This is a genomic window from Pseudoalteromonas ulvae UL12 (assembly GCF_014925405.1).
Taxonomy (GTDB): Bacteria; Pseudomonadota; Gammaproteobacteria; order Enterobacterales; family Alteromonadaceae; genus Pseudoalteromonas; species Pseudoalteromonas ulvae.
This window is the reverse complement of record NZ_AQHJ01000030.1, coordinates 173,015-288,357: the sequence shown is the minus strand read 5'-3', so window position 1 is coordinate 288,357 and position 115,343 is coordinate 173,015. Positions and strand designations below refer to the sequence as shown.

Genomic DNA, 115,343 nt, shown 5'->3' with positions numbered 1-115,343 from the left:
ACTTAGCATGAAAATTATCAAAACTCACCTCGCGCTCGCTGTAGGTTTAGCACTTTCAAGTGCAGCCCCGATGAGCTTTGCATCTGAAGACGCAAAAGCAAAAGATACCGCATCTGAAAAATGGGATGTACTTAACCCACCAGGCGAGCAGCAAACCATCACCATCGATACCACAGAAACAACATGGAGCAACGTAGATGTCAGCCCTGATGGAAAAACCATCATGTTTGATATGTTAGGTGATATTTACACTATGCCGATGTCAGGTGGTAAAGCGACAGCGATTACCCATGATCGCGCTTGGAACTTCCAACCTAAATTCTCACCAGATGGCAGCAAAATAGCCTTTATTTCAGACCGAGAGGGAGCTGAAAACTTGTGGGTGATGGATGTAAATGGCGAGAACATGCGCAAAGTTTCGGATGAATCCCATAATCTGTTACACAATCCAGCATGGTCACCCGATGGACAATACATTGCCGTCAAGCAAGGCCAAGTAACCGGCCGAACGATTCCGGGTGGCTCAATTCGTATGTATCACGTTTCAGGTGGTAAAGGTGTTTTAGTCCGTGAACGCTTACACGGCAAAAAATCACAAAAAAATGTGGCTGAACCCGCATTTTCTACGGATGGTAAAAAAATCTATTACTCTGTAGATGCGACATCAGGTGTCACTTGGCAATATAACAAAAATGCCTTAGGTTCCGTTTTTGAAATTCGCTCGTGGGATTTAGCAACCGCAGAAGAAGAAACGGTTATTCGCGGCTCAGGTGGAGCAATCCGCCCCACACCTAGCCCAGACGGAAAATCGATTGCGTTTGTAAAACGCGTTGAAAATGGTCAAGAGATGCAAAGTGCACTCTACATTAAAGACCTAAAATCAGGCATTGAAACTGAAATTGTCGCAGGCCTTGATCGCGACTTACAAGAAGCCAATGGGGCACAAGGGAACACCCCAGCCTTTGCATACACGCCAGACGGCAAAGCCTTAGTGTTTTGGTCTGCAGGAGTGTTTCATAAAGTTGATATCGCCACTAAAAAAGCGGCTGTGATTCCGACACAAGTTGTGGCCGAAAAACACATTACCCCAGCGCTTAAATTTGCGGTAGATGTCGCCCCTGATACATTTAAAGTAAAATTAGCTCGTTGGTCGCAAATCTCTCCAGATGGAAAAACCGCTTTATTTCAAGCTTTAGGTTACCTTTACACCAAAGACATTCAATCAGGTAAAGTGAAGCGCCTTACGAAGCAAAATGACCATTTTGAGTTCTACCCTAGTTTCTCCCGTGATGGTAAACACATTGTCTATACAAGTTGGGACGACCAAAATCTTGGAGCTGTGCGTGTAGTATCAGCCAAAGGCGGCAAAAGTCGTGTAATTACGCAAGAGCCAGGGCACTTTATTACCCCAAGCTTCTCCCCTGATGGTAATCAAATCCTATATCGAAAAATTACCGGTGGCTTTTTGTTAAGCGGTGATTGGTCGATGGAACCTGGGATTTACCTCACTGACCGCAAAGGTAAAGAACACACTCGCATTATCAAAAAAGGCGATAACCCTCACTTTGGTGCTGACAAAGATCGCATCTACTTCAATGTATCGGCTGATGAAACAAGCCGCGAATTAAAGTCTGTTGATCTCAATGGTCAGCAAGAACGTTCTCATTTCAAAGGCGACTATATCTTTGATTTTCGCGTCTCGCCTAATGGTCAGTATGTTGCGTTCATTGAAAACTTCAACACCTTTGTAGCGCCTTTCACCAGCACAGGTAAAACACTGTCTATTAATAAAGGCGCCAAGTCACTGCCTGTTAAACAGGTCTCTAAATATTCTGGCGATTTCTTAAATTGGCAAGCAGACAGTAGCGCGTTAACGTGGGCATTTGGCCCTACTTTATATCAACGCAAACTCACTGATACATTCGCTTTCTTAAAAGGTGCGGCAGATGATGTCAGCGAACTGACTGCCCAAGGCATTGATTTAAGCTTTGAGAAAAAAGCCGATAAACCAGAAGGTTTACTGGCCCTAGTCGGTGGTAAAGTCGTAACCATGCGCAACGCCGATAAAGAGCAAGAAATCATCGAAGATGGGGTGGTTTTAATTGAGGATAACCGCATTATTGCCGTTGGAACACGCAGCGATGTCACTATCCCTAAAAAGGCCAAAGTGATGGATATGTCTGGCAAAACAATCATTCCAGGGCTAGTTGATGCCCACGCACATGGCAGCTATGGGAGTCGTAATTTACAACCTGAACAAAACTGGAATCAGTTCTCTAATGTTAGTTTTGGTGTGACGACTATTCACGATCCTTCAAATGATTCAAACGAAGTATTCTCTATGGCTGAGTTGCAACGCGCGGGCTTAACAGTCGCACCACGAATTTACTCAGTCGGTCGTATTTTATATGCAGGTCATGCACCTGGTTATAAAACCCCAATTAGTAATCTAGAAGATGCGCAATTTCATGTGAAACGCCTCAAAGATGCGGGTGCTATCTCAGTTAAGAGTTACAACCACCCTCGTCGCGATACTCGCCAACAAGTCTTAGAAGCGGCCAAACAAATGGAAATCATGGTAGTACCTGAAGGAGGCTCTAAATTCCAACAGAACATGAACATGATTATTGATGGTCACACAGGTCTAGAGCACGCGTTGCCTATCCCACATATTTACTCTGATGTTGTGCAAATGTGGAGCCAAACAAAGGCTGGTTTCACACCGACCTTCAACGTCGCCTATGGTGGGATCAAAGGGGAAGATTACTTCTACAATACCACTGAGGTGTGGAAAAATGAGCGTTTAAAATCGTTCGTACCTGAGTACATCCTCAACCCTCGTTCAATCCGCCGTGAAAAAGCACCTGAACATCATTACAACCACGTCAATGCTGCAAAATCAGCAAAACAATTACGCGATAAAGGCGTTACTGTTCACATTGGCGCGCACGGTCAACGTGAAGGATTAGGCGCACATTGGGAACTGTGGTCAATGGCACAAGGTGGCTTCACTCCATGGGAAGCACTACGAAGTGGCACCATTGATGGAGCAAAATACTTAGCCATGGATCATGACATCGGCACGATTGAAAAAGGGAAACTCGCTGATTTAGTGATCATCGATGGGGATGTACTCAATGACATTCGCCAATCTGAAACTGTCGCGTACACCGTGCTTAATGGCCGAGTTTACGATGCCGCGACGATGAATGAAGTCGGAAACTACGACCGTAAACGTCAACCTTTCTTCTTCGAAAACGGTAATATCGCGCCAATGCACTCAGCGACAGAAGCCTACATGGAAGAAAAAGCGCACACATATCATTGGAAACATTAATGTATTAATGTGCAGCTAACAAAAAGGAGGTCATCGACCTCCTTTTTTAATTACAAGGCAAAACAACAGGCCTAATTAATGTGGCAGCATAACAAGTATCGCGGCGAGCGCGATTAATATTAGTCCTATCGCATCTTGCGATTTAGGTTTTTGCTTTAAAAAAATCAACGACACAAGCAACATAAAAAACACTTCAATTTGTCCGACTGTTTTAACATAAGCAACATGTTGCAAACTCATCGCACTAAACCAGCCGATTGAGCCTATACAGCTAGTCACACTCACCGCGGCGGTGATTTTTTTATACTTGAGTAAATGGCGAAAAGTACTAGGTTGAGTGAGAATGACATAGCCTGATAAAATCAATGTTTGTAATGTGATGACCAACCACAGCACCCAAGCAGCACTATGAGGAAAAGGTAATTGCAGCGCAATACTGGCCTCTCTCACCCACAAAGATGTTAGCGCAAAAGCAGTCCCACATGCCAAACCTAAAAACACTGTAGGTAAATTCAATTGCCGGACACTTTTCACACCGCTGAGGATAAACACCGCAATTGTGCCAAGTAGCACGCCAACCCAACCTAGAGCCGTCAAGCTGCTACCAAAAAACCAACTGCCAAGTAACGCAGCCATCACCGCCTCACTCTTAGCGAGTCCAGCGCCTACTGCATAGTTTTGCAGCTGAAATAACTTCACCATTAATGCCGTCGCGATAATTTGCATTAAGGCAGCGGCGCTCACAAAACCAATAAATCCTGTTGACAATGACACACTATCAACTGGGTTAATCTGATACAAAATCCAGAGATACAAACCCGCGATTGGGCTAGCAATAATAAAACGCGCCAGTGTTACACCCGCAACACTGACGCTCTCACTGAGCTTACTTTGCAATGCATTGCGAAATGCTTGCATAAAAGCCGCCAAAACAGTAAACGCTATCCATGCCATCTAAAATGCCTTATTGATTATTCGCTCCTTCATTTGGCGAAGTTGCATGAGACGTTAATTTAGGTGCGACCATTCCTTTGAGTAATCGACCGAAGATATCAGCCCCAGTGATGATACGCTTTTGTTCTGCCCACACTAACACAACATCATGATCTATCGCACCATCAAATGATTTATCAGACGAGTGGCTCGCACGTATTTTCAAAATAACTTCACTCAGCCTTAATCCTTCATCAGTGACAACGATTGGGCGATGACAATAATGGTAAGGGTCAAAAGTATCAGGCTCAAACAAAGCAGCACGTAAAAAACCATCCGCATCAACGACTAATAAAGGCCAATCGTCTTCATTAGTAATAATCACCCAGCTATAACCTGATTTGTGGAGCGTTCTTAAAAACTCATTATCCGCAGCCAGAGTTAGCTCTGGAAAAATAGGTAAATCCAACTTAGTTGGTAAAGAAACAATCGAGTCTGGATCGATTATCTCCCCTTCCTTAGTCACCGTAATTTCATCTAAAGCAAAAAAGTTTAGTGCACCAATACCTTCAACATGGTGAACATCAGCCTCTTCCGCTTCAATATGTTTACGAATAATTCCTCGCAACTCACTCTCAGCAAAATAAGTAATGCCTTCTTTTCCTAGCCAAGCATCTAGCACCAAGGCGGTCGGTTTCGCGACAACATAAAAAAGTAATTGATAAAAGCGAATTAAAGGTGAAAGCATGCTAGCCATTTTTAGTGCATTACGCGAAAAATAAGCCTGCGGTGTGATTTCACCAATAATCGTAATCGCAATGGTTGAGAATAAAAACGAACTCACCCCCATCAAAACGGAATCAGAAAGTAATGTCAGTAACACATTGATACCTACATTACCCCATAATATGGTCGCTAATAAAAAGTTAGAATCATCACGAAGCGCCATTACTTTTCTAGCCGCTTCATTGCCTTTACTACTTTCCATTTCAAGCTGTAAACGGCTCAATGAAAAGAACGCAAGGTTTAGCCCAGAAAAAATTGCCGACTGTGAAATACATACAGCGATGGCACACCAAATCATGACTTCAAATGTCATTTTTTATCCTATTAAAAATAATTCTAAAGTAGCAACAAGCTACCTAAACCAAGAAACGTTACAAAGCCAACAATATCGGTCACGGTTGTTAAAATTACTGAGCCTGATAAAGCAGGATCGATTTTCATTTTGTCTAAAATTGACGGGATCACCACTCCAGAGAGCGAGGCTGCAATAAGGTTCAATAAAATTGCCACTGTGATCGTGATGCTTAGCATCATGTCGTTAAACCACGCAAAAGTGAGTAGACCTATCACCAGCGCCCAGACGAATCCATTGACCGCCCCAACACGTAACTCTTTTTTCAGCAGAGCACTTCGGTTCGAATCTGTAACCTGTCCAAGTGCTAAACCACGCACAATAACTGTTAGTGTTTGACTACCCGCAATGCCGCCCATCGAAGCAACAATTGGCATTAACACAGCCAAAGCCACCACCTGTTCAATGGTTGCACCAAACAAACCGATAAACCACGACGCTAAAAAAGCAGTGGCTAAGTTGATCCCCAGCCAAATTCCACGGTTTTTCGCACTTTTTCTAACACTGGCAAACAGATCTTCGTCTTCGCGTAAACCACCCGCTTTGGCCGCAGCTGAATCAATTGTTTCTTGTCGCAATTGATAGGCTGACGCTAAACTCAAACGACCAATCAACTTTTGATCGGCATCCACAACAGGCATCGCTGCTCGACCGGATAAAATAACAGCCTCTGCAGCTTCATACAGATCATCACTGGCGTTAAGCGCTGTGATGTCTTGATCTATCATCGCATAGAGCTTTTGCCCTTCTTCAGCTTGCAAAATATCATTAATCGCCACTTCACCAGACAACTGCCCTTGCCTTGTTATCGTATAAAAAACATCCGTAAAAGGAGGGATGCCTTTCAATATTTGCTTTCTGACACTGGGCATAATGAGCTTTTCAGATACTTTAACAAAATCAAAGTCTAACCAATGGCCCAGCTCTTCAGCTGTGTATTTTTGCGCAAGGTCATATTGCTTTATTTGTGCTTCATCAAGTTGCTTTTTAGCATATTCGATGAACCTTTCTGGGATGACTTCTTCAAGTTCAAGTAGCTGTGCAACGTTTACTTCATCTAGTAACTTAAAACAATCAGCATCATCTAAGGTATGCAATAACCAACGACAACTATCATCACCTAAATTAACAAATATTTCATGCTGAGTATCGTCATCTAATAATGCCCAAATCTCCATCCTTTGATCTTTTGGGATTGCTTCAAATAACAAAGACAAGTGCTCAATTGACAACGTCTCTTGGGCATCGGCTAACAACTCTCGCTTTTGCACTTGATTTTCGCATTGTAAAAGCGCATCAATTAAATTTGGTAATTGATCAATTGGGTACTCTACCATCTAAAACCCCTTCTGATTTTTAGTTCTGTAACGATTCAACGTATTTAAAAAGTAAAAAGTCACAATTAATTGTGACTTTTTACTTTTTAAATACGTTATTCTTAATATTAATACAAACCATTTTGTATGTTAGGAAGTTCACTCATGAATGATATCGAAAAAGCACTTCAAGAAGAATTGTGTAAAGACTCTGAAAGCGACTTAACACAAGTGAAACAACAGAAAAACAGTGTGTTAATAGAGCGCGCGATTGCCAGTGCCAATAAACATCAAGGAGTGACTGATTTAGCCGTTTTAGGCACGACATCTCTTTGGATTGTGTTTATCAATTTATTTACACAACTCCTTAAACCCACTTTCAACAAGCACAACTATACGGACAAAAGCGATGAGCAATCAAACAATATCAGATAAAACCATCTCAACTTTAAACGAAGTCTGGCAAGTTTTTTTACAATCAACTCCCGATTTCATCGCAGGGTTTGTTCTAGTGTTAACGGGTTGGTTATGTGCCTTCATAATCAAAAAAATTATCACCAAAGGCCTCAATAAATTTCAACTGCCCCGCCTGCTTGATGCGATTGGTTTAACCGATCTACTCCAAAAAACGGGCTTTCAAATTACCGGCAGTCAAATCATTGCCTCTTTGTTTTCCACGTTTGTATTTTTACTCTTTTTCTTAGCAGCTTTAGATACCTTAGGCCTCACCATTTTATCAGGCTTAATAGACACTTTAACTTTATTTTTACCTAAAATATTAGCTGCATTCTTTGTGATGATTTTTGGCTTTTTTGTTGGGCAAATTGTCTTCAAAAGTACCAAATTCGCAGCAAAAAATGCAGGCATCGATTATGGTCGCTCTTTAGCTGAAGTTTGCAGAGGCATCATCATTGTTATCACTCTCTCGTTAGCAATTACACAATTAGAAGTCGATGTGAGTCTGCTCAATACCATTATTTCTGTCATTACCGCCAGTGTCGGCCTAGCCGCGGCTATTTCATTAGGCATAGGTACAAAAACAATGTCCAAAGAAATTGTTTCAGGGGTTTACTTGCGTGATTTATATAAGGTCGGGGACTTAATACGTGTTGATGATATCGAAGGTAATATTGTTTCTATCAGTAGCGCAACCTCACGTGTGATCACTGAGTCAGGCGATATTATTACCATTCCGAATACTTTCTTGCTTGGTAACAAAACAACAAAAATATCGCCAAAACCACAAGCTAGAGACTAAATTTGCAAAAATTTAATGAAGAGCAGCTTGTTATACTTGCACAAGATGCTCTTCCCTATGATGCAAGTTTTTATCAACTATTAGTGAAACCTTATGTAACGCAACTTAGGGGCTATTGCGCACGCCTGCTAAATGATCAACATGAAGGTGAAGATGCAGCGCAAGAAGTGCTGATTAAAATTCTGCTCAACTTAAAGTCATTTGAGTGGCAGCAGTCATTTCGTTCATGGATGTATAAAATCGCACATAATGAGTGTATCGATAGAATTCGCAAAAATAGTCGAGTGTCATTTGATGATGAATTTAATTTAGAAGATATTCATATCGAATCTAAACCTCAAGATATGCAACACTTACTTGCTTCGATCATGGAGCAACTCAGTTGGCTCGATCGTAATATCATGTTGCTTCGCTATCGGTCAGGCCTTGAGTTCTCAGAAATAGCACAAATAGTCGGCCTTAAATTATCAGCCGTCAAAATGCGCCACACTCGCGTGTTGGATTTTCTAAATCAACGTATTTCTTCCTCCCACTAACAGACCCTAATAAAAAATTAAAAAAAATGTGACTTTTCTAACATTCGTAACGTTACCTATAGAAATAAACTTAATAATAAGTAGGTACATTCGTGAAAATAGCTATTTTATCTCGTAACAAAAAACTTTATTCTACTCGCCGATTAATTGAAGCGGGTCTTGCTAAAGGTCACGAAGTTGATGTGATTGATACATTACACTGTGATATGGACGTAACAAGTAATAGCCCTTCAGTTGGTTACAAAGGTGAAAAATTACCAACTTATGATGCGGTTATTCCACGTATTGGTGCATCAATTACGTTTTACGGTACAGCTCTGGTTCGTCAATTTGAGATGATGGGTACTTTTTCTGTTAATGAATCAGTCGCAATCAGCCGCTCACGCGATAAATTACGTTCGTTACAGTTGTTATCTCGTAAAGGTATCGGCTTACCAAAAACAGGCTTTGCTCACTCATCAGATAGTATTAGCGGATTAATCAAAAACGTTGGCGGCGCTCCGGTAGTTATTAAATTACTTGAGGGTACACAAGGTATCGGCGTGGTATTAGCGGATACCAAAAAAGCCGCAGAAAGTATCATCGAAGCATTTATGGGCTTGAATGCAAATATTCTTGTGCAAGAATTTATTAAAGAAGCCAATGGTGCAGATATTCGCTGCTTAGTGATTGGCGATAAAGTGATTGCAGCGATGAAACGTCAAGCGCAAGAGGGCGAGTTCCGCTCTAACTTGCACCGTGGTGGTACAGCAGAAATCGTAAAATTAAACAAAGAAGAACGTGCTACAGCAGTCAACGCAGCCAAAGCAATGGGGCTAGGTGTATGTGGTGTTGATATTTTACGTTCAAACCGCGGCCCGGTTGTTATGGAAGTGAATTCATCTCCAGGTCTTGAAGGCATTGAAAGCGCAACAGGAATCGATGTGGCTTCTTTAATTATTGAATACATTGAAAAGAAAGCGAAGCCTAATAGCACGCGTACTCGTGGACAAGGTTAATTATGGGCAAAACACTTGAAATTAATGGCATTGAAATCAAGCTTGGAGAAAGTAAACGTATTGAGCTGCCTGTTGCTAATTTGTATACAGGTGGTGAAGTTGCAATACCTATTCAAGTGATTCGTGGCAAACGTTCTGGCCCAACTATTTTTTTAAGTGGGGCGATTCACGGCGATGAGCTCAATGGCATCGAGATTGTACGACGCGTGATAAAATCAAAAGCGTTAAACAGCTTAAAAGGAACAGTCATTGCTGTTCCTATGGTGAATATTCACGGAGTATTGAACCAAAGTCGATACTTACCTGATAGACGAGACTTAAATCGCTCGTTTCCAGGTTCGGAGAGAGGCTCTTTAGCTGGGCGTGTCGCTAATTTGTTTTTAAAAGAGATAGTGCACAAATGTGATTACGGCATCGACTTACATACCGGTGCAATCAATCGCAGTAACTTTCCTCAAATCAGAGCAAATCTAGAGGATGAAGAAACGTTAGCACTGGCTAAATCTTTTGGCGTACCCGTTTTGCTTAACGCTAATCTACGTGATGGTTCATTAAGACAATCAGCGTCAGAAGAAGGCACGAAAATCCTTCTTTATGAAGCCGGCGAAGCATTGCGTTTTGATGAGCTATCAATCAGTGCGGGCGTAAAAGGTGTCTTTAATGTTTTAGCTGAGCTTGGCATGATCCGTAAACGCAAGGTGAAAAAGCCCGCAGAACCCTTTATTGCTCTTTCGAGCTCTTGGGTTCGCGCTACAGCCAGTGGTTTAGTGAACGACAAAAAGCAGTTAGGTGATCGCGTTAATAAAAACGAAGTGCTTGCTGAAATTGGCAATCCCTTTGGCGATATTCTCGATACTGTGGTCGCAAAACATGCTGGTATCATTATTGGTAAACAAAACATTCCTCTCACTCAAGAAGGAGATGCAATGTTTCATGTTGCTAATTTTGAAGATACCCATGAAGTAGCTGAACATATTGAAATACTTCATGATTTGCATTTACCAACCACTGATGAATAACACCTAACGGACCATGAAAAATTTATTCAAGGCAACACACAGTTTTACACAACTCTTTGCTATCGTGTGCATTTTGTTGCTTATTACTGTGTATTTTAATTAACGATAACTCACTCGCCCTTAATTGAACGGTACGTAATTTAAGGGCGAAACAAATGCAGATTTATGAAAATAAGGAAAAGTATGACTCATTCAATGAAAAAAATTGTGGTAGGCAGCCTTATGATAGTAACTCTCGCTATGCTAAGCGTTTATGTTCTTAAGCAGCCTGAGTCGGTCTCAGACTCAACAGCTGGTTCACAATCAGTCCAAACAATGACTGTCGCGACGGGCACAATCACATCTCCTTTAAAAGCGAGAACCTCGTCACCTGTTACTTCTGTGCCTGATTTCACGCAGTACGCCGATGTGAAAGAAAAGAAACAAGCTTTTTTTGATTTTCTTTATCCTGTTGTTGTGGAACAAAACACCTTCATTCGTGAACAACGTGCACAAGTAAAACGTATTAAAAGTCGCTTTGAACAGCAAGAAACCCTTTCGGAGAAAGACACACAATTATTGATGGCTTACGCGAAAGCCTATCACATTGATGAACAACCTATCAGTGATGACTTTTTCAATTTACTGTTGCGCCGTGTCGATGTCATCCCGCCTTCTTTAGCGCTAGCACAAGCGGCGATTGAGTCTGGCTGGGGAGGCTCTCGCTTTGCTCAACAAGGAAACAATCTATTTGGCCATTGGTGTTTTAGTAAAGGTTGTGGGTTTGTACCTGCATCACGCGATGGCAATAAAAGCCATGAAGTAGCAAAATTTCAAACAGTGAATGAAGCCGTTAGAAAATACATGCGAAATCTGAATGCGTTTCATCCTTACACACCGATGCGTGATATTCGTGTAGAAAAACGTAATGATAATGAGCCAATTACAGGGCCAGCACTTGTAGACGGTTTAATTGATTATTCAGAAATGAAAGAAGAATACACCCAAAAAGTTATTCAAATGATCAGACAAAACAAGCTCACTCGTTATGACGTAGGTCAACCTCAAGCGGGTTTATAACAGCATCAAAAATCAAAACTGCGACATAATGCCGCATCCTCTACGAGTGATTTATTGATACACTCAAGGTTGATGTTACTTATTTTGCACTGAGGGTTGTGACACATATCATTGTGCCACAACCCTTTTATTTACTGTGTAATCCATGCCCGATGATGTCATTTTTACTAACAGCTTTTAGCACATCTAATGGTAAATTATCCAAATGAATATTAGCTATGCGAACACGCTGTAAATCAATAACACGACGCCCTAATGCTTTTGACATTTTACGAATTTGACGATTCAAACCTTGGCGTAACGTGATACGAAACAGGGTATCCCCACACAAACACACTTGGCACGGTAACGTGGTTTGGCCATCAATCATCACTCCTTGGCTCATTTGACTGCAAAAAAGCGCATCTATTGGCCGATCTACTTGCACTAAATACTCTTTTTCTTGGTGATTTTCAGGGTGATTCATCTGATGAAAAAAATCACCATCATTGGTCAAAATGAGTAAACCATGGGAGTCTTTATCGAGACGGCCAATCGGGTAAAGGCGAATATCGCTCGGCAAACGATGCACTAAGCTGGTCGGATCATCAGGCAATAATCGGCAGTCAACACCTACTGGCTTATTATAAATAAAATAATAACGCTGAGACTCAATCACTAAAGGTTGATTTTGGATGCTTATCTGATCTCGCTCACTAACAAAACAAATATGGTCGGCCACTTGACCATTAACAGTCACAACCCCTAAATCAATCAATCTAGAAGCCTGACGACGAGAGCAATACCCAGCATGGGCGATATATTTTGCTAGGCGCATTGTGTCTATTGACGTGGATTCATTCATGAATGGCTGCTGCAATGGTCTTAGGTGTCACCACTTGTTGATAAGGGCCATGAATAACCACAGTGGCACTTATTTTATCTTGAATCGCCTGACGATTCGGATCCCAGACAATTTGTAAAAAACCCAATAACCCCGTTGCAAAGCCCGCTCCATACCCGCCGTAGCGACCAAAGGCATCCCATAAAGAAAGATATTCCCCCGATAACGCAACCACGCGGATGTTAAGTAATTTTTTACCTGGCGTTTGCCCACGCCATAATAGTGGGAATAAAGTAAAGTACACTGCAGCCCAACCTAAACCGAGCCCTAAATCAGACATAATTCCTTTAACCCACTCAATCACGCTGTAGCTAGTCTTTTCAGTTTTTTCAACTGCAGACACCTCTGGTGACTGCGCACTAAAGACATCACTCAACGACGCATCAGGAATAGAGGCTTGCTTATCTGCCGCTGCGATTAACTTCAACAATAAATAATTGAGTTGTTGGTTCTCGTTTTTTTCAAGTTTAGCCAAAGCAGGAATGTGAGTGAGAAGCTCAGTTTCAGCCTGTGTAATACACGCTTCATCACATCCATCACCTTCCACTAACCTTAAGTATTTATTTAACTCTTCTTTTTGAAAAGCGGTTAAATTCACTTCATTACTGATCCCCTTGGCAATGACGTTATCTTGACCATCAAAGTAATCAATGCCTTCGCTCAATAAACTTAAACTGGCAATAAATAAAATGCTCGCAGCGAATACTTTTAAAGTACGTCGTACCCAGCCGCTCATTTTTGGCAAATAACTCTCGGCTGTCCCTCGGTAAAAGGCCATAGCAGCCACAAATGCGATTAAAGCAGCACTCAATTTTGCAGCAAGAAAAATTAATGAGATATCCACCAGCATTGCCAAACCACGCCTAGCAGGACTGGCAAGCGGAAGGCCTAATAATTGCTCGTTAATTTTAAAGGCATAAGGCGTAATAATCTCTCGAGTTTCTGACCGAGAGAGGTCGAGTTTATTTATTTCTTTTGCTTTCATCACATAAAAAGCCAGTGCGTGCACTGGCTCTCCTTTTCCTAATAAACAGACGAATTATGCCGCTGTAATAATTAAACGCATCGCATCTGCGGAGCTAACCTTCACTGACGTACCCGCAGGTAATGCCTGTTCACTGATCACTTTCCAGTAAGTGTCGCCAATTTGGATATGATTTTCACCGACAATCACGTCCTCAACCAACACCCATTGCTTGCCAATCAAATGCTGGCTACGCTGATTGAGTGTTTGATGGTCGTCAGTTTGTTGATTAAACGGCTTAAAAAATTTCCAATAAAGCACCGACAACAATACTGCTTGCAATCCAAACACCACCAGCTGGGTTTGCCAAGTAAGCTCGGGCGCAATGAATAAAAACATTGTCATTAACAAGGCACTTGCAGCTGCACCAAGTAAAAACCCTGCAGCACCTAGCGCTTCGGCTCCTAAGAGTAATAAACCAAAAATTAACCAATGCCACGCTTCTAAATGTGTTAACCATTCAAACATCACACCCTCCTCACGTCGAGTTAGCCTTGCTTGTTACCAAATGCATCTTTAGCAATTTCTGCTATCCCTGCAATTGATCCCAACATATTACTTGCTTCGAGCGGGATCATCATGATTTTGTTGTTGTCCGATTCAGCAAGCTTACCCAGAGCATCCATATATTTTTGGGCTACAAAATAATTAATCGCACGCTGATCGCCTTCTTTGATTGATTCAGAAACCAAGCGTGTGGCTTCAGCTTCTGCACCAGCTAAACGCTCTCGAGCTTCAGCTTCGCGTTTTGCCGCTTCTAATTGGCCCTCCGCTTTTAAAATAGCCGCTTGTTTTTCACCCTCAGCCACTTTAATCGCCGCTTCACGCTCACCTTCAGCTTCTAAAATAATCGCACGCTTTTCACGCTCAGCTTTCATTTGACGCGCCATCGAGTCGACTAAATCTTGCGGCGGTGCAATGTCTTTGATCTCAATCCGCGTAACTTTGACACCCCATGGATCCGTTGCTTCATCAATTTTTAATAACAAGGCACCATTAATGCGATCGCGATTAGAGAGCATTTCATCCAGTTCCATCGATCCTAATACCGAACGGATATTGGTCATGACTAAGTTTTGCATAGCACGCTCTAAGTCATTGACCTCATAAGATGATTTAACTGGATCCAGTACTTGGAAAAAACACACCGCATCCGTGGTTACTTGCGCATTATCTGATGAGATTACGATTTGCGGGTCGACATCAAGCACTTGCTCCATCATATTTTGTTTGCGCCCAATTACATCCACAAACGGGACGATAAAATGCAAACCCGGCGCCAGTGTACGGGTGTATTTACCAAAGCGCTCAACTGTATAGTGATACCCTTGTGGCACAATTTTGATGGCCGTCAGGATTACCACAAATGCCAATATTAACAGTACAATTGCTGACATATTTGACGCGAGTAAAGATTGATCCATTTTTTATTTTCCTTATTTTAAAATCACTTGGTACAGCTCTTGACGCCTATCTTTAAGATTGCGCACTGTTCCTTCGCTGTGAAGAATTTTTAACTTATCTAAATCTAAATCTGAAAATAACAACATTTCAGTATTCGGTGTGGCTTCCGATAAAATGCCATCATGTGGGAATGAAAAATCAGAAGGTGATAACACCGCTGATTGCCCATATTGCACATCAAGGCTTTCTACTTGAGGCAAATTACCGACACTGCCTGCAATCACAACATAACATTCATTTTCAATCGCTCTCGCTTGGGCACAATGACGTACTCGCAAGTAACTATTTTTAGTATCTGTCCAAAACGGTACGAATAAAATCTCTATCCCTTGCTCTGCTAAAATACGTCCGAGCTCTGGAAACTCCACATCGTAGCAAATCAAAATTCCCACACGGCCTGCGTCGGTTTCAAACACCGAAATTTTATCGCCACCTTGGATCACCCAATCATTTTTTTCATGAGGTGTGATATGAATCTTACGCTGTTCATCAACTTGACCACTGCGATGGCACAAATACGACACATTATAAATTTTATCGCCTTCGGCTAATGGCATTGAACCCGTGACAATGTTGGCGTTGTATTCGATGGCCATGCGCGACATTTCATTACGAAACAGTTCGGTATATTCCGCTAAGTAGCGAATCGCTTCTGTTTGTGAAAGTTGCTCCGTTAAGCCCATCAGCGGGGCATTAAAAAACTCCGGAAAGACAATAAAATCACTTTGATAATCAGAGACAGTATCAACAAAGTATTCCACTTGTTTTAACAGCTCTTCGACCGATTCAACGGTGCGCATCTGCCATTGCACGGCACCAACTCGAATAACCGTCTTTGCTGATGCTAATACCGTATCCATTGGCTCATATAAAATATTGTTCCATTCCAATAAAGTGGCATAGCCGACTGATTGCGCATCTTCAGGTAAATACTTTTTCAATAACCGTTTAACCTGAAAATCATTCGATAACTGAAAACTCAGAATGGGATCGTAAATTTCTTTACGGTCGACCTTCTCTATATATTCCATCGGGGTCATCAAATCAGAATGGTTGTGGTATCTCGGGATCCGCCCGCCCGCTAAAATAGCTCTTAAGTTATACTGACGACATAGCTCTTTTCGCGCATCATACAAACGACGACCTAAGCGCAATCCTCGGTGCGAAGCGGCAATCACCACATCTAATCCATATAACGCATCGCCCTCGCTATCTGAGTTAATGTTATCGTTACTATCTACGATATCCTCATAGGTATGCGGATTAGAAAAACGGGTATAATCAACTTGCACACTTAAGGCAATCCCCACTAAATGACCGTCATCTAAAATACCGATTTGCCCTTCTGGGAATTCATCAATCAAATGCGAGATCGTATGCATTGGCCATGCGCCACCTAACTCTGTGTAGACACCATCCATTAACTGCTTAATGTCTTCGTATTGGTGTTTGGCCAAATTACAAATTTTTAAATGAACTTTTTCCGCTGCCATTTCAACCTCATTGATGTGAATAATGAACTATCGTGAGGGTTTCCCCTCACCTAATAGTCAGTTTTATCTGTTCAGTGCCGAATGTCACTTTTTCTTTTCATCTAAGTTCCAAAGCACATTCTGATCAGCGCCCATAATCGTAGTAGGCATTTGACCATTCCATTGCTGAGCACGCACATACTCAACCATCTCTTTAGATCCTTTCAACGCTTCTACTTTTTTATGAATTGATTCAGCTTCAGCTAATCCTTTAAGTTTTATTGCTTCAGCTTCAGCCTGTGCTTCTGCTTTAATGGCATACGCTTTACCATCCGCTTGTGCCTTTGCAGCATCTCGTTGTGCGAAAGCTGTATTCACTTGTTGTTGCGCTTCTAATTTTTGACGCTCTAAACGGTGCATTTCAGCCGCCGCTAAGTTTTTCTCTGTCTGTTTCGTTTCAATCGATTGAATATATTTTTGTGGTAATCCTAAGTTTTCTAATTGCGCAGAGTCGAGTTTCACTGGGTACTCTTTCATCCCTTCAATCAACAACTCTTCTATTTGTGCAATGACTTGTGAACGATTTTGGATCAGCTCTTCCGCTTTGTAGCGCGCCAGTGCATCTTTGGTTGCAGAACGTAATTTAGGGTCGAGTATTCTGGTTTCAAATTGGGTTAACCCCCCGTAGCTTTTAAATAGCTCAAATGCTTGCTCGCGAATAACCGTCCAGTTAATCGATACTTCCGCCGTCACGGGCATTTGCTCATGAGTCGACGCATTGAGTTTTTCTACATTTTTGCGGGTACGTATTTCCAGTACTTCGACGGTATCTACAATTGGAATTTTCGTATGTAAGCCTGGATTAACTTGTTCTGTCGCCTCACCAAAGCGCTTTACAATGCCCACATGACCTTCATCAACGGTGTACATAGATTGAAACAAAACCGCCAATCCAGCTAAGGCGACAACAACCCCAACTACAGTGCCTTTCTTTTTTGTAGCCACAGAGGCTAAATCTGGTAATTCATTGTTATTAATAGCCATATATATTTATTCCCTTGTTTTGTTACATAAAAAGTAACAAAAAAAGCGAGTCAGAGATATAAATAATGACTAATGGTCTTGAAGGCTGCGTTAACGGTCTTTACAACAAAACAAAAGGCAACACGGCCTTTTATTTTGTTGTTGCATACTCATTAATGATGATGTGGTTTTTGTGACAGGCTTTGATAAAACAGCTTAGTAACACGCTCTTCTGGCAGCCAACCACTGTATTGTAGATTTAGTACTGATAGTGGTTTTGCAGCAACCACCGCCTCTTCGCTGGCACCATCTTTCATCGCAGTAAGCATGACCTCTTTTGCCTGTGTCACCAATTGATGATACTGCTTAAGTTCCTTTTGATTACTTACAGGACCATGCCCCGGGATAATTTTTGTTTGCTCATCTGTATGGCTGATCACAGCTTCAACAGCTGCCAATACACCATTCACACTGCCACCACTTTCGACATCAACAAACGGTAACCCACCAAGGTTGAAGTAAATATCCCCCATATGCACCACGTTTGCTTTGTTAAAAAAAACCACCGCATCACCATCAGTGTGCGCATGAGCAAAATGCATTATTTTGGCGTGTTCATTATTAAAATGCAGACTCATATTATGAGAAAAGCTCAAAACAGGAACATATTTAGAATCTTCGCCATGCTTTTCAACTAACCGTTTATGAACATTATCATGGGCAATTACATGGCTACCCGCGTTGGCAAAATTTTCATTTCCACCCGTATGGTCACCATGATGATGAGTATTAATCACAAACTCAGCACTGCCCGGTTTTAAATTACTAATCGTTTGTTTAATTTTGTCAGACAACTTAGCGAACTGATCATCAATAATATAAATACCATCGTCCCCGACACTCGCTGCTATATTTCCGCCCTGACCAAATAACACATGAATATTGTCAGTCAGTTGCTCTGTTTTTATTTGCACTTCATCGGCATAACTCATAGCTGTCAGAGAGGTTAACGCCATTGCAAGTAGTGATTTTTTTATCATTATTTCATCCTATTGAGTAAGTGAGCGAAGCAGTCATCGACTCTCCTCAAAAACAAGTCAGCGCTTATTTGCACAGCTTTACATTAAGCCAATACGTGAAATGTGTAAACATTGTTCAATTAACAGTTGCAGAACATAAATTACAGATGTAATCTAAAATAATTGATTACAAATGTAATACTAATAAGGACGAACAATGATCGAAATAAGCAAAGCCGAATTTGAAGTTCTTGAAGCCATTTGGCAGGCACACCCCACTTCAGCGAATGAGATAATTGAACGATTGAACCAGCATAAACCTTGGCATGATAAAACAGTCAAAACGTTGCTTAATCGCATGGTTAAAAAAGGTGCCATCAGTTTTGAAAAAGAGCAGCGCAGCTATTTATATTCACCGCTATTAGAGCGCGACAGCTACACCCTAAAAGAAAGCCAGAGCTTAATTGAACGCTTATTCAGCGGCCGGATTGCGCCTTTGGTCGCAGGGTTTGCTAAAACAGAGCAGCTAAGCCAGCGAGATATCGATGAACTCAAGCAAGTTATCGCAAAATGGGAAAAAGAAAATGATTGATTGGCTCTTTAATCAACAACTCGTGCTTAGCGGCGCTCTGATTTTATTATTACTGGTGGAGCGCCATTTAGTTAAGCAACTTAGCGCGCGGTTTAGCTATGTTTTGTGGCTGCTTATCCCGATTGTTTTAGTGGCCAATAACTTACCCAATGAGCTCAAACCACAAACAGATTTTGTGCTGACAAAATACACAGTCACACTTGCAGAGCAAGGACAAGAGCAATTCAACCTGCAATTTAGCTGGTTTTTATGGCTAGTTGGATTGGTATCAACCTTGTTTGTGAGTTTTATTGCGCATAAACAACGCATTGCTCATCAGCCTGCACAATTAAAGATATCACAGCAAGTACCGATCGAAGTTGTTACTAGCTTTCAAGTTGCCAGCCCTTTATTGATTGGCTTTATCAAACCAAAACTAGTGCTTCCAGCCAATTACGAGTCACTTTACACCCAGCAGCAATTGGCGATGATCATCGAACACGAGCTTTGCCATTATCGACGTAAAGATACCTTATTTAATTTATTCGCCGTCAGCTTGTTATGCCTATTTTGGTTTAACCCATTGAGCTGGCTGGGTTATCAGAGTTATCGACGTATGCAAGAACTCGCGTGCGACGAAACCGTTTTACACAATAAAAGCCCAGAGCAACGCTTAGCCTATGGCAAAGCAATGTTACTGAGCATCGAAAATAACCAACACCAACTGTATGCCTACACCCATTACACGGAGAAACGGACTATGTTAAATCGTTTAAACTTTATTAAAACTCGCTCAGCCCATAAACCTTTCTTACAAATAGCCTTGCTGACATTGGTCACTGGACTACTCGGGGGCGTCGCTGTTGCAGGTGATCATACCAACGAGACTCTCGCTAAGCATGCCAATGAAATTAAACCAATTATGCGTATTGAACCCAAATATCCACCTCTAGCCGCCAGAGACAACATTGAAGGCTCTGTCGTGCTTAAATACGACATATCATCAGCTGGAAAAGTAGAAAACGTATCAATTGTTGGCGCAGAGCCGCAAAATGTATTTAACCACAACGCTAAAGTTGCACTTGAGCAGTGGCAATATCAACCATCTTCTGCTGGGTTTAAAGGTGTCTTGGTACAACTCGACTTTGCCTTATCTGAACTAAGTGCCAAACGTGATTTAATCGAACGAATTAAAGTATCAAATTCAAATCATTAAAAAAGGAGCTTCGGCTCCTTTTTTAATACTACTTTAACGGTTTTAGAGCCTTATTTAAGTGGGCTGATTGTAATCTGATGCATCGTCTCTGTTGGTAATAATGGAGTATTATTACCTTGTACATAATCACTAAATCCAGCCCGATAAAACGGCGAAAAAGGATGCCCTGATTGCCCACCAGGCAGAGTCAGAATCGCATTTTCTTCAAGACCAGGTTGCACAAACAGACGTTGTGATGCGCCAAAGCCTGTTTTTTGTACTGCCGGCATGTAGCTGTCACCAAATCCCGGAGATCGAGGCATATCAAGTAAATGGCTCAACAATGGGATTTGTTTCGAAAAAGGATGCTGAATACGCAGTTCATTCACTTTACCCCACTGCAAAACTTGCAATGATGCATGGCGACTTTGACCATGTATTTCTAACAACTCATCGCGCATTTGCTGATAACTCTCAAGCATAAACTCAGGCCAAGTGCCATAATTTGCTGGTAACCAACTTGATGGTTGTGCAGCAATCATCTGCCAGATAGGCGTCTCTAAGTTATTTTTGATCGCGCTCAACGACAAGTCATGTTCTGATAACTGACTTTCAACAGCGCTGAATACGGTATCAGTTAAGCGACTGCGAAAATGCCTAACAAGGGTATACCCCACCGAGTCTGGACAAGCGCATGCTTGCCAATTTTCGAGATCCTTAATATCACGCGCAAATCGCTCTGGCTCTTGTTTCAGCGTACTTATCAATAAACCATGCCACTTAGTTAAAAACCGCGCTTGATTGTCTAACTGAATTTGATAAAAGTCCTGTTCTGAAAAACGCTCTTTTTCATTTAGCCTGTCGCGTATTTGCACCGCACGCGCACCTAAAGCATATCCTCCGTCGCCAAATCGAGGCAGCTGCTCTGTAGCAATCACTCGCGAATTACCCGTCCATAAACGATGATTGTCAGGATTACGAACTTGCGGTAAATCGCTCGCATCCTCTTGCCATAAAACTGAATACTCCGCCGGATCCACTGCCACATCACTTGGATTGATTCGGGCTGGCACCGCGCCTGTTGGCTGCCATGCTGCTTGCCCTTGCTTATCGACAACTAACATATTTTGCACTGGAATACCGATGGTTTTTGCAACCTCAAGCGCCTGACCCACAGAGTGTGCTTGTTCTAAATTTAACAATTCCATATCCACCGCATAGGGTTGATGCGCCACCCAACTCAATGCATAACGCTGCCCGTTCACTTCCTTGACAGGACCATAGTCACTCATTGTTAAGGCCGCCACTTCGGTTGTGCCATCAACAATAGGGTATTGTTCTTCAACATCATACGTTGCCACGGCATCATCAAGCTTAATCCAATCAGCCGTATCGAGATAACCATTGGTAAAGCCCCACGCTACATGCCCGTTTGTTCCAACCACAACTGCAGGCGCTCCCGGCAAAGTAACACCTGTTATTTGATGCTGTTGATTATTTTCATAATAATTGAGCTGAGCACGATACCAAATCACTGGCACAGCAATGGATAAATGCATATCGTCAGATAACATGCCATGGCCAGACTCAGTTAATGCCCCCGTTACGGCCCAGTTATTACTGCCAATCCCCAATGGCTCAGCAATTTTTTGATACGCCAATTGTGCCTTTAGCTGTAAGCTCAGCTCTGGTATATCGCTATCTGGTATCGGCTCTTCACTGCCATCAAGCGCGGCTTGATATTGACTTGGCTGGGTCAAAAACGTGAGCATCTCATCACCAAATTGCTGCTTAACCTGTTCAAGCACTAAATCACGCTCAAAATTGCCCGTTTGTAAATCAAGATACATAGTATAAATAACTAACAAGCTATCAACTGGCTGCCAAGGTTGGCGCTCTGCACCAGCTAATAAATACTCAAAACTTGGGTAACTTTGCGCTTGTGCTTCGTTCACGCCTTGTGCATAAGCGGCTAAAATTTGCTGATCCCGCTCTGGAAGTTGGGTAACAATTTTACTAGCGCGTTTTCTAAATTGGTGAAAACGCATTTTTTTATCGAGATCTAAAGCCGCTTTTCCGAATAATTCACTGAGCTCGCCTGCTGCATTGCGACGTAATAAATCCATTTGGAAAAAACGATCTTGGCTGTGAGCAAAGCCAAGTGCATAAGCTGCATCAACGCGATTGTTTGCAGAGACCACTGCGGTTCCGAGCGCATCACGAGCTATCGAAACAGGCTGTGAAACCCCCTGAGACTGACCCTGACCAGACAAACTTGGTAAGCTGATACTTAACACCCCATAAACCAGAGCGGTTGTTAACAAAGCCAATAAAATTAACCCGGTTGTTATCCACTTAAATAGCCGCAGTATCATTGCGTTCATTCCTGTTGTTATGACATTGATTTTATTATTAACTCAAATTACCACACTTACCTTTGATGTTAATACTAAGATTTGATGATCAAAATATGACGAAAGTTTAAACATTCGATGATTTTGCTGTATCGATGGCTGACGATATATCCGACCTTTAACTTCATCCTAATTGCATCACACCTGCAGCTCGTTTACAGTGTCAATTCAACGCATTAAGAGGTATCACAGATGGAATTAATACTCACACCAATGCAAGCACGCGTTATTGGTTGCATGCTCGAAAAAGAAGTCACCACTCCCGAGCAATATCCGATGTCCGTAAATAACCTAACCAATGCTTGTAACCAAAAATCAAATCGCGAGCCAGTGCTTAGCTTGACTGAAGCTGATGTACAAAATGCACTTGATGAACTTGCTGCTAGCCGACTAGTAACAAAAGATGAGGGGTTTTCTGGTCGCGTCGATAAATACACACATCGTTTCTGCAATACAGAATTCGGAAGCCTAAAATTTACCGCTCAGCAAAAAGCCATTATTTGCGTGATGCTTCTAAGAGGCCCACAAACACCGGGCGAGTTACGTACCCGAACAAATCGTTTGGCGGAATTTGCGAATGTGCAAGAAGTAGAACAAGCCCTCAATACTCTCATTGAACAAGGTTACGTCGCTAAGCACGCAAGAGAACAGGGTAAACGCGAATCTCGATATAGTCAGCTTTTCTGTGAGGCCGCTCCTGAATTCACAGCCGAAGCAAACGAGCCCAATCACCCGCAAAACAGTCAAGCTTTGCAGCAAGAAATCGGAGAACTTAAACTAGAGATCGCCGAATTAAAACACCAAGTTGAGCAAATTAAACAGAGTTTAGGGCTTTAACTTTTTGTCATGAAGCCAGATAATACTGGCTAGTTTTTTATTATCGCTACTTTTAGGAGAGCCCATGCGCGCGCACATTTTAGCCGAAATGAAAGTGCTACCAACAATCGATCCGGCATTTGAAATCAAACGCCGTATCGACTTTATTAAAACAAAACTTTTGGCTTCTCATTCTCGCTCGCTGGTACTGGGCATTAGTGGTGGAGTCGACTCGTCTACGTGTGGCCGTTTATGCCAACTTGCTGTCGACGAGCTCAACACTGAACTCTCAACCGATAAATATCAATTTATCGCAATGCGCTTACCTTATGGTGTGCAAGCCGATGAAGACGAAGCTCAACTAGCGGTTGATTTTATTCAGCCATCAAAACGCATTACGGTTAATATCAAAGACGGCGCAGATGGCTTGCATACACAAGCATTACAAGGCTTGCACCAAGCAGGGCTGCCTTTACCAAGCAATGACGCCGTTGACTTTGTTAAAGGCAATGTAAAAGCACGCCAGCGGATGGTTGCGCAATATGAAATCGCAGGACTTACCGGCGGCTTAGTCGTCGGTACTGATCACAGCGCAGAAAACATCACTGGTTTTTATACTAAATTTGGTGATGGTGCATGTGACTTAGCACCACTTTTTGGTTTATCTAAGCGCCAAGTTCGCTTGCTTGCCCACACTCTAGGCGCCCCTGATATTTTAGTTAAAAAAGTCCCAACGGCCGACTTAGAATGCGATAAACCAGGGCTTGCTGACGAAGAAGCGCTAGGATTGAGTTACGATCAAATCGATGACTTCCTCGAGGGAAAAGAAGTCGACAAAGCTGTTGCAGACACACTCATTGCAATTTATACCCGCACTGAACATAAGCGCCAGCCAATCCCGACGATTTACGATTAACCTGTTTTGCTCTTCTTTTTTAAAAGCTTGATAGCAGTACTATCAAGCTTTTTTTTGGTTAAAAATAAGGGAAATATTTCTCACATTAATCTGGGCTCAACTACACTCACTAGCTGTAAGGATTGATTGTAAGAAGGATAACGCGTCATGTTAACAAACAATTCGACTTGGGATTTGAATAAGCAACAACACAGTACTGTCAACCATTCTGCGGAATGCCTCCGTAAAGCCGTGCCACTCATGGTCAAATACAACATCGCAGTCACACCGGCTAATTATGCATTGTGGTACACCTACGTGTCGGGTAAACACCCTAACTTAAACGACAAGCTCAACGAAGCATTAAAAACTTTCGGCACGTGCCCTCCGGCATTATCTCGGGAGCTTTTTGAGGAATTTTTATCCGACAAAGATCTTGAGCTGTACGATGAAGTCGCCCTCGAAGTTGATAATCTAGTGCTAAATATGAATGCCGATATTATCGACACCTTAGATCACACTAAGGAATTTTCTCACGCGCTCAATGAGTGCAATACTAGTTTAACGAGTATGCAAACCGGCGTTGTTTCAACTGATGCCATTCTTGACTTAGTCGGCAAACTTAGTGAAGAATCAAAAGCAATGCAACAAACTGCGTCGTTATTTCAAACCAAACTCGATATTGCTCACAAAGAGATTTCTCGCCTGCGTCTCGAATTGCAAAAAACGAAACAAGATGCCAACCACGATGCATTGACGGGCTTATTAAATCGTGGCTCATTTGATGAAGATATTGACGCACTCTGCCAAAGTAAAAACAAACAAAGCCAGTTATTTTTAACCTTTGTAGATATTGATCACTTTAAAAAATTCAACGATGACTTTGGCCACCAAAAAGGCGATCAGGTGCTGAAAATTGTCGCTAAAATGCTCAAAGACAAGTGCAACCTACTCAATACGGTTTATCGGTTTGGCGGCGAAGAGTTTTGTATTATTAGTCAAAATAGCGATTCAAAAAGTTGTGAAGCATTTGTCGAATCCATTCGAGTGGCCATCGAACGACTCGCGGTAAAAGACAGTAAAACAGGCAAAAACCTGCGAAAGATTAGCGCATCATTTGGTATTGCCGAATATTTAACTGGTAGCCCAGCCGATTTAATCGAACAAGCTGATCGTGCTGTTTATATTGCCAAGCAACAAGGACGCAATCGCATTGCGTTTTATCGCGCCAATGCGACACATTAATTCGGTTTATATTTTAACAACAGTGATCGCTTGTTTTTTGAGCACTGTATAACAAGATAGTTTCAACTTTACAGGAACCGTTATGACTACCTTGATTGAAGTACTGGCATTACAAAGAGCACAAAGCTTTGGCCGTGAAGATATCATCAAATCTGACATTATGTGGGCTCAAGCTAATTTAGATGAATTTGAATCTCAATGTGAGTGTCTTGGCCTTCAAGGTCTTGATAACGATATTTTATTTGATTGTCAGCTCAGTCATTTACGCTGAACTGACAACCTGATTTTTCTGTTTATGACTTTAAAAAATAAGTCATTTAATCCATTCAAGCGCAGTAAATCCAACCTCAAGCACAATGAGTAACAACAAAAAGCTCAGCAAAGTCCCAGACTTAACACGTGCACACACATAAGCGCCCAGCGGGGCGCCAACGACAACAACAGGTATCGCCGCAAGTAAATACGCAGTTACTTCAGGTGTGATGCTATCAAGGTAAAAGGCATTACATACCGAACCGATAATAGAAGTCACCGCCATAATGAGCACTGACGTTGCAGTCGCAGCTTTGAGTTCTTTTTTATAAAATAAGACCATTAAAGCAAAGACCATAATATCTGCCCCAGATCCCACTAAGCCACTTGCGATCCCACCAAAAAAGCCAACCACAGTAATTAGATAAGGCTTAACCAGCTGTGAGGATTCTTTATAACCTTTATGAGTGAAGTGTAATCGTAGTAACGTTAATGCAAACAACAACAAAAACAGACTAAACACCGTTTTTGTTGTTAAGCGTGGTAAATGCTCAGCAATAAACATTAAACCAATTAATACACCGGGCACGGCACCTAACAACGCTCGCCATACAACATCAGAATAATAGCGAATACTGCAAAAAATAATGGTTAATGCAGCAGCTGTCATACCAAAGCTCTGGATTGCTAGCGAAAAAACTTTTGCTGTTGCAGGCTCAATAGCAAGGAGCTTGGTCATCACAGGAAACGCAACCGCTCCACCACCTAATGCTGTGCCACCTGCGACAAAAGAGCCCACTAACATAGTTAAAGCTACACTGATTTGCGCAAGGAAATTAGCGAACGCCGCTGACGGCCCTTGCGATAACAACCAACCGCCATACACCAGTAAGGTAAACGTCAGGGGAATCATCTTAGCATTCAGCTTTTGATTAAATACTTTTAACACAAAAATCTTAACCACCAGAGAAAAGACACCGTTGTCATTATGCGGAATAAACTAACAAAATTACATCATTTATTTCACATCGCATCATCAACCTCATCAACCTCATCAAAGAAATACCCACGCATTGATCGAAACACACCTTGCAGGCGTATCTTTATTAAATCAGCTAATAAACTAATGAGTCGTTTTGGTTTATAGTAATCAGATAGATAGAAAAATTATTATTCATAAATGCAATCACCAATTTTAATTACAGGGGCGGGCCAGCGCATTGGTTTAGCCCTAGCAAAATCGCTACTGGCTAACAAACAACCATTAATTGTGACCTACCGCACCAGGCACAACAGCATCGATGAACTTGAAGCTGCAGGGGTCAAGTGTATTGAAGCGGATTTTACTTCAGATGAAGCCATTGCTGACTTTATCACCCAATTAAAACGCACCACTTCATCACTGAGAGCCATTATTCACAATGCATCGAGTTGGGATTGCGAAGGCAACAATCCTGACTTCGCGCAACTTTTTGATAATATGATGCGTATTCACGCTAAAGTGCCGTACTTAATCAACTTAGCCTGCGCCGAGTTATTACAAAATACCGCGAGTGAACACAGTGACATCATTCACTTAACTGATTACGTTGTTGAAAAAGGTAGCCCAAAGCACATTGCTTATGCTGCAAGTAAAGCGGCACTGGATAACTTAACCAAATCATTTGCCGCTCAATTAGCGCCAAAAGTGAAAGTGAACTCAATTGCACCTTCATTAATTATTTTTAATGAACACGATAGTGCGCAGTACCGAGAAAAAACCTTAAAAAAGTCGATTTTAGGCCTCGAACCTGGCAGCCAAGAAATCGTCAATACCGTGGCCTTATTACTCAATAGCCATTACATCACAGGCCGAACATTACCTGTCGATGGCGGCCGCCATCTTAAATAACCGAATAACGAGTCTATTATGCACGACGAACTAAAGAAAAGTTACAAGCAAATCATTGAAAGTGTTGGAGAAGACGCCAATCGAGAAGGCTTGTTAGATACGCCCAAACGCGCAGCTAAAGCCATGGAATATTTAACCAAGGGCTATAAAGAAACGCTTAACGAAATCACTAATAACGCAGTGTTTACATCTGATGCAGATGACATGGTACTCATTCAAGATATCGAGTTATATTCGATGTGTGAGCATCACTTATTACCGTTTGTTGGCCGCTGCCATATTGCGTACATTCCAAATGGTAAAGTACTTGGCTTATCGAAGTTTGCCCGTATTGTTGATATGTACGCTCGCCGCTTTCAAATTCAAGAGCAATTAACCCATCAAATTGCTAAAGCAGTCGAAGAAGTCACCGGCGCTAAAGGGGTCGGCGTGATTGTTGAAGCCAAACACATGTGCATGATGATGCGCGGTGTTGAAAAACAAAACTCAAGTATGCGTACTTCTGTGATGCTGGGTAACTTTAGACAAGATCCCAAAACACGCAATGAGTTTCTACAATTGCTGAAAAACTAAGGGTTCGTATGCAAAACGCCATTATTAATATTACAAATTTGCGTCTGCGCACGTTTATTGGCTTTAACCCTGAGGAGATGGAAAAAAAGCAAGATGTAGTGATTAACATTGAAATCCACTATCCGGCAGATACCGCCTGCGAACTCGACGAAGTAGACCAAGCGCTCAATTACAAAGTCGTCACAAAAGCGGTCATTGAGTTAGTAGAGCACGGTCATTTTTTATTACTCGAAAAGCTGGTCGCAGAGATTTTAGCACTGTGCCACCAGCACAGCAGTGTGACCTTTGCGAAAGTGAGAGTCGATAAACCTCATGCATTACGCTTTGCAGATTCAGTGTCCTTGACTCTTTCTTGGCAGAAATAATTAGTGTTTATCGGGGCAGTTTTAACTAAGCAAATAACTGCCCAAGCCCTACCACTGCGCCAATCACCGCTGCATAGCGACAGGCTTTTCCGATGGTGACTAAAACAATAAAGAGATCAAATCGTACTTTCATGGTCCCTGCGACTATGGTCAGCGGATCGCCAATAATTGGCACCCAAGCCAATAACAAACTATACGTGCCATAGCGTTTAAAGCGGGTTTGTGCCTTTTCAAGCGTTTCACTATCGAGTGGAAACCACTTTTTGTCTTTAAAACGTAAAAACTCACGCCCCAACCACCAGTTAACACAACTCCCTAATACATTTCCTATTGTGGCCGCGAAAAAAAGCCCCCAGAGGTGATAACCTTGTGTCACTAAGCCTGTAAGCAGTACTTCTGACGCGCTGGGCAAAATAGTTGCGGCAACAAATGCGGTTAAAAACAGTGAAAGGTAGGCCATAGACACTTATCTACATAAAAAAAGCGAGTATATCAAACTCGCTTTCTATCATTGAAATGAAGCACACTTATTTTATAAGCTGCAAGCTAAGCGGATAAATAAAACGCTTTCCTTCGCTGGCTTTTACTGTGGCAATAATAATCATCACCAGTGAGAAAAGCCCAACCACAGGGAGCAACAACAGACCAATGCCAATAAACACTAATACAAAACTCACCACATAAGCAATCAGCATCGTTAGTTGAAAATTGAGCGAATCGCGTCCTTGTTCTGCCACTTCGACCATTTCATCACGCTTCATTAACCACACTACCAACGGCCCAATCAACGCACCTAAGGGGATTAAAAAACCAACCAATGCACTTAAGTGACAGGCCATGCTCCAATTTTTGATTTCTGAGCGGGTAATTGCTTTTTGAACAATGATCACTTCGGGTTCTTGCGGGTCCATATTGCTTCCTTTTAAATGGTTTAGTGAGGTGATATTGCGATAATTTTTACATTGAGTCCACAAGTAAATGAATCAACTAGACACTCCCATCAAAAGCCCTGTACTCTTTGATAAATCCAATAATAACAACCAAAAGCGAACGCCAGAAATGAAATTAATGATGATATTACTCGCAGGATTAACCTTAACAGCATGCAGTCAAATTCCCAGCACACTCCCTGCCAATAACCCTCAATACCAGACCTATGTGAACGCTGGAGACTCATTCGAGCAGCGTACTTTTGTCAGTATTTCTGATGAGAATATCGATTTAAACACCATTGAAAAACGCAAATTAATCGTATATTTTGCCACTTGGTGTCATGACTCACAGCGGACAATGAGTCAGATTATGAGCTCACCTTTAGCAAGCGATAAGCATTTACAAATTATCGGCATTGGCCGTGAAGAAAACGTTGAAAACCTGAAAAAATTTCAGCAAGACTATCAATTGAATTTCCCTCTCGTGAGCGATCAAGACCGCCACTATTATAATCAAGTCGCCAATGCCGGGATCCCGCGCTTAATACTGCTCGATGAAGCCAATCAGGTCGTTAAAACGGTTATTGGTGAAATGCCTAATGCCATTGACCATCTCGTGTGGTGATCTTGTGCGTTAAACACGCTTCGGTCTGCCTTGATCAGACTGAAGCTTTCTCCTTCGTGATAAAATCTATCTTAAATTGTGATAAAAACGTGATAACTCCGTGAGCCTTTCTTGATAGTTGTTTTGCATACTTTTTTGCACACCCACTTAAAAGGAAAACAACATGAAGGTCTCGACATTATTCGCTGCGAGCTTAATTGCTTTAGGTAGTCAACATGCTCACGCGGCATCACTGGATGTCAAAATCACCAATTTGACACAAGGCATCTATTTCACACCTATATTAATTGCAGCCCACAATGCTGACAGCCACTTGTTTATGTCTGGAATGGCCGCATCACCTGAGCTACAAACTATGGCAGAAGGCGGCAACATTGCTGGCTTATCGGGTATTATCGACGCAGTATCTGGTAACAAAGTAGAAAACCCGGCAAGTGGTTTACTTGCACCAGCACAATCAACCATGGCGATGCTTGACACTACAGATGGCAATCAATATTTATCAATTACGGCCATGATGCTTCCCACCAACGACGGCTTTGTGGGCCTTGATAGTTGGATGATCCCAACTACGCCGGGCAGCTACGATATCTATTTAAATGCTTATGATGCAGGCACAGAAGCCAATAATGAGTTGATTATTGAAGGCTCTGGTGCACCAGGTACTCCAGGTATCCCAGCCGCTCCAGGAATGGGCGCAGGTATGAATGGTACGGGCGTTACAAACAGTGAAACAAATCAAACTATTCATATTCACCGCGGCAGTTTAGGCGACGATGATATGGAAGGCGGTAAAAGTGACCTGAATAACACAGTGCACAGATGGTTAAACCCCGTTGCAAAAGTGACCGTGACGGTTAAATAGGAGCTTAAAAATGAATACGTTCAAAAAGCTATCTTTACCAGTGTTACTGATCAGTTTATATGGGTGTGGTAGTGATAATGACCCTAAAATGGTCGAAGTAGTGACGCCACCACCTCCCCCTCCAGCAATGACATACAGTTTTGCTGTATCGGTTACTAACTTGACCCATGCTCAGCCGCTATCACCAATTGGATTAGCGCTGCATCAAGAAGGTCAGTTCTGGCAAACAGGTCAAAGCGCCTCTGTGGCGTTGGAAACGATGGCAGAGTCAGGTGATAACTCAGCACTTCTTGCACAAGATATCGTACTGGCTTCAGCGAGTGACTCAGCCCCACTTATGCCGGGTAATCAGATCGAGCTAATGCTCGATACCACGCAGCTCGAAAATATAAAATTGAGTTTAGTCACTATGATGGTGAATACGAATGATGGTTTCTCCGGTCTTAATGCTATAGATGTATCCCAGTTAGCGGTCGGCGATTTACTCTCATTTCGAACTGTAGCCTATGATGCTGGTACTGAAACTAACTCAGAAATGGCAGGCACCATCCCAGGCCCAGCCGATGGTGGCGAAGGCTTTAACAGCGAAAGAGAAGATCGGGACTTTGTGCGCTTACACTCTGGTGTGGTTGGTATTGATGACGGTTTGAGTTCATCTGTTTTGAATTCAGATCATAAATTTGACAACCCTCTGATGGCGATCACCATAACTCGGATGCAATAATCGAGGAAAACGACTGCAAGTGCCGTGACTTGCAGTCGCTCACATTGGGTGACTTCCTCTACTTTTTGCTAGGTGAGGAAGATGAAAGATCAAATTTTAGTGGTAGAAGATGACCGCGATATCGCAAGGTTGCTACAAATGCATTTACAAGAGCTATCCCTAGAAAGTCATCACGTCGGCAGCGCTGAATTAGCCTTACAACAGTTAGAAAAACACACCTATTCCCTCATTTTACTCGATATCATGCTACCGCAAATGGATGGCTTAACTTTATGCCGCAAACTCAAAGATCGCAGCCCCGAAACAAGTATTGTTTTATTGACTTCACGTAGCTCAGATATGGATCGGGTGCTTGGGCTTGAAATGGGCGCTGATGACTATATTTGTAAACCGTTTAACACCAGAGAATTGCAAGCTCGAGTCAAAGCGCAACTTCGCCATGTTCATTTATTGCGTAATAAACATCAGGCTGCAGACATAGCTAAAATCATCGAGTTTGGCCCTTTAATCATCAACCAGCAATCTCACGATGTCTTCATTTACCAAGAAACGCTCAGTTTAACGTCAACTGAATTTGATTTATTGAATTTTTTTGCATCACATCCCAATCAAGTTTTTAGTCGCACCCATTTACTCGATTCGGTGTGGGGATATCAGCACAGTGGCTACGAACATACAGTCAATTCTCACATTAATCGACTTCGCGCTAAGCTCGAACCTTATCAGCTTGATAACCTTATCGAAACAGTGTGGGGAGTGGGCTATAAACTGAGCCCAACCTCACTGACAAATTTAAGTTAACCACCATGTTAAATCGTCTTTCCTTATATCAAAAACTCGCCGCTTCATTGTTTTTAATATTCAGTGCCGTCATTGTATTAATTGTTAGCTGGAGCCAAACCCTCGAGCAAGTCTCGCAGCATCAAGCCCAGCAAAAGCTTCATTTGCAACTAGCTGAGCATTTAGTCGTTGATAACCCATTACTAAAAGAGGGGGTATACGATTACAATGCTCTGGAAAATTTGTTTCATACCTTAATGCTGCTTGGCCCTGCCTTTGAGTTTTATTTTGTCGACCCGAGCGGTGAGATCCTGACTTATTCTGCGCCAAAAGGAAAAGTAACCCGCAAAAAGGTCGATTTAGTGCCCTTACTGGCACTCATCGAGCATAACAACAAGCTTCCCATTTATGGCCAAGATCCACGCAACTTAGATAAAGAAAAGATTTTTTCAGTGGCTCCTGTTTATAGTCATGAAAATCAACAACAAAAGCACCTGCAAGGCTATCTATACATTATTATTGGCGGCGAAGCCTATGACACTATTTTTAGCCGCATTCAATCCAGCGATGCCCTGATGATCACTGCAATGTGGTTTTCTGCGGGTCTTGTATTTTTACTTTTGCTGCTTTTAGCCATCTTTCGCACATTCACTCAGCCCATTCAATCACTGGCTACACAACTGAAAAAAATCGAAGCTGCGCAATTTGATTTAACACAAGTTAAGTTAACGCCGTGGCCAAACAACACTCATAATGAAATTCATCAACTTGGCCGCAGCGTCAATCAAATGCTTGTTCGCATTGATAGTCAGTTAAAACAGCTTAAGCACAACGATGCCCAGCGCCGAGAACTACTGGCACATTTATCTCATGACTTACGCACGCCACTGGCCTCACTGCAAGGGTATTTAGAGCTGCTAAATCAAGCCATGCCAGAAGATGCCTGCGTACAACAGGCGGATTATTTAGCTATCAGCCTCAATAATGCCAAGCAACTCAAAAACTTAATTGATCAAATCTTTGAATTGGCGCACCTTGAGTCAGGTCAAGTAGCTATCAATAACGAACGCTTTAACCTCGGTGAGCTCATGTACGATTGCCTGGCTAAATTTGCCCTCAAAGCGGAACAAGCGGGTGTGACGCTAAAAGTGGAACCACATATTTGTGATTTTATGGTTTTAAGTGATATTGCCAAATTAGAACGCGTTTTGAGTAATCTAATTGACAACGCCCTTCGCCATACCCCATCAGGCGGTAGCATCACGCTCAGAGTGATCCCGCAAGGGCAAAAAATCAAACTACAAGTTTGTGATACTGGCACAGGCATCAAAGCAGAAGAAATCGATTATATTTTTGACGCCCGCTATCGCGCCAGCAACGCACAAGGGTGCAAAAAAACACATGGCGGCTTAGGTCTCGCCATTTGTAAGCAATTACTTAAATTGCTGCACAGCGATATTCAGGTGTATAGCCAATTAGGTAAAGGCACACAGTTTGAAATGCTCTTGATGAAAAGTTAAGTCCACGAGTTAAGCGCTGCTGATTACAATACAAGAGTCGACCCATTCAAAAACAGTCGACAGCCGATATTTACTCTCAACGCTAGGCTGTCTTAATGATGATTTAAACACATTCCTTTTTCAAAAAACGTGCAGCAATTAATAACACGGTTGCCATAGCGCTGGTTATAAGGCTTGTAACGATCACCCCAACCATTATCATCGGCGCATCATTACTTTGCGTCGGATTGATACGCTCAATGATGAGTGAAAAACAGTAAATGCTCACAAAAGGCAATAAGAGCAAAGTCGTCACTTGAGCTGCCTTTTTCTGAAAGCAACGAGCAAGTAGCGCAATAACAACGGCCAATGTGACAAGATATACATACGACATAATAATTTCCTTTTATAAATGTTTACTCAATATGCTGGATTACATCAGAGGTTTATTTCCAACATGAGTATTTACTCTACATCAACCAAAAAACGGGTACAATATTTTAAAATAAGGTATTTATAATACTAAAAAGCCAACCTCATGCTCTGAGGCTGGCTTTTAAACATGATTTAAAGCTAATTTTAAAGCGTGTTTTTCCCAGCTAAATCAAGAATAAACGCATACTCTAACGCGCTATCTTTTAAGCCTTTAAAACGGCCTGATGCACCACCGTGACCGGCCTCCATATCCACTTTAAACAAGAGTTTATTGTTATCCGTTTTATGCTCACGCAGCTTTGCGACCCATTTTGCAGGCTCAAAGTATTGCACCTGTGAATCGTGTAAGCCTGTTGTCACAAGCAAGTTTGGATAAGCTTGTTTCTTTACTTGATCGTAAGGAGAGTATGACAGCATGTAATCGTAATAAGTTTTATCATTAGGATTACCCCACTCATCATATTCATTGGTCGTTAGCGGAATACTTTCATCCAACATAGTGGTCACCACATCAACAAATGGCACATGAGCCGCCACACCTTTATATAATTCTGGCGCTTGATTGATCACCGCGCCCATTAGCAAACCTCCCGCACTGCCACCCACAGCAAAAACTTGATCTTTGCTTGCGTAACCTTGCGATGTCAGGGCTTTGGTGACATCAATAAAGTCATTAAAGGTATTTTGCTTGGTAAGCTTTTTACCATCATCATACCAAGGGCGACCGAGCATTTGTGAACCACGAATATGGGCTATCGCATAAACAAAACCACGATCAAGTAAGCTCAAACGCGTACTTGAAAATCTCGGCTCCATAGTTGCGCCATACGAACCATAGCCATATTGGTACAGCGGGTTAGTGCCATCTTGTTTAAACTTATCTTTGCGGTAAACCAATGAGACTGGCACTTCCACCCCATCACGCGCTTTAATAAAAATACGCTCTGATGCATAGTTGTCAGCATTAAAATCACCCAAAACCTCTTGCTGTTTGAGCTGATTTTTTTCACCGTTTACTAAATCAATATCGTAATGCGTGCCTGGGGTCGTCAAGCTGGTGTAATACACGCGCAATGACGGGTTATCCAGTTCCGAATTACCGTACATGTACGTAGCAAAAACTGGATCATTGAACGATAAGCTCTGCTCTTTTTGTGTAGTCAAATCACGCACTTTAATGCTGGTTTGGCCTTTTTCTCGCTCTTGATACACTAAGTGATTATTAAAAAGTGTAATCCCTTCAAGCTTAATATCGGCACGATGTGGGATCACTTCTTGCCAGTTGGCTTTATCGCCTAGCTGATCTTGATGCACTTTCATTAGGCGAAAATTCACCGCATCCCAATTGGTAGTGATGTAGTAATAATCACCCAATTTTGAGGCTTCATACTCTAAACCTTTTTCACGTGGAATTAAGCGCTGTGGCATGGCTTTGGGGTTATTGGCATCAATCACTGAGATGCCTGATGATTCAGTACTGCCATGGCTGATATAAATTACGCTGCCATCTTTGCTTTTACCAATACCGGTGTAGTAGCTATTGTCTGTTTCTTCATAGACTAATTGATCTTCACTTTGCGCCGTGCCTAATGTATGACGAAACACTTGATAACCCAGTAACGTTTGAGGGTCTTTTTTAATGTAATAAACCGTTTTATTATCGTTTGCCCAAACTACATCACCTTCAGTACCTTCCAGTACATCTGGTAGCATTGCCTTTGAGGTTAAATCTTGAAACCTAAGCGTATAAACACGGCGACTGACTTTATCTTCGCCATAGGCCATCAACTGCCCGCTTGGACTCACATCTAAACCAGATATTTGATAATAAGCATGATCTTTTGCCAGCTCATTCACATCGAGTAAAACTTCTTTATTGCTGCCTTTCACATCCGAGCTGCGCACATAAATGGGGTATTCATTATCACCGCGCATTTCAGTTGAGTAAAAATATTGGCCTTTTTTAACTGGCACTGAGTCATCATTTTTCTTGATACGCGCTTTTAACTCTTCAAATAAATCCGCTTGTAGTTTTTCTGTATGAGCAAGCTGAGCATTGGTGTAGTTATTTTCTGCTTCTAAGTGAGCCAAAATCTCTGGGTTTTCGCGTTTATCATCACGCATCCAGTAGTAATCATCAATACGTTTATCACCGTGTACTTCCATTTCAAATGGGACTTTTTTTGCAATCGGCGCAACGACTTGTTGAGCACTTGATGCAACAACTGCTGTTTGCTCGTTTTGTGTCACGGTTTGAGTAGGCGCTTTATCAGAGCACGCACTGAGTAACGCTAAAGAAAGAACTGTGAGTGAAAAAGGTAGAATTTTTGCCATGATGAGAGTTTATTCCTGTTATTGTTTTTCATCGAAATTTCATCATAGAACAGAGTCAGGCTTCATACTATAGACTGATGTAAATGGTTGTAAATTAGCTTGAGCGCATAAAAAAGGCCTATCGGTTTGATAGGCCTGTTTGAGTACTTAAATCACAGTATTATTTTTGCTTTCTGCGACGTAACCATGCAAATGGAGCCGCTAGCAATACAAACCAACCTAATGAACCTGAAGATTTTTCGTAAACCTTCGGCGGCTGTGGCAGCTCTGAAGCTTCGTCAGCTAAGTTATTAACATTAACAGTTATCATGGCACTCTCAGATACATTACCACGAGTATCAACAGCGACGACCTCTAGCTCAATTTTAGTCAAGCCAGCATCGTAGTCTAGTTGATCTGGGTTAGCGACATAAACAAAGCCACCAAAGCTATCAATGGTTACTGCTGATGACGTTGAGTTGATCAGGATATATTCAGATACTGGATTAGCCAGCGTTGCATCATAACTTACTTCCAAGTGACCAATGATATGACTTGAACTAGCATTTTCATCAACTGAGAACTCTGCATTCGCTAGAACTGGTGCAGTATTTACATCAGCCATTGGATTGACATTAATTGCTTTTGAGCCTGAATCAGACAACATAGTGAATTTAGCGCCAGATACGAGTAACTCTGCAGACTCACCTGGTGCCAACATTTCAATCTGGTTTCCAGTCGAGTTAACTAGTCCTGCAACTGGTTCTGATATAGCAAACGTATATAGTGCCGTTGCATCATCTACTGAATTAGCAGGGATTGGCGTCCAACTGTATTCTTCAGTACGGAAGCGTACATTTGCTTGAACTTTACCTAACTCTTCCGCAGTTAAACCAAAGCTACTTAAACAGCTTTGCACTGTGACAAAGTTATTACCCACTGTGTGGTAAGCATTACCAATGGCACCACTTGTTGAGCCGTAAGCATGTGTAAACGAAATAGCTGTACCAGGTTCAACATCGTAGAACCATTCTAACTGACCCGCTTGTGCTGTTACATCCCACACTCCATCTTGATCTAAGTCGAAATCAGCCATAAAGCCAGCCACATAAGTGTGAGTTATGCCTTTATCCATCACGAAAGTCGTAAATACTGCATAGCCTGAATCACAGAAAGTCGATGGTACTTCAATTGTCTCTATAGAAGCGCTCACTAAGTCAAAACGAGAGCCATCAATATCATCACTTGCGACAGTAGGCGCAAAGAAAGGTTCAAAATTAACAGCACCGGTATTTGTTAGCATGTGCGCTACACCATTCTCTGTTTTTTCAGGCATAACACTGACTGATGCAGCTGCTTTTGGTAATACATGATAAACAAGATGAAATGCTTTTTCACCACCTTCACTGAAGTTTAATGCACCATCTAGTTCTGATGTTGTTAATAACTCAGTGGCTGCAACACTGCCAACATTGCTTGAATCAAGCATCCATTCAGGTAGTTTAGCTGGATCAATTGTTGCCACTACATCAAATGATACGGTTTGACCTGCAGGTACAGTAACTGAAGCAGGGTAAGTCATACTTAATGCACCACGTTCGACATCATCAGCAAAGCGCTGCTCTAATGATAAGTCATACGTTTTTGCGTCATTAGAGAAATTCTTGATTTCAACCGTTTTGACCATTTCTGTAGTTTCAGAAATGTTCACCAGACCAAAAGACAAAGCAGCCTGTTTTGTATCTTTAGCCCAAGCAGCAACAGGTAACATTGCAGCTTTCTCAACGTCAACTAATCCAGAACCAATATAGCTGATAGGAGCCATTGCTGTATCAGGATTGATTTCTCGAGGTTCCATTGTTACATCAAGGTTAGCAGCATTCATTAATGTTGCTTTTAATTCAAGTGCATTACGCTCAGGTAATGCTTCTTTTAATAGACTCATTGCCCCTGCGGTAATTGGGCCTGAGAAAGAAGTACCTGTTGCACCTGAAAGACCATCTCCTAAACCAGGGTGAGCTGTCATTATATTTACACCAGGAGCAGTAATTTCAGGTTTTAAATAACCATCCATTGAAGGTCCACGTGATGTAAACGATGCAATTGCACCTGCACCATTTTTCAACTCAACTTTAATATTAAACTCTGGATTTTCTGCCTTCAAAGCCATGCCAGCAGCATAATTAACACCAACTGAAGGTATGGTTACAGCATCGCTTGAGCCACCCATAGGGGCCGGTGTACCATCATCAGTGTTATTAGCAATAATAACAAACGCAGCACCTTTAGCTTGAGCAACTAAAACTTTAGTAACAAAAGCACAAGCACCACGGTCGATTACAACGGCTTTACCTGTAAAATCAATGCCGTCTGCAAAGTCTGTACATGCTGTTTGGTTTTCTGAAGGATAAACCACTTCAATTGTGTCATTACTAAACTCAAATGCGACATTGGGACCAAAACTTGCTGGTTGAATTACAGTCTCTTCACCACCAATAGTCCCTGATGATACTTTAGTTTGGTCTGTTGGGTGGGTCATTGCCCCTACTGATAATGCGTTTTCTGTTGTACTTGGACCACCAACAATAAATGGATAAGCACCATCATTACCTGCAGATATAACTAAGTTAGTGCCTAACTTAACAGCTTGGTTAATAAACAACCCAACTGCATCTAATGCTTTGTCACCGTAATCTCCACCTAAAGACATATTGACTACATCAACACGATCTCTGATGTCACCATCGTTATTTGGATCCATTGCATTTTCAAGCGCTAAAATTTGTGCTAAGCCTGAACACCCTGAATTACATACAGAATAAACATATAAATCAACGTCAGGAGCTATACCCGTAACTGAATGAGAAACATGCGTACCATGATTTGTGTTTACATCAATTGGATCCGCATCATAATTAACATAGTCGTAGCCACCCTTTACTTGACCTTGTGGCCAAACAACAGCTGAAGGATCACTAACTGCTTCGGCATAAGCCTCTTCTGTTCCTGCACCGCCAAAAGCAGCATGAGTGTAATCAACGCCAGTATCTAATACTGCTACTTTGACACCAGCCCCCTTAGCTATACCGCCAGCAACTAATGGCGTGGCTTTTACGTAATCAGCGCTATCAGCAACATCAAGTTCAAAATCATAGACAGGATAGATATCGTCAACTTCAGGTAAGGCTAATAGCTGCTCTAATTTATCTTGGTCACCTTTTACAATGATTGAATTGACTAGCTTGCTTGTACGAGCAAGTACCGTCAAGTCAAGATCCATAGACTGAATGGATGTCTCAACTTTAGTTTGCAGTGATGATATTTCAGATAGTGCTACAGATTTGCCACCTAATGATTTTTGTGCAAGAGCATTACCATTTAATTTAACGACCCAGCTTTGAACTTCACGCTTAATTGATGAATCTTTTTTTGAAGCTTGTGCTTGAACTGGCTTTTGATTCTTTTTGTTGTACTGTTCAAATGTTGCAGAACTAACACCTTGAGCTGCCAACATCACACTTGTAACAGCTAAAGCAATAGCTGATTTTTTCATGATTCCCTGAGACATACTTAAACCCCTAAGTAGTTTGTTAATTATATGTAGAATAATTTGCAGGTAGTCACTATATAATCGCCCCCCATCACAAAGCAACAATTTAGAGACAAAAAAACACAATAAAAAAACATTTAATTAACAGGTAAAATCTTACACATAACAAAATCCAGCTAACACACTATTATTTATCAATAATCATGAATTAACCGGCATAAAAAAAGTCCAAAATGATTTTGATCATTTTGGACTTTTTAAACGCCGACTAACACGTGATGCCGACAGATTTACTCAATCATTAAAAAGCTTGGTTTAAGTTTTCTAATTTCTCTAACTTCACCGCTTTCACTAAACCAGAAGCGGCAATTTTTCCTTGAAGCTGCGTAAGGTCAACCTGACTCACAGGCTTCACTATCACAACATCAATATTGAGATCTTTCACAACAGCCAAATTAAACTGCTCTAATAATGCGTTTAGGTTTGACTGATCATCAACACGCACTGCAAAGTTACCAGTTACAACTGCAAATCCACCAGAAATATGATTTTTCATCACATCTCCTGCAAATAATCCCTCTTCATTTGCTGCGCTAGAGCGCGCTGATTTAACGAGTGCGTATTCACCTTGCTGCCCAATCACTTCACTAGGAGTAGCCAAAAACTCAGGGACTGCCTTCATATCCTGTACTTTTTTGTAACCATCAGAGATCTGTTGGCCATCATGTTTAAAGTCACTAGCTTTAAATGTAGGTAAGCTTACATTCGCATGAGCGTGAGTCGTGCGCTTAAACTCAGCAGGCAGTTCTGTTGCCAATGATTGAAATGCAATAACCGACACAGCTAAACCACTCGAAAGAGTGAGTATATTTTTAAATTTCATAATCTTAATTCCTTACTCTACACGACCCGTTACACGAACACCCCAACCTTCGAGAACAGAAGGTGCGTCATTTGGGAATACAACACTTACTTGCTGATTACCATTGCTGTAAACAATTTGCTCAGGGTTAGCAACATCCACTACTTTTACCGTCCACTCACCCTTACTGCTTTCACCATAAAAGGCATGCGATAAAAAGCTTACACTTGGGCTATGTATGTAGCCATTTAAGTAATAATAAGAGCTTGCAATAGCTGGAGTTAAGTTTGCTTGACCTGATGACAAGATGATTGCCTTAGTACCAGAAGGTGAGGTCACTTCAATCGCTAAATCGGTAGCCGCTGATGACTGAATATCACCAGGGATTTGCTCATGGCTATAATCAGAGCGCGTTTGAGGATTTGCAATCGTGAAGCTAAATTGCATTGCCTCTACGGTTAGATCTGCATCAACCACCATTGCATGCGTAGCGCCTTCGACCGAATTATTCGGCACTGTTAATGCTAAAGACTCACCTACCGATACAAACTCAGCTCCAGCTTCACCCACGACAATATCAACAGCTTGACCATTAAAGTACCAATCACTTTGTACTTGTGGTGAAAGGGATGTAAAGTTTTTAGCCATTTTTACAGCTTCGCCTGCATTGACACGACCTAAACCATAAAAGTTATTAAATTTATAACCCGCCGCGTTTTCAACCCAACCTAAGTGCGCCGTAAAATCACCATCAGCAGTCATGCGGATGATTGGGGCATTGTCAGGATCTGTTTGTGATGCTGTTGTCGCTAAAACATGTTTAATATCGCGCGCCGTTAATGCAGGATTCGCTTCCATGACAAGCGCAACAACCCCTGAAGTATTCGGAGCTGCAGAAGACGTCCCGTTCATACTATTGGTATAATTACAGCTTGGGTTAAGTGGATGACCTGGAGCATCAAAAAAGTGATAACTGTATGCAAAACCTGCTGGAGTACCCCAAAATTGGCCGTACAAGCTATCCATGAAACTCAAGAAAGGAAAACCTGATGAACCATTTAAACATGTCATGTTGTCAGTGGTGATCATCGCAGGTTCCCACTTACCATTTTCACCAGCCGGTGCGGTAACAAATAAGCCACTGCCTGATGTAGAATAACTCGTACGCTTACCGTTGGCTTTTAATGCGCCAACAGTGACATGGTTTAAGCTTCTGTTTGATGCTGATACATTCATATCAATACAGCCTAAACCTAATTCATTGGTGCCAGCCGCTTTACAAAAATTACCATCACTGTGACGGCCTGATTCAAAATCATTACCTGAGGCATTGACACTGATTGCCCCTTTACCGTTACGAAGGATTGTCGGCGCATAAGATGTCATCATCTCTTCGATTTGATCATCTGGTAAAAATAACGCTGGGGTATAACCATAGCTGCGGTTAAATAATACTTCTTCGTCTGTGGTGATGCCACTACCAGGAAGACCATTAACCAGTGCTTGTACAGTAAAGTCGCCCTGATTTGTCTTGCTATGAATAAAGTTCATTCCGATTAGTTGCGCATCAGGAGCCACACCGCGCCCCCCTTTTCCGTTCCAGCCTTCAGCAGCAATCAAGCCAGCAACAGCAGTACCATGATCACTGTAATCACCAAATGATTGGTAAATACCATCTTCAGGAACTGGTTTTGTTGGATCCGTTTGATCAAATGCACCTGGATTAAAGTTAAGCGAACGATATGGAACAACGTTATCATCTAGATCTTCATGACGAATTTCTAAACCAGAATCAACCACAACAGCAATTACACCTTGACCAGTTACGCCTTGCTGATACGCTTCAGCAACATTCATATCTGCGCCAACAAGTGTCAGATTTTCATTAAAATAATCCAGACGCGATTGTTTATAGGCAGCAATCTCTTCATCTGTTTCTAAACCGTTCGCTTTAGCATTCGCCTCTAAAAACTCATCACTACGAGCAAAGGCGCGCTGACCAGTATTGCGAAGATGCCATTGTTCATTCGCTAATGGGTCACTCTCAACACCTGAAATATTGATTTTTGCAGAGGCTGATTGGCCATTTGCTGTTACTGTGTAATCAATTGAAGCATCTTCACCAGTTAAAGAAGTGTAGGTAAAGTCACGTCCATCCAAGGCCAATATACCGTGGCTAAAGTGATACACGCCTTCAATAGCGCTAACAGTTTCGCCATTCTCAGCAAAACTAAAGCTAAGTGCATCGCCATTAGAATCAACAGCTTTCAGTGAGTCTTTTACTGGAACCCAATGTTTTAAGTTAGCTAACTCAACATTATTTGCGCGAGGTGGCACATCTTTTATTTCTACTTTTTTGTCGTTATCACCGCCACAACCTGACAGCGTTATCATGATGGCTGCTGACAGTGCAGACATTTTAAATACTGAATGTTTCATAAATTCCCTAAGATTTTATTATTTTGAGCCTGAGCAAGGTACACCGCACGAAACAGACTTACAACACGCTGTTTACAATGGTTTTCAAAATTATCTCATGACAAAAATAATCAACAGACGTAGATCAATTGCAGACCCATTTCAAACAAGGCATAGTGAGATGAGATTAATAAAGGCAGATACCATGACTCCTGACGCGCTAAACATCCTTACAATGGCAAAACTCATCCAAACGGCAGTTGCTCCGGTATTTTTAATTACCGGAGTCGCGGCCACATTGGGTGTTTTATCAAACCGATTAGCCCGGATTACCGACCGAGCTCGTCAACTAGAAAAAAAAGTCCGTACAACCTCAGATGACACTTTAAAAAATCTCTTAACAAAAGAATTAAGAGCGCTTTGGAAACGCGCCCGCTGTATCCATATATCATTTAGCTTGAGTGTACTGAGCGCATTACTCGTCTGTACCGTTGTAATGGCCTTATTTGTGAGCCACTTACTGTCGATGAATTTAAATATAACCATCGGCATTAGCTTTGTCGGGGCCATGCTATTGTTAATTTTTGCGATGCTCTCTTTACTGGTTGAAGTCTTTCTCGCCACTCGCTCAATGCGCAGAGGTATGATATTTACTCATATCGACCTTGATGATTAGGGACTTATATGGACTATAATTTCTGTCATTATGTTAAGGTAATGTATTAAACGCATTTTATTGCAGCCTTTGCATGCTTAGGGTAAAAAGGTTTGTTAAAGTTAATAATAATTAGTTCAGGGGTGAATCAATGAAAAAAACACTTATTTTATTAGGCGCGTTACTGAGCGCTCCCACTATGGCTAACACTGTATTTGAAGAACCAGCTGACGCGATTGAATACCGTCAAGCAGCCTTTTCAATGATCCGTGTTCAGATCAGTGATATGGGTGATATGCTCAAAGGCGCAGTTCCGTTTGATGCAAAACGCTTTCAAATGCGTGCTGATAATGCTGCTGCATTATCAAAAATGCCATGGGAAGCATTTGGTCCAGGTACTGACAAAGGCGAGACCAGCGCATTAGCAGCTGTATGGTCACAAAATGACGAGTTCATGAAAAAAGCGACTGCCTTTCAAGATTATGCAGACAAGCTAGCCGTTGCAGCGCAGTCTGGCGACAAAGCTGCCATTGGTAAAGCTTTTGGCCCATGGGCTAAAGGCTGTAAAGATTGCCATAAAACCTTTAAAGATTAAGTTTTTGTTTTAAAAATAAAAAAAGCGCCTAAGGCGCTTTTTTTATTACCTATTCGTTTAACCGAGTAAAGTTTTAAGCGACTCTAGCCCCCAAGTCGATAATATGATGGCTTCAAGAACCAACCACATCACAAAAGCGACCCATCCCGATTTCATATTAATTGCTTCTTGCTCGCTTGTGACCGCAGTAGTCGTATTCATTTTTCCAGTGATCATCGCCTTGACCAATGGCTTGCCACGTAAACGATAAATAACAATGGCCACAATGTGCAAACCTATCGCAATCAATAATCCATCAAAAATCAACCGATGCAAACTACTCGCAAGCTCCACCCAAGATGAATCAACAACTGAAACCAAAGGACCGTCCGTCAAAATATCATCCGTTGTCATCAACCCACTGACAGCTTGTGCCAAAACCAAAGTAAAAAACAATAACACCATATAACTGCCAGCAGGATTATGACCTATGGTTTGTTTGCCATATTTGATTGACTGCCAGACCGCTTTTGGCCCATGAAATAAATGGCTCAGTTTTGCTGTATCACTGCCTATCAGGCCCCAAATTAATCGTGTCGAGACTAAGGTCAGCACACTGAATCCCGCGATAAAATGAATCGCCATCCACCCTTCTTCACCACTGAAGTAAAGTAAAGCAATTAGACTGACTAACGCCCAATGAAAAAAACGGACAAAGCCATCCCAAACTTTAATCTGTTGTGTGTTATCTGTATTCATATTTCAAATCTTGTAATCAAACCTATTTTTATAGTGCCATGAACAACTGTGATTGCCTATTAAGACGCGATTAACTCGCTGATATTTTCGTCGTATTGCGCAATTTTCTACAAGCTTTGTCGATTCGCTTCGATATACTGAAAGTCAACTAACCAATCGGATGAGGCGCGGATGAGTTCAGAGCAAACACATTTTCACTACCATGCAGATCTCAATGGCTTAGAAGTATTACAAGCAAGTTTTAAGCAGCAAAACTTTTCTCGTCATTGCCATGAAGGCTACACCATTGGTTTGATAGATTGCGGCGCGCAGAAATTTTTCCGTAGTGGTCACGACCATATCGCCCCGAAAAATAGCATCATATTAGTGAATGCCGATCAGGTGCATAATGGTCAAACAGCCACAGAGCATGGCTGGTCTTATCGCGCCATGTACCCAACCCCACAGCACTTTGAACAACTTGCACATCAGCTCAGTGGCACTCGCTGTGGCGCACCCTATTTTAATCAAGCTGTCTTGCAATCTCCTACACTTGCAAGCCAACTTCATATTTTATTAGAAGCGCTCACCGAGCCTAGCAACACCTTACTTAAAGAGAGTTTGTTTCATACCTTTATGGTGCAACTAATGCTTGCCAGTCAACACACGCCTCGTTCACTCAAACAAATGCCTAACAACGCGAATCTCAGTCGTTCAAAACAATTTTTAGATGAATACTGCACACAAGAGATAAGCCTAGAGCGACTGGCCACATTATGTCATTTAAGTCCTTTTCACTTTTTACGTCAGTTTAAAAAGCAGTTTTCACTCACTCCGCACGCATATCAAATTCAGCGGCGCTTACACAAAGCCAAACAGTTACTCAAACTAGGCAGTACAGTAATAGATACCGCACAGGCTTGCGGTTTTCATGACCAAAGCCATTTTCATCGTCACTTTAAAGCCAATCTCGGAGTGACTCCAGGTCGATATAGCCAACTCTTTAAAATACAAAAGGTAAAATGAATGAAAAAAGCACTCTTAAAAGGCTTTTTGGACATGCTGCCGCTCAATTTAGCCGTCATCCCATGGGGAGTCCTCTGCGGATCCTTGGCCATTCAAAATGGTTTCACTGCCGTTGAGACTCAACTGATGTCTTTACTGGTTTTTGCTGGTTCTGCGCAATTAGTTGCCATTGAGTTGATTAGTCAACACACCCCTTTAATGACGATTTTATTTACCACCTTTATTATTAGCTCTCGGCATTTTTTATATGGTTTGAGTATTCGCCATAAAGTTATCGCACAGCCATTGCACTGGCGCCTTCCGATAAGCTTTGTACTTACGGATGAGCTTTTTGCGTTATCACACCATCCAAAAGCCTATCAAACAAAAACTCGATTAATTTACGCCCTCAGTGCAGGGTTTAGTTTTTATATCTGTTGGAATCTTTGGACTTTTCTTGGCATTGTCGCAGGCTCATTATTACCTGATCTCACCAATATGGGGCTCGACTTCGCCATTGCGACCACTTTCATCGCCTTGGTGATACCAGGAATTAAAAGCTGGCCGATTTTTGTTACTGTATGCAGCGCTGGGGCTGCTGCAGCATGGTTTAAAGCCCTAGGGTTCGAACTCTGGTTAGTTGGGGCAGCTTTACTGGGCATGAGTGCAGGTTATGGTTGCGAGCGATTAATTAAAAAATATAAGGCGGTATCATGCTCACAACTATCCTCTTAATGGCCTGTGTCACTTTTGTTAGTCGATATTTATTTTTACACCGCGCTCTCCCTTTTACAGTAGGACAAAAACTACAACAGTTTTTAAGCTACAGCGCGCCTGCGGTGCTGACCGCAATTTGGGTGCCGATTGTGTTATTAGAAGATGGGGCGTTAAACCTTACTTGGCATAATCCTTATATTCCAGCAGCAATAGTCGCCATTGCCGTGGCAGCCAAAACAAATAATATTTACTACACATCACTGGCTGGATTAGCAGTCTTCTTTTTATTACGCTAAGAGCTTAATTACTTCGTTGCACAAAAAAGCCCAAATGCAGCTGCTTTTGGGCTTGTTAATCTTGATGCTGTTATTTACAAACTCGCAAGTAAAACAGCTTTGCTTTTGGCAAGCGTCACATCTTGATGCTCACCTAAAGCTGTCATGCCATGGCGCTCAAGTTGCGCAACAATAGTATCGGCAACTTCAGCTCCTAGTTGATAATCACTGAAACGAGTTGGCATTTCAACACTATGGAAAAACGCTTCGGTTTTTAATATTGCTTGATCTATCACGCTATCAATATCAGATTGTTCGTCTGATTTTGGTGTTAACTGCCATACACGCTGCGCATACTGCAATAATTTACCTTGTTTGACTTGGCGTTGCTCAGCCAGCATTCTAGGTAAAACAATGGCTAATGTCTGAGCATGATCTAGTCCATATACCGCAGTAATTTCATGACCCAACATATGTGTAGACCAATCTTGTGGTACACCCGCACCAATTAAGCCATTTAATGCCATTGTTGCTGCCCACATCACATTGGCGCGCACATCATAATTTTGCGGCTCACTGAATACCTTTGGACCTTCTTCAATTAAGGTCAATAACAACCCTTCTGCAAACCTATCTTGTACCTTCGCATTCACATCGTAAGTCAAATACTGCTCAACAGTGTGAACGAATGCATCCACAATGCCGTTAGTTAGTTGACGCTGAGGCAATGAAAAAGTCACATTTGGATCGAGTACAGCAAATTTTGGCTGCACAAATGGGCTAGCAAAAGGCAATTTATCGTTTGTATCTAGGTTTGATACCACACTAAAAGTATTCGATTCTGAACCAGTTGCCGGTAGCGTTAAAACAACACCTAAAGGCAGTGCCGCTTTGATTTCGGCGCCTTTTGCTAAAATATCCCATGGCTCACCATCAAATAACGCAGCTGCGGCAATAAACTTACTACCATCAATCACTGAGCCACCACCAACAGCTAAAACATAATCAAGCTGATGTTCTTTAATTAACGCCACCGCCTTCATTGTGGTTTGATAGCTAGGATTTGGCTCAATCCCTGAGAACTCTTGCCAAGTATGATCTTTCAATGCCGCAACAACCTGATCATACACACCATTAGATTTAATGCTGCCACCACCATAAGTCATTAATACTTTCGCGTCTTTCGGAATTTCATCAGTTACCTGTGCAATTTGCTCGGCACCAAAGTGAATTTGCGTACTATTTACAAAACTAAAATTTAACATGGCCATCCTCAGGATTTAACGGTATTGATATTTTCAAAAATCAAATTGTAGCTGGCAATCACAAAATGATAAGACGTAATTATGCGAATCAGTTTTGCACAGCTGCAACAATAAATGCGTTACACTACATATATCGCACTTTCATCAATAATAAAGATTAGGTTATGTGGCAAGGTATTGAAGAATTTTTCCATGTCGTCGAACAAGGCAGCTTCACATTAGCAGCCAAACATATGGATGTGTCAACGTCACACATTAGCAGACAAATTAGCCAGCTCGAACAACGGCTTGGCACTGAATTAATCAAACGCACCACCCGCACAATTCATCTCACCGACGCTGGTCGCCAATATGTCACAAAACTTAAGGCCATTCGCCAAGAGTTGCTTGATGCCAATGCGCTATTGCAAGGGGATCAACAATCACCCATTGGGCATATTCGTATCACAGGTGCAGGAGAGTTTGTGGCTCGCACCGTGGCACCTTTATTAGCCGAGTTTATAAAACGCTACCCACAAGTCAGCATCGAGATGGACTTTAGTAACCGCAATGTCAATTTAATTGAAGAAGGATTCGATCTTGCTATTCGCTTTGGTCGTATGCAAGATTCTAACTTAATCGCCAGACCACTTACGCAACGAGCCATGACGCTTGTTGCAAGCCCTGAGTACCTAGCCTCTTATGAGGCACCGACTCATCCCAAGCAACTCAAAGATCATAATTGTCTCATCGCTATCGGTAATCGCTGGCGGTTTAAAATCGACAACAAAATCGAGGAAGTGAAGGTACAAGGGAATTGGCGCAGTAACCATGGTGATGCCTTGATGCATGCATGTTTAGCTGGCTTAGGCATCGCGCACCTTGCACAAGACTTAGTTGCTGATTATCTGCAAGCTGGCAAGCTTTGCTCATTGCTAAATGAATATCAAGTCACCGATAACGCGACTTGGTTAGTGTATCCACGTAAAGATCTAATGCCCCATCGCATTCGATTATTGATAGAATTCTTGACTGAACATTTTAGCCAAGTTAGATAAACACCATTAAAATCAAATAAAAAGAAAGAAGATGACAAACATTTATCAATTTAAAAGCACCAGCCTACAAGGCGCACCTATCGATTTTTCGGCCTATCAAGGAAAAGTTGTACTGATAGTCAATACAGCCAGTCAATGTGGACTGACACCTCAATACGAAGGGTTAGAAACCTTGTATCAGCAATATAAAGATCAAGGACTGGTAATACTCGGCTTCCCATGCAATCAATTTCGCCAACAGGAGCCTGGAAGCGCAGAAGAAATAGCCCAAGGTTGTTTGATTAATTATGGCGTTAGCTTTCCTGTAATGGAAAAAGTGGATGTAAATGGCGAACACACCGACCCTATTTTCAGTTACCTAAAAAACGCGTTACCGGGGACTTTCGGGAAATGGATTAAGTGGAACTTTACGAAGTTTTTAATTGCAAGAGACGGGCAGCCGTTAAAACGCTATGCACCCACAACGACACCACAAAAAATAGAACAAGATATTAAACAAGCACTCGCACAAACAAGCCTCAATTAAGCATACGAAAAAGGGGCTTTACAAGCCCCTTCTCATCAAATTCTAGTCATTTAAATAACTGTCGAAATCATCGTCACCGAGATTCTTTCTTAAGCGCTTTTGCTCTAAGTAATCATCGATTTTGCGTTTTACTTTACGCTTTTGATTGTCGTTTTGTGCCTTGTTGCTTGGCTCAAAATCATCATCGCTATCGAAAGCGTCATCAAAATCGTCATAAGAATACGTTTTACCCACACCTATCTCCAAAAACAGGAATTTATACAGTTAACTTCTAAGTTGAATAAATAGCGCCAAATTAAAATTTAGCAAAGAAAAATATTTTTATCGTGTTGATGAAAATATCAAATCGAAATAGTTAAATTCATCATTTTAACTAAAAAGTAGTCAATTACATCACTCAATCTAAACACTCAATATCAGCTAAAAAACATAACAACATGAAAAATAATAAAAAATTATTTTGGCATTGATATTGAAAAGATAACGTCAACAAAGCAGCCAAACGAACAAACAACAGGAAACGCAATGATGAAATCAATTATTTTACTCAGCTCAGCTTTAATGGTCGGACCCGCAATGGCGCACTCAAATGTTGATGGCCTTACCGTATCGTCTGAATCATGCAATATCGATATCCAACAAACACTGAAAATCTCTCCCAATATACTTGAGATTGAAAACAACGATCATCAAGTCATGCAAATTGACCAGCAAGGTCGTTTATTCATTAATCAGCAAGAAGTCGATGTCACATCCGCTCAACAAACAATGCTGATGCAATATGCCGATGGCTTACGGGCAAACATGCCACAAGTCGCCGAAATTGCTTTAGAAGGGGTAAAGATCGCAGGTATCGCACTTGATGAAGTTGGCACCGCATTTGGCTTACACAACACAGATAGCATGACTCGCTTGATGGATGAAGTCTCTGTCAAAATTAATGAAAGCTTTTATCAAGATGGGTCGTTTGTCATAGATCAAAGCAACTTTACCAATATTGAAAATCACTTTGATGAGCAATTTGATCAAGAAATTGAGCGTGCGATGGAAGAAGCCGTAATGAATTCAATTGGTAGCTTACTCGTCTCTCTCGGCTCTGAGTTACTAGGTGCTGGCGGAAATATGGAAGAATTCGAAAACCGCATGACACGTATGGGTGAGCAAATTGAACTTAAAGTTGAAGCGCAAGCACATCAACTTGAAGCGCGTGCCGATGCACTTTGTGGCTCGATAGAGCAACTCGCGCAGACCGAAAAAACACTGCAACAAAGCTTACCTATCTTAAAAGGGTATGATTTATTCGCTGCCAACCACCACTAAAAAACGGTACTCAACAGCAAGTCTTGTCAGTCATCAGCAAGCAGCATTCGGCCACATTAAGTGGCCGATTGTTTTTTCATTTGCAGCGATGCGGCAAGCTCCCCCAGTTTTATTAACGCGCGCTCAACCTCGTCGCGCCATGGCAAACCGTAACTTAAACGAACGCAGCGCTGATACTTATTGCTCGCAGAAAACATGCTGCCAGGTGTAATACTAATATTATACATTAAGGCAAGATGAAACAGCGCAGTTGCATCAATCCCCGCAGGGAACTCCACCCACAGCACACATCCTCCTTGCGGATCGCTCACGCAAGTTCCTGCCGGAAAATGCTGCAATACAAAGTGGATCATCCGCTCTTTATTTGAACGTAAAATTTGCCGCAATTTGACCAAATTCCGATCGTAATCTCCGCTTGCTAAAAATTCAGACAGCGCCCACTGATTCAATAATGGTGAAGAGCAGCTAAATGCGCGCTTTAAACCTAACGCTTTTTGCGCATAACGACCAGCGATTAACCAACCGATACGATAACTCGGGGCCGCTGTTTTAGAAAAAGAAGCACACGAAATCACCAATCCTTTTTTGCTGTAATATTGCGCGGGTTTGCCTCGTGGGCCATTAAAATACAAGTCACCGTAGACATCATCTTCAATGAGAACCACATCATGAGATTCAAGCAACGCCACTAAATCAGCGCGGTTTTGTTCTGGCATCAATGATCCGACAGGATTATTCAATGCGGTTGAAAAAACACAAGCCGTGATCGTGTGTTGTTGTAGTGCGTTACTTAAATCTTCAAGCCAAATACCTTTTTCGCTACAAATTGGAATCTCAATGGCTTTAAGGCCCAAATTTTCAATCAGCTCAATGATGCCAAAATAGGTCGGTGACTCAATAGCAATCACATCACCGGGTTTTGCAACACATTGCAAAGCAATCGCTAATGCTTCTTGCGCGCCATTTGTGATGATTAACTCATCAAAATCGACCCCGATACCGACATCTAAATATCGATAAATAAGCTGCTTTTTTAACGGGGCAAACCCATCCATGGCACCATAATTGATACCTTGATGACCAGACATTGTCATCACCCTGCGCATAGTACGTGCTAATGCTTTATCGGTCGAACGGGCGGCAATCGGGTTGGCAATACCAAAAGGGATCACACCTTTACGATGTATAGCTTCATACACTTGTTCAATGAGTGATTGTTTGTTGACCGCTATCGGTTGTGATGAAAGGCGACGACGTTTGGGTTTATCATACTGTGAATCCATCGCTTTTAAGAAATAACCTGATTTCGACTTTGCTTCTATCAGTCCTTGTTGCTCTAACTCTAAATAAGCTTGTTTAACAGTAGGAATACTGACATTTAATTTCGCTGCCATATTTCGTAGCGAAGGCAATTTCTGCCCCGCTTGCAAAGTATTTTGTGCTTTCATCTCACGAATGAGCTGTGCTACTTGCTGATATAAGAATTCTGTTTTTTCACGATTAACAATAGTCGACATAAGCGCAAATCTGTATAGGTTACATTTTCATTTATCTGTATATGTTAACTATACACAGAAACGTTAAACTTCCCACCATCTCCCCTAAAAAAGACTAATTACGCTATGAAAACGACTTTGCTCTACCTGGTGACTGTGCTGATTTGGGGCTCAACTTGGTTTGCGATTGAGTTCCAACTTGGTGATGTTGCTGTTGAAGTGTCATTATTCTACCGATTTGCACTCGCTGCGGCATTGATGTGGATCTTTTGCACAATCAAAAAACTCCCCATGCGTTACCCTGTTAAACAACATGGTTTTTTTATCCTGCTGGCAGTGTTTAACTTTGGTGCAAACTATTTAATCTTGTACTGGGCACAGGCTTATTTGACCTCAGCCATGACGTCTATTGCATTTTCACTGCTGCTATTGATGAACATCATTAATACACGAATCTTTTTTGGTAAGCCCATTGCACTGCGTATTTATCTGGGTGCGTGTCTGGGTGTAATCGGGATCATTGTACTGTTTTGGGCTGATCTGGCTGATTTAACGTTTTCAAATGGTGCGGTGATTGGTTTACTTTTATCACTGGCCGGCACATTCGCCGCTTCTATTGGCAATATGATTAGTGTTCGCAATTCCCATGCACAGATCCCTGTTTTGCAAGGCAATGCATGGGGCATGTTGTACAGTGCGGTTTTATTATTGATTTATATAAACCTCACTGGTGCCCAAATGTCGATATCGACCACCCCGAGCTACCTGATTTCACTTATTTACTTGTCTGTATTTGGCACTGTCATTGCGTTTGGCTGCTACTTTGCATTACTCAAAGAAATTGGGCCTGAAAAAGCCAGTTATGTGATTGTGTTATTTCCATTGGTCGCAGTGGTGTTAAGTACATACTTTGAAGGATTTATTTGGACTAACAATACGATTCTTGGTTTCAGCTGTGTGTTATTAGGCAATGCCATAGTGCTGACACCGGTTCAAAAGCTCAAGGCGCTGTTCGGCTCATCCCCAGTGAGTGTTGTAAAAGCGCACTAACCAAAAGGGCTTCGGCCCTTTTTTACGGTGCCTGTAATTTAAGACCATTAGGAATGACCTCGATTATAGCTGGCGTATACCCAATAAATTCGCCATCAGCTTCAATAGCTAACCCTGACGTATCGACTTTGAACTCTGCTGCATCACAGGTATTAACGGCACGAGCCCGCAAATGAGTCCCAAAATACACTTTGCTTAAATAGAGTACTTTTTTGAGCATGCTCAGCTCTTCGATCATCACACAATGTAAATGGCCACTTGAAACCTGCGCTAACGGAGCTATCTTCATGCCACCTGCAAAATATTGGCCGTTGGCAAACACCGTCATGAAATTTCGATAACTGCGCTCTCTTCCTAAAAATTGCAATGCAATAAAAGCTCCCTTATAAACAACAAGTTGCTTTAATGCTAAACGTAAATAATGCAACTGAGACCAAACCGTTCGCTGATAACGCCCTTGACTCGCCACCACCGCGCCATCAAAACCGATCCCGGCAATGTTAATAAATCGCCGTTGATTTATCATGCCAAGATCAATGGATTGCACGCGCTCTGAAAAAACGGCTTGCTTAAATTGCGCCACAGACCAACCTAATCCTCGAGCAAAATCATTACCTGTGCCACAAGGTAGCAGCGCCAAAGGTAAGTCAAAACCGGCCATCGCATTGACTGTAAGATGCAGTGTGCCATCCCCTCCTAAAACCACTACTTTGCTACAATGCGGTAACTGTTCAGAAAAATAATGCTGATTCTCGTCCAGATCTACGTGAGTTTCGTAAAACACATAGTTCAATTTCCTCACAGCCAACTCATGCAATAACCAATTAAGTAATTGCCGCTTTTTGGCATGATAAAATGGGTTGGTAACGATTAAATAAAGATTAGCCTGCACTTGATTAGATTTCTTAACCGATAATAAAACTTTTTTAGCATACCGAGTTGCATCACAAATGCGACCTCTTTTGACGCATAAACATTTAGTTATGCACTTTTACAGCGTTAAAACCTACTTTTATTCATAAAAAAACGCTAATTATTCACCACGAAAAGACAAGAGACATTCATTAGATTTTTTCATACCTAAAAAGTAAATATTCTCATTAGTAAAGCAAGATAATTGTGTGCAAAATAGTCAACAAGTTATCCAAACCAAGACGAGAAAAGTAATGACATCAGTAAACATAAATGCACAAAGCCAAGGCATCAGCCAAGTCACAAAAAGCAACAGCAAGCGTGCTAAGTTAATTTTAAAATTAAACAGTTACGGAAGAAAACTCGCATTAGCCAATGCAGTAAAATACAAATAAAAAGTAATCCCTATGTTACTTTTCTTGACGATGCAATCTCGTATAAGTGAATGATTAAAACCCAACCATTTTATTCATTCACCGTACATGCTAATTGATTGCATCTTCATTATTTTATTTAAGGGCAAACTCACCCAAAACCAGTTAAGTCCTCCCTCAATATTCCACTGAATAAACGTGTGTCATCACACATACAGAATAATTCATCCGCAACTCACCACTGATACTTATTTAAGATAAGTTTACTTTGCCATTAAGCAATTTTAATCCTTTCAACAGGCTATTTTTACACCTTCTCCATATAATTTTGTCGCGTTCCTGTATTACCTCTCATCATCAGTGAGTAGATGTATCCCATCTCCACGCTGATTTTGAGGGGTATTTTCAGGGGACAGGAACGCACTTAATTTTTAATACAAAGTTACACAACGGGAAACACAACATGTCTTTTAATAAATTTGTTTTAGCGGCAAGCCTAGGTTTAGGTTTATCGATTTCATCATTTAGTACTGTTGCAGCAGTTCCTGCACAAACAGCCGCTTCACAAAGCGCGATCTCACCAGATCAAGCATTACAAATGTTAAAAGATGGCAACAAACGTTTTGTATCAGGCTCAATGTTAGAGCGTGATTTAGCAAAACAAGTGGCAGCGACAGGCGCAGGTCAATACCCCTACGCCACCGTTATTGGTTGTATCGATTCTCGCGTACCACACGAATTAGTGTTTGATGCGGGTATTGGCGATATTTTTTCTGCCCGTATTGCAGGTAACTTTGTAAATACTGATATTCTTGGTAGTGTTGAGTTTGCAACCGCTGTTGCTGGCTCTAAAGTAGTGGTTGTTTTAGGTCACACTGAGTGTGGTGCTGTTAAAGGTGCATGTGACAATGTCGAATTAGGCAACCTAACGCATACTTTAAGCAATATCGCTCCAGCAATTTACGCAACAACAGATATCCCAGGTGTACGTAGCTCTAAAAACAAAGCATTCGTACAAGCTGTCGCAGACAAAAATGTTGAGCTAACAGTGCAAAACATTTTAGATCGCAGCCCTGTTATTGCTGATTTGGTAAAACAAGGTAAAGTAAAAGTAGTCGGCGCAATGCATAACGTCGCGACTGGTGAAGTAACATTTAACTAATTATTACTTGCCCATCAACTCGTTACTGCGCCAAATTGCACTAATGCAGTAACGAGTTTTCATTTAATGTGCGGAACTAAGCTTGAAGCCGAAACAAAAAAGACATCTCCATAGCCGCCTCACACATAAGCTCTTATTTGCTTTTAGTGTGATTTTTTTGTTTAGCTGCCTTATCGGCTGGCTGTATTTCGATAGCTCAGAACGCTACAGCAAACACGCCAAGCAATCAGATCTCACTCACGAAGTACTCACGCAATACTCTCTAATCGCAAAACTCAGTCTCGAAAAACTCATCGCTATGGGCGAAATTGTCCGCACCGGTCGAGTACAAACCCCACAGTTACGAGAAGAAAATGAACAACAATTACGCGGCGCATTATTTTCTGTGCGTGATAATTTATTAAAAAAAATCGCCCTTAGTCATTTAGATAGCGCCAATAAAGAACTACAAATGCTCGACCTCATTACGCAAAAAGTCGAGCAAATCATTAATACTAACAATGAAATAAAGTTTTTAGTCGCGCAGGATAAACTCGTCGATGCCAATCAGCTTTTCAATTTGCTACAAAAGCAAAATGTCGATAAAGAGTTTAATCAACTAATTAATAAAGCCGTGTCGCAAGAACAAGCTCTGGCACAACAAATTCGCAACGATGTAAACACTCTTTATCATTTTAGCAATCAAGCACTGGCTGCCGCTCTTGCCGCGATGAGCTTATTTACTTTAATGACCTTTTGGTATTTTTGGCGCCGCATTAACGATGCCACCAAACAATTGCATACTGCAACCAGCCAATACAGCGATGGTAACCTCGCTCATCGAATTAATGCCCTAAGCGATTTTGAATTTCAGTACTTAGGTGATGCACTAAACAGCATGGCGTCACAACTGGCCAGCCAACAAGCGCAGCTAAATGAAGCTAAACGCTCACTTGAAGAAAAAGTCGCACAGCGAACACAAGATCTTGAGCGATCAAATCAAAAGCTAGCCTTAGTCGACCAGCAACGTCGACAGTTTTTAGCTGATATTAGCCATGAACTGCGCACACCACTGACCATCATTCGTGGTGAGTCCGAAGTATTATTACGCAGCCAATCCGCTCAATTGCCAGACTACAAAGAAGTATTGCAGCGCGTGGTCGATGAGGTACAACATACAACCGCCTTAATCGAAGATTTAATGCTGGTTGCCCGCTCAAGTGCCGGGCAATTAAAACTCAACATCCATCAGTTTGATTTAAAAAATTTACTGACCGACATCCAGCAAGTTTATCAACGAAAAGCCAATGCTCAACAACAAGAAATCACTTTGTTTTTGGCCAATCAAGAGGCATTTATTGATGCCGATGAACGCCGTTTACGCCAAGTACTGATGATTTTATTAGAAAATGCACTGGCCTACTCCCCAAGCCAAACCTGTACAGAAATTCATCTGCTGATCCGTGAAGAGCTAGTGGTGATTAAGGTAATCGATCAAGGCATGGGGATCCCCAAAGAAGAACAGCAGCAAGTTTTTGAACGCTTTTACCGTGGAAATCGTGGCCAAACCCCAGGTTCGGGATTAGGATTACCCGTAGCAAAAGCCATAATAGATGGTCATGGCGGCCATATTTCATTACAGCCCAATAGTCATGGTCAAGGCTGTACCGCAACAGTCTTGTTGCCCATTTTAGGTGTTGAAACAGCATGAGAATATTATTAGTAGAAGATGATGATCGCGTTGCAAGCTTTTTAGAGCGCGGGCTTCGCGCAGAAGGGTATTTTATTGTTCGAGCCTGCGATGGTCGAGAAGGTCTTGAGTTAGCTCAAGAAGGTGATTTTCAACTTATCTTGCTCGATATCATGCTACCAAGTTTAAACGGTCTCGAAGTATGCCAAGCGCTTCGAATCAAAAAGAATCAAGTCCCCATTATTATGCTAACCGCAATGGATGAGTCGCAAGATATTATCAAAGGCTTGCGTTTAGGCGCTGATGATTATGTCACAAAGCCCTTTGCTTATGATGAGTTACTCGCACGAATTGAAGCTGTTACTCGTCGCACCCCTAACGAAATTAAAAACACAGATACACTTGAGTTCGGTCCACTTAATTTCGACCGTGCCAGCTATATTGTCTCGCTAGATAACGAAGAAATTTCACTGACAGTCAAAGAGATGGCTATTTTAGAGCTCTTAATGACAAATACAGGAAAATACCTGAGCCGCGAACGTATTTTAAGTAATGTCTGGGGAATGGAAATGGACCCAATGACAAACGTCGTCGATGTGTACATTGGTAAATTACGTAAAAAGCTAACCATCGAAAGCAAAGGCGAGAGCATGATAGAAACTAAACGAGGCATTGGATACCGCTTAGTTTTAGTTGAATAACGTATTTATGCCAGTAATGACTGTACTTGCTGGCATTTTATCCTGCCTAGATGCACTCGCCACAACAACACATTATTTGTGATCATTTATTCATTGCGCAATTTTTAATATAAAACTGATTAAATTCAATAAAATCGCCAAATATGCTTAAAGTTTAAGCAAACAGTCATTTTAACTATTTACATGCCCATAGAGGATAAGTATTATCTTCACCCTTCGGGATTAGGATTACCCGTAGCAAAAGCCATAATAGATGGTCATGGCGGCCATATTTCATTACAGCCCAATAGTCATGGTCAAGGCTGTACCGCAACAGTCTTGTTGCCCATTTTAGGTGTTGAAACAGCATGAGAATATTATTAGTAGAAGATGATGATCGCGTTGCAAGCTTTTTAGAGCGCGGGCTTCGCGCAGAAGGGTATTTTATTGTTCGAGCCTGCGATGGTCGAGAAGGTCTTGAGTTAGCTCAAGAAGGTGATTTTCAACTTATCTTGCTCGATATCATGCTACCAAGTTTAAACGGTCTCGAAGTATGCCAAGCGCTTCGAATCAAAAAGAATCAAGTCCCCATTATTATGCTAACCGCAATGGATGAGTCGCAAGATATTATCAAAGGCTTGCGTTTAGGCGCTGATGATTATGTCACAAAGCCCTTTGCTTATGATGAGTTACTCGCACGAATTGAAGCTGTTACTCGTCGCACCCCTAACGAAATTAAAAACACAGATACACTTGAGTTCGGTCCACTTAATTTCGACCGTGCCAGCTATATTGTCTCGCTAGATAACGAAGAAATTTCACTGACAGTCAAAGAGATGGCTATTTTAGAGCTCTTAATGACAAATACAGGAAAATACCTGAGCCGCGAACGTATTTTAAGTAATGTCTGGGGAATGGAAATGGACCCAATGACAAACGTCGTCGATGTGTACATTGGTAAATTACGTAAAAAGCTAACCATCGAAAGCAAAGGCGAGAGCATGATAGAAACTAAACGAGGCATTGGATACCGCTTAGTTTTAGTTGAATAACGTATTTATGCCAGTAATGACTGTACTTGCTGGCATTTTATCCTGCCTAGATGCACTCGCCACAACAACACATTATTTGTGATCATTTATTCATTGCGCAATTTTTAATATAAAACTGATTAAATTCAATAAAATCGCCAAATATGCTTAAAGTTTAAGCAAACAGTCATTTTAACTATTTACATGCCCATAGAGGATAAGTATTATCTTCACCCACGGAGAGATGGCAGAGTGGTCGAATGCACCGGTCTTGAAAACCGGCATAGGTTTGTAGCCTATCTAGGGTTCAAATCCCTATCTCTCCGCCACATTCTACAAATTAAACGCAACTGCGCACACCACTGACCATCATTCGTGGTGAGTCCGAAGTATTATTACGCAGCCAATCCGCTCAATTGCCAGACTACAAAGAAGTATTGCAGCGCGTGGTCGATGAGGTACAACATACAACCGCCTTAATCGAAGATTTAATGCTGGTTGCCCGCTCAAGTGCCGGGCAATTAAAACTCAACATCCATCAGTTTGATTTAAAAAATTTACTGACCGACATCCAGCAAGTTTATCAACGAAAAGCCAATGCTCAACAACAAGAAATCACTTTGTTTTTGGCCAATCAAGAGGCATTTATTGATGCCGATGAACGCCGTTTACGCCAAGTACTGATGATTTTATTAGAAAATGCACTGGCCTACTCCCCAAGCCAAACCTGTACAGAAATTCATCTGCTGATCCGTGAAGAGCTAGTGGTGATTAAGGTAATCGATCAAGGCATGGGGATCCCCAAAGAAGAACAGCAGCAAGTTTTTGAACGCTTTTACCGTGGAAATCGTGGCCAAACCCCAGGTTCGGGATTAGGATTACCCGTAGCAAAAGCCATAATAGATGGTCATGGCGGCCATATTTCATTACAGCCCAATAGTCATGGTCAAGGCTGTACCGCAACAGTCTTGTTGCCCATTTTAGGTGTTGAAACAGCATGAGAATATTATTAGTAGAAGATGATGATCGCGTTGCAAGCTTTTTAGAGCGCGGGCTTCGCGCAGAAGGGTATTTTATTGTTCGAGCCTGCGATGGTCGAGAAGGTCTTGAGTTAGCTCAAGAAGGTGATTTTCAACTTATCTTGCTCGATATCATGCTACCAAGTTTAAACGGTCTCGAAGTATGCCAAGCGCTTCGAATCAAAAAGAATCAAGTCCCCATTATTATGCTAACCGCAATGGATGAGTCGCAAGATATTATCAAAGGCTTGCGTTTAGGCGCTGATGATTATGTCACAAAGCCCTTTGCTTATGATGAGTTACTCGCACGAATTGAAGCTGTTACTCGTCGCACCCCTAACGAAATTAAAAACACAGATACACTTGAGTTCGGTCCACTTAATTTCGACCGTGCCAGCTATATTGTCTCGCTAGATAACGAAGAAATTTCACTGACAGTCAAAGAGATGGCTATTTTAGAGCTCTTAATGACAAATACAGGAAAATACCTGAGCCGCGAACGTATTTTAAGTAATGTCTGGGGAATGGAAATGGACCCAATGACAAACGTCGTCGATGTGTACATTGGTAAATTACGTAAAAAGCTAACCATCGAAAGCAAAGGCGAGAGCATGATAGAAACTAAACGAGGCATTGGATACCGCTTAGTTTTAGTTGAATAACGTATTTATGCCAGTAATGACTGTACTTGCTGGCATTTTATCCTGCCTAGATGCACTCGCCACAACAACACATTATTTGTGATCATTTATTCATTGCGCAATTTTTAATATAAAACTGATTAAATTCAATAAAATCGCCAAATATGCTTAAAGTTTAAGCAAACAGTCATTTTAACTATTTACATGCCCATAGAGGATAAGTATTATCTTCACCCACGGAGAGATGGCAGAGTGGTCGAATGCACCGGTCTTGAAAACCGGCATAGGTTTGTAGCCTATCTAGGGTTCAAATCCCTATCTCTCCGCCACATTCTACAAATTAAACGCCGGAGAGGTGGCCGAGTGGCCGAAGGCGCTCCCCTGCTAAGGGAGTATAGGGTTTGTAGCCCTATCGAGGGTTCGAATCCCTCCTTCTCCGCCATTTAATCTTATAAAGCTCAGTTGCATTGCACCTGAGCTTTTTTGTTTTCCCATCTCGCAACAACGCATTTGTTTTCAGTTAATTTTTCGATGATTATTGCTTAATGACTCAGTGTGAACTTGAATTACATTAAGTGCAAACGACCTTTCCCATGGTATTCAACCCTGTTTTAATTGAGGCAAGCAGTGACGCAATAATGATAGAAACGAAGCTTAGCGATTTGGCTGTTGGCCATTATGTTGTCAAAATTATGCTGCAAAGTGGGAATTATAATCTTGCTAAGCCGAGTTATATCAAAAGCCAACAGGTCATCGATAAATTGGCCAGTAAAGGCGTGCAAACTGTCTTAATCGACCCCGATAGAACACTGCATCAATCAGTGTTACCGGTGGCCACATCCGCTCCCCAACCAAACGATAAGATCAGCCGCCAGCAATTAATCAAAGCCGATGTACTTCGAGCCAAAATGATTTTTGATGATTCTAAAGCGATTTCAGCCAAAGTCTTTAACGATGTGCAAAGTGGCCGCGAAATAGAACTCGCTCCGGTATTAGACATCACAGAAACTGCGATGAATGAAGTGTTCAAAAATTCCAGCGCCCTGGCCTGTGTAATTAACATTCGCGAAAAAGATCATTATTTATTAGAGCACTCAGTATCGGTGTCCGTATTAATGTGTATTTTTGCACGCCACTTAGGTATCGACTCAGCCACCACACACCAACTCGCAGTGGGGGCATTTTTGCATGATATTGGCAAAATTAAAGTCCCAAGCCATATTTTACATAAGCCTGGAAAACTCACTGACGATGAATTTGAAATAATGAAAACTCACGTGAACCATTCCATTGATGCGATAGAAAAAACCTCCAATATTAGCCCACTAAGTTTATCTGTTGCGGCCCAACATCACGAAAAACTCGATGGTAACGGCTACCCTTTTAAATTAAATGCTGATGACATTTCACTGTATGGCCGGATGATTTCTATTTGCGATATATTTGATGCACTGACAGCCAACCGAGTATATAAAGCAGGATACAGCCACATCAAATCGTTTAGTATTTTACGCAACCTGGCCAAGCTTAATCATCTCGATTCACAGTTAGTTGATAAGTTTATCAAATGCATGGGGGTTTATCCGGTCGGTTCGTTAGTTGAATTACACTCCCACAAACTGGCAATCATCGAAGAACACAATACCGAAGACCCTACACGCCCAGTGGTTAAAACATTTTATGATGTTGATCAAAAAGGCTACCAAGCCGCCAAAAGTATCGACTTAACCTCTGATGAAGATTATATCGTCAAGGGCGTACGACCTGATGACTTCAACTTAGATATGAACCAAATTGTCGAGTTTTTATTAAAACAAGGCTAGCATTTCCACCTTCGCGTACCAGCTCAGCGCATTCTCTTTGCGTACATGAATCATAAATGCTTAAATGTTGCCCTCTTTGATATCACACGAATTTGAATAATGAAAAAACTACTGATTTCAATCGCATTAACAGGACTGAGCTTACATGCTTCTGCAGAAGCACTTTTTAATCCAACCCAGCTCAAACAGGTCGCTGAAATTCGCCAGCAAGCGATGCAAAGCCCTCTTGCTTATGAAATTCTCACATCACTGACAACAGAAATAGGCCCTCGCTACCCAGGCACTGAAAATGACAAATTAGCGGTAAAATGGGCTCAAGATAAATTCAATCACTTAGGGTTTGACAAAGTGTGGCTCGAACCTGCGAACTTTCCTGACTGGCGTCGTTACAGCGAATCAGGGAAAATTATTTCGCCTAGTGAGCAACCTCTTCATTTAACGGCGCTTGGCAATAGTGTCAGTACACCTAAAGATGGCATTACTGCCGATGTCATTATTTTTGAAACGCTCGAAGAATTAAAAGCAGCACCAATAGATGCAGCCAAAGACAAAATTGTCTTTATTAATTACCGTATGAATCGTGATATCGACGGCAATGGTTATGGCCCAGCCGTACAAGCGCGTAATTCTGGCGCGGTCGAAGCAGCCAAAAAAGGGGCGATAGGTTACATGATGCGCTCAGTAAGTACATCACATCATCGCTTTGCCCATACTGGTGGCAGCCATTACCAAGAAGGCACCTCTAAAATACCAACGGTTGCTATTGCAAACCCAGATGCAGATCAAGTCGCGCGTTTAATTGCGTTAGGCAATCCTGTAAAAGTGAATATTAATGTTCAAGCAGAAGATCTAGGCCAAGGGAGCGGGTTTAATGTCATAGGCCAATTTAACGGCGCAGAAACCCCAGAGCAATACGTTCTGATAGGCGGCCACTTGGACTCATGGGACTTAGGAACCGGAGCTCTCGATGATGGTGCAGGCGTAGCCTTAACTATGGCAGCAGCAAAGTTTATTAATTCAGTTCAACGTCCTAAACGCAGTATTCGTGTGGTTTTATTTGCCGCTGAAGAACTCGGGTTATGGGGCGCAAAAGATTACGCAAAAGCACATAAAAAAGAGCTTTCAAATATTGTTGCTGCTGCAGAGTCTGATTTTGGGGCTGATGTCGTGTATGCTTTTGAATCAAATGTATCGGCTGCTTCACTGCCGATTGTTCGTGAAATAGCCAAGCAGTTAGCACCGCTTAACATCGAATACATTGGTCGCAACAAAGCCGGTGGTGGCCCTGACTTAATTCCACTAAAAAATACCGCGTCTATTCCGGTGTTTAGTTTGCACCAAGATGGCACTGACTATTTCGATTACCATCACACCGCCGATGACACGCTAGATAAAGTAGATCCAGCCAAGTTGCAACAAAACGCAGCTGCGTATGCCGTGTTTGCTTTTATGGCTGCCGATGCACCCTATGCGATACGTGGTAAATAATCCTAAGGGATGTTGATCTTTCGTGATGATTTTTGCAGCGAATTGTTGAGCAATATTTGCTTAGAATGACTAGGCTACACACTACTCGCCGCGATAAAAACACTTTTATCTCGAACAAAATTTAACCTCAAAAGATCAACAGCCCCAAGTGCTCGATATAAAAAAACCAGCTGATGCTGGTTTTTTTATATCTGAATTTAACTTATTCAGCGACAGCTTACATTTTGATACTACGGGTCAACCCAGTGGCAAAACAACCGCTCTGGCGGCAAATATCAAGGCTGTTTTCACTAGCTTTAAAGTCATCACTATCGCGATGAACTTGACCAAAGCTGCGGACAATAAACGGTTTCACTGTTTGTGTCGCAATCTCAAACAAAGGAATTAAATCGCCTTGTTTTAGTGCTTTAACATAGGTGATAAGTTGCTCATCACTATCAAAGTTCACCACTTTGGCATTGATTTCTGACCAATAATGAGCGGTGCGTTCATTGAGGTTTTTATCTTTAGCTGATAAATCTTTAATCAGCCCCTGCTTGAAGTCATCGTATTGCTGCGGGGTCATTTGCTCAAGTTCAAGCTTAAAACTAGCAAAGAACTGCTCCACACGACGCTGTAATTCTACCGGGCCTTCTTTAGGCGACTGAATTAAGAAATACAACCCCGATAACTCATCTAAGGTCGTCGCACGACCTGCGACTATGTAACCAAGTTGCTGCTCTGTGCGAATCGATTTAAAGAATGGCGCATTAATAATATTGCCCAACAATGCATAGTGCGCTTTTGTTTGCAGCGACTTATCTGGATTGATGTAGCTCATGATTAAAGATGAATCAGGGTGATCGATGTCGAGCTCACGGATCAGCGCATCATTGCTATCATTGACTCGCACTTCTTTTGCAGCTCGCAATTTTGGAGTCGCATCAGCCATATTAAATTGATAAAGGCGTTTTGCTAAATCCAATGACTCTACCCGTTGAATATTACCATGTGCCAATACTTCAACTTCAATCTCTTGATGAAATGCTTGTATATACGACTGTAATTGCGCAATAGTCACATCAGAGAGAGCACCTGCCAACTGCTCAGGCGAATACATTTGATTGCGCTGAATCTCCCTTAGGACTGACAAACCTTGTGAATAAGGGCGGTTAAACTTGGCATTACCCCATGCGCGGATCAGCCTGTTTTTATGAAGCTCAAACGCAGCAGGATCAATATTTAAATTACGCACACGTTGATTAATAGTTGTTAATAGGTCAACTTGCTTTTCATCATAACCATTTACTCCAAACCCCATTCCTTGATTGGTCGACCATAAGTTATAGTTAAGCCCCGCTTGTTTTGCCGGATAACCAAACTCATTAAGGCTATCTTTTAACAAGGCATTGTACAAAAAGTTCTTGGCGCGCGAGCTTGCATCTTGCCCAGCAAGGTCTGAATAAATTTGCACATTAATCGATGCTTTTGGTACTAAAAACTCACTATCTTGTTTGTGCCACAATTTAAAACCATGTTGTTCAAAAATCACTTCGGGAATAGCATTTCCGGCATCAAGCGGTTTCATCGTTAAATTTTTCGCGATAAACGGATTCGCTTTTGGCAAAGCGAATGCCGGATTAATTTCATCACTTTGATAAAATTTTAGCTGCTGCTCAGTTAACGATACCATGGCATACGGCGTTTGATATTCAGGCTGAATTTTGTTTGTTTCTAAGCCTTTCGCTATCAAGACTTGGCGCATATTCTCTGGAGTTAAATAAGCCAAATACTCTTTGACTAAATCAGCTGAAAAACGCTCATAAATATAATCTGAACTCAGCACATATTTCGGAGCAAAATATTGTAATTGCGAAGAAATACTACGGGCAGTATTCGCGGCTGAGTATTTTTCTTGAAAATCAAAGTTTGTTTTTGCTATGGCTTTTAGTTCGTCAAAGTACAAAGGTTTTAAGCCTTGCTCTGCAATCAAACGTAGATACGAAAACATCGCCTGTGTGACTTCTTCATGCTGCGCGAGCCCAAGCTCAGTCAACGTCATCGTCACGGTAAACTGTTCAAAGTCATCAGGGCCATAATAATAGCTATTGAGAGACTCGATAAACCCTTTGTGCTTTAAGTAGCTATACAAGCTACCTGCCCCTTCATTGGCAAGTAAATCACTGATTAATGTAAGGGGTTTTTCTTTAAAATATTGCTGAGAAGTCGGCACCGGAAAATACAAGGTTAACGCTCGAGTATCTTTCATCGGTTCAATGTTGATTTTTACCCCTAACTGCTCAGGTAAAAAAGGCGTCATTTGTGAAGGGGAAGACACAGTGCCATTTGTCGGCACTTGTGAAAATTTCGCTCTCACCGAGGCTTCCAAAGTATCTAAGTCATCTTTAGCAACCACAGATAACGCCATCCGGCTCGCTGAATAATAGGTTTGATACTGTTGCTTTAAATCATCAATTAATAAGCTGCCTTCTCGATCTGCCAATGTATCAAGATTACCGACCGAAAACTGGCTAGCTGGATGCGCTTGATTCGATGTGTCTTTGAGTACTTCACGAATACGACGCGCATCATCTTTAATCTTCATATTATATTCAGAATCAACTGCATTTTTTTCACGCTCAACATATTGTGGATCGAGCGTTGGAGAGATAAAAAATTGTGCGAAGCGATCAAGTGCTTCGTCAAGAGCGTCTTCATTTACCTCAAAGAAATAATTGGTATGTTCTTGCCCTGTCCCAGCATTTGACCAACCACCATTTTCTTTTAAATATTCGTTATATTCGCCGACTTTTGGATATTTTTTTGTGCCTAAGAACAGCATATGCTCAAGAAAATGGGATAAACCTTCACGGCCTTTAGGATCTGCCATGTGGCCAATATGTACATCAAGTGATGCTGCGGCTTTATCTGCTTTATGATCTGAGACAAGCACGACTCTTAAACCATTTTCTAATTCTAAATAACGATATTGGCGTTGGTCATTTTGGCTTTTAATTATTTCTTGCTGTGACGGGTCGATGGAGGGAGAGTGCGCACAACCTACTAATGATGTGCCTAAAGCTGCGGCAACGAGCGCTGCGACTAAGTTTAATTTTTTATGTTCCATTCATACCTCACATAGATTCAATGAAAGACTTACCACGCCGCAATTACTCACCGCGCATTGATAAGCAGAGACAATTTACCCATTTGCAAAATGGCAACAATAAAAGATGAAAAGATACACGTAGACGATAAAAGACGAGAAGGACTACAAAAAGCCCGTTTTTTACTGATATTTTTTAGTGTGTCCTACAAAACAAATTGGTAAATTAGCCAGCCATCATACCACAGTGATTACTATTTGTCCCGTAAAGGTCATTGTATAACCGACCACTGCAACTCAGGATTCTAAATCTAGCAAGCAGGTTTTACACAACTGAAGGTAGTCTTTCAGGGTGTTCCTTTGCCAAAGCTGTTGTTTGTGTTCACTTTCTTGTAATAAAAACTGACTGAAATCACCGAAGCCGTATTGCCCTGATTGGTTGATGTACTCTTTAAACGCTTCAATCACAGTTTTATCATTCATACTGGTTTGCGCAATCACATCCTCAGCGGCTTCAAACAAAATGCTGGTAAAGCGCAACGTTTGAATATTTGACGACCCCCCAGTTTGTATGCGAGTGAAACGCTCTTTAAGTAACAAAAAATCCGCTTTCGCAAAGTCATGCACTTGTTGTGCTAGCTGGCGGCCCACTTTTGATGCGCTATCAGCTTTGCGACGATAGATAGCCAGCTCTTTGCGATAATTTTCAGCACGAAAATATAAATATACCAATGCAAACCCAATCACAACGGCAATGCCGACATACGTTATATTCATTTTCACCTACATTATTTATTGCCCTGTTAGCATTAAAACTAGACCTAAATCAGATGAATGTCTGTAAATTGCGAGCTAAATACTCCTTTATAAACAGTAGCATTAGATTTTTTTAAACCAACGCGCTTTCATTTTTAAGCCTGCCATCATACAAGCGACCACAATCAAACCTACAATAAAACCAAACACACCATTAAGAACAGCTGGGGCGAGCCAATGTAACCACGTCACCAATAAACCATTGATAACTTGCGCCATCGAATCGATTGTTTCAGCCACGGCATGCACCCCATGACTTAAAATCCCTCCGCCAACCATAAACATCGCCAAGGTCCCGACTATCGATAAAGTTTTCATCAAATACGGCGCGAAACCTAACAAAAATCGCCCAAAATAACATGCCAATGAGGGTGGTTGATGATGTTTAATTAAATGCAGACCTGCGTCATCAATTTTGACAATTAAAGCCACCAACCCATATACACCAACCGTCATCGCCACGGCAATAATACTCAGCACCGTAAATTGCGATAACAACGAAGCGGTTGCTACAGTCCCCAACGAAATGACTATGATTTCAGCTGATAAAATAAAATCGGTGCGAATTGCACCTTTAATTTTTGTATTCTCGTACTCTTGCCAATCACCTGTTTGTTCTGCTGCAATCTCAGAGTCGGCCACTTTAGGATGAAGGTAATTCTCAACTATTTTTTCAGCACCTTCAAAGCACAAATATACGCCACCTAGCATCAACATTGGTAAAATTAATGCTGGCATCAACGCGCTAATAATCAAAGCAGCTGGCACCAAAATCACTTTATTAAGCATTGACCCTTTTGCAACAGCCCATACCACAGGTAATTCTCTGTCAGCGCTCACACCTGATACTTGCTGAGCGTTAAGCGCCAAATCATCTCCGAGTACACCTGCTGTTTTTTTCGCTGCGACCTTGCTCATCACCGCGATGTCATCAAGTAAAGTTGCAATATCATCGAGCAAAGAAAATAAACTAGCACCAGCCATAAAAAGCCTTTATTCAAATAGTTGTAAAGGTTTAAGATACACAAAGCGTTGACATTCAGCTAGCTCAATTGTGCATTTAACCAACTGTCACTAAACGTGCTTTTAGAACAAGCACTCATCTAAACAACTGGATTGACCATGACTCACACCCTCACACTTTTAACCATGTTACTTTGTGTAATGCTTATCGGTTGTCATACCGCCCCAAAAAAGAACAATACATCTGAAGTTTAATTAAATGCAGACCTGCGTCATCAATTTTGACAATTAAAGCCACCAACCCATATACACCAACCGTCATCGCCACGGCAATAATACTCAGCACCGTAAATTGCGATAACAACGAAGCGGTTGCTACAGTCCCCAACGAAATGACTATGATTTCAGCTGATAAAATAAAATCGGTGCGAATTGCACCTTTAATTTTTGTATTCTCGTACTCTTGCCAATCACCTGTTTGTTCTGCTGCAATCTCAGAGTCGGCCACTTTAGGATGAAGGTAATTCTCAACTATTTTTTCAGCACCTTCAAAGCACAAATATACGCCACCTAGCATCAACATTGGTAAAATTAATGCTGGCATCAACGCGCTAATAATCAAAGCAGCTGGCACCAAAATCACTTTATTAAGCATTGACCCTTTTGCAACAGCCCATACCACAGGTAATTCTCTGTCAGCGCTCACACCTGATACTTGCTGAGCGTTAAGCGCCAAATCATCTCCGAGTACACCTGCTGTTTTTTTCGCTGCGACCTTGCTCATCACCGCGATGTCATCAAGTAAAGTTGCAATATCATCGAGCAAAGAAAATAAACTAGCACCAGCCATAAAAAGCCTTTATTCAAATAGTTGTAAAGGTTTAAGATACACAAAGCGTTGACATTCAGCTAGCTCAATTGTGCATTTAACCAACTGTCACTAAACGTGCTTTTAGAACAAGCACTCATCTAAACAACTGGATTGACCATGACTCACACCCTCACACTTTTAACCATGTTACTTTGTGTAATGCTTATCGGTTGTCATACCGCCCCAAAAAAGAACAATACATCTGAAGCAATCACACCAATCACACCAATCACACCAATCACACCAATCACACCAATCACACCAATCACACCAATCACACCAATCACACCAATCACACCAATCACACCAATCACACCAATCACACCAATCACACCAATCACACCAATCACACCAATCACACCAATCACACCAATCACACCAATCACACCAATCACACCAATCACACCAATCACACCAATCACACCAATCACACCAATCACACCAATCACACCAATCACACCAATCACACCAATCACACCAATCACACCAATCACACCAATCACACCAATCACACCAATCACACCAATCACACCAATCACACCAATCACACCAATCACACCAATCACACCAATCACACCAATCACACCAATCACACCAATCACACCAATCACACCAATCACACCAATCACACCAATCACACCAATCACACCAATCACACCAATCACACCAATCACACCAATCACACCAATCACACCAATCACACCAATCACACCAATCACACCAATCACACCAATCACACCAATCACACCAATCACACCAATCACACCAATCACACCATATGCCTACCAATGCTCGCCAGCTATAGAATTTGTTGCACGCCTTGCTGACAAGGATCATATTTGGCTATTTTTACCGCAAAAAACAGTAAAGCTACCGCGGGTTAAAAGCGGTTCTGGGGTTAAATACCAACTCGAAAACATCATGTTTTGGCAACATCAAGATGAAGCAATGCTCTCCCTTGGAAACATTGTCTACAAAGCGTGTAAAAACAATCCAAGCGAAGCAATATGGCAAGCCGCAAAACTAAATGGCGCTGACTTTAGAGCTGTCGGTAACGAGCCCGGCTGGCACCTGACCATAAATCAAAAGACCAATATCACCTTAACCACGCAGTACGGTCAACAGATCGAACACTTCAGTCATGCTGAAATACTCTCAAGCGCAGCCCACACTCTCTACCAAGCCAAAAATGGCAGCAACACCTTACTCATGAAGCTATCTATTGGCCCCTGTACAGACAGTATGAGCGGAGAAAAGTTTGAAACACACGTCAGCCTTAAAGTAAACGAACAGTCACTAAAAGGCTGTGGAAAATCATTACATTAAAGAACAAAAAGCAACTAATCAGGGACATTAAATAATCCTGCTATAATTGTGTTAGGAGCAAGAGTTGAGTTTTTACTCAATAAAAGCGTATTATTGCGGCCTAAAAAATAATATTAACAATAATTTAAAGAAACGATTATGAGTTCAATGCAATTAACTATTCGGCAAAAAATCACGCTTGGCTTTAGCACTATTGCCATTTTATTAGTCGCCGCGAGCAGTTTTTTTTACGTTTCTTTAGGGCAAATCAGCCACGCTAATAACAATGTCAAAACCATTGCCATTCCTGTGCAAGAGCAAAGTAAAGCGCTGCAAATTCAACTTTTAAAAATGGTTAAATTGGGTGCGTTGGCCTACACACAAACGAGTCAAAATACACTTTCTAGCAGCCAAAAAACATATAATGAACTTGCTCAGAGCTTTAGCGAACAGACACAAGATTTGGTTGCTCGGGTGCAAGATCAACAACAAATGCGCAATGAATTGCAAAGTGCGCAGCAGAGCTATCAAACCTATATCAATCATACAAAAAGTATGTTTGAAGCCAAACTAAACACTCTAGTGGCTATCAATCAATTCACGCAATTAAACAAGCAAATTGAACAAGTACGCATTGATGCCAGCAGCGCCATGTTAGATTTAGAAATAGTCGATCCACAAGGGCAAACGCGTCTGTTAGATGAAGTGATCGGCACCGGAATACGTATCGACGATTTGTTATTTACACTCGCCTCTGCTTTGAGCGGTATCCCACAACTGGCGAGCCCCGAAACCGTTAATACCCATCAAGCTGATGTACAATTTTTGTTAGGCAATATTCAAACTAATTTCGATTATCTCGTCCAACAAGCGGCCAGCTTAGATGCCTCTGAGCAACTCAAGCGCTTTACTCTGGCAATGCAAACGCTGACTGCCGCTTTAGACCAACCGGGCCAACTGTATCAACTGCAACAGCAAAAACTACAACAAAGAGATAATGCAGAGCAGGCTTACTATCACGCAGACCAGTTTTTTAATGAAAGCTATCAATCTCTTGATAACTTAAACATGTTAGCCAATGAGCGCTTTGAAAATCTTCAAGAAGCGGCGCAAAACGCGATTATTCGCGGAGAGACATTAGCGATTGTGATTGCGATTGTTTTTCTTGCCTTAGCAAGTTGCATTTCTTACATCACTTCCAAGGCAATGTTAGGGCCTTTAGCGCTAGTCAATAAAGCGCTGGGTCAAATTGCTGCGGGTGATTTACGACAACGATTTGAACAACGAAGCAACGATGAGTTCGGTAATTTAATCGCAAATATCAACAAACTCTCTGATGATCTCACGCAGCTTTTAGGTGTAATAGAACAAAACGCCATCACACTTGATAAATCCGCCAGCCAATCCAGCGAACAAAGCCTCACCATATCGACTGCCGCGGCTGCGCAAATTACCCGAGTTGAAAAAGCAAAAGATCTTGCTGAGCAAATTCAGCAGAGCTCTGAAACCGTTCACAATGAGGCCAGCACAAGTGCTCAACATGTATCGGATGCATCACAATCGAGCCAAGAAGTGCGCAATATTGCCACAGCAAATAGTGACAGAATCAACGCCCTTTCAAATAATTTAAAAACAACCGTCGCAACCATGAATCGCTTGGCGACTCATAGTGACAGCATAGGCAGTATTCTTGATACCATTGGCAGCATTGCTGAACAAACAAACTTATTAGCCCTCAATGCGGCCATTGAAGCAGCCAGAGCCGGAGAGCACGGTCGAGGCTTTGCTGTTGTAGCTGATGAAGTGCGCTCTTTAGCGTCAAGAACCCAATCAAGTACCGCTGAAATCCACGCAATGATCACCAATCTACAAAAAGAAACCGATGGTGCACAACAAGCAATTCATCAAGGGCAAATGCAAGCCACTGAATGTGCTGAGCAAAGCGTTGAATTAAATCAAGCCATAATGCAAATCGAAACCGCGCTGCATACCATAGATCAAATGAGTAAAAGCATTACCGTCGCTGCACAGCAGCAACTTAGTTTTAGCACAGATATTGCCTCCACCATGGCGCAAACAGAAATTGCAGCACAAGGCAATGCAGAGCAAGCAAAAGGAATGACGGTCACCAGTGAAGAAGTGAGCCAATTAGCCCACTCATTGTCCTCGTCAATCCATCGCTTTAAGTTAAATTAATCTGCTCTTTGGATAATTAATCGCTGGTACAGCTAAAGTGATCGAACAAACCTCCAGTTCGTATAAAAAACAAACAAACGGAGGTTTTTATGAAGATACATCAACTAAAATCATTGTTACGCGATGATCAATTTCAAGCGGTCATTCTGAGTTATGCCGACAGTAACCACTACCTGGTGGGTGCTGAAGATAAACAAAACAACTATTTTTTATTACAAGATGAAAAAGGTAAAACGAAGCAATTTAATTCAGTGCGCGAAGCCGAAAATGTGCTCGTTGCAATAGGCATCGAACAAGCCAACTTTATCATCGAGACAGCGTATGACGAAATGATAGGACGAGAACGTTGCCAAGCAGTATCGACGAGTATTTCTCTACATCCTTAACCGAGTCCAAGGTTAGGGGCTTTTGATCTTTCGTGATGATTTTTGCAGCGAATTGTTGGGTATTGATACAAGGCAGCGCTTTTGTGGTGTAGCGAGCTACACGAAAAAGCGATAACGCAGTAGAAATACCCAACAAACGCTGCCCGAAGGGTTCGGCTAAAAGCGTATTTCTCTTTGTTGAGCAGTATTTGCTTAGAATGACTAGGCTACACACTGCTCGCCGTGATAAAAACGCTTTTATCTCGAACAAAATTAAACCACGAAAGATCAAAAGCCCCTAATATGTCTGATGAATGACACAATTTCGGCCATTTCGCTTTGCTGCATAAAGGTGTTCATCAGCACACAAAATGGCCTCATTTAATTGCTCAATTGTCGTAGCCTCAGCCACACCTATACTCACAGTCATCTCAATACGACACTCTTTTTCTTCGATGCATTGATATGGGTGAGCGGCGATACATGCACGAATTTTTTCAGCGACATTTAAAGCATCAACCAACTGAGTATGTGGCAATAAAATTAGAAACTCTTCTCCTCCAACTCTGGCCACCACATCTAATTCCCGAACATGCGTTTTGAATAAATCAGCAACATGAATTAACACCTTATCGCCTATATCATGACCATAATTGTCATTTACTTTTTTAAAGAAATCCAAGTCGGCCACTATAACTGTCATCGGGAAACGACCTGAGTCTGCATTTTTAGTTTTATTAAAATAGACGGAATCAAGAAAACGACGGTTCGGCAATTTGGTCAGTGGATCCATATTCGCTTGTTTTTGTCGGTGAAGGTTAATAGATGACAATTCCTTATGACTTCGAAAGCGAAAATACTCAGCCACAAATGCCAAAAAGACAGTAACTAGATAAGAAGCGATAAACCGGGATTTTTCATCGGTGCGATATTCAGCTAGTAACCATTGAGGTTGATAAAGTAATTGCAGCACAACTGCAAATAAAGCCAAATTGACGATTAACCCCTGTCGATACCCAAACAAAATAAAATACACCAGAGGAAACGGAAAAAGCCAATAGAGCGCAGTATTCTCGTGCCCTCCCGTAATGACCAACCCCAAAATTAACCCTGATACACCTGCGCCTGTTATATATAAAGACACCTTAAAGTAACGGTGAAAATGAGACAACACGACATTACTTAAAACCACCGCAGCACTGGTTAACAAAATAGAGAACAACAGGCTGTTTTCATTTTCAAAATGCTGCAACGAAAACAGCAATAGAATAAGCCCACCGATATAACTAGAAAAATACATCACTAGTTTTTGTCTTTTTATTTCAATACTCTGGGAAGATTTTAAATCGATAAAACTTCCCCACCAGTCAGGCTTCATATGTGTTGTTCTCTATAATATTCTTGTTCTTTAGGAGTCGCATACTGTACGAAAAGCTAAACTGTCTCATCTGCCACTCTATTTCTGCGCTGCGCAAACCAGCCATAAATAAATACCTTGCTCATTTTAATAGCTGTATCGTTTTAACGCCAAATGATAAATTTTTATTTCATTGTTGTGAAAAACTCTATAGTGAGCTCTGCTATGCTCATTTAATACATTTTGATAAAGCAAAGCAGCATGACCAACCACAGTACTTTATTTGATGATTGGATCCGTGATGATTTTATTGATCTCAATACTGAGCTAGAAAACCTTTATTGGCAACAAAGCGATAGAGCCAACGTAGAATCGATTGGCCAGAGCTTTAAACAAGCACTGGAGCAACAAGGCTTGCACTTTATTAATGCTTTATTGGCCGAAGGTAATACAAATCAAGGTTTTGACCATGCGTTTGATTTACTAGGAAATGTTGGTTTATATATGGCAGCCTGTCGCCGTCATGAAATCACGGAACCCTCTCGAGAAACTCATTCACCTTTAATCGAAGCATCCACATTGGCGATGCACATTGGTGCCTCTATTGGCGTTACACCACGCTTTGCCACCGCCCATTTAACAACACATAATAAAGCTGTAGAAGGCGAATATAAGCGCTTCACTCACTTACCCGATGAGCGTGTTTTCATCGACTTTAATACCAAAGGAATTTTAGCCTATAAACAAGCGGCAGATGCACTGATTAGAATTCAGCCACTGGGCATTTCTCACCCAGCCACAACTGACTTACTAACGACAGCCATTGCTGCAATTCAAACCGTCCAAAAACACAATCAAACCCTATTCCATACCTTAGATGCTGAGCGTTTTTTCTATTGTGTGCGACCGTATTACAAACCGTATCGAGTTGGCAGCGTTGTCTACCGAGGTGCAAATGCCGGCGATTTTGCAGGGATTAACGTGATTGATTTGCTAACAGGGCTCTGTGCGGGGAATGACAAAGCCTATTCTCAAATGTTAGTTGATAAATTTTTATATATGATGCCAGAAGATCAGGCCATTTTGCGCGATTGTATGCGCCGCCCCAGTATGCTTGATTTATTTTTACAGCAACAACATTGTGCACACCATTTATGGTTTCAAGAAAACTTACATTTGTTTTTACAGCTATGCCAAGTCCATGGACAAGCAGCAACGCAGCATCATGATCAGCTAGTCGAAAAGTTTATTAGCCAACCATCACAGTCACTGCAAGCACAACATTTAGATAAACTAACCGCGAGCGGGCCAGCCCTACCAATACTAATCGATGCTTTAGAAAAACTGAGAGATCGCCGCACTGCCGCGCCGCGCAACGATATAAAAACCCGCTACCATGATATTAAAACATTATCGGCGCTAATAGGTCAGCACCATGGATTATAAACAAGACTTTGTCTTAAATAACCACTGCTACCTACTCAGTCACTCTGTTGGCCGACCATTAAAAACTGCGGAACACATCGCACATCAACAGTTTTTTCAGCCTTGGCAATACTCGAACGCAGATCCTTGGGCGCAGTGGCTCTGTGTTATCACACAATTTCAAACGGCTTTGGCCCAACTATTTAATGCGCACCCAGATGATTTTTGTCCTCAAGTTAATTTGTCGAGCGCTTTGTGCAAAATCATCACTGCAATTCCCTCTTTCAATACGCCCACACCGACCATACTCATGGCCGAAGATGACTTTCCAAGTATGGCGTTTGCGCTTGAGCATTCGCGCAACCACCAGCTCAATTTACGTTTTATTCCCAAAGGTTCAAACCTGACAGATATTGCTTGCTGGCAGCGCTACCTCACTCATGAAGTTGATTTGGTTTTCATCAGCCATGCTTATTCAAACACAGGGCAATGCTCCCCCGTGCAAGACATTATTGCATTAACACAACAGTTCAATTGCATCAGTGTGGTTGATTGCGCCCAATCTGCTGGTGTTATTCCGTTAGATTTAAAAGCTCTAAACGCCGATTTTGTGATTGGTTCATCAGTGAAGTGGTTATGCGGTGGGCCTGGCGCGGCATTTTTGTGGGTCAATCCACTGCGGGTCTCGCATTGTACGCCGCAGGATGTCGGCTGGTTTTCACACCGCAATCCCTTTGAATTTGATATTCATCACTTTGAATATCACAATACCGCGCTGCGGTTTTGGGGGGGCACACCTTCGATTCTACCCTATGCTGTTGCAGCGCACAGTATCGCTTACTTTGCAGACATTGGAGTTAAACAAGTTCGGCAACTCAATTTCACACAGCTAGAAAAAATTCACGCCGCTTTCCCATCTTGGTGTGTGTCACCACAACAACCAGAGCTTGCATCAGGGACATGTATTTTAAACTTCCAACACCGACAGCCTGATGTGCTAGCACAATTACAGCACCACAATATTAGTGTTGATGTCAGAGCCAGTGGTATTCGACTCTCTCCGCATATTTATACCGACATGAATGATATTGAGCGACTTATCACTGCCATAGAAGAGGCCTTACAATAATGTGGGCATCAAATTAATGATAAGTGCGTTCAGTAAACGCCCACTTTAAGCCAATGCTTTGAAAAATCTCGTGGGTGGCTTTTTCACCATACCATTTGACTAAAATTTCATAATAAATTGGAGATTTTTGGAGTACCTCAAATGCGCGCTTGTAGTCATCGATTATTTGCTGATCAGTCTCTTTATTAAACGCCAAATAGATATCACTCGACTTAACCTCAAGCGCTATTTCTAGGTGTTCAGGATCTTGCAAAGCAAGCTCAGCTAAGCGTTCCACACCTAAATTGGAAGTCAAAATCACATCGTTATGATTTGCATACAATTTGCGCATCCGGCCAATATTATCTTCAGATAAATCAAGGTTTTTAAACCCAAGCGACAAAAGATAATCAGCTTTGGCATCGTTTCGTGTTGCTGCAATTGACGTCAGCTGTTTTGCGTCATCTAAGTTGGCAATCTCAATCTGCGAGTCTCGATGTTTATACAGCACCCATTTTACTCTGAGTAATGGCCCAACCCAATGAAATAAGTCTTCGCGCTGTGGCGTGCGAGAAATAGAAAAAATCGCGGAATTGGGTCTTTTAAGTACCTTTTGGTAGGCGCGCGTCCACGGAAAAACATGACTTTTCACCCGATAACTCGCAATACGATTAAGCTCTTCAATCATCTCAACACTTGAACCGACCAAAATACCCGACTCATCTAGATAATTACCTGGCGGAGAGATTTCTGTGTAAAAATTTAATGTCGGTTTTGTGGCATGGGCAGGAAAAAACAGCCACCCAATACACATCCAAAAGACTAATTTGATCATGCTTGTCTCTTTTATTTTATTAACACTTATTATGGTTGGATTTTATACACTTTAGTTGAGTGCTCAGCAAACGCTTCCCTTTTTAAGGGGCAAGGCATGTTTTTGGGATCCATTGTTGTGCTTCATTGGCATACATGGCTAACCACAATTGCGCAGCTTTGTTTTCAGCATGCCCATCTGCCACCACCAAAGCTGACGCGTTGGCAATCATCTCACTGCTAAATTGCATATTTTGAACTAACTGATACGCGCAAAGTGATTGTTTTTTTAAACCTGACCAAGCCACTTTTTTTAATTGGCTTTGCCGTGGTTTGCCACAATCATAAGCCATGTTTTTATTCAGTCCCCATGCCTCAACGAGTTCACAGGCTGGTTCGTACTCAGGAAACTCAACAAACTGACCCTGTACTCTGACATCAGTCCAATTGGGTGTCCAATTCAACAGGAGTATAGGTTCTTGTTTGGTGACCGCTGCTTTAAGTGCTTGCCATAAAGGTTGCGAACCCGAATAGCGCTCAATGCGATATTGTAATTTCAATGCACGGATCAAATCTGCATCATGAGGATTCCAAGGTCCAGTGCGATAAACCCCTTCATCTGCTCGTGCTGCATCTGCAAATACCTCAATACACTGATTTAGAGCGCGCCAATCAGGTAAATCTGGGCACAATTTCAACACATAAGCTGGAAACCACCAGTCCTCTCGGCCCTTTGCATTATGAAGCCCTAAGTCATCAAACCATTTATCAGCAAGCGCTTTTACCAAAACGTCAGTGACTGAGCTTTGCCATACCTCAACTTGAATATGAACAAACCCTTGTCGTAACGCTCCCCATTGATGCGCGACAGAAATATCTTGGTACTCGACTTGCTCTCCCATACCACTAATCATCAATCCTATCGCTTTAGAGAGCACTCGTTGGCTGGCCCATTCATTCATCGCGATTATCACAGTCGGTGGCGCTTTCTTTGCGGGCGTTGCACCCGCAAACACGCCTGAGATCCAACTAATGGCGTACAACATAAAACAAACAGATATCACCTTGGCGCTATTCATAACAATTTCTCAAGCGAACATCATCAGAGTATAGACAGAGTTAGCACTTTATACAGAGAACCCGTTTATAGGCCTCGACTTTGAGGCAAGCGCACATTCACGCGGGTACCTAATCCATCGGAGTTAGCTGCAACCACTAAGTGCCCGCCTTGATTACGGATCAACTCTCGGCTGATCACTAAACCAATACCGGCTCCTTGTTGCTTAGTGGTATAAAAAGGCACAAATAAGTTGTCAGGATTTTGAATGCCGATGCCTTGGTCGATAATATCAACCTCAATCGTGTTCGCACTTAGCGACCATTTCAACTGCGGTACTGTTTGACCACCTGCCTCATAAGCATTTTTGATCAGATTAATAAGTGCTTGCTCTAACTGCCCGATATCGACCGAAAAATAGACCGTAGCGTGACAACTAATGTCTAAGTCTGGGTAAATCGCTTTCAAACGCTGGTTAATCAACTCACTACTTACTTGTTTAGGCTGCGCTGTGCCCACTTGTGAAAAAGCACTGTAACTGGCCACAAAATCAAGCAAATTTAAGGCTCTTTTTTCAATCACTTGTAGCATATCGCAAGCTAAATCGTCCTTTTCACCGAGCTGTCCCTTGGCTTTCATTTGCAATAAAGACTGGCTCATCGAGCAAATAGGGGTTAAAGAGTTGCGGACTTCATGATTAATCACTCGGATCAGCCGTTGCCAAACCTGCTGTTCATTTACCCGTAATTGCTCTTCTATCGAGAAAAAAGCCAGCAATTCGTAACTTCGACCAGCGCGCCAAAATGAATGATTCGATATTTGATACCGACCCGTTTTAGAGGCTCGCTCAGCAAATTTCCATTCGGTATTGTCTTGATAAAGGCCCAATGTTTTGACATCTACCCCTTCAATCTGAGTTAATTTTAGTGTCTTTAAACAAGCCTGATTGGTAAAATAAACATGCTGGTATGGGTCAATAATTACAATTGGCAGATCAAGCATAGTGACAAATTCAAAAACAAACGCTTCTGTTTGACTATGCTCACGTTTTTTGTCGACTATCGTTTGTGCTACTTGATTGAAATCCGCTTTTAAACTGGCCACTCGACCACTTGTATATTGCGCCAAATGCCAACTATTGGTTTCTTGGTATTGCAGGCCATCTAGCTGCAAACCGATGCGCTCAATTAAATCGACAATCCGCTGATAACAGCGCAGCAATGCCCAGACGACTACGATGAAAAAAGGCATTAATAATGTCACACTGGTAAACCAATCAAATGTCCATGAATAAGCCAACAGGCTTCCCATAATGACCAATACGAAGAACACAGCTAGACCAGCTATGATCAGATACCGCTCAAAAGAGTGGAACCGTGCCATTTAACTCTCCCTGCCTTTGAGATCTATCCCAAACTTTTCGATGCGCCGATAAATAGCCGATTTACTGAGCCCTAAAAACTCTCCCGCCGCAATCACATTGCCATTAAATTCAGCCATGGCTTTGAGGATCATCTGTTTTTCTAATTCATCAAGTGGTAACAGAGGGAGTGCAGACGAAGGTGTCGCCTCAATGTGTTGCAGCGATAAATCACTCTCGGTTATCACACTGTGTTCTGACATAATCACTGCACGCTCAATACAATGGCTTAACTCTCGCACATTTCCCGGCCAACTGTAATACGTTAAGCTTTGCTGTGCTGATGGCGAAAAAGACATGCCATGACGTTGATATTTTTTACTGTGTTGGTGCAATAAATGTCGGCTGAGCGCTTCAATATCCTCAGGTCGCTCACGAAGAGGCGCAATATGAAGCTCAATTGTATTGAGGCGAAAAAACAAATCTCGACGAAACTCACCTTGCTCAATAGAGTTTGCAAGCTCCGCATTGGTTGCAGCGATAATTCTGACATCGGCTTGTTGAGTTTTGCTCGAGCCTAGCACTTCAAACTCGCGACTTTCGAGTACTCGCAACATTTTACTTTGTAGCTCAAGAGGAAGCGTAGCAATTTCATCTAAAAATAATGTACCACCGTCAGCGATTTCAAACCGCCCGAGACGATCCTCCTTAGCATCCGTAAAGGCCCCTTTTTTATGACCAAATAATTCACTTTCAAATAACGAAGGGGCAATAGCGCCAATATTGATACTCACAAAGCGCTGTGCATGACGAGCCGAGTGCTGGTGAATATAATGAGCAAGCAAGCTTTTTCCAGTGCCATTTTCGCCTGTAATTAAAATACTGGCATCTGTTTTAGCTGCACGGCGTGCTTGCGCTAGTAAGTGAATCATTTGCTCAGATTGGGCAATATATTCCTCTGATACATCTGACTGCAAGGCTTTTAAACAAGCATTGTCGTGGGTGATCTGTTGTTGTTTCAGCTGTTGTTCAACAATAGAAATCAACCGCATGTTATTCCAGGGTTTTTCTATAAAATCAACCGCACCCAACTGCATTGCTTGCACCGCCACATCGACACTCGCCCATGCCGTCATAACTACGACCGGAATATCATATTGCTGCGTTTTTAATTGCTGAAGAAAACGCAATCCTTCTTCACCAGAGGTGGTATCAAGCTTAAAATTCATATCGAGCAAAATAAGACTGACACCCGTACGTGCCAACATTTCAAAGGCTTCATCTGGGCCTTGTGCTTCGATGCAATGGTAACCCATTTGATTGAGCGCGATGGTTGCTGACATTCGTACATCAGCCTGATCATCAATAATTAAAATAGTGTCCATTTATTATTCTTTTTCTATATAAAACAACACGCAATGCGTGTTGTTTTATGGTTAAAGAGCGCTAAAAACCGTTTATTCACTGCGCAGCGACGCCATCGGTTTAGCTTTAATTAATATCAACAGTGGCCTAAAACAAGCAATCAATGCAATAGTTAAAGTGATCAACCAAGCTGTCATCTGTACTTTCCACTCCATTAACAACCAATGACTTAACTGAGCCTTATAGGCATAATAACCACTTAACACCATCACAATCGCCACACTAAAACCCAGCAATACCGGCACGACCGCTTCTTTACTCATTAATCTGATTAAGCGACTTTTTTTAGCGCCTAACGCCATGCGAATACCAAACTCATAACGACGTAATCCCAAGTTATAACTCAGTACGCCAAAAATACCGATAGCAGCGAGCAACAAGGTAAACACCGCCAAAGTACCACATAGCGCAACCGTCAAATGACTCATATACAATAAATTGTCATACTCTTGCGCTAAGTCTCTAAATTGCCATAACGTTAAATGGCTATTAGCCTCAAAAAGCAGACTCAGTACTTGCTTACCCGTTAATTGAACATTGTCATCTGTTTCAATAACAAACATATAACTCCAAGGTTGCGACGGCCACCAAATATGACGCCCAAATGACTCATCATGAAATTTAGGATGATTAAAATCGTCAGTTACGCCAACAATTTCAAAAACCTTTTCTTCTAACCCTTTGTAATTTTTGCCAATAATATGGTGATATTCGAGATCTGGCTGCAGCCACTTTGCCACGCTGACCGACACCAACAGTTCATTCACTTCGCCCCGAATCGCCTGCTCACTGAACGTACGACCAGCAAGAATGTTACTGCCAACTAAATCAAAGTAATCTGGCCCAACCCACTGACTAGGGAAAAAAATCGAACTGTTCCCTTCCATATCTGTAATTGTATTTGCGTTTTGTCTAGCGGTAACAGGACTTTGCCCCAGTGCAACACGTTTAATTCCTGGGCTATTTTGCAACACACTTTGATAATGCTTGATGTTGTCATAGCGCTCAGCGAGAGTCGCTTGGTTATTAGCTTGAAATAGCTGAGCAAAATATAAATTGTCCGTCTTACTGCCCAATGGACGATTAATTGTCTCAATCGACTTGCCAAGCACCATCATTGAAAAACTAACTAATATTGCCGCAACGCACATCTGGCTTGCGATTAACACCTTCACTGTGCGGCCAGACACTTGTGACACCCCACCTTTACCACTACGTTGCATTTGACTATTCAGCGCTTGGTAATTCACTAAACGTGCAGTGATTAGGGCAAAAACATAAGCAAGCAATAAACATAAACCTATGGCTATCATCACCAAGTTACCATCCACGGCAAGGCTATTAACCAAAGGTAAGCGCCCTTGAGCAAGGACTTTAAATAGCCGAATCCCCCACACTGATACAAACAGTGCGACACCTATAGAAATCACCATTAACATTAACGATTGTAGAAATAAGCTCTGGAATAATGTTTGACGCTTTGCCCCAAGCACCGCTTGTAACGCCAAGGTTTTGTGTTGCGCTAACGCCCGCGAAAAAAACAAGGTACTGACATTCAACACCGCAATCGTCAACAACCCCAAGGCCCCCGCCAGCATCATTAAGCTCAGCTCATCATTGTTGCCAAGCTCAGCTTCACGATAAAGGGTCGTCACAGGCTGAATATCACTAATACCGCCATTGTTGAGCCATTCGGGTTTGATGGTATCAATTTGACTTTTTAACTCTTCGCGCACCTGCGTTTCGTTCACGCCGGGTTTTAACACACCAATTAACTTCAGGTTACGAAATGTATTTGTCCATGGGCTTTGCCAATCCTCATTATGGAAAAAACGAGCATCCGCACTGGTTGGAAACCACACTTCAACCGAGCCTGAAGCAATCATATACGAAGGACTAAATTGCTCCGCAACCACACCAACAATGGTATGACTTGATCCGCCAATTCCCCCTGCCACATGCAACGTTTGCCCTAACACATCCGGATCACGATTAAAGTGCGTCTGCCAAAAACGCTCAGAAATTACGACGCTGTTATCAAGCTCTTCAAAGTTCTCAGCTAAGGCAAACCCTTGCCCTAAAACAAATGGCGTGTTGAGCAACGAGAAGTACTCAGCTCCTACATAAAGCACATCTTCTTTTGGTTGCCCTTCCAGGTTATCAAACACTTGCTCTGCAGCATTAATCATAAATGCCCGCTCAAAACTTTGGCTATGCTTGAGCCAGTGCACAATAGATTGATAACTTTGAAAGCCCGATGAGCTGTTATCTTGGTAAGTCGTTTGCTGCTCTACAACCAGCATGCGTGTTTCATCAAACACATCTAAAGGTTTTAAAAAATAGCTGTTCACTAAACTGAGCACGACAAATAAACAGGCCAACGTAAGAGATAAAGTCGCAACCACAGCAGCGACAAATCCCGGCGCACTTTTTAACATCGCCCATGCAAGGCGACATTGGCTTTTCAGTTTAACTAAATTGATCATGTTACACCGCCTCAGCGACTGGGCGAGTAGCGCGAGCGGTGGTGTGGCCGATAATTTCGCCATCTAACAACTTAAGCTGTGTGGTCGCTCGCCCTGCGTAACGTAAATCGTGGGTTACCATACAAATTGTGGTGCCTTTTTGATTCAGCGCATCGAGCAAATCCATCACCGCATCGCCATTTTTTGAATCAAGGTTACCAGTTGGCTCATCCACTAATAAAATACTAGGGCTACCAGCCAATGCCCGAGCAATGGCAATACGTTGCTGCTGCCCGCCAGATAATTGATTAGGCTTATGTTGTGTTCGGTGACTCATTTCAACATCGCTTAACGCTTTAATGACCGCTTTTTCAATCTCTGCAGCGCTCATCGCGGGTTCACGATAAGTGAGTGGCAAAGCGACATTATCAAAGACACTCAATTCATCAATCAAATTAAATGATTGAAAAATAAAGCCAATGTGCAAGTTTCTTAATTCAGCTTGCTTATCCATATCTAAGTTAGCGGTATCAATTCCTTTAATCAGATACTGCCCTGCACTTGGGCTATCCAGTAGACCAAGTAACGACAACAGCGTCGATTTTCCACAGCCTGAAGGGCCGCTGATACATAAATAATCTCCTTGATTAACCTCAAGATCAATGTGCTTGAGCGCATAGGTTTCAACATTTTGACTGCGATAAATCTTGGCTATTTTTTTTAATGAGATAAGTGTCTGGGTATTCATAAACTGTCCTGTTCTATTTTTATTGTTGCCAAATGCTGCCATTTCGATAAATCCGAAATGATCAGCAGCTCACCCACCTCGACCCCCTGAAGAAGCTGAATTTTATTATCGCTCAGTGTACCAAATTCAATTATTTCAGGCTGGGCTAAATGAGAATGTGGGTTAAGTTTAAAAAGGGTATTTTTGGAATTTGCTTTAGTGCCATGCGGCACATTGATAACCAGCGCTCGTGGGATCACTTCACTAATCACATAACCTTCGATACTTAAATCAGGTCGAGCATTCGCCGGAAGGTCGCCGTGCAAATCAAGTTCAATCATCACACGCCCATCGGTAACAACTGGGTCAATGCGGCTGACAGTAGCATCAACCTCTCGACTAAAAGTGTTGACTTTGGCGGCCATATTGAGACTGATTTTCTCAGCATCGGCCTGCTGGATCAGTAGCTCAGCTTTTAATGCTGAATCTGAGCCCACGACAGCCAGAAGGGTACCGGTATTTAAATTTTGACCGAGTTCAACATTCAGCTCTTGCAGCATGCCATCGATCCCCGCTTTAACATGTAGCTGCTCAAACGCTTGTTTTTGCATGACATAATTGAGCTCAAACTGCCGTAATAACTCTTGCTGCACTTTAATCCGTTCGCGATGCATCTCTTGTAATTGCAACGAACGTTGTTGCTCAATCGTCACCCGTTGATTAAGTTGCTTAACGTGTAAAAGGCTACGCTTGTAATCCAAACTCGAGACAATCCCTTGCTCGATTAATTTACTTTCAGCCTCAGCTCTGAGCTGCGCATTTTCGAGCTCACTTTGCAGTAAAGTTAAAGTGGATTCCCGCTCAAGTAGTTGGCTTTTTTGGTTAATAATTTGCTCGTTATACACAGCTTTTTGCCGTGCGAGTTCAAGCCTTGCAACCGACAAACGCTGCGTTTGCTCGGGGTTAACCAAACTGACAATCACTGTCTCTTTACTCACTCGTGTGCCTGGATATACATGAATAGCTTCGACTGTGGCCATATGCGAGTTGGTTAAAAAACGTTGCTGCTTGGCTTTTAAGCGACCAAATCCGCGGATTTTTACAGCAAAGTCTATTTGCTGCACCTGCGCTATTTGAACAGATGAAGCCAATAAACTCATTGGGCTAAGCCACTGTTTCAATCCATATAAAAAGAGCACAAAGCAAACAATCACCAGCGTCCAGATTATTTTATATTGCTGACTTTGTGAACGCTGGCTGTTAAGCGTTAAATCAATATCCATAGAAAAACAGTTATCATTATAAAGGTACGAACATTAGGCTAACTTCGTGCCAGAAATAAAACATTGATAAACAAGTAGTTTTTAATTTAATCATACTGCAGCATTCCCTTTACAGGGAAAATGAAATCAGAAATGGGAATAAACGAAGTTGATTATCTTTGCTTAAATTTACTGCATAGCAATACGCAGAACTCTGGTATAATAAGGGTTGAATTTTCCCCATGCTTATCAATACAGGATTACCACCTTGAGCCAATCAGCATTTTCATCACTCAAGTTACAACCTGCGTTACTTGAGAATTTAACGTCACTTGAATACACCTCGATGACGCCAATTCAAGCGCAAAGCTTACCGCACATTCTTGAAGGTAAAGATGTCATCGCCCAAGCCAAAACAGGCTCAGGCAAAACCGCAACATTTGCTTTAGGTTTGCTCGAAAACCTCGATGTACGTAATTACCGTATCCAAGCGTTAGTATTGTGTCCGACTCGCGAACTTGCAGACCAAGTAGCGCAAGAGATCCGCACACTTGCTCGTGGTATTCCAAATGTGAAAGTGCTGACCTTATGTGGTGGAGTGCCAATGGGCCCACAAATCGGTTCATTAGAGCATGGTGCGCATATCATTGTTGGCACCCCTGGGCGCATTGAAGATCACCTTAGCCGCCGCACGCTTAATTTGCATAATGTAAATACCTTAGTGCTTGATGAAGCCGACCGTATGTTAGATATGGGTTTTGCTTCGGCACTTGATGCTGTGATTGATCAAACACCTCATGATCGTCAAACATTGTTTTTCAGCGCAACATTCCCTGAAAAAATTCAGTCTATTGCCAATCGCACTATGCGAAACCCTATAAAAGTGACGGTTGAAACAAGTCACAATAATGTCAATATTCGCCAATATTTTTATAAGTTAGAGCAAAACAAACAACGCATGACTGCGTTACGTTTGTTACTACTCAAGCATCGCCCAGAAAGCTGTGTCGTGTTTTGTAATACTAAAGTTGAAACACAAGCGGTTGCTGATGAGCTGTCAGTTTGTAGCTTTAGTGTGTTAGCGCTCCATGGTGATTTAGAGCAAAGAGAGCGGGATCAAACGCTGGTTCGTTTTGCAAATAAAAGCGTATCAATATTAGTGGCGACCGATGTTGCTGCACGCGGACTCGATATCAACGAGCTTGATATGGTGATTAACTACCACATTACTCAAGATCCAGAAGTCCACGTCCATCGCATTGGCCGTACAGGCCGCGCTGGTAGCAAAGGAACCGCCCATTCATTGTTTACCGATAACGAAAGCTACCGTGTTGCTGCGGTTTCTGAATATTTCGATAAGCAATTTGATATCACCCCATTACCTCCTTTTAGTTTGCTCGATAAAATCGCAGAAAAGCCACCTATGATCACTTTGCAAATTGATGGCGGCAAAAAGCAAAAGGTACGCCCAGGTGACATTTTGGGAGCCTTAACCTCAAAAGACGGAATTTCAGGTAAGCAAGTTGGCAAGATCAACGTACTCGACAACTTTGCGTATGTCGCAGTTGCCCGGGATGCTGCCAAACCAGCGCTTCGTAAACTTGGCGAAGATAAAATCAAAGGCCGCCTGTTCCGCGTACGTCGTATTAGTTAAAAACCCTATGATGCAGCCAACCACTGGCTGCATCATTCTTTTAACCTCTCCTCAATCAGTTGAATTAACAATAAATTTAACTAAACTCAAAAAGCAGCCGATACCTAAGTAGACAAAGTTTGCTGATAACTCTGATTTCCCTTATTCTTGATCATTATTGGTTTGCATTAATTGCTTAATCAGCAGCATCACCTCCAACAGAGGCATTACAACCTGCGGTATGAATAAAAATAAAAAAACGTATCAAACAGCTCGTTTATCCGCTATTCCTAACATGGCCAGTGCGGTATCGAAAAAAATTAGCCTGTTTCAACAGCAACACCGCAAAGTGGTCGAAGACGCCACCCTCTTTTTTAGTACCTATCCTGATGAAATTAATCAATTAAAAAAACTGAAAAAGAAACTCAATGCTTATGAGCATCAGATTGATATTATTGTTAAATATAAAAAAGAGCACGGCCATTTACCGGCTATTGCTGGGCAAAAATCATCAGAGAAATACCTAGATCAGCTTTACCGCTATGAGCAGCACGATAAAAAACAATTTCAAACACTGCGTCAGAACATGATCGCTCAGCAAACAAAACGTTACGAAAATATCGACCATCTCACAGACAACATGCTCGATTTGCTCAATAACCAACGTATTTTTAGCCAGTTTTTAGGGACAATCGTGCTTTCAACGCCCTTACCGGATGAAAAAATACGTTGCGTGCGCAATGAAAAATTTAAACCAATTTATATTGCTGGTTTAATGGTGGCGCTGTTTGAGGAAATTCGCATCACCCATGGGTTTAAAAACCGTTACTTAACACAAGCCATGGAAGATATGTTCACTGATCCAACTGCTAGCTTTATGGATATCGAACAAAATAATCTCTCTAACGAAGAAATGGCCGCCTACCGTGAAGAAGTACTTAAACCTATAGCAAAAGCGGCATTACTCCTTTGGATTGGCAGTTACTCGCCAGAGGTTGAAGAAATTTTTGCCGGTGATCGCTATCGTTTATTAACCCCGGATGAGCGTAGCTTGTTAGTCAGCACTATCAAAGAAAAGTCGATGATGTATCTCAAGTCAGGCATTGGGATCCCCCCTAAGCGCTTCAATACTCATCAAGAAAAAATTGACTATACCGAGTACGAAAAAGCCAAACTCGACTTTATGTTATCTTTTTTCAATGAAGAAGACCCCAGCAATGTAGAGCTGCAGCGTTTAATGAAAATCCCTGTGGTGTACTCTTCTTTTATGGTCTCGACTAAGCCTGATTTTGACTATCGTCGAATTTACGATGCCTACGATACCATTAAAAAAAGCGCTGTAGATGGGGAGTTAGACAGCCAATACAGTAAGTTATTTTTAGCTATGGTTGGGCGTTTTCCACTCGGTAGCGGAGTTTATTTTTTAAACCCTGAAACAGGATCCATCGAGCAAGCGATTGTGTCTTCTTTGTATCCTGACAATCCGCATAGCCCAATTTGTAAACAAATTACCCGTCGTCAACTCAAGTCGATGACACAGCAAGAAATTATTATTCCACCAGCCAACAATATTTTCTTTGAAACTGCTCGCCAACTGTCCGGCTATGATGATGAGTACTTTAAGCTAAAGTACCAAGGATCATTTGTTTGGAATGCCAATGAAGTCTGGGAAGTACAAATACCCGCGCTGGATTTTTGGAAAAAAGATGGCACTCGAAAAGTCTGCACCGCACCGCCGCCAATAGATGATTAAGTAGCGCCAAAGATTTTGCCCTAAAACGGTACGGTAATTGCTTTATTTTGTGTATCACAAGCCAAGTAACGCAATTATGAACGCAATCAACCCGTACCAATCGAGCGCATCCGAACTCAACCCGAGTCAATTAGGGCAAACTAAACCATCGCAACAAGCAGCAAACACCGATAGCACCTCGCAAGCAGCGCCTGAGAACAAAAACGCGATTAATCAGTACATTCATTTATCTGAGCGCGGCAAAAAATTACAGTCTATCAATGCACAATTTTTCCATAACAACAAAATATCTTTCGAACAGCTGCCAAGTTACATCAACGCATTGCACAAAAATGGCTTAATTAATGCCGATCAATACCAGCACTTAAAAACCCAAAACCCAGCAACTGAACAACCCTCAGGCGGCACATCTCTGAGTGGATTTGTCACCGAACTCCACTCAGAGTTAAAAAAAGAAAACCCAGACCATCAGCTGCTAGCACCACTGCAATTGACCGCCTCATTATTCGATCAGCTTGAGCAAGGTAAAGCGATTAATAACGAAGACGTCAAACAGGCACAATATGGCTTTAACCAATTTTTTGCCTCCGATGAATTCAACACACTCACACCTTCGGCGCAACAAGGGTTACTGAAAATAAACGATACGCTCGGCTTAATAGCTGTACAAGGTCCATCTGCCAATGATAAAACCAACGCGTATAAAACAATTGCTAACTTAAGTTAAACGTTGTTTTTATTTTAAAAAGCCACCCAGTTACCTAACCTTTACTCTAGTTAAGGTCTGGATACAATCTGGATAAGAGAGTAACCAACATACTGAATTAAAAATAAATATCGGCTCCATTCATCTCTAGGTGATTATTAGCCATAGCTAAAATACATAGTCTATACTGCCTAAAGTAGCTTCAAAACTGATTAAACCGCTTATACAGTCACATGCCTAGTGCTACTAACAAGCACAGATGATATGGAGCAAACCTTGCCAAAATTAAAACTATCTCCTCTTCAACATGCCTTGCTCTATGCCTGTTTGATGCTCGGCTACTTATATTCAGGATCTTTTTTCTCTGGGCTTTCTGCACAATCTCAGGTGGTGCTGATTTGGCTTCCAGCAGGCATTGCACTGTTTGGTGTGTATTTATGGAGCTGGCGATTTTTACCTGCCATTTTCTTAGCTTCTGCAACATTCAATTTAACTGCACAAGATCATCTGCAACTATCTTTACTCCTCACCCCGCTAGGTGCTGAGGTTGGCCTAATAGCATTAGGAGCATCATTGCAAGCGGCCGTGGGCGGAGTAATATTACGACGTTACATTGGCGACCCACTGATCTGCACCTCAAGCTTAAAAATTTTGCTGTTCATTTTTGTGATAGGAATTGGAGTCAATCTCATTTCTGCCAATATCGGTGTGTATGCGCTCAGCACTTTTAACTCTAATTATAGTAATGAGCATCACTGGTTGAATGTATTAAATTGGTGGCTCGGTGATTCACTGGGTGTCTTACTAGCCACACCTGTTTTATTTGCACTATACCATTTAGGGTTTCTGCCTAAAGGTAACAAAAAAAGTCATTGGTTGATTGTCGCAACCGTTAGCATTGCATTATTTTCAGTCACCTTCACTACGGTTATTTTTCACAAGAACAGCGAGTTGAATTCATTAAAATTAAGCCAACGCGAAACCAAAGTGATTGAAAATGCCATCTATCGTCAGCTCAACAATAGTCTTGTGCACATCCATAGCCTCGCCAGCTTTATTCAAAATACCCCTAACTTAACCACTGATAAATTTGATAGTTATGTTGCTCAGTTAATCGCCGATGAGCCTAGCATCAAAGCAATGTCATGGAACACGATTAACGACAAAGATTCCTTATTAAACCTGCAGGCACGCCTTTTTGAACATTATCAGCGCCCAATCTCAATTCAAGGCACTCCCTTGTCCAAGAGCGATCCCTATATAGTAGTCGAAATGATCAGCCCTCTTCTCGGCAATGAGAAAGCGCTTGGCTTTAATGTTAATTCAAACCCCAAACGTAACACTGTTTTGACTCAGGCTGAAAAAGCAAATACCCCTCAAGCGACCTCGATTATTCAATTGGTGCAATCCGATTATCCTGAAGCTGGTTTTTTACTATTTTCCCCTGTATATCAATTAACAAGAAATGCCACCAACAAAAAACAGCTGATAGGTTATGCAACCGGTGTTTTTTTAGTCAAAGAATTACTCAGTAAAGCTATTACTCCCTATCAAGAAGATATGTTTCATTTAGAACTGTATGAACCGGGTACAAACCGCGCCTTCTACGACAGCTTTGATGAATTACAAAAAACCAACGTACAAAATCTGCAATTACTCGGCAAAGAAAATGTCACTTCTCTTACGTTTAATTTTTCTGGGCAAACATGGTTAATGAACTTACAACCCAAGAACGATTATTTAGCACACCACCCAAACGATTTGTCTATTTTACTGATTTGCTTTCAAGTGTTGATTGTTGCGTTTATCATACTACTGATTTTATTAATGAATAACCGACAAACGATTCTCAATCACCTCGTCTCAGTACGTACAAAAGATTTAAAACGTGAAAAACAACTGTCCGAGCAAGCCAATAAAGCAAAAAGTCGTTTTTTAGCAAACATGAGTCATGAAATACGCACTCCGCTCAACGCTGTCATCGGCTTTTCTCAATTAGCAAAACAAACCAAGGATACCGACACCATAGTTGATTACATTGACAAAATAGCGCTCTCTTCAAGCTCGTTGTTGAATATCGTCAATGATATTTTAGATATTTCCAAAATTGAGTCAGATAAATTACAGCTTGAAAACATTCCGTTTGATTTATTGGGCATTTTACAGCGTGTTGATGCGATGTTTTCACCCCTTGTGCAAAATAAAGGTTTGCAATGGAACCTTAATAATTCACTGCCTCAACCAACTTGGTATTTGGGCGACCCAGTTCGAATTGAGCAAATCCTGATTAACCTCTGTAGCAATGCGATTAAATTTACTCAATCGGGGAGCGTAACGTTAACCGCTCAAGTACTGTCTCAAAGCAGCACAGAGCACACTCTAAGTTTGGCAGTGATTGACACTGGGGTCGGTATCAAACCAGAGATCGCCAAAACTCTTTTTAGTGCTTTCACTCAAGCCGATGACTCTACATCACGCCGCTTTGGTGGCACAGGATTGGGTCTGGCTATTTCTAAGGAGCTGAGCTTACTAATGGGTGGCGATGTGACATTAACAAGCGATGAAGGACTAGGCAGCACCTTCACCTTTCGCGTCACGCTAACGACTACAGCACCGCAAGCAACTAGCCAAGTTGAACCTGACATCGATTTATCGAACATACGCATTTTGGTCGCCGAAGATAACCCTATAAATCAAATTGTCATTCAAGAAATGTTGCGAACATTAAACATTGAAGCGGTTCTAACAAAAGACGGGCAAGAAGCGATAGACACCTTGCAACAACAGCATTTTGATTTAATTCTGATGGACTGCCAAATGCCCGCCCTTGATGGGTATGAGGCCACAAAACAGATTCGCACACTTCCGGAATTTCAGCACATCCCAATCATAGCGTTAACCGCAGATGCCATGCCAGAAGATAAAGCACATGCACTCGATGTCGGATTTAACTTTCATCTCGCCAAACCCCTTGATATCAAAAAATTAAAACTGTGCTTAAGCCAATTTAAGCTATGAAGCTTTACAGCTCTCTGTACGATACAAACGCTTTTATCTTGAATAAAACTTAACCTCGAAAAAGCAACAGATCTAAGTTCATAGCTAAAATACACGGCTACTGTTTATTGCTTGCAAATCATAGCCACAAACGTCAAGGTGCTTATTTGTGATTGAACCCAAAGCGTTTAATATTCACACTCCAGAAACACCAGACTGACGATAGGTTTAATATGTTTCACCACCAATTTATTGATGACTTAAGCAATATCGCCCCTGCTATCTGGGATGCCCTGTTTGAGTCTGATCCGCTGGTTAGCCATGCTTTTTTGCTAGCCTGTCAGCAAAGTGGCGCTGCGAGTATACAATCTGGCTGGCATGCACAGCATTTAGTGATTTATCAAGAATCTGTGGTCGTTGCTATTTTACCGGGTTATTTAAAAACCCATTCATATGGCGAATACGTGTTTGATTGGTCGTGGGCAGAAGCCTATGAACAACATGGCTTAACATACTACCCAAAATGGGTGTGTGGCGTGCCCTTTAGCCCAGTCAGTGGCACGCGCATTGGCTGCCAAGAGCTCAATGTTCCCTTAATCCAATACATTAGCGATACTCTTAACAATCATTGCCAACAACATGGTTGGTCAGGCTGGCATGTGAATTTTTTGCCCAAAGAACAAAGCGACCAACTCAGAGAGCACAACACCTTGCAACGTATTGGAGTGCAATTTCAATGGTTCAATCAAGGTTACCTTGATTTTGAGCATTTTTTAGCTCGCTTTACTGCTCGACGACGAAAAACGCTCAAAAAAGAGCGACAAAAGGCATTGGCAGATAACTTAATCATTCAATGGCTCGAAGGCGACGACATTACCACAGAGCTTATGGATCAATTCACGATTTTTTACCAACAAACCTATTTGAAACGCTCGGGGCATTTGGGCTATTTCAATCAGAATTTTTTTCGTCAGCTGCAGCACAACTTGCGCGATAAGTTAGTTATTATGGTGGCTAAAAAGGATCACGATATCATCGCCGCCACCTTAAGCTTAAAAAGTCACGATACCCTATTTGGCCGCTACTGGGGAGCCAAAGAGCATTATAATTTTCTTCATTTTGAGCTCTGTTATTACCAAGGGATTGAATATTGCATTAAACATGGGTTAGCGTGTTTTCATGCTGGCGCACAAGGTGAACATAAAATTATGCGGGGTTTTGAAGCGGTATTTACCTATTCGAATCATGCCATTATCCATCCTGAATTTAGCGCCGCAATTGGTCATTTTATTGATCGTGAAACCACTCATTTACGCCAGTATCAGCAGCAATGCTTAACATTACTGCCTTTTAAAAAAGATGTACCTATTTAATGAATATTGCTAATGTGAACAACTCCAACTTTTGCTGGATTGCATCGTGAAACAAAAAGCGCGAATAGCACTAATGTGTGGTTTGATTCTTCCTTTATTCTCGTTTTCAAGTCCCTTAATGATTTTAGCTTGGCTCCCCTATTTGATTTGTGGGTATTTTTACCTCACCAAACGCTATCAACTGGCTTTTTGGGGCGCATTGCTACCTGTTTGTTTAGACATACTGTTATTCATATCCAGTGACGATCAGCAAGCTGGTGTCAATTTTGGCATGCTGCTCAACCTGTATGTCGCCCCTTTCATTAATTTATTGTTATTAATGCCGCTTGGATTAATAGCCCACGATTTATACGGAAGATTGAAACAAAAAACACGAGAGACACATTAACTCTGAGTTTTCTCAAACACCAACAACTGATTGTTTGCTGGCATTGCCGTATCACTTAACAGTGTCAGCCCAGCCGTTGCCGCCAATGCCAAAATAGCCTCTATATCACGCACACCTCTGGCCGGATCATGAGCTTTTAACCAGCAATCAAAATCGGCATTACTGTCACTGGTAAAGCACCCTTGGTATTTAAACGGCCCATAAATAACCAAGCGCCCACCTTGTTGTAAGTTTTCAGCTACTCCAGCAAAAAAGAGCGCTACGATTGACCACGCCATAATATGTAAGGTATTGGCGGTAAAAATACCGTCAACTTCACCACAAGGCCACTTTTGTGTGACATCTAATGCTAAGGGCGACACTAAGTTAGGACTGGGATACTCGGCTATCCATGCATTAATTCCATCATGATTAATGGTTAGATCACTGGTTTGCCAAATGAGATGAGGGAGGTGCTGAGCAAAAAAAACCGCATGCTGACCGGTGCCAGAGCCCACTTCAAGCACATGGCGAGTCGAACTGAACACCTCAGTTAATAGCGATAAAATAGCCTGTTTATTATTTTCACACGCTTGTGAAAAAGGAGGGAGCGACATGCTGACTCTCTAAGAGCAAATAAAAAGCAGATTAACATAAAAAAATACGCGGGTTGCCATAAAGTAAGCGCATCAATGCACCAACTAAGTGGCTATTTGCACTAAAAAATTGCATTTTGCCTCGCAAGAAACCTCTCGAATAACGCATCACGATGTAAATCAGTTGGTTAGACAGTGGCACAAGATCTGCTACTGTTAAAGTGTGAATTACTTAAAAGTGTTAGCACACTGAGGAGCGTTATTATGGTACATATTTCACTTTGCCAAAAATTAGAAAGTTTTTACCCATTAGTTGATCAAGAGTTATTTGAAACTAGCTGCGAATATCGAACAGAAGTGCTCAATCTGTTTGCTGCCCAAGAACAGCAGCTAGAAGCGCTCAAAGAAGCTTACTGCGGTCAATCATCGACTCCAGAAACAAAAGAGCCTGTTTTTGTATTAGGATACAACTAATTGAGCCGTCAGATCTGAGCCAAACTCTCTCTTTGGCTCAGTAATCATGTAAAATATCCCCACTAATTTTCCCGACATTCTCACAACCACATAATGCCATTGTCATTTGTATTTCATCTTTGAGTATTCGCAGCATATGCGCCACGCCTAACGGGCCAGCTGTCGCCAAAGCATACATCATAGGTCGGCCAATCATTACCGCATTTGCCCCAAGGGCCAGAGCTTTCACCACATCGGTCCCCCGACGAATACCACTATCGAGTAATACAGTCATTTCCTGACCGACTTCCTCACGAATTGCTCTTAAGGTATTGATACTAGGCGCTGTAGAGTCGAGCACACGGCCACCGTGGTTAGACACCACAATTCCTGATAAATGAAGCTGCTTAGCCAAGCGGGCATCTTCAACGCAAGAGATACCTTTTAGAATAACAGGCAATTTTGTTGCACTGATTATCTTTTCAATGGTCTGCCAAGTCGGTGCGACAGCTAAACACGCCTCTAAACTGCTAGGTTGATTTCCTCCTTGGATATTGACCGCGGCAATACCGTCAGGCAAACAAAAGCCCACTCGCTGTTCGCGGTTTCTTAAACCATTGATTGGCGCATCAACGGTGATCACCAACGCCGAGTAACCAGCCATTTCAGCTTGTTCAATTAACTGCAAAGTCTGTGACCATTGCGGCTGTATATACAACTGAAACCAAGCAGAATTACTGGCTTTATATTTAATAACCTCGCCTAAAAGGGTGCTCGCAAGTGTACTGAGTACATAACCAATGTCTTGCGCCGCGGCCGCTTGCATCACCCCCACTTCACCGCTTGGATGCGCTAATTTTTGATACGCAACCGGTGCTAATAACAAAGGAAAGGCATGATCTTCTGTGAGTAACCGCACTTTCGTATCGACTTTTGTAACGCCATTGAGTACGCGTTGTTTCAAGTGAAACCGACTAAATGCGTGCTGATTGTGTTGCGCAGTCAATTCATCCGCACTGGCACCATCAATATAGTGCCATGCATTTGCAGGCAGTATTTTTGCTGCATAGCGGCGATAATCATGCAGTGAAACAATATCCTGAGGGGGTGTATCGAACGGTTTCATCAACTAGCCTGACTGTGTAATCGCTGTAATATTGCGATATTCTGCTTCAAATCGAGTCGATTTGGGTTATGTGCCAACACTTTATTGAGCAGCACAATCGCACTGCCATAATCTTGCTGGTTAATTTCTAGTTGGGCGTGCCCAAGCAACGCTTGCTCTTTCACTGCGCCAATCACGGCGGCTCGAATATAATAGAGCTCAGCGCGACTATACGCATTTTGCGTTGAAAAATGCTCAGCCAGCGCCAATAACACTTCGCCATTATTGCTATCTAGCAATAATGATTGTTCATACCATTTTAACGCTTGCTTGATTGAACCCTTCTTTGCTGCCAGCTGACCTTTAAACGCATAATAACGACTTTGGTCAAACACAGTTAACGTGCCTACATCAGCAATTGTTGTCAGTAGTTGCTCGGCTTCTTCATAATGTTGCTGCTGTAACAACCAAGAAAATGTTGGATGCAACAGACTAAACTGAAGCGCATCTTGGCGAAGTACATCTTTTAAAAGCGTGCTGGCGCGAGCGACTGAACCATGTTGGATATGAAGCTGTGCGGTCAGTAAGCGATTATTGACTTGCGTATCACCTAAACGCAACGCCATTTCAAAACTAGACAGCGCTTGCTCAAACTGCTGTAGATTGAGGGCAATTTGCCCACGCCTGAGCCATAAGTTGGCATTATTTTCATCGTTGGCAATTAAATCCATCACAAGCGCATGCGCCGCTGAAAATTGCTGCGACTGAATCAATGAAGCCATTAACCCTTGCTGCCATTGTTGATTATTTGGCTCAAGTAACAACGCCCGTTGATACCCACTTATTGCTGCCCAAGGTTGATGGTTTTGCATGTTGATATAGGCAAGTTGACCAAATAACTGCGCATCATGATGGCCCAACGCAATGGCTTGACCAATGTGAAAGTGCGCCTTGTGGTAGTCTTTTAATTGCAGGTAAATGACCGCTAAACTACGGTGCGAACGGCTTAATCCCGGAGCTTGTTTAAGTGCGATTAATAAAGCCTCTTCGGCTTTAGCATATTGTTCAAGTGCTAGATAAACCTGCCCGGTTAATTGCCACAACGCTGCGCTTTTAGTGGTGCTTTTATATCCCTCAAGTAAGCTTGCTGCACTGTGATAATCGGCGTTCGTCAACAATGGTTTGAGCCGCTCAGCCAAAGGCTGCTCGTTGGGTGTTAAGCGCGCTTCATGATTGGGAATGACCACAGTATCAGCTTTAAATGCCCATACTGGAGGCTCGAGTATAACACTGACCTGATTGACTTGTGCCTGAGCAACACTTGATACGGCACACACAATTGCGCCAACCACACATTTTATAAGTTTCAATTTCATGATTTTTTAAATTCCACAGGCCAGATAAAGCGCGCTTTGACCGCCTCACCATTTTTTTTCGGTATACTGAAACGCGATGATTTTATAATTTTATCAATCGCGTTGTTTAATTCTGGATACGGATTATGCGCTATTGAAATTAAGCTAATCTGACCTTGCTCATCAATAAACACATCCAACTTGACCACCGCTTGATGCACGCCTTTTCGCACTAAACTATTGGGAAACGCAGCCTTAATTGGGGTTAGGAGTTGCGGTAAACCATCCAGATCATTCAAACCAAATGCTTGCCAATCAATATCAAGTTGGCTTTGCCAGTCCGGTTCGACATTCATTTGAGGGGTCGGAACGTGCGTATCCATTTTGAGGGCGACAGGTGCGACTAAGCTTATTTCAACAGCTGGGCCTTGACCTTCTACTGCTAAAGTTAACGCTTCGGGAGGTGTTGGTTGCTGAGTGGTCGGTGGCGGAGGTGGTGGAGGTGCCAACGCCGTCAATTCAACCTCTCTAACCACCACCGTTCGCTCAGCTTGATCACTAAACCATTGATTAATAAATAACAACGACACAGCCGAGCTGACACACAACAATGCCAGCAACACGGCATAAACATGATGACGTTTTAATTTCATCTTAGGGGATCGTCGCAATACTGACACTGGCAGCACCTGCCAATTTACTTTCATCCAATACTTGCACTAACAGCTCTGTTGGAACGAGTTTGTCAGCTTGGATCACCACTGGCAGGGCGCGATTTTTTAATAAATGCGCAACGGTATTTCTAACCCCTGCGACGCCAATATTACTGCCATCGTAAATCACCTCTCCCTGATTAGTAATCGCCAGCATGATGATATTTCGCTCTAGCTTAGCGGTTGAAATTGCTTGGGGTTTATCAACTTCAACTCCGGTTTCTTTGACAAATACTGTGGTCACGATAAAGAAGATTAACAAAATGAACACCACATCCAGCAAGGGCGATAAATCAATGTTTTGCTGCTGTTGCTCTAAGCGATTTTTCAAATTAGCGCGCATCAGCCAAGCTCGCTTTTTGCACTAAATTATTAAAATAAGTCAACATTAACCAAGCAGGAACCGCTAATACTAAGCCCAATTGCGTGGTCCATAATGCACTAGCAATACCTTGGCTAAGCACGCTGCTGGCCGAGAAACTGTCGCCTAATGACATCGCATAAAATGACTGTAGCAACCCCATAATGGTCCCAAGCAACCCCAACAATGGCAAAGCATTGATTAGGCAGCCCACGGTTTGTGACCATTGCTTTTTTTGTTCGGTATTCAGGCTACTTGGCCGAACTACCATCAATAAACACAATTTGTAGTACACAAATAAAGCTAACGTTAACATGGCCCAAACTACAATATTATCAAATGATTGCATTATGCCGCCTCCTTCAATGTGCTCTGTTCGACTGCGCCTAACTGGCTTAAATTCACTGCGCAACTTTCAAGATCACCGTAATACGTTTTTGCACGGCGCGATAACAATGCATGGCATAACAAAGCTGGGATCGCGACAACTAAACCAAGCTCAGTGGTCACCAATGCCTCAGAGATCCCGCCCGAAACAGCGGCAGGATCGCCCGCACCAAACAAAGTCATCAGCTTGAATGTTTCAATCATGCCACTCACTGTCCCAAGCAACCCAAGCAAAGGAGCAACAGCAGCGGTAATCGCAATGGCACCAAGCCAATAATCTAAGCGATGCTTATGATGCAGCAGTGCCGCAAAAAGCTGATCATCTCGGCTGGGCCCTATTTTTGTATTGGCCGTTATGTCAAGTAGTTGCCCTTGCATCGAATCTCCAAGCTGGCTCTTGAGCTGCGCTAATTCTTGGTTCACACTTTGTTGATCTTTCTGAGCAAAAATATGAGCCAAACGTGTACTTAGTGCTGGCTGTACCGCAGGTAAACGCCATAACTGAATGCTTTTTGCAAAAGAAATGAATAAGGCAAAGACCCCAAAGATCAAAATAGGTAAGACCCACACCCCACCTTTTTGAATGTGATCCCACAGGGACTCTTCGGCTATCTTGATGGTGAGGGCACGATCTAAGGTCGGATCAAACATAATTTTTCCCGAAGATCCTTGCTGTAAGCGCTGAAGTTGTTCGCTATCACTGCGATCAAATGCTAGCGCAACTTGTGCGATCTCATTTTTCATTTGATACAAACCGCCCTGTCCTGTGCTTGAGTCTATGTACCAATGTACCGGCCCTAAAGATAAGCTTTGTACTTGGGTTAACTGACCATCACTCAGTGCTAATTCTAAGGGGGTAAAAGTAGGGCTACTGCGCAGCACTAATTGACCTAAGTGCTCAGAAAGTTTGGCTAGCATTGCTGTTAAGTCAGCCCCTGCATTTATCTCTCGTAACTTGGCTTGCTGTGCAAAGCGTTGTAACTGATTGTTTTGATAGCTATCTTGCTGGCGCCATTCTTTTAAGCGTGTTTGTAGTTGCTCAAAACTTAAGGTCTGCTCATCAGCGGCGCGCCTTGCTACAGCAGTTTGTTGTTGTAACGCCAATACCTTAGTTTCTAATTGCTGTATTTGCTTGGCGTATTGACTGCTCTTGGTATAGATTGCTTGCTCTGTTTTGACTAAATTACGCTGTGCCTGTTGAATATCATCAATCAAACCTTGCTGAGGTGATGCTCCTTGGGCGAACACACTGCACAGCGCCAACGGTAAAACGATGAACCCGAACCAATGTTTATTCATGACCACTGTCCACCTTTAATAAATGATCATTCGAATTAAGTGACACAGGTAACCGTATAAAATCCGCTTCTTTTCGTTGCTCAATCATGGCAATAGCATCGCGAATATCTGCAGCTTGTAATGCCGGATTAACTCGCCACTGCCAACCATGATCGGTCGCAAGCCCTTCAAAAACCTGCTCTTCATCCAAGCTGATATACCAACCACGTGAAATCCCCAAGTAAAGCTGTTTCACTAGCCGTTCTTCTTGTTCTGCAACCAATATTTTGGATTCAAATGAGGCTATTCGTTGGTCAAAGTCAGTCAATTTTGTAAACAGGCTTAATAATAAGGTCAGTTTGTCGCTGTTACTCGCATCGACCAAAGGCATCTCATCCATTGCAGTTTTCCACTGCAATGCCAAAGGCGGTGGCAGGCGATAAATAATATTATTTACTTTGCTCAACTGTTGAGACAGCCACGTGCTCATAACTTGTTGATTGGCTTCCATATTGGTTTGCAATGCTAATAGCTGCGCCCGTTGCTGCTCGACTTCACTCCCTTTTGCCTGATTATCAGCCATCAAAGTATTGAGCTGCTTAATCTCTTGGCGAAGTAATTCAATACGTTGCGTTAAAACTGGCTCCTGTTGATGCCATTCACTTTGCAAACGACTTTGCTGCTGAGAAAGACCTAACCATTGCTGTACTAATTGGTCAGCTTGTTTGACTGCATTTTCACTCTGTTGTGCATACGTTGTGACGCTAAAAAAACTTAACACCATTGCCGACACACAAACAAAGCACCAAACACTAATGTGCTGTTTTAACGCCATTTGTCTGTTATTCCTGCCTAATAATTTTGTTCATTAACCTAAGCTCAGGTTAATTATAAATTTAAATTATTTTTAGTTCCGATAATTGCAAATGATAACGATTAACATTAAGATGCGCAACAATTTAAATGCAAATGATAACAATTGTCAACAAATCTCGGAGAAACTATGCGCGTTGCAACCAAAGGACACCTCATTCCCTTTAATAAAAAAATAATGGCGCAGGCCATTGCAGTGGGTCTGACAACCATGGCATTCACAGCCCAAGCCAATGAATCGGTAAAAGAGCTCGCCACAGCCAAAGTAAACGAAGAGAAAAAAAGCGATTACAAAGTAGAAAAAGCCTCATCAGATAAATACCAAACCACATTATTAAACACACCTAAAACCATCACAGTGATTAACGAACAAGTTTTACAAGACCAAGGGGTCACCAGTCTAAATGATGCGCTGCGTAATGTTGCGGGTGTATCGACATTTGGTGCAGGTGAAGGCGGCGGCGGTAATGTCACCACCAATGACAAAATTACCATCCGTGGCTTTAGTGCCAATGGTAATATCTACATCGATGGTATTCGAGACATCGCAGGCTACTCGCGCGATATGTTTAACTTTGAGCAAGTTGAAGTGACCAAAGGTGCTAGCTCAAGCATTACGGGTAAAGGCTCTTCCGGTGGTAGCGTTAACTTAGTGTCTAAACGCGCCGAGCAGGATGAATTTAGTCACGCTGAAATCAGCTATGATGATGCAACCCGCCTACGCTTAACCGCCGATCATAATACACAACTCAGCGGCAGCACTGCACTGCGTATAAATGCCTTGTATACACAAGGAGGTGATCCGCTCGACAATGGTGTTGAAGATTATCAAACCACCGCGATTGCACCATCATTACGTGTTGATTTAAATGAAAAAACAGCCATTACTGCCGATATTCTGTGGATGGAACAAAACAATGACCCTATGCTAGGCCTTCCTTGGGTCAGTGGTGATATATCAAACCAGTTAGGCCATAAAGAAGGTCCAATTGCGAGCCAATATTGGGGTAATTATTATGGTGTAGCCAAACGTGATTACGAAGATGTATCGGTCAATCTTGCGACATTATTAATTGAACACCAACTGGCCGATAACATCGTTTTACGTAGCCAATCGCGCATTGCGAGTAACGAAAAACAATCTGTACTAGCACGCCCGGCGTTTGCCAGTACACGCGATCCAGAAACGCGTGAGCGTACCTACCAAAACCAAATTGATTTACGCCCAGTACAAATTGTTGACCAAGAAAACGATCTTGCTGTCACCCAACTCGATGCAGTGATTAATCTCAGCACTGGCAATATCCAACATGACTTAGTGATTGGGACTGAATATTATCAAGAGTCTACCACTCGTTTTCCGACGCAAAATGAGATTGAACTTGAACAAAACTATGTTGACTTAGACGCTCCGCGCCCTGATATGCCATTTACAGGTGCAATTTCTCGTAGCACTCAACCGACCGAAGTTGAAGGAACAGGTTTTGCCTTGTATGCACTCGACAGCATTACCTTTAACGAGCACTGGTTAGCAACGGTGGGTTTACGTTACGAAGATTACCAAGCAGAAGGATCTGCCTATGTCCGCCAAGTAATTGATGGTAAGCGCGTCAGCGTATTGGTTGATGGCTTAGAAGCCAAAGGCGATTTCTTCAGCTGGAATACCTCGCTTGCGTACAAACCAGATGCCAATACGAACTACTATGTGGGCGTAGCCAATTCACAAGACCCGGCAGGAGGCGATTTAGCTTTTGCAGGGCGAAGCCTTGAAGGAATTAGTACGGTTTCAAGCCTAGATCCTCAAGAAGCAAAAAGTTATGAACTTGGTGCGAAGTGGGATTTATTTGAGACAAAGTTACAGCTTAGTGCAGCGCTCTTTTTAACCGAAAAAACCGTGTTAGACCGCGATACTGATGGCAGTTATTTCTTAGCAGGTGAACAAGAGTCAAAAGGGCTTGAACTCTCAGCTAGCGGTTCGCTGACCGATCAGCTCAGTGTACTGGCCAGTTATACCCATCAAGAAACTGAAGTCACTAAAGACTTTAGCCCAGACACCCAAGGTAACGGATTAAGTGCCGCCCCAGAAGACTCTGCCAGCGTGTGGATTAACTACGAATTAGATAAGTTAAGCCTCGGCGCCGGAGCTCAGTATTCATCGGGTAATATTTACTGGCGTCGCAACACCGCTTACTTTGATAGCGGCAGCCAAACCTTACTTAACATCATGGCGGGTTATGATGTGACAGATAAGTTAGGTGTTCAGTTCAATATCGATAATTTAACGGATAAAGAATATATTACCGATTACAGTGCCCGTGGCCATTTCCGCCCAGGAAACCCACGCACCATGAAACTTACCTTACGTTATCAGTTTTAACTGATCTGATGAACAGGCCAAGCAGCATTGCTGCTTGGCCTGTTATTGTAATAAAAAGGCGCGTTATGCTAGTAAAAATTCCTGCTGTTTTATCAAAATCACAAGTGATTGAATGTCGTGAGATGCTGGCAAGTACACAATGGATTGATGGGCAGAGTACGGCTGGTCACTTAGCGAAAAACTGTAAACACAACCTGCAATTACCACAAACCGACCCCATAGGTATCGAAATTGGGCGCTTTATCGAAGCCCGTTTGGCAGATAATTCATTATTCACCGCAGCCACCTTACCTAACAAAATTTTTCCGCCGATGTTTAATTGCTACCAGCAAGGTGGGACGTTTGGCGCCCATGTTGATAATGCAATTCGGCGTATCAATCCCAATGCCCATTCGAGCACGCAAATACGCACTGATGTCTCGGCAACATTATTTTTAAGTGAGCCAGACAGTTATCAAGGCGGTGAGCTCGTCATTCAAGATACTTATGGTGAGCAGCGGGTAAAATTAGCTGCGGGCGACATGGTCATTTACCCATCGACCAGCCTGCATCACGTCACACCAGTGACACAAGGACAGCGCCTGGCCAGCTTTTTTTGGATACAAAGCTTAATCCGCCAAGATGATCAGCGCCGTATTTTGTTTGACTTAGATTGCAGTATTCAAGCGCTGACCGCAGCCGATCCAGAACAGTCCGAACTGGTGCGTTTAGCGGGGGTGTATCACAATTTATTAAGGCAATGGAGTGAGGTGTAATTGGCACGAGTGCCATGCCATCACTCCTCACTCACTGAGGGTTCATTGAGACTCGTTTAGTCTAAATATTTACAAGTAAGTCAGCTTGAAATGGCAGCTCGATGGGCTTTTGCATCACCTTGGTATTGCCATGTGCTATCACAATATGATTGCGTTCAACTTTAATCCACTGCGCATCTTCTTCGGTGAGCGGCTCTGAGCAAATCATAATGCTTTGACGCTCTGGATCATCGCAATGAATAACATCGACAATGCCATCTATTTTAGTCACTTCTCCGTGGGCATAAAATAACGAGGCAGGCTGAGAGGTCTCTAAGGTCGTAAATCGTGTTGCGACCGTGTGGTATCCATCTGTAATCGCAAAGTTAATAAACGCATTTGTCTCGGCGCCAGCTTGTTTACGCAACACCATGATTTCGCGAATTGTTTCAACCATTGCCTGCTCAAGCTCGTCTGCACTGGCGGACTCTTTAAAACCTAGTTTATCCATAAACAATGCAAACGCATGCTCTGAGTCAGTATTGCCTTTAATTAAACTAAACGCCCGATCAGACAAGCCACTCATTAACGCACGGCGAAAGCTATCAAACATATCCAAACGGCCATTGTGCATCCATAAATAGTGCATGCATTGAAACGGATGACAATTGCCCTGGCTGACCGGCATGCCCTTTGATGCATCACGTACATGAGCAAAATAATGCCGAGTCGGCACTTTCTCAGCAATAGTCTTTAAATTACGATTACTCCAAGCCGGATCGACATTCACAAACGTCGCAGGAATGGTATCGTCATGCAAGGCATACCAGCCTAAACCAAAGCCATCGGCATTGGTGGGGACTTTACGCTTTTGGGCATATTTGCTTTGCATCACCAGTGAGTTTTCAGCCTCAAAAATTAACGGTGACATTAATGTTTCAGGGCCTGAATAAGTTAAAAACCGACACATGCGTGTATTCTCATTCTTATAAAATATTTTTGTGCAAATTTAGCCCCTTCCTCACAGAACACCAAGAAATAAAGTGAGTTTTTTATCGCCCTCAAATTTCGTGTCACGCGCAATCACCTGTTATTGATACCCTACAAAGCAAAAAAGCCTGCAAAGCAGGCTTTTTTTCATCAATACGCTTATTGATTGACTTGTTTGTGCAATTCACTCAGTGATGTTGCCATGGTAATGCCCGGGATATTTGAGCCGATGGTCGCCACAAACGAACCTTCTACTTTACCTGTTTTATAGGTCGTAAAGGCCACACGATATAAACCGCGCACCAATGCTTTTTCTGGTTTGCTCACTTGAGATTCAATACGCGTTAACGAGTTATACTTCGCATGGCGTTTCTCATCATAAGTATCATCACCATCGTCGTCAGTATCGAGCACACTAAAGACTGATTTCGCATCTTTAATTTTTTCAGGACTGATCACATCCATGCGCTCAACACGGATCCAAGTATCAAACCATTTTTCTTTATCAGCTTTTAACTTGTCAGCAAAACCTGTTTGCACAAAATCGCTCTTTTCAGGTGACGCTAAGTCGCCAACTGGCGAAATCATCCGCACACCCAATTCATCTAAAGCTGCTGGTACCCAAATATATAGATAATAAGCATCTTTCCCTTTGATGGTTTCATCAGGCTTCGAATCTTGGTCAATATAACCAAAGTAATTAACGGTATTTGCATAAGGCACCGCAACTTTGGTGAAACCTAAACTTTTGCTCTTACTTGAAGTAAAACTTGGCAGCCCTTCTCCATCGACAAGGCTATTTAAATTAAAACCTGCAAACGCAGAGCTACTTACCAAAGCTAAAGCCGCCGCCATTAACTGTAATTTCATGATCACTTCCTTTTTTTTATTGAACTGTATCCGACAACAACCTGGACATAAATTATACGGCGGCTATTTTACACACTTTTGAATAATAAGTGACTGTTTTTTAAGACTGTTCAAAAAATTGGCATTCATTGAAATAACCCGATAGCAGATGATCTTGTAATTGCTTATCTTTTTGATTGATCGGATGAGCAGGTAAAGGCACATTAATTAACTCCGCTATTTGCTCGATTAAATACACAATACTGTCATTCTCGACGGTCAGATAATCGGCAGTTAAAGTTGGGCTCAGCTGCACAGGTTGGGCTGAACTTAAAACTTGATAAGCACTATTTAACCAAGTTAAATAAATATCTTGCGCTGGTGATAATTGATATCGACTTAATTTACTTTTATCCAGCCGAACAAACTCCGCCAAATCATGATTGAGCAGCAAGCTTGCCATTAAGTTCAAAGTACTGAGTATTTGGCTATTAATTCGGTGATGCCCTTCACGTAAAAAAAGCGCCTTAGTAAATAAACTCGACGCTTCTTCATAACGTTTTTCACTTAACAACAGCATACCTTCATTATTGGCAACACTTGCTTGCATCATTAAGTCTGGCTCAATTTTAAGCAACTCTTTAGCTTGAGCGAAATACTGGTTAGCCAGTTTTTTATCACCTACATAACGGGCAGCAACCGCGGCATTACTGGTATATTTAAGTTTATCTTTGTTATTTGTTGTGACATTAAGTGCACACTGATACGCCCACAATGCTTGCTGACTATATCCAGATTTTCGAAACCAAATGCCCGCTAAATTATAATAAAAGTCGGTTTTAGGTTTACCCGTTGCTTGGTAGCTTGGCAACATATCTTGTAAAATTTGATGGGCATGGCGAAGATTGCTTTGATTCAACGCAGAACGAACTGCAGAGGTATGCCATAACAATTGAATTTTCGGCGGCATTTGTTGCAATTGAGGTTGGTATTGCAGATATAACAGCAGCGCCTCTGCCGGTTTATCAGCGGCGAGAATTTCCGCTCTTTTCAAATCCGCCATGATCTCGCTATTACTAAACGTTAAATAAAATAATAATGGTACAACTTGCATTACTAAGCTTCTGATTGGGAATTCAATGCTTGAGTATAGACTAAGACAAGAGGATATAACGCGCTTTCATCTGCGATTAAAAACGATATAATTATCCTTTAAAGTCGCCGCAAAAGAGAGAGCCCATGGCCCGTCGAATCAGTTATAAATTTAAAGACCACGCAAAAGAAATTAATTTCGCCAATGATAAATATCACGATATGTATGAAGCCATCGCTGCAGCTGAAGGCATTGACCTGCGCAATTACTTAGCCATGGAAAAACAAATCGCCATGACTTCAAAAGGCTCAGCGGCGATTAAAAACTTCCGCGATCAAGAATTTGCTAAATTTGGTTTTAGTGACATCCAATTTATTAAAGACGATCCAAAGGCAAAGTAACCCCACTCTCGTGGCGCCTCATGTTGTTTGAGTAAGGTCACTAAAAACAGGAACCACCTATGACGACCCTTATAATTTGTGCGATTATTGCCGCTTTACTCCCTTATTTAGCCAAAGCCCCTGTAGCCTATGCCATGCAAAAAGACGGCGGCTACGACAACCAACACCCAAGAGCCCAACAAGCACGGTTAACTGGCTTTGGCGCGCGAGCGCTGGCTGCACATCAAAATAGCTTTGAATCTTTATTGATTTTTGCTTTGGCTATCGCTGTGGTCTTGGCAACCAATACGGTTGGTCAAACCGTACAAATACTGGCAATTGTCTACTTGGTCGCACGGGTTCTTTTTTGTATTTTTTATTATCTGAATATCGATAAACTCCGCTCTTTTGTTTGGCTTATCAGCTTATTATGTCCACTCGGTATGATGTGGTTAAGCATTCCATAGACGGATACATCTCTTGCCAAAAAACACTCAGGGGTGAACACTCTCACCCCGTTTTCAGCTTAAATTAGCCCTTGTCGAATAAACACTAAAGAGTGAGTTAACATCTATTTGCGCCTCTAATTTAGCCGCAATTAAATAAAGACCCGCTAATTTTCTGTGGATAAATAACGCATCCACTGGTGGTGTATGCCACTGCTGAGAGTTGCCACTCATTGCAAGTCCCGCCTCTTTCATGCGCCGTGCTAAATCACTGTTTGCAAAGTCATACTTTCCTAAGTGTCGTAACGGTTCACACGCCAACATAAAAATATCAATCACATTATTTTTGTAACTATCGATCACCTGATCCTGAAAATAGCCAATCTGATGAGCCGCTTCAAACATCCCGTCGCGATCTTGTACTTGCGCAGCACCCAACAAGTGGCGATAACTCTGACTCAGTGCGCAGGTTATTTCTCGTGTTGCTCCAAAATCAAATAATACAATGCGTTCAGTGCTGCTTTGGTATTGAAAGTTGGCAAAATTAGGGTCAGTTTGCACTAATTGGAATTCAAATAGTTCGAGAAAAAACAATGCAATAAAATCACTCGCTATTTGATTGCGTTGCTCTTGGCTAAGTTGATTGAGTTGCTCAATGGGCTCGGCTGCCACATATTCCATCGCTAAAATCCGCTTACTACTAAATTGCGGATACACAGTCGGCACTTTAAAGCGGGGATGATCAGCTAAATACTCGCTATAACGCTTAAGGTGTTGGGCTTCGAGCTCATAGTCAGCCTCATTTAACAGTTGCTGCTTGGCCTCTTCGACTAGCTCAGTCAGGTCAATCTCTTTGGGCAAAAGCCGAGACAAGGTCAGAAGTGCCATCACGTTATCGACATCACTGACCACACTTTTCGCAATACCTGGGTATTGTACTTTAATCGCCAGTTTGTCACCTTGCTCAGTGATTGCCTGATGAACTTGACCAATAGAAGCGGCAGCAAAAGGTTTCAACTCGATATGCGCCAAAGTATCGAGCCAATTGTCGCCCCACTGCGCTTTTAAAACCGACACAAGTTGTTTGTGTGGCATAGGATCGGCATCTGCCCGCAACATTGCGAGAAGCTCGGCAAGTTCAGGGCTGAGTAAATCACCCGCATCCATAGACAATAATTGGCCTAACTTCATGGCGGCGCCACGCAGATGCGCCAGTTGTTTAGCTAATTGCTCAATATTTTTAGGTTGCAGCAACAGGCTTTTATTGTCCCACGCTTGCCCATTCAGCGCACCTTTGGCGCCTGAAACGAGCATATTTCCAGCTACTTTGCCCGCCAATGACCCTAACTTAGCAAACCGAGCAAAACGTGAGGTCGCAATTGCGCGCTCTTTCGACACGATAGCCCTCCTATCCAGTAATTATTCAACATGATACGAGCGCCACCCTGACACCGATCGATTAAGCGTATTTATTCAAACGCTCCGACATCCCCCGGAAAGACCACAGGCGATTCAAGACCATCTTGGCTAATTGCTGCGACACCAAAGGTGTAATTATCAATCACAATGTTTTCGAGTATTGCCTGATTGACCTTGCCAACATCACGGCTAAACTGCCACTGAGGCTCGCTGGTATAGCGCCAATAAATGCGGTAGCCCGCAATGGTCGGATCGCTCGATTGTTGCCAAGTAAAGTGCGTACTTGCTTCAACTGCACCGCTAATTTTTACAGCTGTTGGCGGGGCCGGTGCCCAAGCCATTGACGCCATGCTGACCGCATTTAAGGCTGTTAATTTTGCGGCATAATCAAAGTCAACGCCGTCGATGGTATCGCCATAGACACGTCCATTTTCGGTGCGTAAGTCTTGATGTTGGCGATCGTAATGTTCATTCGTTTCCATTATTCTAACTGCAGAAAACCCTGCATCATTAAATGGCCGGTGATGGCCACCGCGACCAAAACGGTCAAGACGATAAACCAGCATTGTGTCCAAATTTGGAATATAACGATCTGCGATGGTGTCAATATAACGCGCTAAATTACGACTCGCCGAGTCAACTTCACCACCGGTGAATCTGCGCACCCTTGCTTGCTCTTTCGTTTCTGTGACGCGCGTACCCTCAGAGAAAATACGTGCCGTGGTATTATCGGTCACGCCATTAATACCTGTGATATTGCCAATCATGTCATTATTGAGTACGCCATGCACTTGCCAACCTTGTTTTTTCGCGTAAGCCGCAAGTATTTTACCACCAAACAAACCTTGCTCTTCACCGGATAACGCCGCATAAACAATCGAACCATTAAACCGATATTGTGATAAGACTCTGGCGGCTTCAAGCGTTCCAGCCACGCCCGATGCATTATCATTCGCTCCCGGTGAGTCACTGGTAAAATCCATCACATCACTGACCCGAGAATCAATATCTCCCGACATCATCACCATACGATTGGGCTCCACCGCACCGCGCTGAATCGCAATAATGTTGACCACTTCGGTTGGATTCGGAATTCGCTTTTCACCCGAAATAACATCTGATACTTCAATCACTTCTAAACAACCGCCACATTGTTTCGAAATGCGTTCAAACTCCGCTTTAATCCAACGCCTTGCTGCGCCAATTCCACGGGTGGGTGATTGCGTCTCAGATAAAGTATGACGCGTACCAAAATTAACGAGCGTCTGAATATCTTGACCAATCCGTTCAGCCGAGACAGCCTTTGCAATCTGATGAAGCTGAGCCTGATCGCGATAATTGAGTTCATTGGCGATCAGGCTTTGGCTCAACAATAATGAACCTAAGGTGAACGAAAACATGCTAAGAGGTTGAAACTTGGACGATGACATAAAAAGGCCTGTGGAGTAATTTTTTATTATGTCACTTGAGACTATCGCACAGCCTATAAACAACAACTGTTTTGAGATGAACAGAAAATAAACACTGTTAAACAGGCAATCAAGCCAATAACAGGTGATGAATTAGCGCTCTCTTTACATAAAAAATGGCAACAAAATTTGCTCTTTGTTGCCATTACAGTGTTTACATTTCATCTTCAAAAATATCTTCTATCGCCAAGCCAAATAAACGGGCGGCCTTAAATGCTAAGGGTAAACTTGGATCAAATTTCCCTTTTTCGATTGCATTAACGGTTTGACGAGACACATCGAGTAGCTCTGCAAGCTTTGCTTGAGTCCAATCTCTTTCTGCACGCAATACTTTTAAGCGGTTTTTCATTCTTCATCCTCATCAACGCTGTATTTTTTTTGCAAAACAACGGTCGAAATCAGATAAGTTAATCCCATGAAAATAACCAGATGCGAGATTTTGGCATCAAAAGAAATAATGTGACTATTGCTCATAGTTTCGTAGGCGATCCCCATCACAAGCACCGCACCTAACGTGATGCCCATCGCGTTCAGCTGTAGCTTTTGCTGCATCTCATCCAACCCAAGGAGCTGGCGTTTATTCGCCAAAATCATGCCGATCCCAACAGCAATATTGACCAATAACGCCAGCACACTGACGATCACTGTTTCTTGCCAAATAAATTTTGGCCCAAACGACACGAGCGCTAAGCTCACTAACCATGCAAACGTCCATTTGGCTAAATTTGCCGTATTATATTTATGTTTTTGTTGCCAGTTCATTTGTGTATTCATTTTTACACCTTTTAAAGTAAAGTAAACTTGACTTCAATATTGCGCACTAAACACACAAAGTCAAGCTTGCTTTACAAAAAGAATAGTAAGTTATACTTTTAGTGCGACTGAGAAGAGAGCGCCTGCAATAACTGCGATAAATCATTGCTCACCCATTGTGGGTCCAAGCACTGCGTAAGTTGCTGCTCTGCAAATCTTAAAAATCCCAATGCCGCATAAGATAAGTGGCGATCATTTCGGACAATAAAGTACCAATGACTTTCTAACGGTAACCCCGCAATTGGCAACGACACAAGGCTGTGATCTTGGGTTGGTAATACATGGCGTGAAAGCAGCGCAAGCCCCATACCAGAGCTCACCCCGACACGGATCGCTTCGTTACTCGCCATTTGTAAACTACTCGATAAAGTGACACCGCGACTTTGTAAAAAGCTTTCAAACAACATCCGTGTTGCAGAGCCAGGCTCTCGTAATAAAAAGCGCTCTTTCATGACGTCATCCAAGCTAACCTGTGACTTATGTGCCAAGGGGTGATTGGCCGACGCCACGAGCACAAGTGGGTTACGTAAGAATCGCCCAGCAAACGCATGCTCTAATGAAGGTGGGTGACTAAATACATATACATCATCGGCACCTTGCTCAAATCGCCTTAATACTTGCTCACGATTGCCAATCTCAACGGTCACATCAACATTGGGGTGAGATTGGCTGTACGGTCCTAACAATCGAGGCAAAATGTATTGCGCTGTGTTCACCATCGCAATACTAAAATGCCCGCGCTGACCCTCTTGAAGCGCCCCTAAAAAAGTATTGAATTCAGAAAAATTGGCCAATGTTTGCTGGCAAATACGATATAACTCTTGCCCCGCTTGGGTCACAACCAGTTTATTATGCTGGGTTTCGAGCAACGGCTCACCGATAGCTTCTTTTAAGCGTTTTAACTGTAAGGACACGGTCGGCTGTGTCAGGTGCAAACGCCGTGCACTTTCTGTGATGGATCCTGTTTGGACTACATCAACAAATACTTGCAGTAATCGAAACGTTAAATGACGAATGTTCATTCGCAACCTCGCATAGATAATTATCTATGACATAGTATCAATGTT

The 115,343-nt window shown here is 42.1% G+C and carries 108 protein-coding genes, 3 tRNA genes and 1 pseudogene; 59 read left to right on the top strand and 53 right to left on the bottom strand.

Annotation, left to right across the window (positions count from 1 at the left end):
- Nucleotides 1–7: 7 nt before the first annotated feature.
- Nucleotides 8–3,337, top strand: coding sequence for an amidohydrolase family protein (locus PULV_RS14880; protein WP_193332143.1), 3,330 nt, complete (start codon nt 8–10; stop codon nt 3,335–3,337).
- Between the two features lie 75 nt (nt 3,338–3,412).
- Here PULV_RS14880 and PULV_RS14875 read toward each other — a convergent pair whose 3' ends face one another.
- From PULV_RS14875 to PULV_RS14865, 3 genes are read right to left on the bottom strand one after another with little or no spacing between them, the layout of a single operon-like run.
- Nucleotides 3,413–4,291, bottom strand: a complete 879-nt coding sequence (locus tag PULV_RS14875; RefSeq protein WP_176365237.1) for a multidrug transporter — start codon at nt 4,289–4,291, stop codon at nt 3,413–3,415.
- A gap of 10 nt (nt 4,292–4,301) precedes the next feature.
- Nucleotides 4,302–5,369: a DUF21 domain-containing protein gene (locus PULV_RS14870; protein WP_086745620.1), complete on the bottom strand. Its 1,068-nt coding sequence runs from the start codon at nt 5,367–5,369 to the stop codon at nt 4,302–4,304.
- A 23-nt stretch (nt 5,370–5,392) separates the two neighbouring features.
- Nucleotides 5,393–6,745 carry a magnesium transporter gene (locus tag PULV_RS14865; protein WP_193332142.1) on the bottom strand — a complete coding sequence of 451 codons (1,353 nt, stop codon included), beginning with the start codon at nt 6,743–6,745 and terminating at the stop codon, nt 5,393–5,395.
- A gap of 144 nt (nt 6,746–6,889) precedes the next feature.
- Here PULV_RS14865 and PULV_RS14860 point away from each other — a divergent pair, with 144 nt between their 5' ends.
- The 6 genes from PULV_RS14860 (at nt 6,890) to PULV_RS14835 (ending at nt 11,594) form a co-directional block, all read left to right on the top strand.
- On the top strand, nt 6,890–7,159 hold the full coding sequence (locus PULV_RS14860) for a hypothetical protein (RefSeq protein ID WP_193332141.1): 270 nt from the start codon (nt 6,890–6,892) through the stop codon (nt 7,157–7,159).
- Nucleotides 7,134–7,982 carry a mechanosensitive ion channel family protein gene (locus tag PULV_RS14855; RefSeq protein WP_193332140.1) on the top strand — a complete coding sequence of 283 codons (849 nt, stop codon included), beginning with the start codon at nt 7,134–7,136 and terminating at the stop codon, nt 7,980–7,982. The genes PULV_RS14860 and PULV_RS14855 overlap by 26 nt, the downstream gene beginning before the upstream one ends.
- Before the next feature lie 2 nt (nt 7,983–7,984).
- Nucleotides 7,985–8,518, top strand: a complete 534-nt coding sequence (locus PULV_RS14850) for a sigma-70 family RNA polymerase sigma factor (protein ID WP_193332139.1) — start codon at nt 7,985–7,987, stop codon at nt 8,516–8,518.
- A 92-nt stretch (nt 8,519–8,610) separates the two neighbouring features.
- Nucleotides 8,611–9,516: a 30S ribosomal protein S6--L-glutamate ligase gene (rimK, locus tag PULV_RS14845; protein WP_086745625.1), complete on the top strand. Its 906-nt coding sequence runs from the start codon at nt 8,611–8,613 to the stop codon at nt 9,514–9,516.
- A 2-nt stretch (nt 9,517–9,518) separates the two neighbouring features.
- Nucleotides 9,519–10,535, top strand: a complete 1,017-nt coding sequence (locus PULV_RS14840; RefSeq protein ID WP_193332138.1) for a succinylglutamate desuccinylase/aspartoacylase family protein — start codon at nt 9,519–9,521, stop codon at nt 10,533–10,535.
- A 222-nt stretch (nt 10,536–10,757) separates the two neighbouring features.
- Nucleotides 10,758–11,594: a glucosaminidase domain-containing protein gene (locus PULV_RS14835; protein ID WP_176365238.1), complete on the top strand. Its 837-nt coding sequence runs from the start codon at nt 10,758–10,760 to the stop codon at nt 11,592–11,594.
- A 127-nt stretch (nt 11,595–11,721) separates the two neighbouring features.
- Here PULV_RS14835 and PULV_RS14830 read toward each other — a convergent pair whose 3' ends face one another.
- The 7 genes from PULV_RS14830 to PULV_RS14800 form a co-directional block, all read right to left on the bottom strand.
- Nucleotides 11,722–12,438, bottom strand: coding sequence for a pseudouridine synthase (locus PULV_RS14830; protein WP_227009414.1), 717 nt, complete (start codon nt 12,436–12,438; stop codon nt 11,722–11,724).
- Nucleotides 12,431–13,462 carry an RDD family protein gene (locus PULV_RS14825; protein WP_193332155.1) on the bottom strand — a complete coding sequence of 344 codons (1,032 nt, stop codon included), beginning with the start codon at nt 13,460–13,462 and terminating at the stop codon, nt 12,431–12,433. Before PULV_RS14825 ends, PULV_RS14830 begins: the two co-directional genes overlap by 8 nt.
- Before the next feature lie 54 nt (nt 13,463–13,516).
- A complete protein-coding gene (locus PULV_RS14820; RefSeq protein WP_193332137.1) occupies nt 13,517–13,969 on the bottom strand; it encodes an NfeD family protein in 453 nt (150 codons plus the stop codon).
- 20 nt (nt 13,970–13,989) lie between these two features.
- On the bottom strand, nt 13,990–14,925 hold the full coding sequence (locus tag PULV_RS14815; protein ID WP_193332136.1) for an SPFH domain-containing protein: 936 nt from the start codon (nt 14,923–14,925) through the stop codon (nt 13,990–13,992).
- A 12-nt stretch (nt 14,926–14,937) separates the two neighbouring features.
- Complete coding sequence (locus PULV_RS14810; protein WP_086745630.1) at nt 14,938–16,458, bottom strand: carbon-nitrogen hydrolase family protein; 1,521 nt, start codon at nt 16,456–16,458, stop codon at nt 14,938–14,940.
- A gap of 84 nt (nt 16,459–16,542) precedes the next feature.
- On the bottom strand, nt 16,543–17,481 hold the full coding sequence (locus tag PULV_RS14805; protein WP_086745631.1) for a prohibitin family protein: 939 nt from the start codon (nt 17,479–17,481) through the stop codon (nt 16,543–16,545).
- A 152-nt stretch (nt 17,482–17,633) separates the two neighbouring features.
- Nucleotides 17,634–18,500, bottom strand: a complete 867-nt coding sequence (locus tag PULV_RS14800) for an MBL fold metallo-hydrolase (protein WP_193332135.1) — start codon at nt 18,498–18,500, stop codon at nt 17,634–17,636.
- Nucleotides 18,501–18,696: 196 nt separating this feature from the next.
- On the opposite strand from PULV_RS14800, the gene PULV_RS14795 reads away from it, so the two are divergent.
- Both PULV_RS14795 and PULV_RS14790 read left to right on the top strand, forming a co-directional pair.
- Nucleotides 18,697–19,071, top strand: a complete 375-nt coding sequence (locus PULV_RS14795; protein ID WP_086745632.1) for a BlaI/MecI/CopY family transcriptional regulator — start codon at nt 18,697–18,699, stop codon at nt 19,069–19,071.
- A complete protein-coding gene (locus PULV_RS14790; protein ID WP_193332134.1) occupies nt 19,064–20,266 on the top strand; it encodes a TonB family protein in 1,203 nt (400 codons plus the stop codon). The genes PULV_RS14795 and PULV_RS14790 overlap by 8 nt, the downstream gene beginning before the upstream one ends.
- A 50-nt stretch (nt 20,267–20,316) precedes the next feature.
- On the opposite strand, the gene PULV_RS14785 is transcribed toward PULV_RS14790, so the two are convergent.
- The gene (locus tag PULV_RS14785) at nt 20,317–22,617 is read right to left on the bottom strand and encodes a penicillin acylase family protein (protein WP_405127494.1); all 2,301 of its coding nucleotides are present in this window, start codon (nt 22,615–22,617) and stop codon (nt 20,317–20,319) included.
- A gap of 234 nt (nt 22,618–22,851) precedes the next feature.
- Here PULV_RS14785 and PULV_RS14780 point away from each other — a divergent pair, with 234 nt between their 5' ends.
- The 4 genes from PULV_RS14780 (at nt 22,852) to PULV_RS14765 (ending at nt 25,886) form a co-directional block, all read left to right on the top strand.
- On the top strand, nt 22,852–23,496 hold the full coding sequence (locus tag PULV_RS14780) for a YceH family protein (protein ID WP_193332132.1): 645 nt from the start codon (nt 22,852–22,854) through the stop codon (nt 23,494–23,496).
- Between the two features lie 64 nt (nt 23,497–23,560).
- The gene (gene nadE / locus PULV_RS14775) at nt 23,561–24,391 is read left to right on the top strand and encodes an ammonia-dependent NAD(+) synthetase (protein WP_086745636.1); all 831 of its coding nucleotides are present in this window, start codon (nt 23,561–23,563) and stop codon (nt 24,389–24,391) included.
- 147 nt (nt 24,392–24,538) lie between these two features.
- Nucleotides 24,539–25,615 (top strand): GGDEF domain-containing protein, encoded by a 1,077-nt coding sequence (locus tag PULV_RS14770; protein WP_086745637.1) that lies wholly within the window; start codon nt 24,539–24,541, stop codon nt 25,613–25,615.
- 82 nt (nt 25,616–25,697) lie between these two features.
- Entirely contained in the window at nt 25,698–25,886 is a 189-nt protein-coding gene (locus tag PULV_RS14765; protein ID WP_086745638.1) for a hypothetical protein, read from the top strand.
- Between the two features lie 42 nt (nt 25,887–25,928).
- On the opposite strand, the gene PULV_RS14760 is transcribed toward PULV_RS14765, so the two are convergent.
- Complete coding sequence (locus PULV_RS14760; protein ID WP_086745841.1) at nt 25,929–26,816, bottom strand: sulfite exporter TauE/SafE family protein; 888 nt, start codon at nt 26,814–26,816, stop codon at nt 25,929–25,931.
- A 231-nt stretch (nt 26,817–27,047) separates the two neighbouring features.
- Between PULV_RS14760 and folM the strand changes: the two genes are divergently transcribed.
- Genes folM through folX form a run of 3 tightly spaced genes read left to right on the top strand, consistent with a single transcriptional unit; the run spans nt 27,048 to nt 28,696 of the window.
- The gene (gene folM, locus PULV_RS14755; RefSeq protein ID WP_193332131.1) at nt 27,048–27,758 is read left to right on the top strand and encodes a dihydromonapterin reductase; all 711 of its coding nucleotides are present in this window, start codon (nt 27,048–27,050) and stop codon (nt 27,756–27,758) included.
- 18 nt (nt 27,759–27,776) lie between these two features.
- Nucleotides 27,777–28,331: a GTP cyclohydrolase I FolE gene (folE, locus tag PULV_RS14750; protein ID WP_086745640.1), complete on the top strand. Its 555-nt coding sequence runs from the start codon at nt 27,777–27,779 to the stop codon at nt 28,329–28,331.
- Between the two features lie 8 nt (nt 28,332–28,339).
- Nucleotides 28,340–28,696, top strand: a complete 357-nt coding sequence (folX, locus tag PULV_RS14745) for a dihydroneopterin triphosphate 2'-epimerase (protein WP_086745641.1) — start codon at nt 28,340–28,342, stop codon at nt 28,694–28,696.
- A 25-nt stretch (nt 28,697–28,721) separates the two neighbouring features.
- Here the strand turns inward: folX and PULV_RS14740 are convergent, their stop codons facing one another.
- Entirely contained in the window at nt 28,722–29,156 is a 435-nt protein-coding gene (locus PULV_RS14740; RefSeq protein ID WP_086745642.1) for a YqaA family protein, read from the bottom strand.
- 67 nt (nt 29,157–29,223) lie between these two features.
- Nucleotides 29,224–29,607 (bottom strand): DUF4870 domain-containing protein, encoded by a 384-nt coding sequence (locus tag PULV_RS14735; RefSeq protein ID WP_193332130.1) that lies wholly within the window; start codon nt 29,605–29,607, stop codon nt 29,224–29,226.
- A 67-nt stretch (nt 29,608–29,674) separates the two neighbouring features.
- Between PULV_RS14735 and PULV_RS14730 the strand changes: the two genes are divergently transcribed.
- The 5 genes from PULV_RS14730 to PULV_RS14710 all read left to right on the top strand — a co-directional run bounded on the left by PULV_RS14730 (nt 29,675) and on the right by PULV_RS14710 (nt 34,142).
- A complete protein-coding gene (locus tag PULV_RS14730; protein WP_227009413.1) occupies nt 29,675–30,253 on the top strand; it encodes a TlpA family protein disulfide reductase in 579 nt (192 codons plus the stop codon).
- Between the two features lie 163 nt (nt 30,254–30,416).
- The gene (locus PULV_RS14725) at nt 30,417–31,118 is read left to right on the top strand and encodes a spondin domain-containing protein (RefSeq protein ID WP_086745644.1); all 702 of its coding nucleotides are present in this window, start codon (nt 30,417–30,419) and stop codon (nt 31,116–31,118) included.
- Between the two features lie 10 nt (nt 31,119–31,128).
- Nucleotides 31,129–31,842, top strand: a complete 714-nt coding sequence (locus PULV_RS14720) for a spondin domain-containing protein (RefSeq protein WP_193332129.1) — start codon at nt 31,129–31,131, stop codon at nt 31,840–31,842.
- Nucleotides 31,843–31,923: 81 nt separating this feature from the next.
- On the top strand, nt 31,924–32,643 hold the full coding sequence (locus PULV_RS14715; protein WP_086745646.1) for a response regulator transcription factor: 720 nt from the start codon (nt 31,924–31,926) through the stop codon (nt 32,641–32,643).
- Nucleotides 32,644–32,648: 5 nt separating this feature from the next.
- Nucleotides 32,649–34,142, top strand: a complete 1,494-nt coding sequence (locus tag PULV_RS14710) for a sensor histidine kinase (protein ID WP_193332128.1) — start codon at nt 32,649–32,651, stop codon at nt 34,140–34,142.
- A 103-nt stretch (nt 34,143–34,245) separates the two neighbouring features.
- Here the strand turns inward: PULV_RS14710 and PULV_RS14705 are convergent, their stop codons facing one another.
- The 5 genes from PULV_RS14705 to PULV_RS14685 all read right to left on the bottom strand — a co-directional run bounded on the left by PULV_RS14705 (nt 34,246) and on the right by PULV_RS14685 (nt 43,720).
- On the bottom strand, nt 34,246–34,515 hold the full coding sequence (locus PULV_RS14705) for a hypothetical protein (RefSeq protein ID WP_193332127.1): 270 nt from the start codon (nt 34,513–34,515) through the stop codon (nt 34,246–34,248).
- Between the two features lie 185 nt (nt 34,516–34,700).
- Entirely contained in the window at nt 34,701–36,890 is a 2,190-nt protein-coding gene (locus PULV_RS14700; protein ID WP_086745649.1) for a S9 family peptidase, read from the bottom strand.
- A gap of 160 nt (nt 36,891–37,050) precedes the next feature.
- On the bottom strand, nt 37,051–40,437 hold the full coding sequence (locus PULV_RS14695) for a S8 family serine peptidase (protein ID WP_086745650.1): 3,387 nt from the start codon (nt 40,435–40,437) through the stop codon (nt 37,051–37,053).
- A gap of 283 nt (nt 40,438–40,720) precedes the next feature.
- Nucleotides 40,721–41,302, bottom strand: a complete 582-nt coding sequence (locus PULV_RS14690) for a hypothetical protein (RefSeq protein WP_086745651.1) — start codon at nt 41,300–41,302, stop codon at nt 40,721–40,723.
- A 12-nt stretch (nt 41,303–41,314) separates the two neighbouring features.
- Entirely contained in the window at nt 41,315–43,720 is a 2,406-nt protein-coding gene (locus PULV_RS14685) for a S8 family serine peptidase (protein WP_193332126.1), read from the bottom strand.
- Between the two features lie 184 nt (nt 43,721–43,904).
- Here PULV_RS14685 and PULV_RS14680 point away from each other — a divergent pair, with 184 nt between their 5' ends.
- Complete coding sequence (locus PULV_RS14680; RefSeq protein WP_086745843.1) at nt 43,905–44,375, top strand: DUF2721 domain-containing protein; 471 nt, start codon at nt 43,905–43,907, stop codon at nt 44,373–44,375.
- A 130-nt stretch (nt 44,376–44,505) separates the two neighbouring features.
- The gene (locus PULV_RS14675) at nt 44,506–44,949 is read left to right on the top strand and encodes a c-type cytochrome (protein ID WP_086745653.1); all 444 of its coding nucleotides are present in this window, start codon (nt 44,506–44,508) and stop codon (nt 44,947–44,949) included.
- A gap of 57 nt (nt 44,950–45,006) precedes the next feature.
- Here PULV_RS14675 and PULV_RS14670 read toward each other — a convergent pair whose 3' ends face one another.
- Nucleotides 45,007–45,687, bottom strand: coding sequence for a cytochrome b/b6 domain-containing protein (locus PULV_RS14670; protein WP_193332125.1), 681 nt, complete (start codon nt 45,685–45,687; stop codon nt 45,007–45,009).
- Between the two features lie 171 nt (nt 45,688–45,858).
- Between PULV_RS14670 and PULV_RS14665 the strand changes: the two genes are divergently transcribed.
- Genes PULV_RS14665 through PULV_RS14655 form a run of 3 tightly spaced genes read left to right on the top strand, consistent with a single transcriptional unit; the run spans nt 45,859 to nt 47,684 of the window.
- A complete protein-coding gene (locus tag PULV_RS14665) occupies nt 45,859–46,692 on the top strand; it encodes an AraC family transcriptional regulator (RefSeq protein ID WP_086745655.1) in 834 nt (277 codons plus the stop codon).
- Nucleotides 46,693–47,406, top strand: coding sequence for an AzlC family ABC transporter permease (locus tag PULV_RS14660; protein WP_193332124.1), 714 nt, complete (start codon nt 46,693–46,695; stop codon nt 47,404–47,406).
- On the top strand, nt 47,385–47,684 hold the full coding sequence (locus PULV_RS14655) for an AzlD domain-containing protein (protein ID WP_193332123.1): 300 nt from the start codon (nt 47,385–47,387) through the stop codon (nt 47,682–47,684). Before PULV_RS14660 ends, PULV_RS14655 begins: the two co-directional genes overlap by 22 nt.
- Nucleotides 47,685–47,758: 74 nt before the next feature.
- Here PULV_RS14655 and PULV_RS14650 read toward each other — a convergent pair whose 3' ends face one another.
- Complete coding sequence (locus PULV_RS14650; RefSeq protein ID WP_193332122.1) at nt 47,759–48,928, bottom strand: iron-containing alcohol dehydrogenase; 1,170 nt, start codon at nt 48,926–48,928, stop codon at nt 47,759–47,761.
- Between the two features lie 164 nt (nt 48,929–49,092).
- Between PULV_RS14650 and PULV_RS14645 the strand changes: the two genes are divergently transcribed.
- Together PULV_RS14645 and PULV_RS14640 are read left to right on the top strand one after the other, a co-directional pair.
- Entirely contained in the window at nt 49,093–49,965 is an 873-nt protein-coding gene (locus PULV_RS14645) for a LysR family transcriptional regulator (RefSeq protein WP_193332121.1), read from the top strand.
- A 31-nt stretch (nt 49,966–49,996) separates the two neighbouring features.
- On the top strand, nt 49,997–50,491 hold the full coding sequence (locus tag PULV_RS14640; protein ID WP_086745660.1) for a glutathione peroxidase: 495 nt from the start codon (nt 49,997–49,999) through the stop codon (nt 50,489–50,491).
- A 42-nt stretch (nt 50,492–50,533) separates the two neighbouring features.
- Here the strand turns inward: PULV_RS14640 and PULV_RS14635 are convergent, their stop codons facing one another.
- Nucleotides 50,534–50,725, bottom strand: a complete 192-nt coding sequence (locus tag PULV_RS14635) for a PA3496 family putative envelope integrity protein (protein WP_176365240.1) — start codon at nt 50,723–50,725, stop codon at nt 50,534–50,536.
- 291 nt (nt 50,726–51,016) lie between these two features.
- Here PULV_RS14635 and PULV_RS14630 point away from each other — a divergent pair, with 291 nt between their 5' ends.
- Nucleotides 51,017–51,811, top strand: coding sequence for a YggN family protein (locus tag PULV_RS14630; RefSeq protein ID WP_227009412.1), 795 nt, complete (start codon nt 51,017–51,019; stop codon nt 51,809–51,811).
- A 56-nt stretch (nt 51,812–51,867) separates the two neighbouring features.
- Here the strand turns inward: PULV_RS14630 and PULV_RS14625 are convergent, their stop codons facing one another.
- Complete coding sequence (locus tag PULV_RS14625) at nt 51,868–53,328, bottom strand: aminotransferase-like domain-containing protein (protein WP_193332120.1); 1,461 nt, start codon at nt 53,326–53,328, stop codon at nt 51,868–51,870.
- Between the two features lie 105 nt (nt 53,329–53,433).
- On the opposite strand from PULV_RS14625, the gene PULV_RS14620 reads away from it, so the two are divergent.
- Nucleotides 53,434–54,357: a DMT family transporter gene (locus PULV_RS14620; protein ID WP_086745663.1), complete on the top strand. Its 924-nt coding sequence runs from the start codon at nt 53,434–53,436 to the stop codon at nt 54,355–54,357.
- Nucleotides 54,358–54,379: 22 nt separating this feature from the next.
- Here PULV_RS14620 and PULV_RS14615 read toward each other — a convergent pair whose 3' ends face one another.
- Nucleotides 54,380–55,249: a diacylglycerol/lipid kinase family protein gene (locus PULV_RS14615; protein ID WP_193332119.1), complete on the bottom strand. Its 870-nt coding sequence runs from the start codon at nt 55,247–55,249 to the stop codon at nt 54,380–54,382.
- Between the two features lie 229 nt (nt 55,250–55,478).
- Between PULV_RS14615 and PULV_RS14610 the strand changes: the two genes are divergently transcribed.
- The 13 genes from PULV_RS14610 to PULV_RS14550 all read left to right on the top strand — a co-directional run bounded on the left by PULV_RS14610 (nt 55,479) and on the right by PULV_RS14550 (nt 65,156).
- Entirely contained in the window at nt 55,479–55,664 is a 186-nt protein-coding gene (locus PULV_RS14610) for a hypothetical protein (protein ID WP_193332157.1), read from the top strand.
- 442 nt (nt 55,665–56,106) lie between these two features.
- Complete coding sequence (locus tag PULV_RS14605; protein ID WP_086745665.1) at nt 56,107–56,805, top strand: carbonic anhydrase family protein; 699 nt, start codon at nt 56,107–56,109, stop codon at nt 56,803–56,805.
- Between the two features lie 82 nt (nt 56,806–56,887).
- Nucleotides 56,888–58,495 carry a HAMP domain-containing sensor histidine kinase gene (locus PULV_RS14600; RefSeq protein WP_193332118.1) on the top strand — a complete coding sequence of 536 codons (1,608 nt, stop codon included), beginning with the start codon at nt 56,888–56,890 and terminating at the stop codon, nt 58,493–58,495.
- A complete protein-coding gene (locus tag PULV_RS14595) occupies nt 58,492–59,175 on the top strand; it encodes a response regulator transcription factor (protein WP_086745667.1) in 684 nt (227 codons plus the stop codon). The genes PULV_RS14600 and PULV_RS14595 overlap by 4 nt, the downstream gene beginning before the upstream one ends.
- Nucleotides 59,176–59,358: 183 nt before the next feature.
- Nucleotides 59,359–59,526, top strand: a complete 168-nt coding sequence (locus tag PULV_RS14590; protein WP_193332117.1) for a sensor histidine kinase — start codon at nt 59,359–59,361, stop codon at nt 59,524–59,526.
- The gene (locus tag PULV_RS14585; protein ID WP_086745667.1) at nt 59,523–60,206 is read left to right on the top strand and encodes a response regulator transcription factor; all 684 of its coding nucleotides are present in this window, start codon (nt 59,523–59,525) and stop codon (nt 60,204–60,206) included. Before PULV_RS14590 ends, PULV_RS14585 begins: the two co-directional genes overlap by 4 nt.
- A gap of 217 nt (nt 60,207–60,423) precedes the next feature.
- Nucleotides 60,424–60,514 (top strand) — tRNA-Ser (locus PULV_RS14580).
- A gap of 21 nt (nt 60,515–60,535) precedes the next feature.
- Nucleotides 60,536–61,186: a sensor histidine kinase gene (locus tag PULV_RS14575; protein WP_227009418.1), complete on the top strand. Its 651-nt coding sequence runs from the start codon at nt 60,536–60,538 to the stop codon at nt 61,184–61,186.
- The gene (locus tag PULV_RS14570) at nt 61,183–61,866 is read left to right on the top strand and encodes a response regulator transcription factor (protein ID WP_086745667.1); all 684 of its coding nucleotides are present in this window, start codon (nt 61,183–61,185) and stop codon (nt 61,864–61,866) included. Before PULV_RS14575 ends, PULV_RS14570 begins: the two co-directional genes overlap by 4 nt.
- A gap of 217 nt (nt 61,867–62,083) precedes the next feature.
- Nucleotides 62,084–62,174 (top strand) — tRNA-Ser (locus PULV_RS14565).
- A gap of 20 nt (nt 62,175–62,194) precedes the next feature.
- A tRNA-Ser gene (locus PULV_RS14560) sits at nt 62,195–62,287 on the top strand.
- Between the two features lie 196 nt (nt 62,288–62,483).
- Nucleotides 62,484–63,668 carry an HD-GYP domain-containing protein gene (locus tag PULV_RS14555; protein ID WP_319608984.1) on the top strand — a complete coding sequence of 395 codons (1,185 nt, stop codon included), beginning with the start codon at nt 62,484–62,486 and terminating at the stop codon, nt 63,666–63,668.
- Nucleotides 63,669–63,767: 99 nt separating this feature from the next.
- Nucleotides 63,768–65,156 carry a M28 family peptidase gene (locus PULV_RS14550; protein ID WP_193332116.1) on the top strand — a complete coding sequence of 463 codons (1,389 nt, stop codon included), beginning with the start codon at nt 63,768–63,770 and terminating at the stop codon, nt 65,154–65,156.
- A 217-nt stretch (nt 65,157–65,373) separates the two neighbouring features.
- Here the strand turns inward: PULV_RS14550 and PULV_RS14545 are convergent, their stop codons facing one another.
- The 5 genes and pseudogenes from PULV_RS14545 to PULV_RS21990 form a co-directional block, all read right to left on the bottom strand.
- A complete protein-coding gene (locus tag PULV_RS14545) occupies nt 65,374–68,262 on the bottom strand; it encodes an insulinase family protein (RefSeq protein ID WP_193332115.1) in 2,889 nt (962 codons plus the stop codon).
- 276 nt (nt 68,263–68,538) lie between these two features.
- Nucleotides 68,539–69,018 carry a hypothetical protein gene (locus PULV_RS14540; protein WP_193332114.1) on the bottom strand — a complete coding sequence of 160 codons (480 nt, stop codon included), beginning with the start codon at nt 69,016–69,018 and terminating at the stop codon, nt 68,539–68,541.
- A gap of 102 nt (nt 69,019–69,120) precedes the next feature.
- Complete coding sequence (locus PULV_RS14535; protein ID WP_193332113.1) at nt 69,121–70,041, bottom strand: DUF808 domain-containing protein; 921 nt, start codon at nt 70,039–70,041, stop codon at nt 69,121–69,123.
- Nucleotides 70,042–70,273: 232 nt separating this feature from the next.
- Nucleotides 70,274–70,870 (bottom strand): annotated as a pseudogene (locus tag PULV_RS14530) (DUF808 domain-containing protein); the annotation flags it as partial.
- Between the two features lie 194 nt (nt 70,871–71,064).
- Nucleotides 71,065–71,664: a hypothetical protein gene (locus PULV_RS21990; RefSeq protein WP_227009411.1), complete on the bottom strand. Its 600-nt coding sequence runs from the start codon at nt 71,662–71,664 to the stop codon at nt 71,065–71,067.
- On the opposite strand from PULV_RS21990, the gene PULV_RS21985 reads away from it, so the two are divergent.
- From PULV_RS21985 to PULV_RS14515, 3 genes are all read left to right on the top strand, one after another.
- Nucleotides 71,552–72,217, top strand: a complete 666-nt coding sequence (locus PULV_RS21985) for an MliC family protein (RefSeq protein ID WP_227009417.1) — start codon at nt 71,552–71,554, stop codon at nt 72,215–72,217. The two genes, PULV_RS21990 and PULV_RS21985, sit on opposite strands and share 113 nt — an antisense overlap.
- Before the next feature lie 138 nt (nt 72,218–72,355).
- Nucleotides 72,356–74,392 carry a methyl-accepting chemotaxis protein gene (locus PULV_RS14520; protein WP_193332111.1) on the top strand — a complete coding sequence of 679 codons (2,037 nt, stop codon included), beginning with the start codon at nt 72,356–72,358 and terminating at the stop codon, nt 74,390–74,392.
- 89 nt (nt 74,393–74,481) lie between these two features.
- Complete coding sequence (locus tag PULV_RS14515) at nt 74,482–74,778, top strand: DUF6482 family protein (protein ID WP_193332110.1); 297 nt, start codon at nt 74,482–74,484, stop codon at nt 74,776–74,778.
- Nucleotides 74,779–75,055: 277 nt separating this feature from the next.
- Here the strand turns inward: PULV_RS14515 and PULV_RS14510 are convergent, their stop codons facing one another.
- Complete coding sequence (locus PULV_RS14510; protein ID WP_086745675.1) at nt 75,056–76,135, bottom strand: GGDEF domain-containing protein; 1,080 nt, start codon at nt 76,133–76,135, stop codon at nt 75,056–75,058.
- 240 nt (nt 76,136–76,375) lie between these two features.
- Between PULV_RS14510 and PULV_RS14505 the strand changes: the two genes are divergently transcribed.
- Together PULV_RS14505 and PULV_RS14500 are read left to right on the top strand one after the other, a co-directional pair.
- Nucleotides 76,376–77,560, top strand: coding sequence for a PrnB family protein (locus PULV_RS14505; RefSeq protein WP_193332109.1), 1,185 nt, complete (start codon nt 76,376–76,378; stop codon nt 77,558–77,560).
- A complete protein-coding gene (locus PULV_RS14500) occupies nt 77,550–78,668 on the top strand; it encodes an aminotransferase class V-fold PLP-dependent enzyme (protein ID WP_193332108.1) in 1,119 nt (372 codons plus the stop codon). The genes PULV_RS14505 and PULV_RS14500 overlap by 11 nt, the downstream gene beginning before the upstream one ends.
- Before the next feature lie 13 nt (nt 78,669–78,681).
- Here the strand turns inward: PULV_RS14500 and PULV_RS14495 are convergent, their stop codons facing one another.
- The 7 genes from PULV_RS14495 to PULV_RS14465 form a co-directional block, all read right to left on the bottom strand.
- Complete coding sequence (locus PULV_RS14495; RefSeq protein WP_086745678.1) at nt 78,682–79,482, bottom strand: substrate-binding periplasmic protein; 801 nt, start codon at nt 79,480–79,482, stop codon at nt 78,682–78,684.
- Between the two features lie 82 nt (nt 79,483–79,564).
- Complete coding sequence (locus PULV_RS14490; protein ID WP_193332107.1) at nt 79,565–80,539, bottom strand: ABC transporter substrate-binding protein; 975 nt, start codon at nt 80,537–80,539, stop codon at nt 79,565–79,567.
- A 65-nt stretch (nt 80,540–80,604) separates the two neighbouring features.
- Nucleotides 80,605–81,900 carry a sensor histidine kinase gene (locus tag PULV_RS14485; protein WP_193332106.1) on the bottom strand — a complete coding sequence of 432 codons (1,296 nt, stop codon included), beginning with the start codon at nt 81,898–81,900 and terminating at the stop codon, nt 80,605–80,607.
- Entirely contained in the window at nt 81,901–83,262 is a 1,362-nt protein-coding gene (locus PULV_RS14480) for a sigma-54-dependent transcriptional regulator (protein ID WP_193332105.1), read from the bottom strand.
- Between the two features lie 72 nt (nt 83,263–83,334).
- Nucleotides 83,335–85,788: an ABC transporter permease gene (locus tag PULV_RS14475; RefSeq protein ID WP_193332104.1), complete on the bottom strand. Its 2,454-nt coding sequence runs from the start codon at nt 85,786–85,788 to the stop codon at nt 83,335–83,337.
- A gap of 1 nt (nt 85,789) precedes the next feature.
- Nucleotides 85,790–86,515: an ABC transporter ATP-binding protein gene (locus PULV_RS14470; RefSeq protein WP_193332103.1), complete on the bottom strand. Its 726-nt coding sequence runs from the start codon at nt 86,513–86,515 to the stop codon at nt 85,790–85,792.
- The gene (locus tag PULV_RS14465; RefSeq protein ID WP_193332102.1) at nt 86,512–87,777 is read right to left on the bottom strand and encodes an HlyD family secretion protein; all 1,266 of its coding nucleotides are present in this window, start codon (nt 87,775–87,777) and stop codon (nt 86,512–86,514) included. Before PULV_RS14465 ends, PULV_RS14470 begins: the two co-directional genes overlap by 4 nt.
- Before the next feature lie 247 nt (nt 87,778–88,024).
- Here PULV_RS14465 and dbpA point away from each other — a divergent pair, with 247 nt between their 5' ends.
- From dbpA to PULV_RS14435, 6 genes are all read left to right on the top strand, one after another.
- Nucleotides 88,025–89,410 carry an ATP-dependent RNA helicase DbpA gene (dbpA, locus tag PULV_RS14460; RefSeq protein WP_086745685.1) on the top strand — a complete coding sequence of 462 codons (1,386 nt, stop codon included), beginning with the start codon at nt 88,025–88,027 and terminating at the stop codon, nt 89,408–89,410.
- A 220-nt stretch (nt 89,411–89,630) separates the two neighbouring features.
- Entirely contained in the window at nt 89,631–91,142 is a 1,512-nt protein-coding gene (locus PULV_RS14455) for a hypothetical protein (RefSeq protein WP_193332101.1), read from the top strand.
- Nucleotides 91,143–91,218: 76 nt separating this feature from the next.
- A complete protein-coding gene (locus PULV_RS14450) occupies nt 91,219–91,869 on the top strand; it encodes a hypothetical protein (RefSeq protein ID WP_193332100.1) in 651 nt (216 codons plus the stop codon).
- Nucleotides 91,870–92,124: 255 nt separating this feature from the next.
- A complete protein-coding gene (locus PULV_RS14445; protein ID WP_193332099.1) occupies nt 92,125–94,866 on the top strand; it encodes a CHASE domain-containing protein in 2,742 nt (913 codons plus the stop codon).
- Between the two features lie 212 nt (nt 94,867–95,078).
- Entirely contained in the window at nt 95,079–96,218 is a 1,140-nt protein-coding gene (locus PULV_RS14440) for a GNAT family N-acetyltransferase (protein ID WP_193332098.1), read from the top strand.
- 46 nt (nt 96,219–96,264) lie between these two features.
- Nucleotides 96,265–96,606 (top strand): hypothetical protein, encoded by a 342-nt coding sequence (locus tag PULV_RS14435; protein ID WP_140372889.1) that lies wholly within the window; start codon nt 96,265–96,267, stop codon nt 96,604–96,606.
- On the opposite strand, the gene PULV_RS14430 is transcribed toward PULV_RS14435, so the two are convergent.
- A complete protein-coding gene (locus tag PULV_RS14430) occupies nt 96,603–97,202 on the bottom strand; it encodes a DUF938 domain-containing protein (RefSeq protein ID WP_193332097.1) in 600 nt (199 codons plus the stop codon). The two genes, PULV_RS14435 and PULV_RS14430, sit on opposite strands and share 4 nt — an antisense overlap.
- 243 nt (nt 97,203–97,445) lie before the next feature.
- On the opposite strand from PULV_RS14430, the gene PULV_RS14425 reads away from it, so the two are divergent.
- Entirely contained in the window at nt 97,446–97,655 is a 210-nt protein-coding gene (locus tag PULV_RS14425) for a hypothetical protein (RefSeq protein ID WP_193332096.1), read from the top strand.
- A gap of 37 nt (nt 97,656–97,692) precedes the next feature.
- On the opposite strand, the gene PULV_RS14420 is transcribed toward PULV_RS14425, so the two are convergent.
- The 7 genes from PULV_RS14420 to PULV_RS14390 are packed head-to-tail and all read right to left on the bottom strand — an operon-like array spanning nt 97,693 to nt 103,668.
- Complete coding sequence (locus PULV_RS14420) at nt 97,693–98,760, bottom strand: alpha-hydroxy acid oxidase (RefSeq protein WP_193332095.1); 1,068 nt, start codon at nt 98,758–98,760, stop codon at nt 97,693–97,695.
- Nucleotides 98,760–100,115, bottom strand: a complete 1,356-nt coding sequence (locus PULV_RS14415; RefSeq protein ID WP_193332094.1) for a tetratricopeptide repeat protein — start codon at nt 100,113–100,115, stop codon at nt 98,760–98,762. The genes PULV_RS14420 and PULV_RS14415 overlap by 1 nt, the downstream gene beginning before the upstream one ends.
- On the bottom strand, nt 100,112–100,747 hold the full coding sequence (locus tag PULV_RS14410) for an energy transducer TonB (RefSeq protein WP_193332093.1): 636 nt from the start codon (nt 100,745–100,747) through the stop codon (nt 100,112–100,114). Before PULV_RS14410 ends, PULV_RS14415 begins: the two co-directional genes overlap by 4 nt.
- A gap of 1 nt (nt 100,748) precedes the next feature.
- Nucleotides 100,749–101,150, bottom strand: a complete 402-nt coding sequence (locus PULV_RS14405; protein WP_193332092.1) for an ExbD/TolR family protein — start codon at nt 101,148–101,150, stop codon at nt 100,749–100,751.
- Entirely contained in the window at nt 101,140–101,517 is a 378-nt protein-coding gene (locus PULV_RS14400) for a MotA/TolQ/ExbB proton channel family protein (protein ID WP_086745697.1), read from the bottom strand. Before PULV_RS14400 ends, PULV_RS14405 begins: the two co-directional genes overlap by 11 nt.
- Nucleotides 101,517–102,854 (bottom strand): MotA/TolQ/ExbB proton channel family protein, encoded by a 1,338-nt coding sequence (locus tag PULV_RS14395; protein WP_193332091.1) that lies wholly within the window; start codon nt 102,852–102,854, stop codon nt 101,517–101,519. Before PULV_RS14395 ends, PULV_RS14400 begins: the two co-directional genes overlap by 1 nt.
- Nucleotides 102,847–103,668 carry a DUF3450 family protein gene (locus PULV_RS14390; protein ID WP_193332090.1) on the bottom strand — a complete coding sequence of 274 codons (822 nt, stop codon included), beginning with the start codon at nt 103,666–103,668 and terminating at the stop codon, nt 102,847–102,849. The genes PULV_RS14395 and PULV_RS14390 overlap by 8 nt, the downstream gene beginning before the upstream one ends.
- 168 nt (nt 103,669–103,836) lie before the next feature.
- Here PULV_RS14390 and PULV_RS14385 point away from each other — a divergent pair, with 168 nt between their 5' ends.
- Both PULV_RS14385 and PULV_RS14380 read left to right on the top strand, forming a co-directional pair.
- A complete protein-coding gene (locus PULV_RS14385) occupies nt 103,837–106,083 on the top strand; it encodes a TonB-dependent receptor (protein WP_193332089.1) in 2,247 nt (748 codons plus the stop codon).
- 65 nt (nt 106,084–106,148) lie between these two features.
- Nucleotides 106,149–106,838 carry a Fe2+-dependent dioxygenase gene (locus PULV_RS14380; RefSeq protein ID WP_193332088.1) on the top strand — a complete coding sequence of 230 codons (690 nt, stop codon included), beginning with the start codon at nt 106,149–106,151 and terminating at the stop codon, nt 106,836–106,838.
- A 61-nt stretch (nt 106,839–106,899) separates the two neighbouring features.
- Here PULV_RS14380 and PULV_RS14375 read toward each other — a convergent pair whose 3' ends face one another.
- The 3 genes from PULV_RS14375 to PULV_RS14365 form a co-directional block, all read right to left on the bottom strand.
- Nucleotides 106,900–107,748 (bottom strand): class II glutamine amidotransferase, encoded by an 849-nt coding sequence (locus PULV_RS14375; RefSeq protein WP_227009410.1) that lies wholly within the window; start codon nt 107,746–107,748, stop codon nt 106,900–106,902.
- A 218-nt stretch (nt 107,749–107,966) separates the two neighbouring features.
- Nucleotides 107,967–108,677 carry a LipL32 family surface lipoprotein gene (locus PULV_RS14370; protein WP_227009409.1) on the bottom strand — a complete coding sequence of 237 codons (711 nt, stop codon included), beginning with the start codon at nt 108,675–108,677 and terminating at the stop codon, nt 107,967–107,969.
- Nucleotides 108,678–108,777: 100 nt separating this feature from the next.
- Nucleotides 108,778–109,719, bottom strand: coding sequence for a hypothetical protein (locus PULV_RS14365; protein ID WP_193332087.1), 942 nt, complete (start codon nt 109,717–109,719; stop codon nt 108,778–108,780).
- A 176-nt stretch (nt 109,720–109,895) separates the two neighbouring features.
- Here PULV_RS14365 and PULV_RS14360 point away from each other — a divergent pair, with 176 nt between their 5' ends.
- Both PULV_RS14360 and PULV_RS14355 read left to right on the top strand, forming a co-directional pair.
- On the top strand, nt 109,896–110,150 hold the full coding sequence (locus PULV_RS14360) for a DUF2960 domain-containing protein (RefSeq protein WP_086745705.1): 255 nt from the start codon (nt 109,896–109,898) through the stop codon (nt 110,148–110,150).
- Nucleotides 110,151–110,209: 59 nt separating this feature from the next.
- Entirely contained in the window at nt 110,210–110,596 is a 387-nt protein-coding gene (locus PULV_RS14355; protein ID WP_193332086.1) for an MAPEG family protein, read from the top strand.
- Between the two features lie 54 nt (nt 110,597–110,650).
- Here PULV_RS14355 and PULV_RS14350 read toward each other — a convergent pair whose 3' ends face one another.
- The 5 genes from PULV_RS14350 to PULV_RS14330 all read right to left on the bottom strand — a co-directional run bounded on the left by PULV_RS14350 (nt 110,651) and on the right by PULV_RS14330 (nt 115,298).
- Complete coding sequence (locus tag PULV_RS14350) at nt 110,651–111,973, bottom strand: ABC1 kinase family protein (protein ID WP_193332085.1); 1,323 nt, start codon at nt 111,971–111,973, stop codon at nt 110,651–110,653.
- Between the two features lie 71 nt (nt 111,974–112,044).
- A complete protein-coding gene (locus tag PULV_RS14345) occupies nt 112,045–113,394 on the bottom strand; it encodes a M28 family peptidase (protein ID WP_193332149.1) in 1,350 nt (449 codons plus the stop codon).
- A gap of 223 nt (nt 113,395–113,617) precedes the next feature.
- Nucleotides 113,618–113,812: a helix-turn-helix transcriptional regulator gene (locus PULV_RS14340; protein ID WP_086745709.1), complete on the bottom strand. Its 195-nt coding sequence runs from the start codon at nt 113,810–113,812 to the stop codon at nt 113,618–113,620.
- Entirely contained in the window at nt 113,809–114,237 is a 429-nt protein-coding gene (locus tag PULV_RS14335) for a hypothetical protein (protein WP_193332084.1), read from the bottom strand. The genes PULV_RS14340 and PULV_RS14335 overlap by 4 nt, the downstream gene beginning before the upstream one ends.
- Nucleotides 114,238–114,335: 98 nt before the next feature.
- The gene (locus PULV_RS14330; protein WP_193332083.1) at nt 114,336–115,298 is read right to left on the bottom strand and encodes a LysR family transcriptional regulator; all 963 of its coding nucleotides are present in this window, start codon (nt 115,296–115,298) and stop codon (nt 114,336–114,338) included.
- Nucleotides 115,299–115,343: the final 45 nt, after the last annotated feature.

What these genes read in the sequence shown, in the direction of transcription:
- PULV_RS14570 (WP_086745667.1), top strand. Translation starts at nt 61,183, where the DNA reads ATGAGAATATTATTAGTAGAAGATGATGATCGCGTTGCAAGCTTTTTA.
- PULV_RS14830 (WP_227009414.1), bottom strand. Translation starts at nt 12,438, where the DNA reads ATGAATGAATCCACGTCAATAGACACAATGCGCCTAGCAAAATATATC.
- PULV_RS14725 (WP_086745644.1), top strand. Translation starts at nt 30,417, where the DNA reads ATGAAGGTCTCGACATTATTCGCTGCGAGCTTAATTGCTTTAGGTAGT.
- PULV_RS14370 (WP_227009409.1), bottom strand. Translation starts at nt 108,677, where the DNA reads ATGAAATTACAGTTAATGGCGGCGGCTTTAGCTTTGGTAAGTAGCTCT.
- PULV_RS14510 (WP_086745675.1), bottom strand. Translation starts at nt 76,135, where the DNA reads ATGAAGCCTGACTGGTGGGGAAGTTTTATCGATTTAAAATCTTCCCAG.
- PULV_RS14470 (WP_193332103.1), bottom strand. Translation starts at nt 86,515, where the DNA reads ATGAATACCCAGACACTTATCTCATTAAAAAAAATAGCCAAGATTTAT.
- PULV_RS14410 (WP_193332093.1), bottom strand. Translation starts at nt 100,747, where the DNA reads ATGAAATTAAAACGTCATCATGTTTATGCCGTGTTGCTGGCATTGTTG.
- PULV_RS14655 (WP_193332123.1), top strand. Translation starts at nt 47,385, where the DNA reads ATGCTCACAACTATCCTCTTAATGGCCTGTGTCACTTTTGTTAGTCGA.
- PULV_RS14535 (WP_193332113.1), bottom strand. Translation starts at nt 70,041, where the DNA reads ATGGCTGGTGCTAGTTTATTTTCTTTGCTCGATGATATTGCAACTTTA.
- PULV_RS14680 (WP_086745843.1), top strand. Translation starts at nt 43,905, where the DNA reads ATGACTCCTGACGCGCTAAACATCCTTACAATGGCAAAACTCATCCAA.
- PULV_RS14425 (WP_193332096.1), top strand. Translation starts at nt 97,446, where the DNA reads ATGGTACATATTTCACTTTGCCAAAAATTAGAAAGTTTTTACCCATTA.
- PULV_RS14345 (WP_193332149.1), bottom strand. Translation starts at nt 113,394, where the DNA reads ATGTTTTCGTTCACCTTAGGTTCATTATTGTTGAGCCAAAGCCTGATC.
- PULV_RS14800 (WP_193332135.1), bottom strand. Translation starts at nt 18,500, where the DNA reads ATGATAAAAAAATCACTACTTGCAATGGCGTTAACCTCTCTGACAGCT.
- PULV_RS14430 (WP_193332097.1), bottom strand. Translation starts at nt 97,202, where the DNA reads ATGTCGCTCCCTCCTTTTTCACAAGCGTGTGAAAATAATAAACAGGCT.
- PULV_RS14415 (WP_193332094.1), bottom strand. Translation starts at nt 100,115, where the DNA reads ATGAAATTGAAACTTATAAAATGTGTGGTTGGCGCAATTGTGTGTGCC.
- PULV_RS14450 (WP_193332100.1), top strand. Translation starts at nt 91,219, where the DNA reads ATGAACGCAATCAACCCGTACCAATCGAGCGCATCCGAACTCAACCCG.
- PULV_RS14420 (WP_193332095.1), bottom strand. Translation starts at nt 98,760, where the DNA reads ATGAAACCGTTCGATACACCCCCTCAGGATATTGTTTCACTGCATGAT.
- PULV_RS14620 (WP_086745663.1), top strand. Translation starts at nt 53,434, where the DNA reads ATGAAAACGACTTTGCTCTACCTGGTGACTGTGCTGATTTGGGGCTCA.
- PULV_RS14625 (WP_193332120.1), bottom strand. Translation starts at nt 53,328, where the DNA reads ATGTCGACTATTGTTAATCGTGAAAAAACAGAATTCTTATATCAGCAA.
- PULV_RS14880 (WP_193332143.1), top strand. Translation starts at nt 8, where the DNA reads ATGAAAATTATCAAAACTCACCTCGCGCTCGCTGTAGGTTTAGCACTT.
- PULV_RS14710 (WP_193332128.1), top strand. Translation starts at nt 32,649, where the DNA reads ATGTTAAATCGTCTTTCCTTATATCAAAAACTCGCCGCTTCATTGTTT.
- PULV_RS14515 (WP_193332110.1), top strand. Translation starts at nt 74,482, where the DNA reads ATGAAGATACATCAACTAAAATCATTGTTACGCGATGATCAATTTCAA.
- PULV_RS14440 (WP_193332098.1), top strand. Translation starts at nt 95,079, where the DNA reads ATGTTTCACCACCAATTTATTGATGACTTAAGCAATATCGCCCCTGCT.
- PULV_RS14860 (WP_193332141.1), top strand. Translation starts at nt 6,890, where the DNA reads ATGAATGATATCGAAAAAGCACTTCAAGAAGAATTGTGTAAAGACTCT.
- PULV_RS14485 (WP_193332106.1), bottom strand. Translation starts at nt 81,900, where the DNA reads ATGGCACGGTTCCACTCTTTTGAGCGGTATCTGATCATAGCTGGTCTA.
- PULV_RS14715 (WP_086745646.1), top strand. Translation starts at nt 31,924, where the DNA reads ATGAAAGATCAAATTTTAGTGGTAGAAGATGACCGCGATATCGCAAGG.
- folX (WP_086745641.1), top strand. Translation starts at nt 28,340, where the DNA reads ATGCAAAACGCCATTATTAATATTACAAATTTGCGTCTGCGCACGTTT.
- PULV_RS14500 (WP_193332108.1), top strand. Translation starts at nt 77,550, where the DNA reads ATGGATTATAAACAAGACTTTGTCTTAAATAACCACTGCTACCTACTC.
- PULV_RS14645 (WP_193332121.1), top strand. Translation starts at nt 49,093, where the DNA reads ATGTGGCAAGGTATTGAAGAATTTTTCCATGTCGTCGAACAAGGCAGC.
- PULV_RS14395 (WP_193332091.1), bottom strand. Translation starts at nt 102,854, where the DNA reads ATGAATAAACATTGGTTCGGGTTCATCGTTTTACCGTTGGCGCTGTGC.
- PULV_RS14355 (WP_193332086.1), top strand. Translation starts at nt 110,210, where the DNA reads ATGACGACCCTTATAATTTGTGCGATTATTGCCGCTTTACTCCCTTAT.
- PULV_RS14660 (WP_193332124.1), top strand. Translation starts at nt 46,693, where the DNA reads ATGAAAAAAGCACTCTTAAAAGGCTTTTTGGACATGCTGCCGCTCAAT.
- PULV_RS14825 (WP_193332155.1), bottom strand. Translation starts at nt 13,462, where the DNA reads ATGAAAGCAAAAGAAATAAATAAACTCGACCTCTCTCGGTCAGAAACT.
- PULV_RS14545 (WP_193332115.1), bottom strand. Translation starts at nt 68,262, where the DNA reads ATGGAACATAAAAAATTAAACTTAGTCGCAGCGCTCGTTGCCGCAGCT.
- PULV_RS14665 (WP_086745655.1), top strand. Translation starts at nt 45,859, where the DNA reads ATGAGTTCAGAGCAAACACATTTTCACTACCATGCAGATCTCAATGGC.
- PULV_RS14780 (WP_193332132.1), top strand. Translation starts at nt 22,852, where the DNA reads ATGGAATTAATACTCACACCAATGCAAGCACGCGTTATTGGTTGCATG.
- PULV_RS14840 (WP_193332138.1), top strand. Translation starts at nt 9,519, where the DNA reads ATGGGCAAAACACTTGAAATTAATGGCATTGAAATCAAGCTTGGAGAA.
- PULV_RS14690 (WP_086745651.1), bottom strand. Translation starts at nt 41,302, where the DNA reads ATGAAATTTAAAAATATACTCACTCTTTCGAGTGGTTTAGCTGTGTCG.
- PULV_RS14340 (WP_086745709.1), bottom strand. Translation starts at nt 113,812, where the DNA reads ATGAAAAACCGCTTAAAAGTATTGCGTGCAGAAAGAGATTGGACTCAA.
- PULV_RS14385 (WP_193332089.1), top strand. Translation starts at nt 103,837, where the DNA reads ATGCGCGTTGCAACCAAAGGACACCTCATTCCCTTTAATAAAAAAATA.
- PULV_RS14870 (WP_086745620.1), bottom strand. Translation starts at nt 5,369, where the DNA reads ATGACATTTGAAGTCATGATTTGGTGTGCCATCGCTGTATGTATTTCA.
- PULV_RS14640 (WP_086745660.1), top strand. Translation starts at nt 49,997, where the DNA reads ATGACAAACATTTATCAATTTAAAAGCACCAGCCTACAAGGCGCACCT.
- PULV_RS14670 (WP_193332125.1), bottom strand. Translation starts at nt 45,687, where the DNA reads ATGAATACAGATAACACACAACAGATTAAAGTTTGGGATGGCTTTGTC.
- PULV_RS14360 (WP_086745705.1), top strand. Translation starts at nt 109,896, where the DNA reads ATGGCCCGTCGAATCAGTTATAAATTTAAAGACCACGCAAAAGAAATT.
- PULV_RS14730 (WP_227009413.1), top strand. Translation starts at nt 29,675, where the DNA reads ATGAATCAACTAGACACTCCCATCAAAAGCCCTGTACTCTTTGATAAA.
- PULV_RS14390 (WP_193332090.1), bottom strand. Translation starts at nt 103,668, where the DNA reads ATGGCGTTAAAACAGCACATTAGTGTTTGGTGCTTTGTTTGTGTGTCG.
- PULV_RS14705 (WP_193332127.1), bottom strand. Translation starts at nt 34,515, where the DNA reads ATGTCGTATGTATATCTTGTCACATTGGCCGTTGTTATTGCGCTACTT.
- PULV_RS14505 (WP_193332109.1), top strand. Translation starts at nt 76,376, where the DNA reads ATGACCAACCACAGTACTTTATTTGATGATTGGATCCGTGATGATTTT.
- PULV_RS14700 (WP_086745649.1), bottom strand. Translation starts at nt 36,890, where the DNA reads ATGGCAAAAATTCTACCTTTTTCACTCACAGTTCTTTCTTTAGCGTTA.
- PULV_RS14695 (WP_086745650.1), bottom strand. Translation starts at nt 40,437, where the DNA reads ATGTCTCAGGGAATCATGAAAAAATCAGCTATTGCTTTAGCTGTTACA.
- PULV_RS14605 (WP_086745665.1), top strand. Translation starts at nt 56,107, where the DNA reads ATGTCTTTTAATAAATTTGTTTTAGCGGCAAGCCTAGGTTTAGGTTTA.
- PULV_RS14595 (WP_086745667.1), top strand. Translation starts at nt 58,492, where the DNA reads ATGAGAATATTATTAGTAGAAGATGATGATCGCGTTGCAAGCTTTTTA.
- PULV_RS14685 (WP_193332126.1), bottom strand. Translation starts at nt 43,720, where the DNA reads ATGAAACATTCAGTATTTAAAATGTCTGCACTGTCAGCAGCCATCATG.
- PULV_RS14585 (WP_086745667.1), top strand. Translation starts at nt 59,523, where the DNA reads ATGAGAATATTATTAGTAGAAGATGATGATCGCGTTGCAAGCTTTTTA.
- PULV_RS14380 (WP_193332088.1), top strand. Translation starts at nt 106,149, where the DNA reads ATGCTAGTAAAAATTCCTGCTGTTTTATCAAAATCACAAGTGATTGAA.
- PULV_RS14550 (WP_193332116.1), top strand. Translation starts at nt 63,768, where the DNA reads ATGAAAAAACTACTGATTTCAATCGCATTAACAGGACTGAGCTTACAT.
- folE (WP_086745640.1), top strand. Translation starts at nt 27,777, where the DNA reads ATGCACGACGAACTAAAGAAAAGTTACAAGCAAATCATTGAAAGTGTT.
- PULV_RS14735 (WP_193332130.1), bottom strand. Translation starts at nt 29,607, where the DNA reads ATGGACCCGCAAGAACCCGAAGTGATCATTGTTCAAAAAGCAATTACC.
- PULV_RS14815 (WP_193332136.1), bottom strand. Translation starts at nt 14,925, where the DNA reads ATGGATCAATCTTTACTCGCGTCAAATATGTCAGCAATTGTACTGTTA.
- PULV_RS14490 (WP_193332107.1), bottom strand. Translation starts at nt 80,539, where the DNA reads ATGAATAGCGCCAAGGTGATATCTGTTTGTTTTATGTTGTACGCCATT.
- PULV_RS14650 (WP_193332122.1), bottom strand. Translation starts at nt 48,928, where the DNA reads ATGTTAAATTTTAGTTTTGTAAATAGTACGCAAATTCACTTTGGTGCC.
- PULV_RS14375 (WP_227009410.1), bottom strand. Translation starts at nt 107,748, where the DNA reads ATGTCACCGTTAATTTTTGAGGCTGAAAACTCACTGGTGATGCAAAGC.
- PULV_RS14400 (WP_086745697.1), bottom strand. Translation starts at nt 101,517, where the DNA reads ATGCAATCATTTGATAATATTGTAGTTTGGGCCATGTTAACGTTAGCT.
- nadE (WP_086745636.1), top strand. Translation starts at nt 23,561, where the DNA reads ATGCGCGCGCACATTTTAGCCGAAATGAAAGTGCTACCAACAATCGAT.
- PULV_RS14405 (WP_193332092.1), bottom strand. Translation starts at nt 101,150, where the DNA reads ATGCGCGCTAATTTGAAAAATCGCTTAGAGCAACAGCAGCAAAACATT.
- PULV_RS14875 (WP_176365237.1), bottom strand. Translation starts at nt 4,291, where the DNA reads ATGGCATGGATAGCGTTTACTGTTTTGGCGGCTTTTATGCAAGCATTT.
- PULV_RS14480 (WP_193332105.1), bottom strand. Translation starts at nt 83,262, where the DNA reads ATGGACACTATTTTAATTATTGATGATCAGGCTGATGTACGAATGTCA.
- PULV_RS14865 (WP_193332142.1), bottom strand. Translation starts at nt 6,745, where the DNA reads ATGGTAGAGTACCCAATTGATCAATTACCAAATTTAATTGATGCGCTT.
- PULV_RS14330 (WP_193332083.1), bottom strand. Translation starts at nt 115,298, where the DNA reads ATGAACATTCGTCATTTAACGTTTCGATTACTGCAAGTATTTGTTGAT.
- folM (WP_193332131.1), top strand. Translation starts at nt 27,048, where the DNA reads ATGCAATCACCAATTTTAATTACAGGGGCGGGCCAGCGCATTGGTTTA.
- PULV_RS14795 (WP_086745632.1), top strand. Translation starts at nt 18,697, where the DNA reads ATGATCGAAATAAGCAAAGCCGAATTTGAAGTTCTTGAAGCCATTTGG.
- PULV_RS14820 (WP_193332137.1), bottom strand. Translation starts at nt 13,969, where the DNA reads ATGTTTGAATGGTTAACACATTTAGAAGCGTGGCATTGGTTAATTTTT.
- PULV_RS14675 (WP_086745653.1), top strand. Translation starts at nt 44,506, where the DNA reads ATGAAAAAAACACTTATTTTATTAGGCGCGTTACTGAGCGCTCCCACT.
- PULV_RS14365 (WP_193332087.1), bottom strand. Translation starts at nt 109,719, where the DNA reads ATGGCGGATTTGAAAAGAGCGGAAATTCTCGCCGCTGATAAACCGGCA.
- PULV_RS14810 (WP_086745630.1), bottom strand. Translation starts at nt 16,458, where the DNA reads ATGGCAGCGGAAAAAGTTCATTTAAAAATTTGTAATTTGGCCAAACAC.
- PULV_RS14540 (WP_193332114.1), bottom strand. Translation starts at nt 69,018, where the DNA reads ATGAATATAACGTATGTCGGCATTGCCGTTGTGATTGGGTTTGCATTG.
- PULV_RS14335 (WP_193332084.1), bottom strand. Translation starts at nt 114,237, where the DNA reads ATGAATACACAAATGAACTGGCAACAAAAACATAAATATAATACGGCA.
- PULV_RS14590 (WP_193332117.1), top strand. Translation starts at nt 59,359, where the DNA reads ATGCCCATAGAGGATAAGTATTATCTTCACCCTTCGGGATTAGGATTA.
- PULV_RS14765 (WP_086745638.1), top strand. Translation starts at nt 25,698, where the DNA reads ATGACTACCTTGATTGAAGTACTGGCATTACAAAGAGCACAAAGCTTT.
- PULV_RS14495 (WP_086745678.1), bottom strand. Translation starts at nt 79,482, where the DNA reads ATGATCAAATTAGTCTTTTGGATGTGTATTGGGTGGCTGTTTTTTCCT.
- PULV_RS14805 (WP_086745631.1), bottom strand. Translation starts at nt 17,481, where the DNA reads ATGGCTATTAATAACAATGAATTACCAGATTTAGCCTCTGTGGCTACA.
- PULV_RS14835 (WP_176365238.1), top strand. Translation starts at nt 10,758, where the DNA reads ATGATAGTAACTCTCGCTATGCTAAGCGTTTATGTTCTTAAGCAGCCT.
- PULV_RS14630 (WP_227009412.1), top strand. Translation starts at nt 51,017, where the DNA reads ATGATGAAATCAATTATTTTACTCAGCTCAGCTTTAATGGTCGGACCC.
- PULV_RS14520 (WP_193332111.1), top strand. Translation starts at nt 72,356, where the DNA reads ATGAGTTCAATGCAATTAACTATTCGGCAAAAAATCACGCTTGGCTTT.
- PULV_RS14855 (WP_193332140.1), top strand. Translation starts at nt 7,134, where the DNA reads ATGAGCAATCAAACAATATCAGATAAAACCATCTCAACTTTAAACGAA.
- PULV_RS14790 (WP_193332134.1), top strand. Translation starts at nt 19,064, where the DNA reads ATGATTGATTGGCTCTTTAATCAACAACTCGTGCTTAGCGGCGCTCTG.
- PULV_RS14770 (WP_086745637.1), top strand. Translation starts at nt 24,539, where the DNA reads ATGTTAACAAACAATTCGACTTGGGATTTGAATAAGCAACAACACAGT.
- PULV_RS14740 (WP_086745642.1), bottom strand. Translation starts at nt 29,156, where the DNA reads ATGGCCTACCTTTCACTGTTTTTAACCGCATTTGTTGCCGCAACTATT.
- PULV_RS14455 (WP_193332101.1), top strand. Translation starts at nt 89,631, where the DNA reads ATGAATAAAAATAAAAAAACGTATCAAACAGCTCGTTTATCCGCTATT.
- PULV_RS14465 (WP_193332102.1), bottom strand. Translation starts at nt 87,777, where the DNA reads ATGGATATTGATTTAACGCTTAACAGCCAGCGTTCACAAAGTCAGCAA.
- PULV_RS14555 (WP_319608984.1), top strand. Translation starts at nt 62,484, where the DNA reads ATGATAGAAACGAAGCTTAGCGATTTGGCTGTTGGCCATTATGTTGTC.
- PULV_RS14475 (WP_193332104.1), bottom strand. Translation starts at nt 85,788, where the DNA reads ATGATCAATTTAGTTAAACTGAAAAGCCAATGTCGCCTTGCATGGGCG.
- PULV_RS14720 (WP_193332129.1), top strand. Translation starts at nt 31,129, where the DNA reads ATGAATACGTTCAAAAAGCTATCTTTACCAGTGTTACTGATCAGTTTA.